This window comes from Bacillus sp. V3B, from assembly GCF_024494465.1.
Classification (GTDB): domain Bacteria; phylum Bacillota; class Bacilli; order Bacillales; family Cytobacillaceae; genus Bacillus_BD.
This window is the reverse complement of record NZ_JAETXM010000009.1, coordinates 1-115,343: the sequence shown is the minus strand read 5'-3', so window position 1 is coordinate 115,343 and position 115,343 is coordinate 1. Positions and strand designations below refer to the sequence as shown.

General features: G+C 37.4%; 103 protein-coding genes, 1 tRNA gene, 1 other RNA gene, 3 pseudogenes and 2 riboswitches (1 of these 110 running past the window's edge). Of the genes and pseudogenes, 87 read left to right on the top strand and 21 right to left on the bottom strand.

Translation table 11 applies throughout. The annotated features are described in order from the left end of the window. From JMM81_RS12235 to JMM81_RS12110, 26 genes are all read left to right on the top strand, one after another. A protein-coding gene (locus JMM81_RS12235) for a hemolysin family protein (protein WP_256241879.1) crosses the window boundary here: on the top strand, positions 1-1,292 show its 3' portion. 22 nt of this gene lie to the left of the window's left edge; the window shows 1,292 of its 1,314 coding nt (coding positions 23-1,314); the start codon falls outside the window, past its left edge; it ends in the stop codon at positions 1,290-1,292. Between the two features lie 26 nt (positions 1,293-1,318). Further along, positions 1,319-1,552: a CsbA family protein gene (locus JMM81_RS12230; protein WP_256241878.1), complete on the top strand. Its 234-nt coding sequence runs from the start codon at positions 1,319-1,321 to the stop codon at positions 1,550-1,552. Between the two features lie 297 nt (positions 1,553-1,849). Continuing rightward, positions 1,850-3,829 (top strand): excinuclease ABC subunit UvrB, encoded by a 1,980-nt coding sequence (gene uvrB, locus JMM81_RS12225; protein ID WP_256241858.1) that lies wholly within the window; start codon positions 1,850-1,852, stop codon positions 3,827-3,829. Between the two features lie 7 nt (positions 3,830-3,836). Next, positions 3,837-6,698, top strand: a complete 2,862-nt coding sequence (uvrA, locus tag JMM81_RS12220) for an excinuclease ABC subunit UvrA (RefSeq protein WP_256241857.1) — start codon at positions 3,837-3,839, stop codon at positions 6,696-6,698. A gap of 104 nt (positions 6,699-6,802) precedes the next feature. Further along, positions 6,803-7,909: a DUF4097 family beta strand repeat-containing protein gene (locus JMM81_RS12215; RefSeq protein ID WP_256241856.1), complete on the top strand. Its 1,107-nt coding sequence runs from the start codon at positions 6,803-6,805 to the stop codon at positions 7,907-7,909. Between the two features lie 119 nt (positions 7,910-8,028). Beyond that, the gene (locus JMM81_RS12210) at positions 8,029-8,394 is read left to right on the top strand and encodes a phage holin family protein (RefSeq protein WP_256241855.1); all 366 of its coding nucleotides are present in this window, start codon (positions 8,029-8,031) and stop codon (positions 8,392-8,394) included. Between the two features lie 383 nt (positions 8,395-8,777). Further along, positions 8,778-9,713 (top strand): HPr(Ser) kinase/phosphatase, encoded by a 936-nt coding sequence (gene hprK, locus JMM81_RS12205; protein ID WP_256241854.1) that lies wholly within the window; start codon positions 8,778-8,780, stop codon positions 9,711-9,713. Positions 9,714-10,004: 291 nt separating this feature from the next. Further along, positions 10,005-10,823, top strand: a complete 819-nt coding sequence (lgt, locus tag JMM81_RS12200; protein WP_256241853.1) for a prolipoprotein diacylglyceryl transferase — start codon at positions 10,005-10,007, stop codon at positions 10,821-10,823. A 60-nt stretch (positions 10,824-10,883) separates the two neighbouring features. Next, entirely contained in the window at positions 10,884-11,834 is a 951-nt protein-coding gene (locus JMM81_RS12195; RefSeq protein WP_256241852.1) for a nucleoside recognition domain-containing protein, read from the top strand. Beyond that, on the top strand, positions 11,824-12,477 hold the full coding sequence (gene ppaX, locus JMM81_RS12190; protein ID WP_256241851.1) for a pyrophosphatase PpaX: 654 nt from the start codon (positions 11,824-11,826) through the stop codon (positions 12,475-12,477). Before JMM81_RS12195 ends, ppaX begins: the two co-directional genes overlap by 11 nt. Continuing rightward, on the top strand, positions 12,474-12,977 hold the full coding sequence (locus JMM81_RS12185) for an acyltransferase (protein WP_256241850.1): 504 nt from the start codon (positions 12,474-12,476) through the stop codon (positions 12,975-12,977). The genes ppaX and JMM81_RS12185 overlap by 4 nt, the downstream gene beginning before the upstream one ends. A 438-nt stretch (positions 12,978-13,415) precedes the next feature. Continuing rightward, positions 13,416-14,603 (top strand): ATP phosphoribosyltransferase regulatory subunit, encoded by a 1,188-nt coding sequence (locus JMM81_RS12180; protein WP_256241849.1) that lies wholly within the window; start codon positions 13,416-13,418, stop codon positions 14,601-14,603. Beyond that, entirely contained in the window at positions 14,600-15,241 is a 642-nt protein-coding gene (hisG, locus tag JMM81_RS12175; protein ID WP_256241848.1) for an ATP phosphoribosyltransferase, read from the top strand. Before JMM81_RS12180 ends, hisG begins: the two co-directional genes overlap by 4 nt. Positions 15,242-15,626: 385 nt before the next feature. After that, a complete protein-coding gene (hisD, locus tag JMM81_RS12170; RefSeq protein WP_256241847.1) occupies positions 15,627-16,901 on the top strand; it encodes a histidinol dehydrogenase in 1,275 nt (424 codons plus the stop codon). A gap of 15 nt (positions 16,902-16,916) precedes the next feature. Further along, a complete protein-coding gene (gene hisB / locus JMM81_RS12165) occupies positions 16,917-17,504 on the top strand; it encodes an imidazoleglycerol-phosphate dehydratase HisB (protein ID WP_256241846.1) in 588 nt (195 codons plus the stop codon). A gap of 1 nt (position 17,505) precedes the next feature. Further along, positions 17,506-18,123 (top strand): imidazole glycerol phosphate synthase subunit HisH, encoded by a 618-nt coding sequence (gene hisH / locus JMM81_RS12160; protein WP_256241845.1) that lies wholly within the window; start codon positions 17,506-17,508, stop codon positions 18,121-18,123. A gap of 19 nt (positions 18,124-18,142) precedes the next feature. Then, a complete protein-coding gene (gene hisA, locus JMM81_RS12155; RefSeq protein ID WP_256241844.1) occupies positions 18,143-18,874 on the top strand; it encodes a 1-(5-phosphoribosyl)-5-[(5-phosphoribosylamino)methylideneamino]imidazole-4-carboxamide isomerase in 732 nt (243 codons plus the stop codon). After that, the gene (gene hisF, locus JMM81_RS12150; protein ID WP_256241843.1) at positions 18,874-19,632 is read left to right on the top strand and encodes an imidazole glycerol phosphate synthase subunit HisF; all 759 of its coding nucleotides are present in this window, start codon (positions 18,874-18,876) and stop codon (positions 19,630-19,632) included. The genes hisA and hisF overlap by 1 nt, the downstream gene beginning before the upstream one ends. Next, positions 19,629-20,276, top strand: a complete 648-nt coding sequence (gene hisIE, locus JMM81_RS12145) for a bifunctional phosphoribosyl-AMP cyclohydrolase/phosphoribosyl-ATP diphosphatase HisIE (RefSeq protein WP_256241842.1) — start codon at positions 19,629-19,631, stop codon at positions 20,274-20,276. Before hisF ends, hisIE begins: the two co-directional genes overlap by 4 nt. Positions 20,277-20,475: 199 nt before the next feature. Next, complete coding sequence (locus JMM81_RS12140; RefSeq protein WP_256241841.1) at positions 20,476-21,978, top strand: tetratricopeptide repeat protein; 1,503 nt, start codon at positions 20,476-20,478, stop codon at positions 21,976-21,978. A gap of 142 nt (positions 21,979-22,120) precedes the next feature. After that, positions 22,121-23,071, top strand: coding sequence for a thioredoxin-disulfide reductase (gene trxB, locus JMM81_RS12135; RefSeq protein WP_256241840.1), 951 nt, complete (start codon positions 22,121-22,123; stop codon positions 23,069-23,071). Positions 23,072-23,780: 709 nt separating this feature from the next. Further along, entirely contained in the window at positions 23,781-24,239 is a 459-nt protein-coding gene (locus JMM81_RS12130; RefSeq protein ID WP_256241839.1) for an NUDIX hydrolase, read from the top strand. A gap of 26 nt (positions 24,240-24,265) precedes the next feature. Beyond that, positions 24,266-25,159 carry an RNase adapter RapZ gene (gene rapZ / locus JMM81_RS12125; RefSeq protein ID WP_256241838.1) on the top strand — a complete coding sequence of 298 codons (894 nt, stop codon included), beginning with the start codon at positions 24,266-24,268 and terminating at the stop codon, positions 25,157-25,159. Then, a complete protein-coding gene (locus tag JMM81_RS12120) occupies positions 25,156-26,139 on the top strand; it encodes a gluconeogenesis factor YvcK family protein (RefSeq protein WP_256241837.1) in 984 nt (327 codons plus the stop codon). The genes rapZ and JMM81_RS12120 overlap by 4 nt, the downstream gene beginning before the upstream one ends. Positions 26,140-26,175: 36 nt before the next feature. After that, positions 26,176-27,117 (top strand): DNA-binding protein WhiA, encoded by a 942-nt coding sequence (whiA, locus tag JMM81_RS12115; RefSeq protein WP_256241836.1) that lies wholly within the window; start codon positions 26,176-26,178, stop codon positions 27,115-27,117. A gap of 182 nt (positions 27,118-27,299) precedes the next feature. Beyond that, a complete protein-coding gene (locus JMM81_RS12110) occupies positions 27,300-27,557 on the top strand; it encodes an HPr family phosphocarrier protein (protein WP_256241835.1) in 258 nt (85 codons plus the stop codon). Between the two features lie 77 nt (positions 27,558-27,634). Here the strand turns inward: JMM81_RS12110 and clpP are convergent, their stop codons facing one another. Both clpP and JMM81_RS12100 read right to left on the bottom strand, forming a co-directional pair. Next, on the bottom strand, positions 27,635-28,243 hold the full coding sequence (gene clpP, locus JMM81_RS12105) for an ATP-dependent Clp endopeptidase proteolytic subunit ClpP (RefSeq protein ID WP_256241834.1): 609 nt from the start codon (positions 28,241-28,243) through the stop codon (positions 27,635-27,637). A 429-nt stretch (positions 28,244-28,672) separates the two neighbouring features. Further along, positions 28,673-28,744, bottom strand: a tRNA-Arg gene (locus tag JMM81_RS12100). A gap of 188 nt (positions 28,745-28,932) precedes the next feature. Here JMM81_RS12100 and rpoN point away from each other — a divergent pair. The 14 genes from rpoN (at position 28,933) to ssrA (ending at position 44,001) form a co-directional block, all read left to right on the top strand. Continuing rightward, complete coding sequence (gene rpoN, locus JMM81_RS12095; protein WP_256241833.1) at positions 28,933-30,264, top strand: RNA polymerase factor sigma-54; 1,332 nt, start codon at positions 28,933-28,935, stop codon at positions 30,262-30,264. A 24-nt stretch (positions 30,265-30,288) separates the two neighbouring features. Further along, positions 30,289-30,537, top strand: coding sequence for a glutaredoxin family protein (locus JMM81_RS12090; protein ID WP_256241832.1), 249 nt, complete (start codon positions 30,289-30,291; stop codon positions 30,535-30,537). Between the two features lie 165 nt (positions 30,538-30,702). Beyond that, positions 30,703-31,734 (top strand): sugar-binding transcriptional regulator, encoded by a 1,032-nt coding sequence (locus tag JMM81_RS12085; RefSeq protein ID WP_256241831.1) that lies wholly within the window; start codon positions 30,703-30,705, stop codon positions 31,732-31,734. Between the two features lie 51 nt (positions 31,735-31,785). Further along, positions 31,786-32,793, top strand: coding sequence for a type I glyceraldehyde-3-phosphate dehydrogenase (gap, locus tag JMM81_RS12080; protein WP_256241830.1), 1,008 nt, complete (start codon positions 31,786-31,788; stop codon positions 32,791-32,793). Between the two features lie 256 nt (positions 32,794-33,049). Next, positions 33,050-34,234 carry a phosphoglycerate kinase gene (locus tag JMM81_RS12075; protein ID WP_256241829.1) on the top strand — a complete coding sequence of 395 codons (1,185 nt, stop codon included), beginning with the start codon at positions 33,050-33,052 and terminating at the stop codon, positions 34,232-34,234. Positions 34,235-34,270: 36 nt separating this feature from the next. Then, positions 34,271-35,032, top strand: a complete 762-nt coding sequence (tpiA, locus tag JMM81_RS12070; protein ID WP_256241828.1) for a triose-phosphate isomerase — start codon at positions 34,271-34,273, stop codon at positions 35,030-35,032. Beyond that, positions 35,025-36,557, top strand: a complete 1,533-nt coding sequence (gene gpmI / locus JMM81_RS12065) for a 2,3-bisphosphoglycerate-independent phosphoglycerate mutase (protein ID WP_256241827.1) — start codon at positions 35,025-35,027, stop codon at positions 36,555-36,557. Before tpiA ends, gpmI begins: the two co-directional genes overlap by 8 nt. 130 nt (positions 36,558-36,687) lie before the next feature. Beyond that, positions 36,688-37,983 carry a phosphopyruvate hydratase gene (gene eno, locus JMM81_RS12060; RefSeq protein WP_256241826.1) on the top strand — a complete coding sequence of 432 codons (1,296 nt, stop codon included), beginning with the start codon at positions 36,688-36,690 and terminating at the stop codon, positions 37,981-37,983. 292 nt (positions 37,984-38,275) lie between these two features. After that, entirely contained in the window at positions 38,276-38,812 is a 537-nt protein-coding gene (locus tag JMM81_RS12055) for a DUF6241 domain-containing protein (RefSeq protein WP_256241825.1), read from the top strand. 91 nt (positions 38,813-38,903) lie between these two features. Next, complete coding sequence (secG, locus tag JMM81_RS12050; protein WP_256241877.1) at positions 38,904-39,134, top strand: preprotein translocase subunit SecG; 231 nt, start codon at positions 38,904-38,906, stop codon at positions 39,132-39,134. 340 nt (positions 39,135-39,474) lie between these two features. Beyond that, positions 39,475-40,221, top strand: coding sequence for an alpha/beta hydrolase (locus tag JMM81_RS12045; RefSeq protein WP_256241876.1), 747 nt, complete (start codon positions 39,475-39,477; stop codon positions 40,219-40,221). Positions 40,222-40,315: 94 nt separating this feature from the next. After that, on the top strand, positions 40,316-42,679 hold the full coding sequence (rnr, locus tag JMM81_RS12040) for a ribonuclease R (RefSeq protein WP_256241824.1): 2,364 nt from the start codon (positions 40,316-40,318) through the stop codon (positions 42,677-42,679). Positions 42,680-42,863: 184 nt separating this feature from the next. Continuing rightward, positions 42,864-43,331, top strand: a complete 468-nt coding sequence (smpB, locus tag JMM81_RS12035; RefSeq protein ID WP_256241823.1) for an SsrA-binding protein SmpB — start codon at positions 42,864-42,866, stop codon at positions 43,329-43,331. A gap of 311 nt (positions 43,332-43,642) precedes the next feature. Beyond that, positions 43,643-44,001: a transfer-messenger RNA gene (gene ssrA, locus JMM81_RS12030) on the top strand. 136 nt (positions 44,002-44,137) lie between these two features. On the opposite strand, the gene JMM81_RS12025 is transcribed toward ssrA, so the two are convergent. From JMM81_RS12025 to JMM81_RS11995, 7 genes are all read right to left on the bottom strand, one after another. Further along, positions 44,138-44,368 (bottom strand): hypothetical protein, encoded by a 231-nt coding sequence (locus JMM81_RS12025; protein WP_256241822.1) that lies wholly within the window; start codon positions 44,366-44,368, stop codon positions 44,138-44,140. A gap of 52 nt (positions 44,369-44,420) precedes the next feature. Beyond that, a complete protein-coding gene (locus JMM81_RS12020; RefSeq protein WP_256241821.1) occupies positions 44,421-44,609 on the bottom strand; it encodes a hypothetical protein in 189 nt (62 codons plus the stop codon). Between the two features lie 243 nt (positions 44,610-44,852). Continuing rightward, the gene (locus JMM81_RS12015; protein ID WP_256241820.1) at positions 44,853-45,266 is read right to left on the bottom strand and encodes a DUF350 domain-containing protein; all 414 of its coding nucleotides are present in this window, start codon (positions 45,264-45,266) and stop codon (positions 44,853-44,855) included. Positions 45,267-45,268: 2 nt separating this feature from the next. After that, positions 45,269-46,564: a glutathionylspermidine synthase family protein gene (locus tag JMM81_RS12010; protein ID WP_256241819.1), complete on the bottom strand. Its 1,296-nt coding sequence runs from the start codon at positions 46,562-46,564 to the stop codon at positions 45,269-45,271. Beyond that, positions 46,554-46,859, bottom strand: coding sequence for a hypothetical protein (locus tag JMM81_RS12005; protein WP_256241818.1), 306 nt, complete (start codon positions 46,857-46,859; stop codon positions 46,554-46,556). Before JMM81_RS12005 ends, JMM81_RS12010 begins: the two co-directional genes overlap by 11 nt. A gap of 1 nt (position 46,860) precedes the next feature. Beyond that, the gene (locus JMM81_RS12000; RefSeq protein WP_256241817.1) at positions 46,861-47,337 is read right to left on the bottom strand and encodes a hypothetical protein; all 477 of its coding nucleotides are present in this window, start codon (positions 47,335-47,337) and stop codon (positions 46,861-46,863) included. Between the two features lie 193 nt (positions 47,338-47,530). Beyond that, a complete protein-coding gene (locus JMM81_RS11995) occupies positions 47,531-47,728 on the bottom strand; it encodes an IDEAL domain-containing protein (protein WP_256241816.1) in 198 nt (65 codons plus the stop codon). Between the two features lie 344 nt (positions 47,729-48,072). On the opposite strand from JMM81_RS11995, the gene JMM81_RS11990 reads away from it, so the two are divergent. The 13 genes and pseudogenes from JMM81_RS11990 (at position 48,073) to JMM81_RS11930 (ending at position 64,467) form a co-directional block, all read left to right on the top strand. Beyond that, complete coding sequence (locus tag JMM81_RS11990) at positions 48,073-48,561, top strand: CarD family transcriptional regulator (protein WP_256241815.1); 489 nt, start codon at positions 48,073-48,075, stop codon at positions 48,559-48,561. Positions 48,562-49,207: 646 nt separating this feature from the next. Continuing rightward, positions 49,208-50,626, top strand: coding sequence for an MFS transporter (locus JMM81_RS11985; RefSeq protein ID WP_375162378.1), 1,419 nt, complete (start codon positions 49,208-49,210; stop codon positions 50,624-50,626). A 517-nt stretch (positions 50,627-51,143) separates the two neighbouring features. Further along, positions 51,144-52,556 carry an MFS transporter gene (locus tag JMM81_RS11980; protein WP_375162377.1) on the top strand — a complete coding sequence of 471 codons (1,413 nt, stop codon included), beginning with the start codon at positions 51,144-51,146 and terminating at the stop codon, positions 52,554-52,556. Between the two features lie 993 nt (positions 52,557-53,549). Then, positions 53,550-54,956 (top strand): MFS transporter, encoded by a 1,407-nt coding sequence (locus JMM81_RS11975; RefSeq protein ID WP_256241814.1) that lies wholly within the window; start codon positions 53,550-53,552, stop codon positions 54,954-54,956. Positions 54,957-55,157: 201 nt separating this feature from the next. Further along, a complete protein-coding gene (locus tag JMM81_RS11970) occupies positions 55,158-55,877 on the top strand; it encodes a GntR family transcriptional regulator (RefSeq protein WP_256241813.1) in 720 nt (239 codons plus the stop codon). Between the two features lie 219 nt (positions 55,878-56,096). Next, a pseudogene (locus JMM81_RS11965) lies at positions 56,097-56,381 on the top strand (mannonate dehydratase); the annotation flags it as partial. 218 nt (positions 56,382-56,599) lie between these two features. After that, the gene (locus JMM81_RS11960; RefSeq protein WP_256241811.1) at positions 56,600-57,244 is read left to right on the top strand and encodes a bifunctional 2-keto-4-hydroxyglutarate aldolase/2-keto-3-deoxy-6-phosphogluconate aldolase; all 645 of its coding nucleotides are present in this window, start codon (positions 56,600-56,602) and stop codon (positions 57,242-57,244) included. Positions 57,245-57,247: 3 nt separating this feature from the next. Continuing rightward, positions 57,248-58,267, top strand: coding sequence for a sugar kinase (locus JMM81_RS11955; RefSeq protein ID WP_256241810.1), 1,020 nt, complete (start codon positions 57,248-57,250; stop codon positions 58,265-58,267). A 60-nt stretch (positions 58,268-58,327) separates the two neighbouring features. Beyond that, positions 58,328-59,743 carry a glucuronate isomerase gene (uxaC, locus tag JMM81_RS11950; protein ID WP_256241809.1) on the top strand — a complete coding sequence of 472 codons (1,416 nt, stop codon included), beginning with the start codon at positions 58,328-58,330 and terminating at the stop codon, positions 59,741-59,743. A 16-nt stretch (positions 59,744-59,759) separates the two neighbouring features. Further along, a complete protein-coding gene (gene uxuA, locus JMM81_RS11945; protein WP_256241808.1) occupies positions 59,760-60,806 on the top strand; it encodes a mannonate dehydratase in 1,047 nt (348 codons plus the stop codon). Between the two features lie 37 nt (positions 60,807-60,843). Continuing rightward, entirely contained in the window at positions 60,844-61,698 is an 855-nt protein-coding gene (locus JMM81_RS11940; protein WP_256241807.1) for an SDR family oxidoreductase, read from the top strand. Positions 61,699-61,849: 151 nt separating this feature from the next. Next, positions 61,850-62,692 (top strand): HAD family hydrolase, encoded by an 843-nt coding sequence (locus JMM81_RS11935; RefSeq protein ID WP_256241806.1) that lies wholly within the window; start codon positions 61,850-61,852, stop codon positions 62,690-62,692. Between the two features lie 23 nt (positions 62,693-62,715). Next, positions 62,716-64,467, top strand: a complete 1,752-nt coding sequence (locus tag JMM81_RS11930) for a glycoside hydrolase family 3 protein (RefSeq protein ID WP_256241805.1) — start codon at positions 62,716-62,718, stop codon at positions 64,465-64,467. Positions 64,468-64,537: 70 nt separating this feature from the next. On the opposite strand, the gene JMM81_RS11925 is transcribed toward JMM81_RS11930, so the two are convergent. Beyond that, positions 64,538-65,710 (bottom strand): ROK family transcriptional regulator, encoded by a 1,173-nt coding sequence (locus JMM81_RS11925; protein WP_256241804.1) that lies wholly within the window; start codon positions 65,708-65,710, stop codon positions 64,538-64,540. Positions 65,711-67,196: 1,486 nt separating this feature from the next. On the opposite strand from JMM81_RS11925, the pseudogene JMM81_RS23080 reads away from it, so the two are divergent. The 3 genes and pseudogenes from JMM81_RS23080 to JMM81_RS11915 all read left to right on the top strand — a co-directional run. Next, positions 67,197-67,541: pseudogene (locus JMM81_RS23080) on the top strand (methyl-accepting chemotaxis protein); the annotation flags it as partial. A gap of 90 nt (positions 67,542-67,631) precedes the next feature. Then, complete coding sequence (locus JMM81_RS23075) at positions 67,632-68,045, top strand: CZB domain-containing protein (RefSeq protein ID WP_375162380.1); 414 nt, start codon at positions 67,632-67,634, stop codon at positions 68,043-68,045. A 611-nt stretch (positions 68,046-68,656) separates the two neighbouring features. Further along, positions 68,657-70,078 (top strand): MFS transporter, encoded by a 1,422-nt coding sequence (locus tag JMM81_RS11915; protein WP_256241802.1) that lies wholly within the window; start codon positions 68,657-68,659, stop codon positions 70,076-70,078. Between the two features lie 65 nt (positions 70,079-70,143). Here JMM81_RS11915 and JMM81_RS11910 read toward each other — a convergent pair whose 3' ends face one another. Further along, positions 70,144-71,388: a helix-turn-helix domain-containing protein gene (locus tag JMM81_RS11910; protein ID WP_256241801.1), complete on the bottom strand. Its 1,245-nt coding sequence runs from the start codon at positions 71,386-71,388 to the stop codon at positions 70,144-70,146. A gap of 234 nt (positions 71,389-71,622) precedes the next feature. On the opposite strand from JMM81_RS11910, the gene JMM81_RS11905 reads away from it, so the two are divergent. After that, positions 71,623-73,929 carry a glycoside hydrolase family 2 protein gene (locus JMM81_RS11905; RefSeq protein ID WP_256241800.1) on the top strand — a complete coding sequence of 769 codons (2,307 nt, stop codon included), beginning with the start codon at positions 71,623-71,625 and terminating at the stop codon, positions 73,927-73,929. A gap of 46 nt (positions 73,930-73,975) precedes the next feature. Here JMM81_RS11905 and JMM81_RS11900 read toward each other — a convergent pair whose 3' ends face one another. From JMM81_RS11900 to JMM81_RS11890, 3 genes are all read right to left on the bottom strand, one after another. Further along, positions 73,976-75,142, bottom strand: a complete 1,167-nt coding sequence (locus JMM81_RS11900) for an ROK family transcriptional regulator (RefSeq protein ID WP_256241799.1) — start codon at positions 75,140-75,142, stop codon at positions 73,976-73,978. A gap of 328 nt (positions 75,143-75,470) precedes the next feature. Then, positions 75,471-76,940 carry an MFS transporter gene (locus JMM81_RS11895; RefSeq protein WP_256241798.1) on the bottom strand — a complete coding sequence of 490 codons (1,470 nt, stop codon included), beginning with the start codon at positions 76,938-76,940 and terminating at the stop codon, positions 75,471-75,473. A gap of 774 nt (positions 76,941-77,714) precedes the next feature. Continuing rightward, on the bottom strand, positions 77,715-78,998 hold the full coding sequence (locus JMM81_RS11890; protein ID WP_256241797.1) for an AraC family transcriptional regulator: 1,284 nt from the start codon (positions 78,996-78,998) through the stop codon (positions 77,715-77,717). Positions 78,999-79,260: 262 nt separating this feature from the next. Between JMM81_RS11890 and JMM81_RS11885 the strand changes: the two genes are divergently transcribed. The 10 genes and pseudogenes from JMM81_RS11885 to JMM81_RS11840 all read left to right on the top strand — a co-directional run bounded on the left by JMM81_RS11885 (position 79,261) and on the right by JMM81_RS11840 (position 88,082). Next, the gene (locus tag JMM81_RS11885; RefSeq protein ID WP_256241796.1) at positions 79,261-80,154 is read left to right on the top strand and encodes a sugar phosphate isomerase/epimerase family protein; all 894 of its coding nucleotides are present in this window, start codon (positions 79,261-79,263) and stop codon (positions 80,152-80,154) included. After that, positions 80,151-81,311 carry a Gfo/Idh/MocA family protein gene (locus tag JMM81_RS11880; protein ID WP_256241795.1) on the top strand — a complete coding sequence of 387 codons (1,161 nt, stop codon included), beginning with the start codon at positions 80,151-80,153 and terminating at the stop codon, positions 81,309-81,311. The genes JMM81_RS11885 and JMM81_RS11880 overlap by 4 nt, the downstream gene beginning before the upstream one ends. A 79-nt stretch (positions 81,312-81,390) precedes the next feature. After that, positions 81,391-82,401, top strand: a complete 1,011-nt coding sequence (locus JMM81_RS11875) for a Gfo/Idh/MocA family protein (protein ID WP_256241794.1) — start codon at positions 81,391-81,393, stop codon at positions 82,399-82,401. Continuing rightward, positions 82,401-83,261 carry a sugar phosphate isomerase/epimerase family protein gene (locus JMM81_RS11870; RefSeq protein ID WP_256241793.1) on the top strand — a complete coding sequence of 287 codons (861 nt, stop codon included), beginning with the start codon at positions 82,401-82,403 and terminating at the stop codon, positions 83,259-83,261. Before JMM81_RS11875 ends, JMM81_RS11870 begins: the two co-directional genes overlap by 1 nt. Before the next feature lie 150 nt (positions 83,262-83,411). Beyond that, a complete protein-coding gene (locus tag JMM81_RS11865) occupies positions 83,412-83,642 on the top strand; it encodes a hypothetical protein (RefSeq protein WP_256241792.1) in 231 nt (76 codons plus the stop codon). Positions 83,643-84,213: 571 nt separating this feature from the next. Then, positions 84,214-85,695 (top strand): MFS transporter, encoded by a 1,482-nt coding sequence (locus tag JMM81_RS11860; RefSeq protein ID WP_256241791.1) that lies wholly within the window; start codon positions 84,214-84,216, stop codon positions 85,693-85,695. Positions 85,696-85,873: 178 nt separating this feature from the next. Continuing rightward, positions 85,874-85,993: pseudogene (locus tag JMM81_RS11855) on the top strand (ABC transporter); the annotation flags it as partial. Positions 85,994-86,389: 396 nt separating this feature from the next. Beyond that, on the top strand, positions 86,390-86,518 hold the full coding sequence (locus JMM81_RS11850) for an FbpB family small basic protein (protein WP_256241789.1): 129 nt from the start codon (positions 86,390-86,392) through the stop codon (positions 86,516-86,518). A 108-nt stretch (positions 86,519-86,626) separates the two neighbouring features. After that, positions 86,627-87,436: a TerC family protein gene (locus tag JMM81_RS11845; protein ID WP_256241788.1), complete on the top strand. Its 810-nt coding sequence runs from the start codon at positions 86,627-86,629 to the stop codon at positions 87,434-87,436. A gap of 10 nt (positions 87,437-87,446) precedes the next feature. Next, positions 87,447-88,082 (top strand): serine/threonine-protein kinase, encoded by a 636-nt coding sequence (locus tag JMM81_RS11840; protein ID WP_256241787.1) that lies wholly within the window; start codon positions 87,447-87,449, stop codon positions 88,080-88,082. Between the two features lie 488 nt (positions 88,083-88,570). On the opposite strand, the gene JMM81_RS11835 is transcribed toward JMM81_RS11840, so the two are convergent. From JMM81_RS11835 to JMM81_RS11820, 4 genes are all read right to left on the bottom strand, one after another. Next, positions 88,571-89,308, bottom strand: a complete 738-nt coding sequence (locus JMM81_RS11835) for an ATP-binding cassette domain-containing protein (protein ID WP_256241786.1) — start codon at positions 89,306-89,308, stop codon at positions 88,571-88,573. Further along, positions 89,305-90,003: an ABC transporter permease gene (locus tag JMM81_RS11830; RefSeq protein WP_256241785.1), complete on the bottom strand. Its 699-nt coding sequence runs from the start codon at positions 90,001-90,003 to the stop codon at positions 89,305-89,307. Before JMM81_RS11830 ends, JMM81_RS11835 begins: the two co-directional genes overlap by 4 nt. An 80-nt stretch (positions 90,004-90,083) precedes the next feature. Continuing rightward, positions 90,084-90,944 (bottom strand): ABC transporter substrate-binding protein, encoded by an 861-nt coding sequence (locus tag JMM81_RS11825; protein WP_256241784.1) that lies wholly within the window; start codon positions 90,942-90,944, stop codon positions 90,084-90,086. A 20-nt stretch (positions 90,945-90,964) separates the two neighbouring features. Next, positions 90,965-91,864 carry a helix-turn-helix transcriptional regulator gene (locus tag JMM81_RS11820; RefSeq protein ID WP_256241783.1) on the bottom strand — a complete coding sequence of 300 codons (900 nt, stop codon included), beginning with the start codon at positions 91,862-91,864 and terminating at the stop codon, positions 90,965-90,967. Between the two features lie 310 nt (positions 91,865-92,174). Here JMM81_RS11820 and JMM81_RS11815 point away from each other — a divergent pair, with 310 nt between their 5' ends. Next, positions 92,175-93,347, top strand: coding sequence for an FtsW/RodA/SpoVE family cell cycle protein (locus JMM81_RS11815; RefSeq protein ID WP_256241782.1), 1,173 nt, complete (start codon positions 92,175-92,177; stop codon positions 93,345-93,347). 51 nt (positions 93,348-93,398) lie between these two features. Here the strand turns inward: JMM81_RS11815 and JMM81_RS11810 are convergent, their stop codons facing one another. Genes JMM81_RS11810 through JMM81_RS11800 form a run of 3 tightly spaced genes read right to left on the bottom strand, consistent with a single transcriptional unit; the run spans position 93,399 to position 94,217 of the window. Beyond that, positions 93,399-93,749 (bottom strand): spore coat protein, encoded by a 351-nt coding sequence (locus tag JMM81_RS11810; protein WP_256241781.1) that lies wholly within the window; start codon positions 93,747-93,749, stop codon positions 93,399-93,401. 25 nt (positions 93,750-93,774) lie between these two features. Beyond that, complete coding sequence (locus tag JMM81_RS11805) at positions 93,775-94,047, bottom strand: hypothetical protein (protein ID WP_256241780.1); 273 nt, start codon at positions 94,045-94,047, stop codon at positions 93,775-93,777. A gap of 38 nt (positions 94,048-94,085) precedes the next feature. Further along, on the bottom strand, positions 94,086-94,217 hold the full coding sequence (locus JMM81_RS11800; protein WP_256241779.1) for a YuzL family protein: 132 nt from the start codon (positions 94,215-94,217) through the stop codon (positions 94,086-94,088). Positions 94,218-94,381: 164 nt separating this feature from the next. Here JMM81_RS11800 and JMM81_RS11795 point away from each other — a divergent pair, with 164 nt between their 5' ends. From JMM81_RS11795 to tnpB, 19 genes are all read left to right on the top strand, one after another. Further along, positions 94,382-96,763, top strand: a complete 2,382-nt coding sequence (locus JMM81_RS11795) for a 3-hydroxyacyl-CoA dehydrogenase/enoyl-CoA hydratase family protein (RefSeq protein ID WP_375162379.1) — start codon at positions 94,382-94,384, stop codon at positions 96,761-96,763. 171 nt (positions 96,764-96,934) lie between these two features. After that, positions 96,935-98,110, top strand: a complete 1,176-nt coding sequence (locus tag JMM81_RS11790) for an acetyl-CoA C-acetyltransferase (RefSeq protein ID WP_256241776.1) — start codon at positions 96,935-96,937, stop codon at positions 98,108-98,110. 16 nt (positions 98,111-98,126) lie between these two features. Next, positions 98,127-99,911 carry an acyl-CoA dehydrogenase family protein gene (locus tag JMM81_RS11785; protein WP_256241775.1) on the top strand — a complete coding sequence of 595 codons (1,785 nt, stop codon included), beginning with the start codon at positions 98,127-98,129 and terminating at the stop codon, positions 99,909-99,911. Between the two features lie 403 nt (positions 99,912-100,314). Continuing rightward, on the top strand, positions 100,315-100,671 hold the full coding sequence (locus tag JMM81_RS11780) for an arsenate reductase family protein (RefSeq protein WP_256241774.1): 357 nt from the start codon (positions 100,315-100,317) through the stop codon (positions 100,669-100,671). Positions 100,672-100,878: 207 nt separating this feature from the next. Further along, positions 100,879-101,262, top strand: a complete 384-nt coding sequence (gcvH, locus tag JMM81_RS11775) for a glycine cleavage system protein GcvH (protein ID WP_256241773.1) — start codon at positions 100,879-100,881, stop codon at positions 101,260-101,262. Between the two features lie 47 nt (positions 101,263-101,309). Beyond that, positions 101,310-101,666 (top strand): toprim domain-containing protein, encoded by a 357-nt coding sequence (locus tag JMM81_RS11770; protein WP_256241772.1) that lies wholly within the window; start codon positions 101,310-101,312, stop codon positions 101,664-101,666. A gap of 4 nt (positions 101,667-101,670) precedes the next feature. Next, complete coding sequence (locus JMM81_RS11765) at positions 101,671-101,982, top strand: thioredoxin family protein (protein ID WP_256241771.1); 312 nt, start codon at positions 101,671-101,673, stop codon at positions 101,980-101,982. Between the two features lie 222 nt (positions 101,983-102,204). Continuing rightward, positions 102,205-102,552, top strand: a complete 348-nt coding sequence (locus tag JMM81_RS11760) for a hypothetical protein (RefSeq protein ID WP_256241770.1) — start codon at positions 102,205-102,207, stop codon at positions 102,550-102,552. Positions 102,553-102,625: 73 nt separating this feature from the next. After that, a riboswitch (SAM riboswitch) is annotated at positions 102,626-102,725 on the top strand. A 198-nt stretch (positions 102,726-102,923) separates the two neighbouring features. Then, a complete protein-coding gene (locus tag JMM81_RS11755; protein ID WP_256241769.1) occupies positions 102,924-104,228 on the top strand; it encodes an O-acetylhomoserine aminocarboxypropyltransferase/cysteine synthase family protein in 1,305 nt (434 codons plus the stop codon). 184 nt (positions 104,229-104,412) lie between these two features. Then, positions 104,413-104,522: riboswitch (SAM riboswitch) on the top strand. A 128-nt stretch (positions 104,523-104,650) separates the two neighbouring features. After that, a complete protein-coding gene (locus JMM81_RS11750) occupies positions 104,651-105,676 on the top strand; it encodes a methionine ABC transporter ATP-binding protein (RefSeq protein ID WP_256241873.1) in 1,026 nt (341 codons plus the stop codon). Next, entirely contained in the window at positions 105,669-106,337 is a 669-nt protein-coding gene (locus JMM81_RS11745; protein WP_256241768.1) for a methionine ABC transporter permease, read from the top strand. The genes JMM81_RS11750 and JMM81_RS11745 overlap by 8 nt, the downstream gene beginning before the upstream one ends. 12 nt (positions 106,338-106,349) lie before the next feature. Continuing rightward, a complete protein-coding gene (locus JMM81_RS11740; protein WP_256241767.1) occupies positions 106,350-107,162 on the top strand; it encodes a MetQ/NlpA family ABC transporter substrate-binding protein in 813 nt (270 codons plus the stop codon). A gap of 502 nt (positions 107,163-107,664) precedes the next feature. Further along, on the top strand, positions 107,665-108,450 hold the full coding sequence (sufC, locus tag JMM81_RS11735) for a Fe-S cluster assembly ATPase SufC (RefSeq protein WP_256241766.1): 786 nt from the start codon (positions 107,665-107,667) through the stop codon (positions 108,448-108,450). Between the two features lie 18 nt (positions 108,451-108,468). After that, the gene (sufD, locus tag JMM81_RS11730; protein WP_256241872.1) at positions 108,469-109,779 is read left to right on the top strand and encodes a Fe-S cluster assembly protein SufD; all 1,311 of its coding nucleotides are present in this window, start codon (positions 108,469-108,471) and stop codon (positions 109,777-109,779) included. After that, positions 109,779-111,008 (top strand): cysteine desulfurase, encoded by a 1,230-nt coding sequence (locus JMM81_RS11725; RefSeq protein ID WP_256241765.1) that lies wholly within the window; start codon positions 109,779-109,781, stop codon positions 111,006-111,008. Before sufD ends, JMM81_RS11725 begins: the two co-directional genes overlap by 1 nt. Beyond that, a complete protein-coding gene (gene sufU / locus JMM81_RS11720; protein ID WP_256241764.1) occupies positions 110,998-111,441 on the top strand; it encodes a Fe-S cluster assembly sulfur transfer protein SufU in 444 nt (147 codons plus the stop codon). The genes JMM81_RS11725 and sufU overlap by 11 nt, the downstream gene beginning before the upstream one ends. Positions 111,442-111,538: 97 nt before the next feature. Beyond that, the gene (sufB, locus tag JMM81_RS11715; RefSeq protein ID WP_256241763.1) at positions 111,539-112,936 is read left to right on the top strand and encodes a Fe-S cluster assembly protein SufB; all 1,398 of its coding nucleotides are present in this window, start codon (positions 111,539-111,541) and stop codon (positions 112,934-112,936) included. A 244-nt stretch (positions 112,937-113,180) separates the two neighbouring features. Next, on the top strand, positions 113,181-114,002 hold the full coding sequence (locus tag JMM81_RS11710; protein WP_256241762.1) for a sulfite exporter TauE/SafE family protein: 822 nt from the start codon (positions 113,181-113,183) through the stop codon (positions 114,000-114,002). 296 nt (positions 114,003-114,298) lie between these two features. Then, positions 114,299-115,343: IS200/IS605 family element RNA-guided endonuclease TnpB (gene tnpB / locus JMM81_RS11705; RefSeq protein ID WP_256241761.1), on the top strand; the 1,045-nt coding region annotated here is incomplete at its 3' end.

The following is a 115,343-nucleotide window of genomic DNA, read 5'->3' as shown; positions in this document are numbered from 1 at the left end:
TTGTTTTTATTTTAATTGCCTCAACGGCTTTTTTTGTTGCAGCAGAGTTTTCGATTATTCGAGTAAGGGGTACAAGGATTAATCAACTGGTAGAAGAAGGACATAAACAGGCATTGGCTGCGCAAAAGGTGACGTCCAATTTAGATGAATATTTATCAACTTGTCAATTGGGGATTACCATTACAGTGCTTGGAATTGGTTGGCTTGGAGAGGAAACCCTATCGTATTATATTGCTCCTATTTTAACCAACTTGGACATTTCAACTTCTATGTTAGTTCCTATTTCATTTATTATTTCCTTCTCTATTATTACTTTTTTAAACGTAGTAGTTGGAGAACTAGTACCAAAGACGTTTGCGATTCAAAAAAGTGAGAAGATCACATTATTGATTGCAAAGCCCTTAGTTTGGTTTAATCGATTGACATATCCCATCGTTTGGGGGATGAATCGTTCAGCCCGTTGGATTACCGGGTTATTTGGTTTTAAAGCAGTAAGAGAAAATGAACTATCCCGCTCAGAGGATGAACTACGACTGATTCTGTCTGAGAGTTATGAAAGTGGTGAAATTAATCAATCATCCTACAACTATGTAACAAATATTTTTGATTTTGGTGAGCGAATTGCAAAGGAAATCATGGTTCCACGAACTGAAATGACGACAATAGCGATCGATGCCAGCCAACAAGAAGTACTAGAAATTATGGAGCGTGAAAAATATACAAGATATCCAGTGGATGATGGTGATAAGGATAATATTATTGGGATGATCCATATAAAAGACCCCTTAACAGGTTGGCTTGATCAGCCCGATGCATCGTTAGAAGGTTTTGTTAAACCAGTTGTCCGTGTCATTGAAAGTATTCCTATTCATGACCTATTGCTTATGTTGCAAAAGCAACGAAGCCATGTGGCCGTTCTACATGATGAATATGGTGGGACTGCTGGAATGGTGACAATGGAAGATATTATCGAGGAAATTGTGGGTGAGATTCGGGATGAATTTGATACAGATGAAGTTCCAGAAATTAGAAAAATAGGTGAAGGGCATTACATTTTCAATGCCAAACTGTTGATTTCAGAAGTAAACGAGTTACTTGATACCCATTTTGATGAAGAGAGTGTTGACACCATTGGCGGTTGGTTTTTAAATCAAAAATACGAGGTAGAATTAGGCGATACAGTGGAAGCGGAAGGCTATGTTTTTACGGTTAAAGAGATCAATTTGTATCATATTTTATTTATTGAAGTGGAAAAATCGAGAATTTGGACAGAGTCCCCTAAGACTTCTTAAAACATCACTAAAAGAAGGTGGTTGTGTTGGTTTTTAAATATATATTAGCCTTTATTTTGCCAGGGTTGTTGGTCTTGTTTTTTACGAGGGTCACCTATAATCAGGTACTTGGACTGGTTTTGACGGTGGCTTTAATTGCTACTTCTGTCTATAAAGGATATACAAGCTCGATGGGGCTAATTATTGTGGATGCTTTTTCTTTAACGACTGGCTTTTGGTACGCGAATCAGATGAAACATAGAATGAAACATAGTTTATAAAGAAAAACCTGTCACTGAAAGTAAAGTTGACAGGTTTTTTCTTTTAAATGGAAAGAGTGAGCACGTACTCCTTTATTTACTTGTTCACTCATGGTGTACGACTATCCATTTTCGGTGCCTGACACCGATCTGTATCAATCCCTATAAAAGGAATGTTTGTTCGTTTATTGGTGGTTAGTTTTTCTTTGTTTGTGGTAGAATGGGAATAGATAAAGTAGTCGGATAAAATTGAGTAAAGAGGACCCTTTTATGAAGAGGATCCTAAATTAGATCGATGAAGGAATGGAGGGAAGGTTTGTGAAGGATCAATTTCAATTAGTTTCCAAGTATTCGCCACAGGGGGACCAGCCAGAAGCGATTAAGAAAATTGTTGCGGGGATTGAAAGTAGGAAGCGTCATCAAACATTGCTTGGGGCAACAGGAACAGGGAAAACATTTACCATTTCAAATGTCATTCAAGCTATCAATAAACCAACACTTGTCATTGCACATAATAAAACCCTTGCTGGACAGTTATATAGTGAATTTAAAGAGTTTTTTCCTCATAATGCAGTCGAGTATTTTGTCAGTTATTATGATTACTTTCAACCAGAGGCCTATGTACCTCAAACCGATACCTTTATTGAGAAAGATTCAAGTATTAATGAAGAAATCGATAAATTACGCCACTCGGCTACATCTGCTTTATTTGAACGGCAGGATGTCATTATTATTGCGAGCGTGTCTTGTATTTATGGTTTGGGTTCGCCGGAAGAATATCGTAAGCTTGTTCTCTCCTTAAGAACTGGAATGGAAATTGAACGAAACCAACTATTACACCGTCTTGTAGACATTCAATACGAACGAAACGATATTAATTTTCAACGTGGGTCTTTTCGCGTTCGAGGCGATGTCGTTGAGATTTTTCCTGCCTCAAGGGATGAGCATTGTGTGAGGGTAGAATTTTTTGGTGATGAAATTGATCGAATTCGTGAGGTGGATGCGCTGACAGGGGAAGTCATTGGTGAAAGAGAGCATATTGCGATTTTTCCAGCATCCCACTTCGTAACGAGTGAAGATAAACTGCAAATCGCGGTTCAAAATATTGAGAAGGAGCTGGAGGAACGACTCGCTGAATTACGGGAAAATGACAAATTATTAGAGGCTCAGCGGCTTGAACAACGTACCCGTTACGACTTGGAAATGATGAAAGAAATGGGCTTTTGTTCAGGAATTGAGAACTATTCACGCCACCTCACCTTACGACCAGCGGGCTCAACCCCGTATACGCTACTCGATTATTTTCCTGAAGATTTTCTAATTGTCGCGGATGAATCACATGTCACTCTGCCACAAATTCGTGGCATGTTCAATGGGGATCAGGCGAGAAAACAAGTTCTCGTGGATCATGGATTTCGGTTGCCATCAGCTATGGACAACCGTCCGCTTACTTTTCCGGAATTTGAACAGCATGTAAAGCAAGCTGTTTATGTGTCTGCAACACCTGGTCCATATGAGTTAGAGCACACACCTGAAATGGTTGAGCAAATTATCCGACCAACCGGCCTCTTAGATCCGATTATCTCGGTGCGTCCAATTGAAGGACAAATTGATGATTTAATCGGTGAAATCCATGAACGTGTTGAAAAAAATGAGCGTGTACTTGTCACCACTTTGACGAAAAAAATGTCTGAAGACTTAACCGACTATTTAAAGGAAATCGGCATTAAAGTTCAATATTTACATTCAGAAATAAAGACGCTCGAACGAATCGAGATTATTCGTGATCTTCGCTTAGGTAAATATGATGTACTGATCGGGATCAATTTACTAAGAGAGGGGCTTGATATTCCAGAAGTGTCGCTTGTCGCCATCCTTGATGCGGATAAAGAAGGCTTCCTGCGTTCAGAACGTTCTCTAATCCAAACAAGTGGTCGTGCAGCACGTAATGCCAATGGGCAGGTGATCATGTATGCGGATAAAATCACAAACTCGATGGAATTAGCGATCAGTGAGACAAAACGGCGCCGTACCATTCAGGAAGAACATAATAGAAAGCATGGTATTACACCGCAAACGATTCAAAAAGAAATTCGCGATGTGATTCGTGCGACACATGTGGCGGAAGAACAGGAAGAATATAAGCCAGCTTCCCAGTTTATGAAACTATCCAAGAAAGAAAAAGAAAAAGTTATAAAAGAGATGGAAAAAGAAATGAAAGAAGCGGCCAAAGCCTTAAACTTCGAGCGTGCGGCAGAGCTTCGTGATCTTATTTTAGAATTGAAAGTGGAAGGGTGACCAATCAATGGCGATGGATAAACTGATTATAAAGGGTGCCAGAGCCCATAATTTAAAAAATATAGATGTTACGATTCCGAGAGATCAGCTTGTGGTAGTAACAGGGCTTTCTGGTTCAGGAAAGTCCTCCCTTGCCTTTGATACGATTTATGCAGAGGGACAACGGCGATATGTTGAATCACTGTCAGCCTATGCACGACAATTTCTCGGACAAATGGATAAACCAGATGTGGACTTAATTGAAGGACTCTCACCAGCCATTTCAATTGATCAGAAGACAACCAGTCGTAATCCACGATCAACGGTCGGAACGGTAACGGAAATCTATGATTATTTGCGTTTGCTTTATGCCAGAGTTGGGCACCCAACCTGTCCAAAGCATGGAATCGAAATTACCTCCCAAACGATTGAACAAATGGTAGACCGAATTGTGGAATACCCTGAAAGAACAAAGCTTCAAGTACTAGCCCCAATCGTTTCCGGGAAAAAAGGAGCACATGTGAAAATCCTTGAAGATATCAAAAAACAAGGATATGTACGTGTGCGAGTAGACGGGGATATGTATGACCTTGGAGAAGAGATTGAACTTGAAAAAAATAAAAAACATTCAATTGAAGTTGTCATTGACCGTATTGTTGTAAAAGAAGGTGTCGCCACAAGGTTGGCTGATTCACTGGAAACGGCCTTAAAGCTTGGAGATGGAAAAGTCATCATTGATGTCATTGGCGAAGAAGAGCTCTTATTCAGTGAACATCATGCCTGCCCGATTTGTGGTTTTTCGATCAGTGCCCTTGAGCCACGTATGTTTTCCTTTAACAGTCCTTTTGGTGCTTGTCCTTCATGTGACGGTCTAGGGTCAAAGAAAAAAGTTGATGTAAACCTAGTCATACCGAATAAAGATTTAACACTTAATCAGCATGCGATAGCACCTTGGGAACCAACGAGTTCACAATACTATCCGCAACTTCTTGCATGTGTTTGTCAGCATTACGGAATTGATATGGATACACCAGTGAAAGACATCCCTTCTAGTTTAATGGACAAAATCTTGCATGGTTCAGATGGGGAAAAAATTCATTTTCATTATGAAAATGAATTCGGGCAAGTCAGAGACAATGAGGTTGAATTTGAAGGAGTTCTTCGTAATGTAGAACGTCGTTATCGGGATACAAGCTCAGATTATATTCGTGAGCAAATGAATAAATATATGGCTGAACATCCATGTACATCTTGTAAAGGAAACAGGCTGAAAAAAGAAACATTGGCTGTTTTAATTGATGGAAAGCATATTGGAGAGATTACCGCGTATTCAATCGAGGAGGCTCTAGCCTTTTTTGAAAATCTCACTTTGTCAGAGAAAGAAATGAAAATTGCTCACTTAATCTTTCGTGAAATTAACGAGCGTCTCGGTTTCCTTGTCAATGTAGGACTTGATTATTTAACCTTAAGCCGTGCAGCAGGCACTCTATCTGGTGGAGAGGCACAGCGAATTCGTCTGGCTACGCAAATTGGTTCTCGTTTAACCGGTGTTCTCTATATTTTAGATGAGCCATCGATTGGACTTCATCAACGCGACAATGATCGTCTGATCGAGACGTTGAGAAATATGCGTGATATTGGCAATACGTTAATTGTTGTTGAACATGACGAGGACACGATGCGGGCGGCTGATTATTTAATTGATGTCGGACCTGGAGCGGGTGTCCACGGTGGAGAGATTATTGCAGAGGGTAAACCGGCAGAAGTGATGGAAGATCCTCGGTCTTTGACAGGGCAATATTTGTCAGGTAAGAAATTCATTGCGCTACCCGTTGAAAGACGGAAACCGGATGGTCGCTACATTGAAATAAAAGGGGCAAAAGAAAATAATTTAAAAAATATAAGTGTTCAATTTCCGCTTGGATTATTCATGGCTGTGACAGGTGTTTCAGGTTCTGGAAAAAGTACATTAATTAATGAAATTTTACATAAAGCACTCGCTCAGAAATTATATCATGCGAAAAGTAAACCTGGGGCATACCAATCTATTAGCGGAATAGACTATGTAGAAAAAGTAATTGATATCGATCAATCACCAATTGGAAGGACACCACGGTCAAACCCTGCGACATATACAGGTGTGTTTGATGATATTCGAGATGTATTCGCCACAACAAATGAAGCAAAGGTACGGGGGTATAAGAAAGGTCGCTTCAGTTTTAATGTTAAGGGTGGAAGATGTGAAGCGTGTCGCGGAGACGGTATTATCAAAATTGAAATGCACTTTTTACCGGATGTGTATGTTCCATGCGAGATTTGCCATGGGAAACGTTATAATCGTGAAACGCTTGAAGTGAAATATAAAGGAAAAAATATTTCCGATATATTAGAGATGACAGTGGAGGAAGCCGTGACCTTTTTTGAAAATATCCCGAAAATTAAGCGTAAGATGCAAACTCTTTTCGATGTCGGTCTAGGCTATATTACGCTCGGTCAATCGGCGACAACTCTTTCAGGTGGGGAAGCACAGCGGGTTAAGCTAGCATCTGAGCTTCATCGCCGTTCAACTGGTCGCTCCTTTTATATTTTGGATGAACCGACAACAGGTCTGCATGTTGATGATATTGCAAGACTACTTGTTGTTCTTCAGAGACTCGTTGAAAATGGGGACACGGTGCTTGTGATCGAACATAATTTAGACGTAATCAAAACCGCTGATCACCTGATTGACCTTGGACCAGAAGGTGGTGACAAAGGGGGAACGCTTATGGCAACAGGAACCCCTGAAGAGGTGGCCAAAGTTCCTGAATCCTATACAGGTAAGTATTTAAAGCCGATTCTTGAGCGCGATCGAAAGCGAATGTTAGATCGGATTGGTGTAACGAAATAAAGCGATCACCCTGAAGTTCATTTCTCAGCAATGGATGAAAGTGAAACTTGTTGTGGTTTAGTTCGTAATACTTATAAAAGAAGTTACCTAGAGGAGGAACTGAGATGAAGGAAGAACGGAAACGGATTCTCAAGATGGTTGAAGAAGGAAAGCTAACAGTAGATGAGGCACTTAGTTTATTAGAAGAGCTTGAAACATCGACAAAAACGATGGAAGAAAAGCAAGAGCAACTGGTCAATGAATTGTCAACGGTTGTGATGTTTAAGGAAGAGCAGAAAGAAAAAAGTCAAGGCTCACATTACAACTATCAGTCGGCAAAAGATAAAATTTTTGGTTTCGTGGATTCAGCGATCAAAAAAGTGAAGGACTTTGATTTGGATTTAAACTTTGGGAAACGGATTGATATCTCGCATATCTTTCAGCAAAAAGATGCTTTTGTGAAAAAAGTCGATCTTGATATTGCCAATGGAAATGTTCGGGTCGTTCCATGGGATCAAGAAGATATACGGGTTGAATGTCAAGCACAAGTGTATCGAGTAGAAACGCAGGAAGAAGCAAAAGAGAAGTTTTTAAAGGAAGTTCTTTTTAAAGTAGAAGGAGAGCATCTTCTTTTTTCAACTGAACAAAAGTGGATCAAACTCGAAACGGTCGTCTATCTTCCGCAAGTGGAATATGAGTATGTGGAAATCCGAATCTTTAACGGGGCGATGGAAGGAAAAGACTTAGCTGTAAAACAGTATAAAATGAAAACAGCTAATGGGAAAATTACAATGGATGGAATTAAGAGTCAAAAGGTTGAGGCTGAGACGGGAAATGGAGCCATCCAATTTAATCACTGTAAAATAGATGAGATAGATGCTGAAACATTAAATGGAGCGATTGTGATGGATGGGGAGCTTCGTAAAGTTGAACTGCAATCGTTTAACGGGAATATTCAGTTTCAAGCGATTAATAATAGTTGTGAAGTGGTTGAAGTAAAAACGACAACAGGAAGTATTGACCTGGTGATTCCTGAACTGGTTGCAGTCAATGGAGAGTTGAAATCCAACTTAGGGAATTTCACTGTTGATCTAGATGGAATCCAAATTGTTGAAGAGAAAAGTGAACTTATTCAGAAAACGATGACATTTAAATCTGTAAAGGATTCAATCCAGACTGTCCGCCTGCATGCTGATACAAAAACGGGCTCTATCGTAATCCGTAAAGCATAATAGATCCTATTAAGAAACCGAACCATCCAGTGAGGATTCTCTAATGGATGGTTCGCTATATTGATTTTAATCAAGTTTTCTCAGAGTTTACGTTCAGAGATGTAAAGGAGTGTAAAGTTATGAGGTGGTTGCTAGGAATTGTCATCAACGCGGTTCTATTTATCGCCCTAGCTGGTTTTTTTAAAGAGTCTTTTTACATAGAAAGTTTTTTTGCAGCACTTGGGGCGAGCTTTGTGTTGTCGGTGTTAAATATATTTATTAAACCGATCCTCATCATCTTGACTCTCCCTGTTACGGTTTTTACATTGGGTTTATTTCTATTTGTCATTAATGCCGTGACGTTATTGTTGACCGACAGTATTATGGGGAGTTCTTTTGAAATTGATGGTTTTGGAACATCTTTCTTGATTGCCATAATCATGTCGTTCGTTAATATCATTATTCAACAACAATTGATGCAAGAGAGTAAAAATAAAAAAGAATAAAAAACGGATTTTGAAGTTAGCTAATAGGAGGACAGTAGTGGACCTCTTGTTAGCTTTTTTTTGTTGACTATATTAATGATTATGGTTGATAAATAGCCTTTAGTGTATGCGACCATGTGTTGGATTCAGGATGAATAACGTAATGGACACGTACACCAAAGGCTATTAGAGGATCAATACAATTGTTTAATAACATAGCCTTTTTGTTAAAAGAAAGCTATTCTAGACATAAACAAGATTGTCATTTGGTTCTTTAAAAAAAGATGATAAAATAGTGTGAAACTTGATATAATAGGGTTTATTGATTTCCGTAAACGCTCAAAATTAATTTCGTAAATCTATTCTATCGTTTATCATACTGTTTATTAGAAGGGGGCATACTTTTGGTTAAAGTACGCACGAAAGACGTAATTGAAAAATTTGACCTTGAACTAATTAGTGGAGAAGAAGGAATTAATCGTCCGATTTCAACAAGTGATATATCAAGACCTGGAATCGAGCTGGCTGGTTATTTTGACTATTATCCAGAAGACCGAATTCAAGTAATGGGCATGACAGAGTTAACGTTTGCTGAGAAATTAACAGAAAGTGAACGTAAATATCGTATGGAGAAGCTTTGTACAGACGTAACTCCAGGAATTATTATTACAAGAGGGATGGAGGTTCCTGAGGAGCTAATCGAAGTATCAGAACGAGAATCAGTACCTCTTATGCGTGTAAAACAAAATACAACAAAATTCTCTGGTTTATTAACCAATTTCCTAGAAAGTAAGCTTGCGCCGACAACCGCGATACATGGTGTTCTTGTTGACGTATATGGTGTGGGAGTCATGATAACAGGTCAAAGTGGTGTTGGTAAAAGTGAAACGGCACTTGAACTTGTGAAACGTGGTCACCGTCTTGTTGCCGATGACTGTATTGAAATTCGTCAGGAGGACGAGGGCACTTTAGTGGGGACCTCACCAGACTTAATTGAGCATCTACTAGAGATTCGCGGGTTAGGGATTATCGATGTCATGACTTTGTTTGGTGCAGGGGCTGTTCTCAGTCATAAAAAAATATCCCTTAATATTAACCTTGAGATTTGGGATGAAACAAAGCAATATGATCGTCTTGGCTTAGATGAGGACAAAGTAAAAATCATTGATACGGATATTACGAAAATCACTATACCTGTTCGACCTGGTCGAAACTTAGCGGTTATTCTAGAAGTAGCTGCCATGAATTTCCGTTTGAAACGAATGGGTGTAAATGCAGCCGAGCAATTTACACATCGTCTTACAGATGTGATTAGTGAGGGAAACAAAGGAGATCTATAGAGGAAATAGTCTGAGTCAGGGTTGTCCGAAACGTAAAAGTGTTCGAAAGCACAAGACAATATCTCGTGTAATCGAGTTGAACTGGATTTTAGATAAAGGTGATTTTGTCGATGTCAGACACCTTTTCAACTAGTAAATTCTTCTAATTTTTATGGTTTTTATGCTTAATAATGGTGAAGAAGGAATCAATCTACCATTAGAGTTGTCAAAAGTTTGTTCATCCTGCATAGTTAAGAGGGAACTTTTCATGTTATATTCATATAATATAGAATTTTAAAAGGAGATGTGAGAATGGAGGAAACGATACAGCCAATCAATCCAGTTGCGCTTTCACTTGGGCCTATAGAGGTTCATTGGTATGGAGTCATTATCGGTGCAGCGATTGCACTTGGATTATATATAGCTATAAAAGAATCAACAAAGCGCGGACTTGGTAGTGAATTATTTACTGATCTCATGTTGTGGGCTATCCCAATTGCCATTCTTTCGGCACGGATTTATTATGTTTTATTTGAATGGGATTACTATGCGCAAAATCCAGGTCAGATTATTGCCATTTGGAATGGGGGCCTTGCGATACATGGTGCTTTAATCGGATCGATTATTACGGCTTATGTGTTTGCTAAGAAGAAAAAGATTTCGTTTTGGCAACTGGCTGATATTACAGCTCCTAGTCTTATATTAGGACAAGCAATCGGGAGATGGGGGAATTTCATCAACCAAGAAGCACATGGTGGAGAAGTAAGCCGTGCCTTTCTTGAAAACATACAATTGCCTGAGTTTATCATCAATCAAATGTATATAAACGGGGCCTATTATCATCCTACTTTCTTGTATGAATCGATTTGGAATTTGCTAGGTTTTATTCTACTCATTTTATTACGTCGAGTGAATTTACGTCGTGGTGAGATGTTCCTTTCTTACCTAATCTGGTATTCAATTGGACGTTTTTTCATCGAAGGAATGCGGACAGATAGTTTAATGTTGACTGAAACGATCCGTATGGCACAAACGATTTCGGTCATATTGATCATCGTTTCCCTGATTGTCTTATTTTACAGACGAGCAAAAGGGTATGCAAATAAGAGATATTTAGATCGTAGTGTTTAATAGGATGGTGTTGAACCATTACTTGACTAACGTATAAGACATTTGTAAAGGAAGATAACAATGATTCATACTGTAAAAAGAGGACTTATGGTTGGATTAAGGGTAACGTGGACACTAGGGAAAATTATTTTCCCTATCACATTGTTGATCGCATTACTTCAGCATACCCCTATCTTACCGTGGATCATCGAAAAGATTGCTCCATTAATGAATATATTCGGTTTATCTGGTGATGCAGCGATTCCGCTTGTTCTAGGAAATTTTCTTAATCTATACGCAGGAATCGGGGCCATTTTGACGCTTGATCTCACCGTCAAAGAAGTATTCATCATTGCGGTCATGCTATCTTTTTCCCATAGTATGTTAATAGAGTCGGGTGTGGCGATCAAGACAGGCGTCAAGCTGTGGGTTGTGCTTGTGGTCCGAATCGGTTTAGCGGTTAGTTCAGCTCTTGTCATTAATTTCGTGTGGCAAGGTGGATCAGATGTTGCTCAATATGGGTTGATTCCTTCACAAAATGAGGCCGTTGTAACCGGCTGGTTTCAGATTGGAATGGATGCCTTGCAGCAAGCCTTAATCGGGGTGGCTCAACTAGCCATTATCGTCTTCCCCCTTATGGTAGGGATCCAAATTTTAAAAGAAAAGAAATGGCTGGATGTTTTTGCAAAATGGATGGGACCTGTTACTCGTTCATTAGGAATGAATGAAAATACATCAACAACCCTTGCAGCAGGACTTTTATTTGGTCTTTCCTACGGTGCAGGTGTGATGATACAGGCTGTGAGAGAGGACGGGGTCAGTAAAAAAGATTTAACAATTGCGTTCATTTTTCTTGGTTCCTGTCATGCAGTGGTGGAAGATACGCTTATTTTCATCCCACTCGGAATCCCTGTACTGCCACTATTGATTGTTCGTTTAGGAATTGCTATTTTATTAACCGCAACAGTCGCCATCATCTGGAATAAATCCGAAGTGGCGAAGGCGAGAAAGGAGATTACGTATGAGCAATAAGATTACGACTTTATTATTTGATTTAGATGGAACACTAATTGATACAAACGAATTAATTATTTCATCGTTCTTGCACACGCTTGAGCAGTATTATCCAGGTCAATATAAACGAGAAGATGTATTGCCATTCAATGGCCCCTCTCTTATAGAAACATTTTCTAAGATAAACGCAGAAAAAGCAGAAGAAATGATCGAAGTGTATCAAGTTCATAATCATGCCCATCATGATGCGATTGTAACAGAATTCCCTGGTGTGTATGAAACGATCCAAGTATTAAAAGAGTCAGGATTTAAGCTTGCGATTGTGACAACTAAGAGACCAGGTGTTGTAGAAATGGGGCTTCGTCTGACAAAACTCAAACCTTTCTTTGATACGGTTATTACGTTTGCGGATGTCACTAATACAAAACCAGATCCAGAGCCTGTTCAAAAAGCACTTGATGCTTTAGGGTCTCGTCCAGAAGAAGCCATCATGGTAGGGGATAATTACCATGATATATTAGCAGGGAAGAATGCTAGGACGAAAACAGCAGGTGTTGCTTGGGCGCTAAAAGGCAAAGACCATTTGCAAACGTTTGAACCAGATTACATGCTGGAGTCAATCGAGGATATGCTACAAATTGTTGGAGTCGAAAAAGGATGAGGAACACGCAACGGTATCCTGTTGAGGGAGCCAATTCTTTATGGCATGTATACAAAACAGTGCCATTTTGGAAGGTTGTTAAGAACTTTATTGTCATTCAATGTGCTCGTTATAGTCCTTTTATTGGGTTGAAAAACTGGATGTATCGGACTTTTTTACGAATGAAAGTGGAAGAACAAACGGCGTTTGCCTTAATGGTGATGCTTGATATTATGTTTCCGGAAAAGATCTCTGTAGGTCGTAACACGGTTATCGGCTATAACACGACGATTCTTGCTCATGAATATTTAATTAAAGAGTACCGACTTGGAGAAGTGAAAATTGGCAGTGAAGTGATGATTGGTGCTAATTCAACGATTCTCCCGGGTGTGACGATCGGGGATGGTGCGATTGTGTCAGCAGGGACCCTTGTTCATAAAGACGTGCCTGCTGGAGCCTTCGTTGGTGGAAATCCTATGAAAGTTATTAAAGAAAATATTCAAGGAATTCAGGAATCTTAACAGAACCATCTCTTTGGCGCTTGTTTCTGTGTATCTCCTGTACGTAAAGAGAGACGCTGATATCGGAACCGATTAAGGTGACGGACGCCCATAGGGTGACTGTCGCCTTTTTTTCATAAAATAAGAAAGTGTAACTTTTCCGAACTGAGATAGCGGTTGAGCTCTAGGATCCATCGCTTTGAGGTTACAAGCATGGCTAGTTGTGGCTCCTAGGGATTCGAGTCATAAGCCAATCGGACATGAAGGTTAAAGAACAACCTTCATGCCGGCTTGTCTTGTGCTATGCCCAAGGCTGAACAAGGCGCTTGCGCTTTTCTTATTTTTCTTGACAACTATTGTTAGATAACGATACAATAACTTCATCTTACTAACACATTAGCGAACTAAAGTAAAAAGGATATAGAGTAAAAAGATAATGAACTGAGGTGTTCTTTGCGGATGAGCCGTTTATTTATGTTTGAAAAGCCATTAGGAATGAGAGATACATTGCCAGAATTGTACGAAACAAAGAATCGTATTCGTGCAGTGATCGGAAATGAAATGAAAAAGTGGGGCTATCAATTTATCGAAACACCTGCCCTTGAATATTATGAAACAGTTGGTGCAGCTTCGGCTATTTTGGATCAGCAACTGTTTAAATTGTTGGATCAAGAAGGCCATACACTTGTCTTAAGACCAGATATGACTTCACCCATTGCTAGGGTCGCCGCTTCCAAACTTTTAAAAGAAGATTTGCCACTTCGTCTTGCCTACTCAGCCAATGTTTATCGTGCTCAACAGCGTGAAGGTGGACGTCCGGCAGAGTTCGAACAAATCGGTGTGGAATGTATCGGGGATCATACTGTGAGCGCGGATGGTGAAGGGATTGCTTTGTTAATCCAATCTTTACAAGAAACAGGATTGGAACATTTCCAGTTATCTGTTGGACATATCGGCTTTGTAAAGGAGTTTTTTATTGATATATTAGGTACAGAAGAACGTGTTGAAGCTTTAACAACCTTCTTATATGAAAAAAATTATGTTGGCTATAGAGAGCATGTTCGTGAATTACCGTTATCATCGATTGATAAACAGCGTCTCATTGACTTTTTAAGTTTAAGAGGTGGAGAAGAGGTTCTTGAATCGGCCTTACGTCTCCTTGAAAATGATAAAGGAAAAAGTGCGCTGGTAGAATTAAAGCAGTTATGGGATATTCTTGCTGATTATGGTCAAACAGGAAAACGGGTCAAATTCGATCTAACCCTTGTGAGTCATATGAGTTATTATACAGGAACTTTATTTGAAGTGTATGCCGATCAAGTTGGATTTGCGATTGCTAGTGGTGGTCGATATGATCAACTTCTTGAAAAGTTCGGGAAAGATAAGGATGCTACTGGGTTTGCTATCCGCTTAGACCGTTTGCTTGAGGCGCTTGGGAAAATCGTGACAAAAGAGCCAGTAGAATGTATTTTATTTAGTGGAGAACGCCGAAAAGAGGCTTTTCATTTGGCTGCTGAAAAACGAAAAGACGGGATACAAGTGGTATTACAAGATATTAATGGTGTAAAGAATCTTGATGCGTGTACGGAATTATACGAAGAAGTGACGATGCTAGTCGGAAAAGCAGGGAAGGAGACATCACAATGAAAGAGCCGTTAACGTTTGCGATGCCAAAGGGGCGAATTTTTGAAGAAGCGGCTGCATTGCTTCGGGAAGCTGGTTTCAAGCTACCGCCGGAATTTGATGATTCGCGAAAATTAATTATTGACGTGGAAGAAGAGAACTTTCGTTTTATCCTTGCTAAGCCGATGGATGTTCCTACCTACGTGGAGCATGGAGTAGCAGACCTCGGGATTGCTGGAAAAGATGTCATGCTTGAAGAAGAAAGAGACGTCTATGAAGTTCTTGATTTACATATTAGCGAATGCTATTTAGCGGTTGCTGGGTTACCGAATACGAAAATGAATGATGTGGCACCAAAAATTGCGACCAAGTATCCGAAGGTAGCTTCAACCTATTTTCGTGAACAAGGAGAACAGGTGGAAATCATTAAGCTTAATGGATCGATTGAATTGGCACCAATGATTGGTTTAGCTGATCGAATCGTTGATATTGTGTCAACAGGTAGAACGTTAGTGGAGAATGGACTTGTTGAATATGAGCATATTGTCGACATTACATCTCGCTTGATTGTGAATCCTGTCAGCTATCGCATGAAAGATGAGCGAATTAGTGAAATTGTTGAACGAATTGCAAATGTATTGGAGCAGAAGACTACTGTTTAACTGCATTCATCCTATCCTGATATAATTCTATTAGGATAGGGTTGAGCTTTAAGTAAAATGACCATTTAACTTCATTCAGCAAATGCTTTTTGTACCGAAAGCTTGCGACAGGTACAGAAGTCCTCCACTTCTGTAAGTGGGGGATGAATGCAAAAAGCTCTCTGATTCAGTGGTGGTTCAAACCCCGACTGAATGAAGTTAAGCCTCCGGCGAGCCTTTCGATTTTTTAAAGGTCATTTATCGAGCGAGCTCGACGACGGACAGGACGTCCTAGTCAGGCGAAAGCCACAGGATGTGGCTTTCTGAAGCGTGATAAAAATCCGGGCGTAAATTCGGCGGAGCGAATTTGATAAAGTGATCAATCATTAGAGTTAGGGTGAGAACGGTGAAAATCATAAGAGTAAATGAAGACATTTCAATAAAAAGATCAGTTGATAGCGGAACAGAGGAGCAACGGACGGTTGTCAAAGAAATTATCGCAAAAGTGAAAAACGATGGTGACCATGCTCTTAAAGCGTACACAGAAAAATTTGATGGTGTTCTACTATCATCCCTCGTTGTGACAACAGCTGAAATAGAGGAAGCCTATAACCAAGTATCCGTGGAAATGGTTGAAATCATTAAAGAAGCAGCCGATAATATCCGTTCTTTTCATGAAAAACAACTACGAAATTCATGGATGACAACAGAAAGCAATGGAACGATACTCGGTCAAAAAGTAACACCACTTGATTCAGTCGGTGTATATGTACCCGGTGGAACAGCTGCTTATCCGTCGTCGGTTTTAATGAATGTCATTCCGGCACAAGTGGCGGGTGTTGAACGAATTGTGATGGTCTCCCCTCCAGGTGAATCAGGAGCCTTACCAGCAGGTGTTTTAGTAGCAGCAAAAGAAGCAGGTGTAAAGGAAATTTATAAAGTCGGAGGCGCACAAGCGATCGCTGCCTTAGCATACGGAACAGAATCGATTCAACCGGTTGATAAAATCACAGGACCAGGGAATATATTTGTGGCTTTAGCAAAACGTGAAGTATTTGGTGATGTGGACATTGATATGATCGCTGGACCAAGTGAAATTGCGGTCCTTGCAGATGAAACCGCAAAAGCAAATGAAATTGCGGCTGATTTACTTTCACAAGCAGAGCATGATGCCCGAGCTTGTAGCGTGCTCGTTACCCCTTCTCAAACATTAGCTGAGGCTGTTTCTGCTGAAGTAGACAAACAGCTTGAAACATTACCACGTAAAAGTATTGCCGAGCAATCAATCGCCGATTATGGGGTTATTTATGTAACAGAGACCGAGGAAGAAGCGATTGGAACGATCAATCGGTTGGCACCTGAGCATCTTGAAATCGTGATGGAAAATGCGATGGAGAAAGTCGGAAGAATTCGCCACGCAGGGGCTATTTTTATTGGAAGATACAGTGCTGAACCCGTTGGTGACTATTTTGCTGGTCCAAATCATGTCTTGCCTACAAATGGAACCGCACGTTTCTCCAGTCCGTTAAACGTTGATGATTTTCAAAAAAAATCAAGTTTGATTATGTATAGTGAAGAGGCTTTTGCTGAAAATGGGGCGAAAATTGCCGCATTTGCTCGACTGGAAGGCCTTGAAGCACATGCTAGAGCGATTGAAGAAAGAAATAAGAATAATCTATAATAGGGAGATTTGATTATGACGAGAAGCGCTTCGATAAGCAGAAAAACAAACGAAACCAATATAGAGCTTGCACTGAACATTGATGGATCAGGCGAATCACAATTAGAGACAGGAGTTCCTTTTTTAGACCATATGCTCGACTTATTTGCCAAGCATGGTCAATTTGATTTAACGGTCAATGCACAAGGTGATACAGAGGTAGATGATCATCATACAACTGAGGATATTGGGATTTGTCTCGGGGCTGTTTTAAAAGAAGCTCTTGGTGATAAAAAAGGCATTAAGCGCTATGGGAATTCTTTCGTACCAATGGATGAAACACTTGCCCAAGTCGTTGTTGATTTAAGCAATCGCCCACATTTGGAAATCCGTGCTGAGTTCCCAAGCCAAAAGGTTGGAACATTTGATACCGAACTTGTTCATGAATTTCTTTGGAAGTTTGCCTTAGAAGCGAGAATGAATCTTCATGTCATTGTTCACTATGGTCAAAACACGCACCACATCATTGAAGCCATTTTTAAAGCAATGGCAAGAGCACTTGATGAAGCAACAACCATTGACCCACGCATAAAAGGTGTTCCGTCATCAAAGGGGATGTTATAAAATGATCGGGATTGTTGATTATGGAATGGGAAATCTGTTTAGCGTGAGCGAAGCGCTGAAACGGCAGAATGTTTCTTATTTTATTTCAGAAAAAGGGTCCGAATTAATGAAAGCAGATGGACTGATTCTTCCTGGAGTCGGTTCGTTTAAGGATGCGATGGTTCGATTGAATGAATCAGGTCTTACGACAATGATTCGCGATTATGTTGGAACAGGTAAGCCGCTTCTTGGGATCTGTTTGGGTATGCAGTTATTGTTTGAAGAAAGCGAAGAAAACGGGATTACATCAGGTCTTTCGCTACTACCAGGTAAGGTTGTGCGCTTTCCTGGAGTAGCAGAGAATGGGGAAAGTTATAAAGTTCCACATATGGGCTGGAATCGTTTGGAGTGGGTTAACAGCTCGCCCGTTACAGAAAACCTAGAAGAAGATTATGCGTATTTTGTCCATTCTTATTATGTCAGTACCAATAATCAAGAGATTGTGATTGCAAAGGCTTCATACCATGAAGATGTTCCAGCGGTTGTTGGAAAAGACAATGTGTTTGGCATGCAGTTTCATCCAGAAAAAAGTAGTAAGCTTGGCGTCGAATTATTACAAAACTTTACGAAGCTTGTTTAAGGAGAGGGGGATTTAGTCTATGGCTTTTACAATATATCCTGCCATTGATATGAGAGGCGGAAAGTGTGTACGATTGATTCAAGGTGATTACAATCAGGAAACGGTTTATGGTGATTCTCCATTTGCGATGGCCAAAACGTTCAAGGAAGCTGGGGCCCAGTGGATCCATATGGTGGACCTTGATGGAGCGAAGGATGGGAAGCGTGTGAACGATACGTTCGTCATTCAGGCAGCCAAAGAGTTGAATGCAAATGTGCAAATTGGTGGAGGTATCCGTACGGAAAACGATATTGTTCACTATTTGGAAAATGATGTAGCAAGAGTCATTATCGGAAGTATCGCGATTTCCAATCCGGATTTTGCGATTGAAATGGTTAAAAAATATGGAAACAGAATTGCCATTGGAATTGATGCGAAGAATGGGTATGTCGCTACACATGGTTGGCTGAATACATCGGAAGTCAAGGCAGTTGATGTCGGCAAGCGTTTTGCGGATGCTGGAGCAGAGACCTTTATCTTTACAGATATCGCCACAGACGGCATGCTTTCAGGACCGAATGTAGAAGCTGTTAAGCTTATGGCAACAGAGACCGGCAAACAAGTCATTGCCTCGGGCGGTGTCAGCAGTTTAGCTGATTTAGCTCAGTTAAAAGAATTTGAAAATAGCGGCGTTAGTGGTGCCATTGTCGGGAAAGCCATTTATGAAGGACGATTCACAGTTGCTGACGCTTTGAAAGCGGTGGGTGTATAATGATTACGAAAAGAATTATTCCCTGCCTTGATGTAAAAGATGGACGAGTTGTTAAAGGGATTCAATTTGTTCAGTTACGTGATGCTGGCGACCCAGTTGAACTGGCTCGATTTTATGATCAAGAAGGGGCAGATGAACTTGTGTTTCTTGATATTTCGGCTTCCAATGAAGGTCGAAAAACGATGGTCGAAGTTGTAAAGGCGGTTGCCTCTGAGCTGGCGATTCCATTCACGGTTGGTGGTGGGATCAACTCCCTTGAAGATATGAAACGAATACTGCGAGCGGGTGCGGACAAAGTTTCTTTAAACACAGCGGCCGTTAATCGACCTGAATTGATTACAGAAGGATCTGCTTTCTTTGGTGCCCAATGTATCGTTGTCGCGATTGACGCAAAATATGACGAAGAGCTTGGATCTTGGAGAGTGTATACACATGGGGGCAGAACACCTGTCGATAAAGAAGTGATCTCATGGGCGAAGGAAGCTGTTGAACGAGGTGCAGGTGAGATATTGCTCACAAGTATGGATAGTGATGGTGAGAAAAAAGGGTTTGATCTTGCTTTAACAAAAGCTGTCAGTGAAGCGGTCACAGTTCCGGTCATTGCTTCCGGTGGGGCAGGGAATGCGGAGCACTTTGTTGAATCTTTTGTCGAAGGAAAAGCAGATGCAGCATTGGCCGCGTCCATTTTTCATTACAAAGAAACCTCTGTGCACGAAGTGAAGGCCTATTTAAGGGAAAAAGGTGTGATTGTCAGATGAACATCGAAAAGATTAAATTTGATGCACAAGGATTAATCCCAGCTATTGTTCAAGATGCCACAACAAAAGAAGTATTAACACTTGCCTATATGAATCGTACATCACTGGAGAAATCCATTGAAACAAGAGAAACCTGGTTTTATAGCCGCTCACGCCAGGAATTATGGCATAAAGGGGCAACAAGTGGAAACACGCAAACGATTGTTGACATGAAACTTGATTGTGATCGTGATGCCATTGTTGTACTCGTTCATCCAGCAGGTCCTGCTTGCCATACAGGCGCGATCAGCTGTTTTTCGGAACGGATTTTTAAGGAGGAAGAAAGAATGAAAAAGGAAGCCAATCTAGCTGATTATCAAATTCTCATCGATCTTGAACAAATCATTGATGAACGTGAAAAGGAACGTCCAGAAGGAGCTTATACGACTTATTTGTTTACAGAAGGAGTCGATAAAATCCTGAAAAAGGTTGGGGAAGAGGCATCTGAGGTTATTATTGCTGCTAAAAACCGTGACCAAGAAGAATTAAAATGGGAAACTTCCGACCTTTTGTATCATTTATTGGTCTTGTTGCGTGAACAAGAGCTTCCATTCAAAGAAGTTCTAAACGTCTTGCAGGAAAGACATCTACAAAAGGAAAAGTAATCATTTTATTGGTGCCTGACATATTAAGAAGACATTTGTCTTTTTAGCCTGTCAGGCACTATTTTTTTGAGGTAATCGTGTGATATACTAGATTAGTTAGAGTTTTAATTTGACTGGCAGATCATCCACTAAACGGACGGCTATACTGACGCCATTGTCGAAAAAAAGCTAGACAATTTGTGAACAGTTGGAGGATTACATGAGTAAAAATGCTCAAGCTAAAAAAACAAAGGGACAATTATTGTCATTTATCCCTACGGGTGAATATTATTTTTCTAAAGGCTTGAAGGCTTTTCACCGTCGTGATTTTCATAAAGCATTGAAATATATGCAGCGTGCTATGCAACTTGAACCAGGAGAGCCGATGATCGTGTGTCAGCTCGCAATCATTCATACAGAATTAGGAGAGTATCAACAATCCAATCGACTATTGCAACTCATATTGGAAGAGCTTGATGAAGAGATGCTCGAGTGTCATTATTTTTTGGCGAATAACTTTGCTCATTTAGGCTTTTTTAAAGATGCGTATACCCATGCCACTTTATATTTGCAAGAACAAGAAGACGGAGATTTTGTAGAAGATGCAGAAGATCTATTGGATATTCTTACATTTGAGGCAGATGGTCTTGAGGAAGAGCTTTATGAACAAGATGATTTGATGACAAAGCAAGAGCAAGCAAGAGAATTGCTTGATTCAGGAGACTTTCCGAAAGCGATTGAGTTATTAAAGATAGTGATAGAGGAATTTCCAGAATATTGGTCTGCTTACAATAATTTAGCATTGGCTTATTTTTATTTAGGAGAGCTAGAAAAGGCTTCAGAAATGTTAGAGCTTGTCATGGAACGCAATCCAGGAAATTTACAAGCACTTTGCAACAAACTTGTGTTTGCTCATTTTCAAAAGCATGAAGAAGAAGTATTTGCGATTAAGGAAGCTTTAAAGAAAGTGAAGCCGATTTTAATGGAACATCAATATAAACTAGGTGCAACGTTTTCTTTAATTGGAGAGTATGAGCAAGCGTATGGTTGGTTGCGCAAGCTTCATAAACTTGGATATGAAGGGGATGGTCCCTTTTATTACTGGTTATGCTACGCCTCTTACTTTACAGGAAAAGAACAACTTGCAAGGTCTCTATGGGAAAAGGTAGTTGAATTGAATCCCGAAAAAGAAGGCCTTGAACCTTGGGGGAATGAACATCCAACAGTCAACGGATTTGAAGAACATACGACATCTATTTTGAAAAGACTTCAAAGTGATCATATGGAGGAAAGATTATTTGCGGTTTTTCTTATTTCGCTTTCTCCTAAAAAACAATCGATTCTTTCATCAAAAGAAGTGGTCAAGAACAGTAAATTTTCAAGTCTTGAAAACCAGTATATCTCTATGGTGAAAATGGATAGGAAAACAACTAGTAATCAACTTGAGGTGGCCCATGAAACGGCTGAGATCTTATATCAACACCATCAACCGATTGGCACAGTAGAAGCAGGTCTTTATTTAATGTGGTTTTCTGTATTTATCGAGATGAATGCGGCAAAGGTAGCTTTAAAAAATAAAATAGCCTTGGCTGCTGCGATGGAATATGTCTGGAATAAGCTCAGAAGTGAAAAATGCTCTCAGCAAAAAGTGGCTCAACAATATGGTCTTTCTTCATCCACTCTACAAAAATATATTAAATTGGTCAGTGCCTATTTACATTGAGCAAATGGTTGGACTTAAGTAATATTGTTTTATAGGATAAGGATAAGAAAGCCATACTAAGTGTAACTTGTGTGCTATTTAATAGGTAAGTCTCTTTTAATGAAAATAGCTTGGATGGTTATCAATAAAGGAGTGAAAAAACGTGACAGAAGAGAAAATTTATGACGTGATTATCGCAGGTGCAGGTCCTGCCGGGATGACTGCTGCTGTGTATACTTCACGCGGAGGTTTGTCTACGCTAATGATCGAACGTGGAGTTCCAGGCGGACAAATGGCGAATACAGAAGAAGTAGAAAACTATCCAGGATTTGATCATATTCTTGGGCCAGAGTTATCAACCAAAATGTTTGATCATGCGAAAAAGTTTGGTGCAGAATATGCTTATGGTGATATTAAAGAAGTGATTGATGGAAAAGAATATAAAACGGTTGTTGCGGGATCGAAGCAATATAAAGCACGTGCGGTGATCATTACGACAGGTGCGGAATATAAGAAAACAGGTGTTCCGGGTGAAAAAGAATTAGGTGGACGCGGTGTTTCTTATTGTGCTGTTTGTGATGGTGCATTCTTTAAAGGCAAAGATCTTGTTGTGATTGGTGGAGGTGACTCCGCTGTTGAAGAAGGCGTCTATTTAACACGCTTTGCAAACAAAGTAACGATCATCCATCGTAGAGATGAACTTCGTGCCCAAAAAATCCTTCAACAACGTGCGTTTGATAATGAAAAGGTTGATTTCATTTGGAATCATACACTTAAACAAATTAATGAAAAAGATGGTAAAGTAGGCAGCGTGACCATTGTTTCAACTGAAAATGGAGAAGAACAAGAGTTCAAAGCAGATGGTGTATTCATTTATATCGGCATGCTTCCGCTTTCGAAACCATTTGAAAGTCTTGGCATCACAAATGAACAAGGGTACATCGAAACGAATGAAAACATGGAAACGAAAGTTCCAGGTGTTTTTGCTGCAGGAGATATTCGAGAGAAAACACTTCGTCAAATTGTAACGGCAACAGGTGACGGAAGTATTGCTGCTCAAAATGTACAACATTATGTTGAGGAATTACTCGAAGAATTAAAAGTAAAATCGTAAGCAGCTTGTTCCTTTATAAAACTTCACTTTGTTTTAATTATTTTGTAACCGTTCCGAAATATATTTGGGATATGATGAAATAGAAATTTACCCCCTTTAAAGATAAATGCTTTGAACGCACAGGTGTAGCCTGTGCTATTTTTTTTGCGAAGATGTTTCTTGTAAAAAATTTCGAGAGTCATATGGGTAATTTTTCCTTTAACTTCATTCAGCAGAAGTCCTCCACTTCTGTAAGTGGGGGATGAATGCAAAAAGCTCTCTGATTCAGTGGGGGTTCAAACCCCGACTGAATGAAGTTAAGCCTCCGGCGGATGCCTCGGATTTTTTAAAGGTAATTGATCGAGCGAGCTCGACGACGGACAGGACGTCCTAGTCAGGCGAAAGCCACAGGATGTGGCTTTCTGAAGCGTGATAAAAATCCGGGCGCAAATTCGGCGGGGCGAATTTGATTATAAAGTAAATTCTGTCATGTGGAGTACAATCACTTAATTTGATGTTGCCATATGGTGACTCTATCCATTGTGACGACTTCTTAAAAATAGTATAATAAATGAAATTAGTTAAGATTACAGCCTCTCAAAATGAATTCATATGATTCTTCAACTTTTTATATTGATCTATAAGTAGAGAATCATTCATCTAAGGATAATTACATGAATAGAATGAGCTAACATACTTTGACGTTGTTGTCTGATTGGAGTGGTCCATAATGCAGCGAGTGACAAACTGTGTACTATTGAAAGATAATGAAGTATTGCTATTACAGAAGCCGCGCCGTAATTGGTGGGTGGCACCTGGTGGAAAAATGGAGCCAGGGGAATCGGTGAGAGATTCTTGTATTCGTGAATTCAGGGAAGAAACAGGTATCTATTTACGAAACCCAAATATTAAAGGTATTTTTACTTTTATCATGAAGGATGGGGATCAAATCTTATCCGAGTGGATGATGTTTACATTTTTCTCTAAAGATGCAGATGGTTTGAATTTGGATGAATCTGATGAAGGAATTATTCGTTGGCAACCGATTGACGAAATCAGAAGTCTTCCCATGGCGGAAGGGGACTATCATATTTTGGAGTATATGATTCATGGGAATGGAATGATCTATGGAACTTTTACGTATACACCTGATTTTAAATTACTAAGTTATCGACTAGATCCGAGTTGAAAAAATAGGAGAGGGGGGAAAAAACAATGAGTACTGAATCGCTACATGATTCGCAAATAGTGATTATTACAGGTATGTCAGGAGCAGGAAAAACAGTTGCGATTCAAAGCTTTGAAGACTTAGGTTTTTTCTGTGTAGACAATTTACCTCCTACTCTGCTCCCGAAATTTCTTGAACTAATGAAGGAGTCTGGGAATAAGATGACTAAGGTTGCGTTAGTGATGGATTTAAGAGGGAGAGAGTTTTTTGATCATCTCTTTAAGGCGCTAGATGATTTAGTTGAAAGCTCTTGGGTAACACCGCAAATTCTCTTCCTAGAGGCTGATGATGAGACTCTCGTCAGAAGGTATAAAGAAACAAGAAGAAAGCACCCACTAGCTCCTACGGGTCTTCCACTGGAAGGGATACAGCATGAACGACAGTTACTGAGTGAATTAAAAGGAAGAGCACAGCTCATTTATAATACTTCCACCATGAAGCCTAGAGAATTAAGAGAAAAGATTTTGACGGAGTTTTCTGTTAATAAAAAGGCTATGTTTACGGTTAATGTCGTGTCTTTTGGTTTTAAGCATGGAATTCCAATTGATGCTGATCTTGTGTTTGATGTACGGTTTTTACCAAACCCTCATTATATTGATCATATGCGTCCATTGACAGGTTTGAATGATGAAGTATCAGGTTATGTATTGAAATGGACGGAAACACATAAATTCATTGAAAAAGTGACGGATCTTCTCACTTTTATGCTTCCTCAATATAAACGAGAGGGAAAAGCACAGCTCGTAATTGCCATTGGTTGTACAGGTGGCCAACATCGCTCTGTAGCACTTGCTGAAACGATTGGTCATACTTTCGAAAAAGATTATCATACCCAAATTTCACATCGTGATATCGACAAAAGAAAGGAAAAACTAACATGACGAAAACCGGACAGCCTAACATTGTCATTATCGGTGGTGGTACAGGGTTACCCGTCTTATTAAGAGGGTTGAAGAAATTCTCTGTTGATATTACGGCTATTGTAACCGTTGCTGATGATGGTGGAAGCTCGGGTAGACTCAGGAATGAATTAAATATTCCACCTCCTGGAGATGTTCGTAATGTTTTAGCCGCTCTTTCTGAAGTAGAACCCTTAGTCGAAGAAATGTTCCAACATCGATTTAAGGCATCGAATGACTTATCAGGGCACTCACTCGGAAATTTGATTCTAGCGGCGATGACTTCGATAACAGGAAACTTTATGTATGCGATTCAGGAAATGAGTAAGGTTTTGAATGTACATGGAAAAGTATTGCCTGCAGCGAATCAAAGTGTGGTTTTACATGCGGAACTAGAAGATGGAGTCATGATATCGGGAGAATCGAAAATACCTTATTCAGGAAAGAAAATTAAGCGGGTCTTTTTAACTCCTGAAAAGGTAGATCCACTTCCTGAAACGATTCAGGCGATTCAAGAGGCGGATCTCATTATTATCGGTCCGGGAAGTCTGTACACAAGTATTTTGCCTAATCTTCTTGTTCCACAACTAGGTGAAGAAGTGTGTCGTGCGAAGGCTAAAAAGGTGTATATCTGTAATTTAATGACACAGGCTGGAGAAACACTTGGTTATACTGCAAGTGAGCATGTGAGAGCGATTTATGATCATATGGAGCGACCATTCATTGATACGATTCTGGTGAATAGTGAAGAAATTCCAAATGAGATACAGAAAAAATACATTAAAGAGGCTGCAACGCCTGTTCATTTTGATGTTAATACCCTTTATGAGTTAGGTCTTGAAGTCATTTATGGTGAAATTGTTAGTCTTGAAAATGGTGTTATTCGCCATGACACAAATGAAGTAGCACAAATTTTATATTCTTTGTTATTAGATGAAACTAATAGGCGACATCAAGCGTAATACTTATTATGAGTCGTTGTTCTAGGGGGTGAAGCAATGTCTTTCGCTTCGGAGACAAAAAAGGAATTAACAAATTTAGAGGTAAAAGACTGTTGTGGAAGGGCTGAACTTTCAGCGCTTATCCAAATAAACGGCTCACTCTCTTTTACAAATAAAAAATTAGCGGTCGATATTCAAACAGAAAATGCTGCTATTGCAAGAAGAATTTACACGTTGATTAAAAAATATTATCCAATTAGTGTTGAACTTCTTGTTCGAAAAAAAATGAGATTGAAGAAAAATAATGTATACATTGTTCGCTTAGTGGAAAGAGCTCGTCATATATTGGAAGATTTAGGTATTATAGGAGAAGGTTTTGAATTTTTGAATCGTATTTCTCCTGATTTGGTTAAGAGGAACTGTTGTAAGCGCTCTTACTTGCGAGGGGCCTTTCTTGCAAGTGGTTCGGTAAATAATCCAGAAACGTCCTCCTATCATCTTGAAGTTGCTTCTCAATATAAAGAGCACAATGACTCGTTGTGTGAATTAATGAACTCGTTTGATTTGAATAGTAAAACACTAGAGCGCAAAAAAGGTTTTATTACGTATTTAAAGGAAGCTGAAAAAATTACCGACTTCTTGATTATTATCGGGGCCAACAATGCTCTATTACGATTTGAGGATGTCCGTATTGTCCGAGATATGAGAAATTCAGTAAATAGACTCGTCAATTGTGAAACGGCAAATTTGAATAAAACCATTGGGGCTGCCATTCGACAGGTGGAGAATATCAAGTATATTCAAGGATCTGTTGGTTTAGAGGTGTTGCCTGAAAAACTACGGGAAATTGCTGAACTTCGCGTTGAGTATCAGGATGTAACATTGAAAGAATTAGGAGAGATGGTATCTGGCGGTACGATTAGTAAATCAGGAATCAATCATCGATTGCGAAAGATTGATGAAATTGCTGATAAATTAAGAAGAGGTCAATCGATTTAATCGAATGTTTTCGAAAACTTTGTGTATATTAGAACAATAGTAATAAATTCAGCGGGGTGTTGAGGCTTTATAGCTGGGAGAGAAATCAGGTCAAACGCCTGTATGTAAATAGGTTGGATACAATAAGGGTTTTTACCCATTTATACAGATAAATATAGTTTTATATAGGAGGAAAAAGAGAAATGGTAGAAAAACAGGTTGAAGTCAAATTAAAAACAGGTTTACAAGCTCGTCCCGCTGCTTTGTTTGTACAGGAAGCAAATCGATTTTCATCAGATGTATTTTTGGAAAAAGATGGTAAAAAGGTAAATGCCAAAAGCATCATGGGTCTGATGAGCCTTGCTGTTGGTTCAGGAAGTATTGTTCAATTAAGTGCTGAAGGAAATGATGAAAGCGAAGCAGTTGAAGAATTGGCAAGATATATCCAGCAGGAAGGATAAACTCTACAAATATAAATAAATTAGCAAAAAAAGAAAACCCGCAACAGATGCGAGTTTTCTTTTTTGGTGAAAGAAGATTAATCTTCTTTCTTTTTTGTAACAGCTGTACTACGAGTAATAATATGGTCGATTAATCCATATTCTTTTGCTTTTTCAGCAGTCATGAAGTTGTCACGGTCAGTATCTCTTGAAATAACTTCAAGTGGTTGACCAGAACGATCAGCAAGAATCTGGTTCAATTTCTCACGCAAGAATAGAATACGTTTCGCAGCAATCTCAATTTCTGTTGCTTGACCTTGTGCGCCACCAAGCGGTTGGTGAATCATCACTTCAGCGTTTGGAAGGGCGTAACGCTTACCTTCTGTACCAGCAGTAAGTAAGAAAGCACCCATGGAAGCAGCCATACCAATACAAATGGTTTGAACATCTGGCTTAATAAATTGCATTGTATCGTAAATCGCCATTCCAGCTGTTATACTTCCTCCAGGACTGTTAATATAAATAGAGATATCTTTCTCTGGATTTTCTGCTTCAAGGAAAAGTAATTGTGCTACAATAGAATTGGCAACATTGTCATCAATCCCACTACCTAACATAATAATACGGTCTTTTAATAGTCGGGAATAAATATCATAAGCTCTTTCCCCGCGGTTTGTTTGTTCAATAACTGTTGGGATTAAATTCATCTTACATCCTCCTTCTCGTTATAAATAAAGTTCCGCAGCAATAGAAAAAGGTTCCCCACATCCTAAAGCTGTTTGTAATTTCATCATACACTGATGGTCAAAAAAGGTCAAATGATAGACTTGAAATTAAACAAGATATTGTTCGACATATATTTTGTTTTTCTCTATATCCAACTCGGTTATATAGGATATACTATCGCCAGCATTAGTATGGTCATCAATTAATCACCCTCTAATCTACACAGGCTTGTATATTTGTTGGGATAGAATTATGCTTTTCATCCTCCATCATAACCAAAAATCCTTTCTGATAAACAATAACCTAGATGTCTTCGAGCAAAACTAGATCAATAGAAAACATACAAAAAACCTTCTATCCGTTTGAGGATAGAAGGTTTTTTGAAAAAAAGTTAGTCAACGAAATAGATATGCCCTCGGCAGGAATCGAACCTGCATTTCAAGCTTCGGAGGCTTGCGTGCTATCCGTTGCACCACGAGGGCAAAGTTAGAACTTAAAAAACAACGCTTTTCTATTATATGATATGGATTTGACCTTTGCAAGTACGTTTTTCTTGAAGTTTTTGTGAAATACAGTCATAAAATGATCATGTTGATAATATTTGTAATAAACAAGATTCTGGTTCACGAGTTATGCGTCTTATTGTAATATAAATAGAGGAGTGATTAGCATGGATATGAAAGTAGGATTAGGGCAACAGCAAACCGTGAAATTAGCTATGACGCAAGAATTAACACAGGCAATTGCACTGCTACAATATTCCACCCAAGAACTGGTAGAATTTCTCGAAAATAAAGCGATAGAAAATCCACTCCTGCAAATAGAATCTAGAAATATACAAACAATGGACCCTCAGTATGATCGCGTGAAAAAAGTAAAAAAAGCGACACAAGTCGATAAGCAAAGTTGGCTAGAGCAAATCGCCCAAAAGGAAACATCGTTAGTAGATTATTTGTTTTCACAAATCGATTTTCGTTCTTATGATGATTCACTCAAAAAAGTTCTTACTTTTTTAATTAACAGTCTTGATGAAAATGGTTACTTACATATCAGTTCGGATGAAGTAGCTACTATTTTGTCTATTTCCTGTCAGGAAGTTGAAGAGGCTGTTCGGATCATACAAGGTCTTGAACCCGCTGGAGTTGGGGCAAGAAACTTACAAGAATGCCTTCTTTTCCAAATCAATCGTGAAGAGGACAAGAATAAACTAGCAGCTACGATCATTTCAGATTATTTTCTTTTATTTGCTGAAAAGAAATGGAAGTTAATTGCAAAAAATCTCGGGGTTGAGATGAAACAAATTCAGCAAGTATTTGACTATGTACAATCACTGAACCCGAGACCAGCAGCCGCTTTTTACTACGAGCAGGCTTCGTATATTGTTCCAGATATCATCATTAAATGTGACAGCACGACATTTTCTGTTAGTGTCTTTGATGAAGTACTGCCGAAAATTCAGTTTAATAAAAGATATTTTCGTAAATTTCATGCAATAGGTGATGAAAAAGTTAAGCGTTTTTTACAGGAGAAGCAGCAGGATTACCAGTGGATTATGCGGAGCATTGAGCAAAGAAAAGAAACCCTTATTAAAGTGGCCTTAAAAATCATTGAAAAGCAACCAGATTTTTTTATCCATGGACCTAATCATGTAAAACCGATAACGATGAAGGAGGTTTCTGAAGAACTAGGCATACATGAATCAACTGTAAGTCGAGCTGTTCGGGAGAAATATGCTCAAACCCCTTTTGGTACGATTGAGCTTAAATCTTTCTTTTCAAGTACAATTAAAACAATCTCAAACGAAGATACGTCTGCGATTCAGGTAAAAAAGGAAATTTCTCTACTAATAGAGAAAGAAGATAAATTAAAACCCCTTTCAGATCAAGAGTTAGTTGCCTTATTGAAAGCGAATAATGGGATCGTTGTATCAAGAAGGACGATCGCAAAATATCGAGACCAACTAGGTATTCTAGCTTCATCTAAAAGAAAACGATTTAGATAAGGGGAGAATAGAAGAGGGATAAGAATGAAGAAAACACCAGTGATCACTCTATACACGCGAAATGGCTGTCATTTATGTGAACAGGCGAAAGATGTGATTGATGATTTGCGGAATCATATCGATTTTGATTACGAAGAATGCGATATTGCTTTAAACGATGACTGGACGGAAAAGTATGGTTTAATGATCCCGGTCGTTATGGTAGATAGAAAAGAAATACAATATGGTCATATTGACAAGATCACGCTACTTGGAGCGCTTACATACAAATAGTTAATAATTTAGACATAATTAAAGCGCTTACATGAAAATAAGTGATTGAATTAGTAAAACATTCCTGCTAGAATCATTTGTGCAGGGTAATTTTTTTTGTGCCAAGTGGGACATAATATGTCTAACCTGGACTAATGGTGACCATAAGTAAGGGAGTTACATAAAATGAAATCAATTATTGATTTACAAAAAAGATTATTACCTGATTTACTCTCTATTATTCAAAAACGCTATCATATTCTTCATATTATTGGATCTATGGAACCGGTTGGAAGAAGAACTCTTTCAGTAACACTTGATTTAACAGAAAGAGTTTTGCGTAGTGAAGTCGATTTCTTGAAACAGCAAAAACTAATTTATAGCACGAGTTCCGGCATGAGCTTAACAGAAGATGGAAAAGAATTAGTGGAAGAACTCGGAAGTGTCATACGTGATATTACGGGAATCGATGAGATGGAATCAGGCTTGCAACAAAGCTTGGGAATCAAGAAAGTATTCATTGTTTCGGGAAATAGTGATCTTCTCCCCTGGGTGAAAGAAGAGCTAGGGAAAACCTGTGTCACCTGCATAAATAAATATTTGAGTGGAAAAAATATCATTGCCGTTACTGGAGGATCTACAATGGCTTCTATTGCAGATATGATGAAGCCATACTCAAATAACCTGGACTTGCTGTTTGTGCCCGCACGAGGTGGAATTGGTGAAGATGTAAAGAATCAAGCCAACTCGATTTGTTCCAAAATGGCAGAACGAACAAGGTCGAAGCATCGTGTTTTATATGTTCCAGACCAAGTGAGCAAGGAAATGTATGAATTTATGATTAAAGAACCAGAAATTCACGAAGTATTATCCTTAATCAAATCTGCTAGCATGGTATTGCATGGAATTGGGGACGCTATTACAATGGCAAATCGCCGTAAGACGAACGAAGAAGAACTGAAGAAACTTAAAGAATCTAAAGCAGTTGGAGAAGCTTTTGGTTATTATTTCAATGAAGCAGGTGAGGTGGTTCATAAGGTTCAGACAGTGGGATTACAACTGGATGATCTTAGGAATGTTAAACACGTCATTGCTGTAGCAGGAGGAGCCTCGAAGGCCAAAGCAATTCGTGCTTATATGAAACAAGCTCCACCATCAACGATTCTCATTACAGATGAAGCAGCAGCCCAAGAGTTGTTACAAGGAAAATCCCTATAATATAAATTTTTTAAAGAAATAATCCTTACATTTTAAAGGAGGAACTTAAAAATGACAGTAAAAGTTGGTATAAACGGTTTTGGACGAATTGGACGTAATGTTTTACGTGCAGCATTGAATAATTCAAATATTGAAATAGTGGCAGTAAATGACTTAACAGATGCAAATATGTTAGCACATCTTTTGAAATATGATTCTGTACATGGAAGAATAAATGCAGAAGTATCTGTAAGTGGTAATACATTAGTTGTAAATGGAAAAGAAATTATGGTTAAAGCTGAGCGCGATCCAGCAAATATTGGTTGGGGAGAACTTGGTGTTGAAGTAGTTATTGAATCAACTGGTCGCTTCACAAAACGTGTAGATGCAGCGAAACACATTGAAGCAGGAGCGAAAAAAGTTATTATTTCTGCTCCAGCATCAGAAGAAGACATTACAATTGTTATGGGCGTAAACCACGATCAATACGATCCAGCTAATCACCATGTGCTTTCTAATGCATCTTGTACAACAAACTGTTTAGCTCCATTTGCAAAAGTATTAAATGATCAATTTGGAATTAAGCGCGGGATGATGACAACTATTCACTCATATACAAATGACCAACAAATTTTAGATTTACCACATAAAGACTATCGCCGTGCACGTGCAGCTGCTGAAAACATGATCCCAACAACAACTGGTGCAGCAAAAGCAGTAGCTCTAGTACTACCTGAATTAAAAGGGAAATTAAACGGTATGGCTGTACGTGTACCAACTCCAAACGTTTCTTTAGTTGACCTTGTTGCAGAGCTTGATAAAGATGTGACAGCTGAAGAAGTAAACGCAGCACTAAAAGCAGCAGCTGAAGGTGATTTAAAAGGAGTGTTACAATACACTGAAGAACCGCTTGTATCAAAAGATTATAACGGAGATCCACATTCTTCTTCTGTTGATGCACTTTCCACAATGGTAATGGAAGGTAATATGGTAAAAGTTATTTCTTGGTATGATAATGAAATTGGTTATTCTACACGCGTTGTAGACTTAGTCGATTATATTGCTCAAAAAGGTCTTTAATCTAGTCAATAAATAAATGTTCGCGCCAATATAATTATTGGAAAATTTCTTAGCGAACGTCTATAATGATAAAGGGTAGAGGGGAGCAGGGAACATTCCCTACTCCTTTTTCTTATGGGGAAAAGAGTCGAGCTACGTATGATTAAATATCTTGTAAGATAGACTAACTTTACATAATCCTATTAAAGGCCTTGCTTTCTCACACAGCATAACAGATAGTTACTCTAAACTTTGATCTTAAAGGAGGACCTTTACGTTGAACAAAAAAAGCGTAAGAGATGTCGATTTAAAAGGGAAAAGAGTTTTTTGTCGTGTCGACTTTAACGTACCGATGCAAGATGGAAAAATAACAGATGAGACTCGTATTCGTGCGGCTCTTCCAACCATTCAATATTTACAAGAACAAGGGGCAAAAGTAATCTTGGCTAGTCACCTTGGTCGACCAAAAGGAAAAGTGGTTGAAGAACTACGTCTAACTCCAGTAGCCACTCGACTGTCAGAGTTACTTGGTAAAAGTGTAAAAAAAGCTGATGAATCCTATGGAGACGCTGTCAAAGCACTCGTTTCAGATATGAATGAGGGTGATGTTCTCCTTCTTGAAAATGTTCGTTTCTACCCAGGAGAAGAGAAAAATGATCCTGAATTAGCAAAAGCCTTCTCCGAATTAGCTGATATATATATCAATGATGCATTTGGGGCAGCACACCGTGCACATGCTTCAACAGAAGGAATTGCTCATCATATTCCAGCTGTTTCAGGTTTCTTAATGGATAAAGAATTAGACGTAATCGGGAAAGCACTTTCCAATCCAGAGCGTCCATTCACAGCCATTATTGGTGGAGCAAAAGTAAAAGATAAGATTGATGTAATCGATAATCTATTAGAAAAAGTAGATAATCTTATTATCGGTGGTGGCTTGGCTTATACATTCATTAAAGCTCAAGGACATGAAATCGGTAAGTCATTATTGGAAGAAGATAAAATTGATTTAGCCAAGTCGTTTATTGAAAAGGCGAAAGAAAAAGGTGTTAATTTCTATATGCCAATTGATGGGATTGTTGCTGATCAATTTGCTCAAGATGCCAATACAAAGGTAGTTTCTATGGAAGAGATTCCAGCTGATTGGCAAGCGCTTGATATTGGTCCAAAAACAGCTGAACTTTATCGTGATGTGATTCAAAAATCAAAGCTTGTCATTTGGAATGGTCCAATGGGCGTTTTCGAATTTGAAGCATTTGCGAATGGAACGAAAGCCGTTGCAGAAAGCTTAGCACATGCAAAAGATACATATTCAATCATTGGTGGCGGTGATTCCGCTGCAGCCGTTGAAAAGTTTAATCTAGCCGATCAGATGAGTCATATTTCTACGGGTGGCGGTGCTTCATTAGAGTTTATGGAAGGAAAAGAGCTTCCAGGTGTTGTAGCTCTTAATGACAAGTAATAGACAATTTGTCGAAGTCTGAAAGGGTGTGTACGTATGCGAAAACCAATTATTGCAGGAAACTGGAAAATGTTTAAGGTACTCTCGGAGGCAAACACCTTTATGGAACAAGTTAAAAGTTCAGTACCCTCAAAGGATAAAATAGAATCAGTTGTTTGTGCTCCTGCATTGTTTTTAGAAAGCTTAGTTTCGATTGCAAAAGAATCTGATGTTGAAATTGGTGCTCAAAATATGCATTTTGAGGAGAGCGGTGCTTTTACAGGAGAAATTAGTGCGGTTGCATTAGAAGCTCTTGGTGTAAAGTATGTGATTCTTGGGCATTCAGAACGCCGTGAGATGTTTAATGAAACAGATGAAGCTGTTAATAAAAAAATAGTAACGGCATTTAATCATCATTTAGTTCCAATTGTTTGTGTAGGTGAGACATTAGAACAACGTGAAAGTGGGATCACAAATGAGTTTGTTGCAGGACAAGTTCAAAAGGCTCTAGCAGGTCTTTCTCCTGAGCAAGTGAAACAAGTGGTGATTGCTTATGAACCAATCTGGGCAATTGGAACAGGAAAGTCTTCTACAGCAAAAGATGCGAATGTTGTATGTGCTCATATTCGTTCTGTTGTGGCAGAACAATTCTCAATAGACGTTGCAGAAGAGGTTCGAATCCAGTATGGTGGAAGTGTAAAACCAGCAAATATTAAGGAATATATGGCAGAATCTGATATCGACGGAGCATTAGTCGGTGGCGCAAGCCTTGAAGCCGTCTCATTCCTTCAACTATTGGAGGCGGGAAAAAGTGAGTAAAGCACCAGTTGCGTTAATTATTTTAGATGGATTTGGGTGTCGAGATGAACAAAAAGGAAATGCCGTTGCTCAATCGAACAAACCAAATTTTGATCGTTTATGGAAACAATTTCCTCACAGCCATTTAACAGCGTCTGGAGAAGCAGTTGGTCTACCAGAAGGCCAAATGGGAAATTCAGAAGTCGGACATTTAAATATTGGTGCGGGTCGTATTGTTTATCAAAGCTTAACAAGAGTAAATATTGCGATTCGTGAAGGTCATTTTGAACAAAATGAAACCTTCTTAAATGCCATTAACCATGCCAAAAAACATGACTCCGGCCTTCATTTATTTGGATTACTTTCAAATGGCGGGGTACATAGCCATATAAACCATATGTTTGCTCTATTGCGTCTTGCAGCTGAGAATGGTTTGAAGAAAGTATATGTTCATGGCTTTTTAGATGGTCGTGATGTCGGACAAAAAACAGCTGCATCTTTTATTAAGGAAACACAGGAAAAAATGACAGAATACGGTGTTGGAGAGTTCGCAACCATTTCGGGTCGCTACTATTCAATGGATCGTGACAAGCGTTGGGATCGAGTTGAAAAATGCTACCGGGCAATGGTGTATGGAGAAGGTCCGACCTATTCTGATCCACTAGAATTAGTGAACGATAGCTATGAACATGGCATTTTTGATGAGTTCGTCATTCCGTCTGTTATGACAAAGGAAAATGGTGAGCCTGTAGCAACGATCCAAGATAACGATGCAGTTATTTTCTATAATTTCCGTCCCGACCGGGCTATTCAAATTTCTAATACCTTTACAAATGAAGATTTTCGTTCTTTTGATAGAGGAGCAAAGCATCCGAAACCGTTACACTTTGTATGCTTAACGCATTTCAGTGAATCGGTTGATGGCTATGTTGCCTTTGAACCGAGCAATTTGGATAATACGATTGGTGAAGTATTAGCACAAAACAATTTAAAACAATTACGGATTGCTGAAACAGAGAAGTATCCACATGTTACATTCTTTATGAGTGGTGGACGTGAAGAGAAATTCCCTGGTGAAGAACGAATTTTAATTAATTCACCGAAGGTTGCGACTTACGATTTACAACCTGAAATGAGTGCATATGAAGTAACGGATGCTCTGTTAAAAGAAATCGAAGCAGATAACTTTGATGCGATTCTCTTAAACTTTGCTAACCCTGATATGGTTGGACATTCGGGAATGCTTGAACCAACGATTAAAGCAATCGAAACGGTCGACGAATGTTTAGGGAAAATTGTTGATGCGATTCATGCAAAAGGTGGGAAAGCGATTATCACAGCAGACCATGGTAATGCAGATGAAGTCATTACGAGTGAAGGAAATCCGATGACGGCTCATACAACTAATCCGGTTCCTGTTATTGTAACAAAAGAAGGTGTAGACCTTCGTGAAGGTGGGATTCTAGGCGATCTTGCACCAACAATACTTGATTTACTAGGTGTTGAGAAACCTGCTGAAATGACTGGAACATCGTTGATTAAATGATGTTTGGTGTCGGAAAGCAGCTAGTGTTAAGACGTTATTGAATAGGGTGTTACAGGCCAGAAACCTGTATAGAGATTTGATTTCATTTTAAAAAATAATAAAACGAACCATATTAAAGGAGAGATTTTAAATGCCAAATATCCAACATGTTTATGCTCGTGAAGTTCTTGATTCCCGTGGAAATCCAACAGTAGAAGTAGAAGTTTTAACAGAATCAGGATTCTTTGGACGTGCTATTGTTCCATCTGGTGCATCTACTGGTGAACATGAAGCTGTTGAACTTCGTGACGGCGACAAATCCCGTTACCTTGGTAAAGGTGTATTAAAAGCAGTTGAAAATGTAAATGAAGTGATCGCTGAAGAAATTCTTGGTATAGATGTTACAGATCAAGTGGGTATCGACCGTACCATGATCGAACTTGATGGAACAGAAAACAAAGGAAAATTAGGTGCTAATGCGATTCTTGGTGTATCTATGGCTTGTGCACATGCAGCAGCAGAATCTGTAGGTCTTCCATTATATCGTTACCTTGGTGGAACCAATGCGAAGCAACTTCCAACACCAATGATGAATATTATTAATGGTGGATCTCATGCTGATAACAATGTAGACTTCCAAGAATTCATGATTCTTCCAGTTGGAGCTCCTTCTTTTAAAGAAGCGATCCGTATGGGTGCAGAAGTCTTCCATTCATTGAAAAAAGTATTATCTGGAAAAGGTTTAAATACAGCAGTGGGTGACGAAGGTGGATTTGCTCCAAACCTTGGTTCAAACCGTGAAGCGTTAGAAGTGATTATCGAAGCGATTTCAGCAGCTGGTTATGAAGCAGGAAAAGACATCTACTTAGGAATGGACGTTGCGTCTTCTGAGTTCTATAACAAAGAAACAGGCAAATATGATCTTGCTGGTGAAGGACGCACAGGATTATCTTCAGAAGAAATGGTTAATTTTTATGAAGAGCTTTGTAATGAATTCCCAATCATTTCAATTGAAGATGGCTTAGATGAAAACGACTGGGAAGGCCACAAGTTATTAACAGATCGCATTGGTCAAAAAGTTCAACTTGTTGGGGACGATCTATTTGTAACAAATACGAAGAAGTTAGCTGAAGGGATTGAAAAAGGAATCTCTAACTCAATTCTTATTAAAGTAAACCAAATCGGTACATTAACGGAAACGTTTGATGCCATTGAAATGGCAAAACGTGCTGGCTATACAGCAGTTGTTTCTCACCGTTCTGGTGAAACAGAAGATGCTACAATTGCAGACATCGCTGTTGCAACAAACGCTGGCCAAATCAAAACAGGTTCTATGTCTCGTACAGACCGTATTGCGAAATACAACCAACTTCTTCGCATTGAAGACGAACTTGGTGAATTAGCGGTATACGATGGGTTGAAATCTTTCTATAACTTGAAAAAATAATATGCTTTAGGCGATGAGCCTTAAATAAAGTTATACAAAAGTTATTATCTATAGCCTTCTATATATGTGATCTTCTACATATATAGAAGGTTTTTTTGTTTTACAGAAGGGTTGAAGTGGTGGTGGGTTTCTCCATTCTACTCGGGTCTATTGATGCTTCCTGGTACCTTTATACCGAAGGAAAAAGTCAATGATTATAAAGTCGTATAAATTGATAGAGTTTGAAACAAAAGGTATAATGGATATACAGATTTTTCTATATGATTACGATAGATTGGAGAAAATGTGGGATATGAAAAAGAAAATAGTAACAATTCTACTAGTAGTTATTGGTATTTTCATTGTCTTTGTGGCATTTAATCTATCGAATAAACAAACGGTAACTGTCACGGAAAAAAATCAACCAACTTCTGAAGGTCAACCTGACGGTGGAACTTTTATTGAAATACAAGAGGAAAGAACTGAGTCGATTGAAGCAGAATTACCTAAGGATATAAGTGAAGAACAGGTGCAGCAGATTATTCATAATATGAGTCATCAAAAAATTAGAGCAGAAGATAAATGGGGGTTTACCCCATTAACCCTTGAGCGTGTTGAAAGATTACTAGAAGTTGTTAACGCTAACCAATATGAACAGGCAGATTTATATTTGGACATTCTTAATCGTTGGAAGGAAGCCGATTTTTCACAAGCAGATAGAGATCATAATGCCATCTGGAGACTTCAAAATGGAACAATAGGAGAAGCAACAGGACTCCTAACTATTGAAGAAGAGCAAGAGCTCATTAAGAAAAACTTCAAGGTAAAAGATATGGGGAAAGAAGAATAAAAAAATGCATGAAACTATTTGGATCAAATCGGGTAATATGATAAAATAGAAATATTGTAAAAGTGCGTTTTCAGGAGGATTCTTATATATGTTGCATACGATCTTACTTACATTACTTGTCATTGTATCGATTAGTCTTATTGTTGTTGTCCTTCTTCAATCAGGAAAAAGTGCTGGTTTATCAGGGGCGATTTCTGGGGGCGCTGAACAATTATTTGGGAAACAAAAGGCTCGTGGACTAGACTTAGTTCTCCATCGGATTACGGTTGTTTTAGGGGTTCTATTTTTTGTTTTAGCGATTGCAGTAGCATATTTTGTTTAATACAGTAAAAAGCCTGACCAATTGGTCAGGCTTTTTACTGTTCTTGGGAATAGTGTCGTAAGACTAAATAATGGCATGTTCCTTTATGTTTTGCTAAAACTAATAATATCAATGAAACGTTTGTTTAACTTCATTCAGCAGAAGTCCTCCACTTCTGTAAGTGGGGGATGAATGCAAAAAGCTCTCTGATTCAGTGGGGGTTCAAACCCCGGCTGAATGAAGTTAAGCCTCCGGCGGATGCCTCGGATTTTTTAAAGGTAATTTATCGAGCAAGCTCGATAAAAATCCGGGCGCAAATTCGGCGGGGCGAATTTGATAAAAAGAGAAGGAGTTTTTTATGATGAAAATGGTTGCGCCGAAGCCTTTTACATTTGGAGATGGGAAGAGAGCTGTCTTGTTATTGCATGGATTTACAGGCAATACAGCTGATGTACGGATGCTTGCTCGTTTCCTTGAAAAGAGGGGTTATACATGCCATGCACCACTGTTTAAAGGTCATGGAGTTCCACCGGAGGAACTTGTTCTAAGTGGACCTGAAGATTGGTGGGAAAACGCCATGGAAGGATATGAACTTTTAAAACAGAAAGGTCATAAAGAAATTGCGGTTGCGGGACTATCACTTGGTGGGGTATTTTCCTTGAAATTAGGATACACTGTACCTATAAAGGGAATTGTTCCGATGTGTGCACCCGCCCATATTAAAAGTGAAGAAGTCATGTATAAAGGAATTCTTGAGTATGCTCGTGGATATAAACAGTTAGAAGGAAAAACAGAGGATCAAATACAGCAAGAAATGATTGATTTTCAAAAAACACCGATGATAACATTGAAGGCATTGCAGGATTTAATTGCTGATGTTCGTGATCATATTGATATGATATACGCGCCATTATTTATTGTCCAAGCTCGTCATGACCATATGATAAATACAGATAGTGCGAATATTATATATAATAATGCGGAATCTCTTGAAAAAGAGTTAAAGTGGTATGAAGAATCAGGGCATGCGATTACACTAGATAAGGAAAAGGATATGCTGCATGAAGACGTATATCAATTTTTAGAAAAACTAGATTGGGAAGAGTAAGTAGGGTACTATCTGTCTAGCCCATAAAAAAGTTTACTATTCATTAACAATACTCAAATGATTTACTAATGATTGTCTAAAAGGAGGCGATATAATGGATGAAATTATTCAGCAACATATTAATCGACTATTGCATTATATGAAAGATGAGGCGTATAAACCGTTAACGGTTCAAGAATTAGAGGAAGCGTTAGGGGTAGAAGATTCTGCAGAATTTAAAGATTTTGTCAAAGCTCTTGTGCAAATGGAAGAAAAAGGTTTGGTCGTTCGTACGAGAAGCAATCGTTATGGACTACCAGAAAAAATGAGTCTTATTCGTGGAAAGCTTACAGGACATGCGAAGGGATTTGCCTTTGTCATTCCAGATGAACCTGGGATGGATGATATATTTATTCCACCGAATGAAACAAATAATGCGCTGCATGGAGACACTGTGCTTGCACGTGTTTCATCAGAAAGCTCAGGACAACGGCGAGAAGGTGCCGTTGTAAGGATTCTTGAAAGAGGGATTCAACAAATTGTTGGTACTTATACGGAGAGTAAGAGTTTCGGCTTTGTGATTCCAGATGAAAAGAAATTCGCTGGTGATATTTTTATACCGAAGGCGGATTCAAATGGTGCCGTAGAAGGTCATAAAGTGGTTGTGAAGTTAACAACCTATCCTGAAGGAAGAATGAGTGCAGAAGGAGAAGTTATCGAAATCCTTGGTCATAAAAATGATCCTGGTGTTGATATTCTTTCTGTCATTCATAAACATGGGCTACCACAAGAATTTCCTGAAGAAGTTCTACAGCAAGCCAATGAAACGCCTGATACGATTGACGACAGTGAGATTCAAAACCGTCGTGACTTACGAAATGAAACAATTGTAACGATTGATGGAGCGGATGCAAAAGATTTGGATGATGCTGTTACTGTTACTAAGCTTGAGAATGGAAATTACAAGTTGGGTGTACATATCGCCGATGTGAGCTATTATGTAACAGAAGGTTCACCTATCGATCGTGAAGCGGCTGATCGAGCGACGAGCGTGTATTTAGTGGACCGGGTTATTCCAATGATTCCGCATAGACTATCAAACGGGATTTGTTCCTTAAATCCAAAGGTAGATCGGTTAACACTTTCTTGTGAGATGGAGATTGATTCGGATGGTGAAGTGGTTAATCATGAAATTTTTCAAAGCGTGATTAAAACAACGGAGCGGATGACGTATTCTGATGTGAACCGTATTCTAACTGATCAAGACGAAGAACTGATGAAACGTTATGAGCCGCTTGTTCCTATGTTTCAATTGATGGGAGAGCTCGCACAAATATTAACGGCGAAGCGGAAACACCGTGGTGCCATTGATTTTGATTTTAAAGAAGCGAAAGTATTGGTAGATGAAGAGGGAAAACCAACAGATGTTGTTCTAAGGGAAAGATCGGTCGGTGAGAAATTAATTGAGGAATTTATGCTTGCAGCTAATGAAACGATTGCTGAACATTTTCACTGGCTTGATGTTCCGTTTATTTACCGAATTCATGATGATCCGAAAGAAGATAAACTACGACGGTTCTTTGAGTTTATAACAAACTTTGGTTATATCGTAAAAGGAACGGCTAATTCTGTTCATCCTCGTGCTCTTCAGGAAATTATTGAAGATGTACAGGGGAAACCGGAAGGAATGGTCATTTCAACGGTGATGCTTCGCTCGATGCAACAAGCTAAATATGATCCGGAAAATCTTGGCCATTTCGGGTTATCGACTGAATTTTATACCCATTTTACATCGCCGATTCGTCGTTATCCGGATTTAATTGTTCACCGTTTGATCCGAACGTATTTAATCGAAGGAAAATTAGATCATGCAACAAGAGAAAAGTGGGATGCGATGCTCCGAGATATTGCGGATCATTCTTCCAAAATGGAACGTCGCTCTGTTGATGCTGAACGGGAAACGGATGAATTGAAGAAAGCTGAATATATGGAAGATAAAATTGGCGAAGAATATGATGGAATTATTGGTTCGGTTACCAATTTCGGTATGTTTGTTGAGCTTCCGAATACGATTGAAGGCCTTGTTCATGTGAGCTATATGACAGATGATTATTATCGTTTTGATGAGCGTCATTTAGCAATGATTGGGGAACGTACAGGTAATGTGTACCGAATTGGCGATGAAATCACAGTTCGAGTTGTCAACGTAAACAAGGATGAAAGATCCATTGATTTTGAAATTGTTGGCATGAAAGGTACACGCAGACGTGATCCAAATGAAGGTGGACGTGTTTTCAAAACAGGCAGTTCTGAACGTAAGCCTCGTAAAGGGAGCGGAGAAGCAAGTAGCTCGAGACGTAATAGTCGAAATAAAAAAGATAGTAATGGCAGCAACAGCAGTAAAGCGCCAAAGAAGAAAAATAAGAATAAAAAGTTCTTTGAAAATGCACCAAAAGCAAAGCGAAAGAAAAAACGTTAAGACATTTTGCTAAAAGCAAATCAAAACGCCCGAGAATCAGATAAAGATAGGAAAAACGGACATGAAAATCGAATAAGGGGAGAAGGCTGGTCACGAAAAGGGGGAAATATTATCCCCTTTTCTACCGATTTGTGAGATATGAAAATTTTTGTTAAAATAGAGCAATAGAAAGTGGGGAAGCTCTATGCCAAAAGGTGCAGGTAAGGTTATTGCGCAAAATAAAAAAGCGAATCATGACTATTTTATTGAAGAAACCTATGAAGCAGGGATTGTGCTACAAGGAACTGAGATTAAAGCCATCCGTGCTGGTCGAGTGAATATGAGGGATTCTTATGCTCGAATTATAAATGGGGAAGTATTCTTGGTCGGAATGCATATTAGCCCATATGAACAAGGGAACCGTTATAATCATGATCCATTGCGGACGAGAAAGCTATTGCTTCATAAAAAGCAAATTGATAAACTGATTGGTGAAACAAAAGAAGTGGGTTATGCGCTTATCCCGCTAAAAATCTATTTGAAAAATGGGTTTGCTAAAGCATTAATCGGTTTAGCAAAAGGGAAAAAGAACTATGATAAACGTGAAAGCTTAAAGAAAAAAGAAGCGAAACGTGAGATGGAACGTGCCTTTCGTGATAGACAAAAGATGTAGTATTTAACGGATTGGAAGGTTATCCAGTAACTTACAATTGAAGTTGCCACAGTGTATGCTATAATAGGTTTATGTCAGCAACGACTGACACAAATGGATTAGAAAGTTATCCAGTAACTTACAATTGAAATCATCACAATTTATGTTATAATAAGTTTATGTCAGCAGCGACTGACACCATCTTTACAAGCTCGACCTTCGAGCATTCCTAACGTCAGCGCATAAAGCGCGAATCGTACAGATGATTAAAACAATAGAGCATACAAGTTTGTGTGAACATCTATTCCATTCATCGTCGATTTTCTTATTATGGGGACGCTACGGATTCGACAGGGGTAGTTCGAGCTTAGGTGGCGAGTCGAGGGGATCGGCCTCGTTAAAACGTCAAAGCCTATAACTGGCAAACAACAAAACAACTTCGCTTTAGCTGCTTAATAGCGCTTAGCGGTTCCTCCCTCCATCGCCCATGTGGTAGGGTAAGGGACTCAAATGAAGTGGGCTACGCTGGATTCCACCGTCTGAGGATGAAAGAAGAGAACAACCAGACTAGCTGCCCGGACGCCCGTCGATAGGCATATGATGCAGTGAATCGCTAATATATCGACTACACTCGTAGAAGCTTAAGTGTCGATATTCTTGGACGAGGGTTCGACTCCCTCCGTCTCCACCAAATACATATTCTTGGTGGTTAAATACGAAATCAAAACGGACTTACCGATAATGGTAAGTTCGTTTTTTATACTTAAAAATAGCAGGTTTTTAATATAAAAAGGATGTGCGAAGTGTGCACATCCAAGTTTTTTAAGTTAAGCCATCTGGACAGCTTCATTTAATTTTTCGGTTGATTCAACGATTTTTTGTGTAGCGGAGCCAATTTCCGTGATGACGGTGACAAGATTTTGAATCTCTGAATCTGTTTTTTGAACGGTAACAAGATTTTCGTGTGCTGCTTTTACGATACGGTCAAAGGACTCTTGCATCAAGGCCGATTTATGTTGCCCATCATTTGTTAATGTTTCGACTTCTTGTAAGCTCACACTGACATTGTCTTTTTGTTCGGTAATTTGTTCAGTGAATGTTCGGGTTAATTCAACGGAGTTCTTTGTTTGTTCCGAAAGCTTCCTTTTTCATTTCCTCAATCGTAAGACCAATAGCGTTTAATTGATTTTGTATATTTTCGTCTGAAATGGAACATACGACCTCTTGTTCACTTGCATCTTGAAGCCAGTTTGTTTCATTTTTTTGTTTTAATTTAAAGATAGAATTAAGAAGAACCATTTTGAAAACTCCTTTGCTTATATGTAGAAAATCAATACCTTTATCCGTTTATGAATCTACTACCATCTACTATCTAACTATTTAGGGAAAATAAATATGATTGAATTTACTCTAGCATTAAACAAAAACATAGGCAATTCCATGGTGTACTTATACATGAAAATTCCCGGCGTTTTAAGAAATGCTGGGAATTTTTTAATAGACTAAAAGCCGAATCAAATTTTGATCCGGCTCTTACTTTCATTAATATGTCAAGCTTCCTGCCACAACTAAACCAACGGTAATTCCTGCGGCAAATAGGCTGAAGCCGACCGCAATATTGCCTTCTTCAACTTTTTTCGCTAAATTCGTTTTCGGCGTTAAAACATATTCGATGATCAAATAGACAATCACTTGTGTAACAATCCCAATTAAGCCCCAAATAAAGGCATCTAGTAAATGGACGCTTCCACCCCAAACGGTGTAGAGAGTAATTCCCAAACCAATTACCTTTCCCCATAGCTTTAAAGCAACCGCTGTATTCCCGGCTTTAATCAATTCCCATTCAGAAAATTTGGTTGTAAGGGCAAAAACGATAATACCGAGTATAATAAGTCCTAAGCCTGTCCCCACATGGGCTAAAAAATTCAAAAAACTATGTGATGAAATAAACTCCATTATTATTCCTCCTCTTTCTTTAAACCAACTGGCAAGAAATATGATTCATTATCGGTTATTTGTCTTCCTGCTCGAATTCCAATCGCACTGGCTTGACCATTCACGTAAAAACATCCATACATATAATGAACAGTCTTTTTACCTTGTTCTGTTTGAACGACCATTTGGGGAAGCTTGATAAATTGTTGAAAAACAGGCAATGAATGTTCATAGGTTTTATGACGGTCCTCATCGATCTTCTTGCCACTAGCCTGATAAATTTCAATGCTATCTCCTTCACGGCCGAAGGAGGGCTTTTTCACATAAGAAATCCCTTGTTTTTGAAAAAAATCCGCATCAAGATACGTAGGTAAAAAATAAGTAGAAATCCAATCATGTTCTTCTTTTGTGTAAAAAGAATGCTGGGTTTCATGCAATCCCCATATAAGTGCCATAACCGCTTTTGATTGCAGCAAAAATGCAGATGGGGGATTTAAAATAGCTAATTCCTTCTCTTCCACAAACTTCATTAACAACTGTCCTACTTTTTCTTTTGTAACTGGATCCTCATCATCAATGAGATGTTCGATTGGATAGGTTTGTCGGTATAAAACATCAATCTTTTTGCCGTTAGTATCATAAAGTCCCTGTTCAAAGATGACTTCCCCATTCTCGATTATGGGTTCAGACACAAGTTGTAGTCGATCAAGACTCAAATACTGACTATCCAGGCCATATAATTCTTGTAAATAGAGGGTTGTCAAACGGTCTTCATCATGCTCTGTGTGTGAAGTAAAAACAATATTAGGTTTTTTTCGTTTTTCAAGAGAATCAGCTGCGGTATGAACAGCTTCTTGAACGGCCTTCCGAAGTTTTTGCTCGCAACCTTCATTTGGGTTGTTCCATCCAAATTCTTTGCAAACGGCACCATTTACAGAAAAAGCTTCCTTAATAAAAGTGGGTGTATCGGAATTGACTTCAAGTAGTTTCACATCCTCCTTAGTGACGACTAAATCAAGGCGTGCGATGACACTTTCGAAGGAGGGGATCGTTTGAAGACGGATAAAAGTAAGTGATCCTGAAGGAAACCCAAGTTGTAGTAATGTTTCATCATCCAATTGCCGCAAGAGAGGAGCGGTTTTCAAGAGAATATGGCCGATTATTTCGGTTGCTTGCCTGATGCGTTTGACATTTGTAAGTGGTTCGATTTTTACGTCCCATAAGGCATATTCTATTCCAAATAAATCATGCCAAAATCCTTCAATCTGTTTGAAAAACTGTTGCCGGTCATGACGGAAATGGTTCATATTATCCTCCATAACCACCTTTTGAACCGCTTCCGATCCCTGACTTAAATGATTTTTCATAAGATTGATAATTAGAGCTACCTCTTAATGCGTTTTTATTAGAATAAAAGGCTCCGCCATAGTAGTAATATCCAGAACGAGAGGAGGTACGATCATCACAATAGTACGTTCCAGTATCGCTATCCCATTCCCAATCATTACAATCGGTTCCGGACGGTTGGGCCGGACGGTTTTGTCCACATGCGGTTAAAGACGAAACGAGGGCAGCGGCTATGACACCTTTCATCATTTTCTCTGTCTTCTTCAATCTAGGTTTCATCTCCTTGTGCTGATAGTTGATAGCCTGTTGAGGTCATGTACAAAATATACACTTGGCGGTCTTCGTCAATCTCTGCCGAATCCCGTTCCCATTCCATTCCATTATAGTAGGTATAGACGCTCCCGATTATACTTAACACATCTATATGATTGGTAAAATGTTCAGATGTAATGAGAGGGTGATCCCTGATGCTATTCAGTTCGCGTATTTCAAGTGCAATTCCTTCCTGGGAAGGCCGTTCCTTTTCGATTGGATTTTCTTCGTGAATTTCAAGATAAATGATAAATAAATCGTCCTCAATCGCAGAAGAAAGTTGTTTATATGTAACACCATCTTTAACGAAAAACTCGCATTCTCTTCTTGCTAAAATTTGTTCCAGCTCAATTTCTGGATAATGATAAATCGGAACATAGTGTTCCTTTCCTTTTTGAAGTCGATATTCCAAAACAGCTTTTTGAAATTTCATTAAATACCTCCCTTTTTATATTTTCAGTTATTTATTACGTCTTATTATACAAAAATGTTTCAAAGTATAGGAGAGCAATAATCAAAAATCTAATTTCACGACTTCTTTCCTATATATTATACAAGAATCTTCATTAAACATAAAAAGACCCAATTTCAAATGAAACCGGGCTTAGTGTTATATTTATATTTAACTATTCAAGATATGTCTGTAATCTCTCTGTTAATCGTAAGAAATCTTTTTCGTTTCTGTCGCGTAATGAGAGGTCGATTTCCTTTAGTATTTGCTCTTTTTGGAAATCACGTAGTGCCTTGTCTAACACCATTTCAGCGATTTTCGAGTCATCAGTTACCTCAGGTTGTTGGGGTGCATTTAGAAAATACTTTTTCATTGGAAATCAACTCCTTAACCTTTTTTAAATTATAACAGAAAATATCAGATAATTCAAATATTTTTTAAGCGTAAATATTAACAAATCCATTAGTTATCAAATATGAAGACAAAAGGTACTAATTTTGTACTGTAATAGTCTGATTTTAGAGTAATGAGAGTTATACTCCACTGTACTTTATATAGAAAGAGTGTTCTTATTAAAGGTAATTAGTGGTAAATATTTATGTAAAATAAAGGATAGAAATATTGATTAATAATTCTTGACGCAATATATTTTTTCATGATAAAATAGAAAATTTGATTTAAAATATTTAATGTGATACTATATAAGAGTAAGTACATATGGAGGTGGATGATTTGTTTCAAATCGGCGATAAGATTTTTTATCCTATGCATGGTGCAGGGATCATTGAAGCCATAGAGGAGAAGGAAATCCAAGGGAAAGCACAGGAATATTGTGTCATTACCATACCTATTAGTCGCATGGACATTATGCTTCCAATGAAGAAAATGGTTGAATTCGGTGTTCGTTCTATTATGGATCGGGAAACATTAAGTCATATTTTATTTGATTTTCACCATGATATACCAACTGATGCTCTTCCATGGAAAGAACGATATAGCTTGAATATGGAAAAAATGAAGACAGGAGATTTACATGATTCTGCTGAAGTCGTTCGAGATCTCCTGTATCGCAATAAGGCAAAATCACTTAATTCAAGTGAGAAACAAATGCTCCATCAAGCTCAAAGAAATATGATCAGTGAGATGGTTATGATTAAAGATATCACTGAAAATCAAGCGGCAGACTTATTAAAAATTTCGAGTTAGAGGGAGTTTTCCACCATTGATAATCATTTGGTGGTTTTTATTTGAATATATTCTGATTATCAATAACTAGAAATAAAAAAACAATGGCATAAATTGCTCATTGTTTTTTTGTTTTTTCATAAATCTTTTGGAAAACCTAAATTTGACCACCTTGTATTAGATACTCATGTAAAAACCTAGAAAAATTATACATATAGAAAATGAATTTTGTATGAAAGTGTTTTGTACTTTAGTATGGTGTGGGAATAAGAGTACTATCGCTCATTATCACAGTAACGTTTAACTTCATTCAGCAAATGCTTTTTGTACCGAAAGCTTGCGACAGGTACAGAAGTCCTCCACTTCTGTAAGTGCGGGATGAATGCAAAAAGCTCTCTGATTCAGTGGGGTTCAAACCCCGACTGCATGAAGTTAAGCCTCCGGGCGCAAATTCGGCGGGGCGAATTTGATGTATAAACAAAAGTTTTTCATAAGATAAGATTAATAAATCAGCCATATAAGGGAAATATAACACCCATGGAGCTAATGGAATGATTAATTAGAAAAATAATCATTCTCGTAAAATTCTCTTGATTTTTATGAATGATATAGGGGTTATTATAATTTTTATCGTGCTTTGTGAACAAAGATTTAGGAGGAATAGACTATGAGTATGGACCAACCTACTCCAAAGCAAAATGATTTAGGTGGAAATGAAAAAAATGTACGTCCTTTTGGTATAAGAGATAAATTCGGTTATTTGTTAGGTGATTTTGGAAACGATTTTTCGTTCATACTTGTAAGCGCATTCCTAATGGTATTTTATACAGATGTTTTTGGAATTAGCGCAGCTCAGGTAGGGACCCTCTTTTTAGTAGCTCGATTATGGGACTCCGTTACGGATGTATTCTGGGGCCGGTTTATTGATTCAAGAAAACAAACGAAGATTGGTAAATTTAAACCTTGGATTTTCAGGATGTCTATCCCGCTTGTTATCTCAAGTGCCCTAATGTTCGTACAGATTCCAGGTATGTCGAATGGATTCTACTTAGCCTATGCGTATGTAACCTATATTTTATGGGGAATGTTGTACACGAGTGTAAATATTCCTTATGGTTCCATGGCTTCTGTTATTTCTGGTGATGCCGTTGATCGAACTGCTTTATCGACTTGGAGAACGATGGGGGCGATGTTGGCAAGTTTAATTATTAACGTACTTGGTCCGCTGCTTATATTTGTAGACAACCAGATTGATCCAAATCGCATGTTAATGACAGCTATTGTATTTAGTATTCTTGCTTTTGCTTGTTATATGGGCTGTGTTCGATTATCAACAGAACGGATTAAACTTCAAGAAAAGCAGGAGGGGGAAAAAGGTGATTTAGGTGCAACAGCAAAGGGATTAGTAAAAAATAAACCATTAATTACGATTCTTATAGCCTCTCTTTTATTTATGATGAATATGTTGCTTATCGGTGCTATAAACATATACTTATTTAAGGATTATTTTGGTAATACAACTGCACTAAGTATTATTGGTTTTATTCAAACAGCCGCCGTATTTGTTGCTATTCCGTTGTTAAAGCCTCTTGTCGCAAGGTTTGGTAAAAAAGAGGTTGCGTCGGGAGGGATGTTGCTTGCATCCACTTTCTATTTTATCCTATATTTCATGTCGAATGTCTCAGTAACGCTATTCTTGGTATTTTCAGCAATTGCTATGTTTGGGTTTGGTTTCTTCAATTTAGTTGTATGGGCATTTGTAACAGATGTTATTGACTATCATGAGTATTTAACAGGTTTACGTGAAGATGGAACGGTATATGCAGTTTATTCATTTGCACGTAAAGTAGGACAAGCCTTAGCGGGTGGTCTCGGTGGTTTCGCCATTGCTGCTGTTGGTTATCAAGCAGGGATTGATACGCAGCAACCTCAAGAGGTACTTAATGGCATCTATACATTAGCTACATTAATTCCAGCGATCATCTATCTCGTGATTTTTTTAATTTTAGTTTTCCTTTATCCACTGAATAAAAAACGAGTGTCTCAACTTGCTTCTGATATATCTGAAATAAGAAATAAGAAATAAGGATGTTAATGACTGTACCGCAATACGAATCATGTTAAAAGCATGTATCTTATGTTAGAAAAGCTTCTAACTAAGATACATGCTTTTTTTCTGTGTAAAAATAAAGTGTCGACCGGCTTACTTGAACAAACCTTTATGTACTTAGTAAAACATAAGCAGTAAAAATAGATTGACTAACATTTACATATTGGTTTGAGAGTAGACGCTTATAAAAGCCTTATATGTATATTTTGTGACATTTTAAAATTCCTTGTTGTCTGAAAGCGTTTTAAGATGCTAGTATACTTGAATGCAAAGAGAGGTGAAAATCAAGGGTTAGGATGTAATAGAATTTTAAGTGTGCTAGCAGACTGTTTAATGAATAGATTCATGAATCTATGACCGGGGATATATGAAGATGCTATAAAATAGAGCATTTTCCACGTTCAACTCACTTTTATTAAAAATGAAAGCGTTATTTGAAATAATAGAAAAATGTAAACTGCAATGAAATTTTACTTTTTAGGAGGAGAAAATAATGAGTATGGTGCAACCTGATTTAAAATATAATCCACCAGAGGATAACAAAAAAAATGTTCGACCTTTTGGGATAAGAGATAAGCTTGGTTATTTATTTGGTGATTTTGGAAACGATTTCTTCTTTATGTTAGTTAGTGCGTATTTAATGGTTTTCTATACAGATATTTTTCATATTAATGCAGCAATGGTCGGTTTGCTCTTTATGGTGGCACGTTTATGGGATGCTTTTGCTGACGTCGCCTGGGGACGTTTCATTGATACAAGAAAATCAACAAAAAATGGTAAATTTAGACCTTGGGTGTTAAGGATGTCATTTCCGCTTGTCATTAGCGGTGTGTTAATGTTCGTAACCATTCCAGGCATGTCAGATGGATTTTATCTAGCATGGGCATTTGTTTCTTATATTGTATGGGGAACATTATATGCTACAGTCAATATTCCATACGGCTCCATGGCTTCGGTTATTACAGATAACCCTATTGAGCGTACTACTTTATCGACTTGGAGAACAATGGGATCGATGTTGGCAGCTTTAATTATTAATGCTGTTGGACCATTAATTGTGTTTATTGACGATAAACTTGATGCAAATCGTATGTTTTTGGCCGCTGCTATTTTTGGTGTGTTGGCTATTGTTTGTTATATTGCGTGTTATAAATTAACAACTGAACGAGTTGTTGCACCAGAAGGTAATAATGAAAAAGGAAAATTCGGTAAAACGATGAAAGGTCTAGTCAAGAATAAAGCATTGCTTTGGATTCTTTTAGCATCATTGATGTTCATGGTAAATATGATGCTAGTTGGTGCGGTTAACGTATACTTATTTAAAGATTATTTTAGTAATGCTGCTGCATTAAGTATTGTGGGGATTATTCAGTCGGCTTCTGTATTTGTGGCTATGCCGTTAGTAACACCGCTTGTCGCGAAATATGGAAAAAAGGAAGTTGCTTCAATCGGTATGCTTCTTGCAGGTAGTGCTTATCTTCTTTTATACTTCTTCTCAGATATAGGTGTAGCAGGATTCTTAATTGGTACAACTGTTGGGATGTTTGGATTTGCTTTCTTTAACTTAGTCATTTGGGCATTCGTAACAGATGTCATCGATTATCATGAATATTTAACAGGGTTAAGAGAAGATGGAACGGTTTATTCTATCTATTCAATGGCACGTAAAATCGGACAAGCCATTGCCGGCGGACTCGGTGGTGTGGCAATTGCAGCCGTTGGATATAATGCCACTCTTGATCAGCAAACAGAAACAGCGCTTAACGGAATCTATACACTTGCTACGTTAGTACCTGCTTCTATCTATTTTGGAGTTGCGATTATCTTAATCTTCTTCTATCCTTTAAGTAAAAAACGTATCAATCAGCTTACAGCTGATTTAGCGGAAAGAAGAAACAATAGTTAATAAACATTTAACTTCATTCAGCAGAATTCCTCCACTTCTGTAAGTGGGGGATGAATGCAAAAAGCTCTCTGATTCAGTGGGGGTTCAAACCCCGACTGAATGAAGTTAAGCCTCCGGCGGATGCCTCGGATTTTTTAAAGGTCATTTATCGAGCGAGCTCGACGACGGACAGGACGTCCTAGTCAGGCGAAAGCCACAGGATGTGGCTTTCTGAAGCGTGATAAAAATCCGGGCGCAAATTCGGCGGGGCGAATTTGATAAATAATAGGTTTAAATAAAACATGTATCTCAGCTAAGCTTTCCTTTTCTGAGATACATGTTTTTATCATTTTAGGCGAGAAGACTCCCACTTCAATTTTGTGAAGGGCAACGCCCAAAAATAAGTGGGAGATGAATCGTCTTTTTGCGTAGTGAAACATGTGTTTGCGTGGTATAATATACCTGTACAAGTTGTTCTTTGAAAACTGAAGATAGGAGGTTCTAGCAGGAAAAACGTCTGCTAGGTAAAATCTTCAACGTTCTTTCGTCCCACACGTACCGAAGTTGCTAATCCTTAGCTAAAGTAGGACGTGTGGCGAGTCAACGTACAAGTTTGCATGACTGGCAGGAGGCTAAATTAGTCGTTTGTACTGCTAACCGTCGGTGCGACGGGGTTAGCCTGCTCAATATCTGTTCGATAGAACGGAGTTCGCAGGAATCCCCCACTTCAAATTTCGTCAGAAATTAAGTGGTGGGTAGTTCAATTGTCTTTTTTATATTCCTCACTATTTCTGTTTGTTCTATATCTCGAAAGGGTTTCGACCCCGTCAATTTATTTCCAAAAAATACATTAGAATAGAATCTACTTTTTCTAGTAATCTTTAATCTTGTATGCTAGAATACTTGTTTAGAAGAGAAAACTCTTTTATATTCATTGATCCGTTTCAAGCGGTTGAATGCAATTATTTTATTTAAAGCTATTATCTAATCAATCATATTTTGGAGGAAAGAAAAATGGAACAACCTGATCGAACTGTTACAGAAACTGTAACACCGTTAAATACCAAAACAAGAAAATTTGGTATGAGAGATAAATTTGGTTATTTGTTCGGTGATTTTGGGAATGACTTCTTTTTTATTTTAGTAAGTGCATTCTTAATGGTTTACTACACAGATATTTTTCATATTAGTGCAGCTACAGTAGGGGTTCTCTTTTTAGTAGCACGCTTATGGGGAGCGGTGGCCGATGTAACATGGGGGCGTTTCATTGATACAAGAAAGACGACCAAAAATGGTAAATTTAAACCTTGGATTTTAAGAATGTCTTTCCCGCTTGTCATAACAGGGGTATTAATGTTCGTACAGATTCCAGGCATGTCAGATGGATTTTACCTAGCATGGGCTTTTGTCACCTACATTGTCTGGGGAACGTTATATAGTACAGTCAATATTCCTTATGGCTCTATGGCGTCGGTTATTACCGATGATTCAGTTGAACGTACTACTTTATCGACTTGGCGAACAATGGGTGCCATGTTGGCCAGTTTAATTATTACTGTAGTAGGACCATTAGTTGTGTTTGTAGACAATAAGATTGATGCGAACCGTATGCTTATGACCGCTGTAGTCTTTGGTGTTCTTGCTATTATTTGCTACATTGGTTGTTATAAATTAACGACTGAACGTATTGTGGCACCTGAAACGATAAAGGTAAAAGCAAATATGGGTCAAACACTGAAAGGTCTTTTAAAGAATAAACCGTTAATTTGGATTCTTGTAGGATCACTCATTTTCATGGTAAATACGATGTTAATTAGTACAGTTAATACGTATTTATTTAAAGATTACTTTGGAAATACAGCAGCATTAAGTATAGTTGGTTTAGTACAAACGGCAGTGGTATTCATAGCTATTCCGTTAGTCAAACCACTTGTGGCGAAGTTTGGTAAAAAAGAAGTAGCATCAACAGGTATGGCATTAGCAGCTATTGTATATCTTATCTTATTCTTCTTAAAAGATTTAACTGCTATGCAATTTGTTGCCATTGTTGCTATTGGTATGTTTGGCTTTGCTTTCTTCAACATCGTTGTTTGGGCGTTTGTAACAGATGTGATCGATTATCATGAATATTTAACAGGTTTAAGAGAAGATGCAACAGTTTACTCTATCTATTCAATGGCTCGTAAAATAGGACAAGCGATTGCCGGTGGTGTTGGTGGTTTTGCGATTGCCGCGGTTGGCTATAACTCAACACATGCAGTGCAAACACAAGAAGCACTTAATGGTATTCATGCACTAGCTACTTTAGTGCCTGCTATCATCTATATGATGATTTTCCTTATTCTAGTATTCCTATATCCGCTGAACAAAGAACGTACAAATCAACTTACGATTGATTTAGCCGAAAAAAGAAAAGAATAAAATGAATCATCTAAAACGTTAAAGTAGAAAAAGGATAGCTAATCTATGTTAGTTATCCTCTTTGATGATGATAAAGCATAAATAAATATTGTATACAAGTATATTCTATTATTAGGATCAAGGTGCTATAATGGAATATAAAGACAATCCGAGAAGTATATTACTATTAATATGTCGTAAAGTATTGGGAGTGTAATGCGCATGTTTACAGTGTCAGCCAGATTATCTGGAGAAAATAATAAAGATTATTCTTACAGAGTCATCAAGGATGCAATTATGTATTTAGAATTACAACCAGGTCAAACAATCAGTGAAATAGAGTTAGCAGAGGCGTTGCAGATTTCACGTACACCCATAAGAGAGGTCATGGCAAAGCTAAGAGAAGAATACTTAGTAGAGGTATTTCCTCAAGTAGGAACGTATGTGTCAAAAATTAAATCTCAATTAATTGAAGAAGCTGCATTTATGCGTGTCACTTTAGAAAAAGAAGTATTAAAGGAGTCTTGTGAATCTTTTCCTAAGGAAAAGTTATTTGAACTCAAAAGAAATATTTTTCTTCAAGAAGAGTTGTTAGGGCAAAAAGGAACGGAACGAACATTTCATAAATTAGACACCGATTTCCACCATATTATTTTTCAAGGAAACAATAGAGAGAATGTTTGGGGTGCGATTATTCGATTAAGTACACATTACAATCGAATCAGGCTCCTTTCTGAGATGAAGGAGCATAATCTTTCTGACAAGATTGCCCAACATAAAAATATTGTTAAAATTATTGAAAATAAAGAAGTAGACCAAGTGGAAGAGAGTGTTAGAGAACATATTATTGAACCGATCAAGCATTGGGGAGATTTATATGACCCCAATAGTGTTTATGCACATTATCTTGACCTTACCCATAAGATGCCAGTATTCCAATAGACTCAGTGGATACTGGTCTTTTTTATTTTCTCCCTATTTAAAATTTCTCGCATAACCTTTTAGAATTCTCATTGTGTCGCACCTCATGATACTGAAATTCAGATCAGTCATTGATAACTTTATAGAAAATAAATTTATCTTATCCATTGAAATATCATTTAGCGTATGCTAGTATACAAGTATACACAGATATGGAGGTGTCCCGAATGGAAATGATATTTCAGTGGTGTAAAAGATCGTATTCACTTTGCTCACTTACGTAATGTGAAGATTACAGGTGAAAAATCATTCTGGGAGACTGAACATCTATCTGAAAAGGGCTCTTTAGACTTTTATGAAATTGTCAAAGCCTATCTGGATTATGGCTTCGATGGTCCATACCGTCCAGATCATGGTCGTATGATTTGGAGAGAAGAAGGTAGAGCAGGTTGCCGATTATATGATCGTGCATTAGGAGCTGTTTATATTAATGGTTTAATCGAAGCCATTAAGAAATCTTCCTAACAACTACATAAGCAAGAAAGGATTTTGCTTCTCCTGTTTCAAGTATAGAGCGAATCTCCGTATATTTTAGCGCATTTTATATATCCTAAATTACGAGATAGTCCTTAAGTATTCTACATGAAAATAGTGTTTTCATATAAAGTTTTTCATTGTTAGACAGTAACGTGCTTAATGAAGAAATTGAAGTTTTACTATTCGAAATAGATGAGGTGACCAAGATGTTACAAAAATTTGAAGTATTAAGTGAAATGCACAAAGGTTACGCAGTTGCCGTTATCCGTGGAAAAAATAAAGAAGATGCAGTTGAAATTTCAAAACATGCATTCAAAGGTGGTATTCGCTCTCTTGAAGTAACTTTCTCTACACCGGGAGCTGAAGAAGCAATTGCGGAACTTTCTCGTTTAGGTGAAAGTCAAATGATCGTAGGAGCAGGTACAGTCTTAGATGCAGAAACAGCAAGAATCTCCATTATGAATGGAGCGCGTTACATCGTTAGTCCGCATTTTGATAAAGAAATTTCACTCATGTGTAATCGTTATGCGGTTCCATACTTACCAGGATGTGGATCTGTAACGGAAATCCTAGAAGCCATTACTTATGGTTCGGATGTTGTGAAACTTTTCCCAGGTAGTTTAATGGGACCAGGTTTTATTAAAGATGTGAAAGGCCCAATCCCACATGCGCAATTGATGCCATCTGGCGGCGTAAGCATTGATAATGTTGACAAATGGATCAACAATGGTGCCTTTGCTGTTGGTATGGGTAGTGCTTTAACAAAAGGTGTAACAAATGGTGATTACAGCTCTGTTGAAAAAGTTGCTCGTGAATTCATGGATAAAATAGCATCCATAAAGGGTGAATAATAAATGAAAAAAGTTGTGACAATGGGTGAAATTATGTTGCGTTTGTCAGCCCCAGTATACCAAAAGCTTGAACAAGCTCACTCTTTTGATGTGATATATGGTGGAGGAGAAGCAAACGTAGCGATTTCTTTGGCGAATTTTGGACTCTCTAGTTCGTTTGTTAGTAAGTTGCCTACGAATGCACTTGGTGAAAGTGCCAAACAGCATTTAAATCGATATAATGTTTCAACAGATCATATGGTGTATGGCGATGGTCGACTAGGAGTTTATTACTTGGAAAAAGGATTCTCTCTTCGATCTTCTAAAGTCATCTATGACCGGCATCATTCGGCCTTCGCTCAATCAAAAGTGGACGAATACGATTTGGATGCGATATTCGAAGGTGCGGATTGGTTCCATATTAGTGGGATTACACCCGCTTTAAGTGAAGAATTATTCCACCTTTCTAAAAAGGCTTTAAAGGTTGCGAAAGAAAAGGGAATTACAACAAGCTGTGATTTGAATTATCGAAGTTCCTTGTGGACATTTGAGAATGCACGAGAAAAAATGACTGAATTAATTCAATATGTTGATGTATGTTTAGGTGTTGAACCATTGCAATTACTTGATAAGAATGGAACAGATATAAAGGATACCTATTCAAAGCCACTAAGTGTCAAAGATTATCAAGAAATCATCACCGAAATGCATAAACAATTTGATTTTAAATATATGGCTATGACATTTAGAGAACATTTATCCGTTAATCGAAATCGCTTATATGCCTTGCTTTCAGATGGAAATAAATTTTATCAATCAACAGAAGTTGAAGTCGAATTTGTTGACCGAGTAGGAGCTGGTGATGCTTTTTCAGCCGGAATGATTTATTCGTTAATTACCGGTTTCCAACTGCAAAAAGTAGTTGATTTTGCCACAGGTTGCTTTGCCTTAAAGCACACAATAGAAGGCGATGCTAATGTGCTTAGAACAAGCGATATTGAGCAGTTTTTAGCACAAAGAGGCGCACTTACGATTAATCGATAAGAAGTTTGACCATGTAAACCTAAAAAAGAATGCATTATAGATAAAGGAAGGAAGTTCTCAATGGGATCATTTATCCATGAAAATTTTATTCTACAAAGTAAAACGGCCCACAATTTATACCATCAATATGCAAAAAACATGCCGATCTACGATTATCATTGCCATCTCTCTCCAAAGGATATTGCGGAAAATAGAAAATTTAACAATATCACCGAGCTTTGGCTAGAAGGTGATCATTATAAATGGAGAGCCATGAGAGCGCACGGGATTGATGAGCAATATATTACTGGTGATGCAAGTGCAAAAGATAAATTTGCTGCATGGGCGAAAACCGTTCCATACACACTTGGAAATGCATTATATCATTGGACACATATTGAGTTAAAAAATTACTTTAGTGTTGATGAATTACTGAATGAAGAGACATCTGAGAAAATTTGGAATCAATGTAATGAATTATTGAAGCAAGATGATTATTCTGTACAAGGTTTAATCAAACGTTCCAATGTAAAAGTGATTTGTACAACAGATGATCCAACAGATGATCTTAATTATCATGAACAAATCGCTAATCTACCAGATTTCGATGTTAGAGTACTTCCAACATTTCGTCCTGATAAAGGATTAGAAATTAATAAAGAAACCTTCGTTCCATTTGTAAAAGAGCTTGAGAAAGTAACCAATACATCATTTTCTTCTTATGGAGAATATGTACAAGCTCTTGAAGGAAGAGTTCAATATTTCCATGAAAAAGGTTGTCGAGTTTCTGACCATGGCTTATCTGAGATCCCGTTTGCTACATATGATAACAGCGAATTAGATTCTATTTTCCAAGCTGGGCGTAACGGAGAAATAGTGAGTATAGAAGATGAAAAGAAATTCAAAACAGCGATCCTAATCGTTCTTGCAAAAGCTTATAAAGAGAGAGAGTGGGCGATGCAAATCCATTTTGGAGCAATTCGTAATAATAATACGAAAATGTTCAAAAAATTGGGTCCTGATGCAGGGTTTGATTCGATTAGTGACCAAGGTGAAGTAGCTGCACCATTAAATGCCTTATTAGATGCTTTTGAACAAGGTGATAGCTTGCCAAAAACCATTCTTTATAATTTAAATCCAATTTATAATGATTTGATTGGTACAACGATCCAAAATTTCCAAGCAGGATCAGGCATAGCAGGTAAAATTCAATTTGGATCAGGCTGGTGGTTTAATGATACGAAACCAGGTATGATTCGCCAATTATCATCATTAGCCGATCAAGGTTTATTGATGCACTTTGTTGGGATGCTGACAGATTCACGCAGCTTTATCTCATATAGCAGACACGAATATTTCCGCCGCATACTATGTAATTTAATCGGCACATGGGTAGAAGATGGAGAAATTCCAAATGATCCTGCGCTACTGAAAATGATGGTGGAGAATATTTGTTATAACAATGCAAAAAACTATTTTAGTATTGATGTGAACTAAAAGGAGGAAATAAACTATGGAAATGGGTTTCCGTTGGTATGGTAAAACTGATTCAATTCCACTGGAATATATTCGTCAGATTCCAGGAATGAAAGGGATCGTTACAGCTATTTATGATATCCCTGTGGGAGAGGCTTGGCCATTAGATAAAATTGAAGAATTAAAAGCTGCGGTTGAAGAGGCTGGTTTACACATTTCAGTTATTGAAAGTGTTCCTGTACATGAGGATATTAAAATCGGTTTACCAACTCGTGATAAATACATCGAAAATTATAAAGAAACATTACGTAACCTTGGTAAAGTGGGCATTCCAGTTGTATGTTATAACTTCATGCCTGTATTTGACTGGACACGTTCTGATTTAGAATATCGTCTTCCAGATGGTTCAACAGCTCTTATTTTTGAAGAAGACGTTATTAAAAAAATGGATCCGTTATCTGGTGAATTATCTCTTCCAGGTTGGGATAGTAGCTATAACAAAGAAGATCTAAAAACATTATTTGATCACTACAAAAATGTAGATCATGAAAAGCTTTGGGAAAACTTAGCGTATTTCATTAAAGAGATTATGCCTGTAGCAGATGAAGCAAATGTTAAAATGGCGATCCACCCGGATGATCCGCCATATGATATCTTTGGATTACCACGTATTATTACAAATAAAGAAAATCTTGAAAGATTCATTAACTTATATGACAGTCCAAACAATGGACTTACAATGTGCAGTGGTTCATTAGGTGCTGAACCTGATAATGATTTCCCTGAAATGCTTCGTTATTTCCTTGAAAAGGGTCGCGTAAACTTTGTTCATGCAAGAAATATTAAGCTTACGGGAGGAAAATCTTTCCAGGAGTCTGCTCATGTATCTGAGTATGGTTCTGTCGATATGCATGCAGTTATTAAGGCAATTACAGATTTTGATTATACAGGACCGATTCGTCCAGACCACGGCCGTATGATTTGGGGAGAAACAGGTAAACCTGGCTATGGCTTATATGATCGTGCATTAGGTGCAACTTACCTATACGGTTTATGGGAAGCAGAAGTAAAGAATAAAAAATAGAAACTAAAGTTTGATCACTTTCGAGGAGGAAATAAAAATGACAATACCATTTAAAGCTAATTTAGACGGAAAAGTAGCAGTTGTAACAGGCGGAGGCGGAGTATTAGGAGCTTATTTTTCTAAAGCTCTAGCAGAAAGTGGAGCAAAAGTAGCAATCCTCGATCTTCATCAAGAACCAGCTGATAAAGTAGCAGCAGAAATCAATGAAGCTGGTGGAAAAGCAGTTGGAATTGCAGCAAATGTACTTGATAAAGAAAGTTTAGAAGCAGCTAGAGCCATTGTTGAAAAAGAACTTGGTACATGTGACATTCTTCTTAACGGTGCTGGAGGAAATAATCCAAAAGGTACAACAGATGATGAATATTATAATGCAGAAGCAGTAAAGAACAATCCGGAATTAAAAACATTCTTTGATTTAGATCCAAAAAGTGTAGGGTTTGTATTTGACTTAAACTTCTTAGGGTCATTACTTCCTTCACAAGTATTTGGTAAAGGAATGACTGAGAAAAAAGGATGTAATATTATCAATGTATCTTCAATGAATGCTTACACTCCTTTAACAAAAATACCAGCATACAGTGGTGCAAAAGCAGCAATCAGCAACTTTACACAATGGCTTGCTGTGTACATGTCAAAAACAGGCGTGCGTGTAAATGCGATTGCACCTGGATTCCTAGTAACAAAGCAAAACGAAAAATTATTGCTTAATGAAGATGGAAGTTACACAGCAAGAGCGCAAAAAATCATTAACAGCACGCCGATGGAAAGATATGGACAACCAGAAGAACTTGTTGGAGCAATCTTGTTCTTAGCTGATGAAAAAGCAGCTAGCTTTATCAGTGGTGTTGTACTACCAATTGATGGTGGATTCTCTTCTTACGCTGGAGTTTAATCGCTCTTCGATAAAAAAATAAAATTAAGGTTGCTAGTTCATTGTTATTTGAACTGGCAGCCTTAAATTAATGTTTGGATGTACATATATTCCTGGGATAGAATCCCGTTTTTTTTTTTAACAGTAGAACTTTGAAAGAGGAGGTTAACAAATGAAAGATAAAATTGAGGATTTTCAAAAAACAAAGGATTTTCTAGTTTGTGTGGACTCTGATGGTTGCGCGATGGATACGATGGACGTAAAACACGAAGAGGCATTTGGTCCAGAAGCTGTTAATGTTTGGAACCTTCATCATATCAAGGATCATTTCCTTGAAGTATGGAACGATATCAATCTTTACACCAAAACTAGAGGAATTAACCGTTTTAAAGGGGTTGTTCAGACTTTTGCAGCGCTTGAAGCAGAAGGTATTGAAATGCCGGATATCTCTTCTTTTAAAAAATGGACAGAAACGACAAATGAACTTTCAAATCCATCTCTTGAGAGAGCAATTGCGGAAACAAATGATGAGCAATTAAAGAAAGCACTGGAATGGAGCCATGCAGTAAATCATGCGATTGAAGAGAAATTAGCTGGCAATGACAAGCCAGTTGAAGGTGCTAAAGAAGGATTAGAGGCTGCTAATCATGTTGCCAATGTAGCCATTGTTTCTTCAGCAAACGGTGCGGCAGTTTTGGATGAGTGGACAAGACATGAACTTGCTGTGCATGTTGACGTTATGCTTGGTCAAGAAGCTGGAACAAAAGCATATTGTATCCAAGAAATGAAAAAGTTTGATTTTGACAATACACATGTATTAATGGTCGGAGATGCACCTGGAGACTTGGATGCAGCTGTGAAGAATGGCGTATTCTATTATCCAATTCTTGTTGGAAAAGAAAAATTCTCATGGGAACGTTTTAAAAATGAAGCCTTAGGCAAATTTTTAGATGGTAGTTATAAAGGCGAGTATCAACAGCAACTCATCGATGAATTTAATTCTAATTTGAAATAAGCTAGCCGGGGGTAGAAATAGAAATGATGAAACCAAAAATCGCACAAAATATTTCCATGCCAAAAGTTGATCTAAAAGCAAAACCCTTTAACTTATCTGATGAAGATATTAAATGGGTAAAAGATACAATCTCTGGCATGTCAGATGAAGAAAAGATTGGTCAATTATTTATTAATTTATTCTTCTTTGGTGAAGATAAGTTTAGCGGAAATAATTTTACAAACAAAGAACTTCTTGAAAAGTTCCACATTGGTGGAGCACGTTATCAAGGTGGAACTTCAGAACAGGTTCAAGATCTTATTAACAGCCTGCAAAAAGATTCAAAAATACCATTGTTAGTTGCGGCAAACTGTGATGCAGGTGGTAACGGTGCGATGAATGATGGTACATATGTGGCTGCAGCTGCGATGTGTGAAGCTTCAGGAGATGAACAAGTATCATTTGATGCTGGCTATGTCAGCGGTCGTGAAGAACATGCAATCGGTGTTAACTGGAATTTTGATCCATGTGTAGATATCTTGGAAAACTGGAGAAACACAATCGTTAATACTCGCGCTTATGGTACAAACGCAGAAACGGTTATTAAACATACCAATGCTTATATTAAAGGGTTAACAGAGAGCAATATCGGTGTATGTATTAAACATTGGCCTGGTGATGGTACGGAAGAACGCGACCAGCATTTAGTATTAGGTGTGAACGAATTATCTGTTGACGAATGGGAAGAATCATTCGGTCAAGTATATCGTAACCATATTGATAACGGTGTTCATTCCATGATGGCTGGACATATTGCTTTACCTGAATATCAAAAGGCCTTGGTACCAGGTTTAGAAGATAAAGATATTTTACCAGCAACGCTAGCTCCAGAATTAATCAATGGTCTATTAAAAGGGAAATTAGGCTTCAACGGTTTAGTTTTAACAGATGCTACGCATATGTTAGGGATGTCTTCAGCTATGCGCCGTGAGGACTATGTACCACAAGCGATTGCCGCTGGTTGTGATATGTTCTTGTTCTTTAACAATATTGAAGAAGATTACGGATTCATGATGAACGGTTATAAAAATGGTGTGATTACAGAAGAGCGCCTTCAAGATGCCTTAGAAAGAATCTTAGGTTTGAAAGCGACGATTGGCTTACACAAAGCACAAAAAGAAGGCACTTTATTACGTACAAAAGAAGATCTAAAAGTAGTTGGCTGTGACGATCATATCGAACGTGCAAAACAAGCGGCTGATAAAGGGATTACATTAGTGAAGAATACGTTTGATCAACTGCCAATTCGTCCAGAAACGCATAAACGTATTCGTTTGTACTTCTTAGAAGGTGAAGTAGGCGGTATTTACGAAGCAAATGATAAAACGTTAAAGTTCATTGTTGCAGAACTAGAACGTCGCGGCTTTGAAGTGACTGTAAACGAGGGGAATAGTCGTGTTAAAGGTCCTACTTTAAAATATCGTGAAGAAGTAGATGCAGCTCTCATTTTTGCAGATATTGTTGGATACGGTGCAGAAAACAACTACCGTATTAGATGGAAAACAGCAATGTCAAATGAAGTACCTTGGTATGTACAAGAAGTGCCAACTGTGTTCGTATCGTTAAACTTTACAACACATTTAACGGATGTACCAATGGTGAAATGCTACATTAACGCATACAAAGATTCTGAAATCACGATTGAGAAAGTAATTGATAAAATCATGGGTGAATCAGAATTCAAAGGAACACCTAACGAAAATGTTTGGTGTAATAAATGGCAAACTAAACTTTAATGACTCTGATAACGGAACGGTCTAAAAAACTAACGAAAAAAAGAGGCTGCTATGCAGCTTCTTTTTTTCGTTAGTTCGTTTCTTCAAGATTTGTTAGAATAAGTTCTGGAACTTCTAAAAACCGTTGAATAGCTAATGCACATGCACCCATAATAGTCGCTTTATTTCCAAAGTTCGAGAGACTGATTTTGCAATAATGACTAACTGAAGAAGATAAATAATGTTTAATTTTTTCGAGTGCATTAGGGGTAATTTGTAAAATTTCACTATTTAACACTAAAGTTTCTGGATTATAGGAATTAATGATGTTATTTAGACCGATCGATAAGTCGAATATATAGGGATCAATGTGATCTTGAATAAAAGCATCATCTTCATTTATTAATTTTTTTACATCTTTCATTGTTAGATTCGTTTGATTAAGCTGATTTGATAATTTTGAAAGGAAGCTTTTTGTAGAAGTGTATAGTCCCCAACAACCCTTGTTCCCACATTTACAAGGCTTTCCACGAGGATATAAGATCATATGCCCGACCTCACCCGCATAGCCATGGTATCCCTTTTGAATTGTACCATCTACAATAATTCCTGCTCCAACACCTGGTGAAAATTCTATGGAAATCAAATGTTGGCAAGAATAATGTTTGTATACTTTTTCAGCATAGGCTGATAAATTGGCGTTATTTTCAATATGAATATTCAAATCAAGTTTCTTTTTTAAATCCGCTTTCAAATTTTTATTGTACCACTGATATTCCGTCACAAAATTAACACTTTCATTTTTATCTACTGTGCCGTGCACCCCGATGACTACATTCACTAAACCAAAACGAGTATCTAAGCACATTTTATTATATTTTTTTATATGCGTCATGAGTATATTAATAATTTCTTCGTATTCATCTGTTTGAAGCTGCTCGATATGATTGAGGACAGGATTCCCTTGTAAATCAGACAGGTTATATTCAATTTGTTTGTAGTTTAGATCAATTCCTAAGACATAGCCCGCATGAGCATTAATGGAAACCATGATCGGACGTCGGCCAACTGTAGGATTCACTTGCTGAGTTTCACAAACTAATTCTTCTTCTAATAGATCGGCTATCTGTGCGGAAATGGTTGCTTTATTGAGATTCGTAATTTTTGATAGATCCGCACGCGAGATCATTCCATGTTTAATAATATTCTCTAAAATAATTCTTCTATTTATTTTTTTAATATAGGCACTGTCACCAGTAATCAAGGTTTATCCCCCAATATCTTATTTAAAATTATATTGTAAACACTAGAATTGATAGCGTTTGCAATATAGATTAACTTCATTCAGCAAATGCTTTTTTTTGTACCGAAAGCTTGCGACAGGTACAGAAGTCCTCCACTTCTGTAAGTGGGGGATGAATGCAAAAAGCTCTCTGATTCAGTGGGGATTCAAACCCGGCTGAATGAAGTTAAGCCTCCGGCGAGCCTTTCGATTTTTTAAAGGTAATTGATCGAGCGAGCTCGACGACGGACAGGACGTCCTAGTCAGGCGAAAGCCACAGGATGTGGCTTTCTGAAGCGTGATAAAAATCCGGGCGCAAATTCGGAGGGGCGAATTTGATATTCATTAATTAGTAGTCATTATACTATAAAACACAATAAAGAAGGGAAGATTTATTGTGTACTTCTTTATTGTGTTACCGCTATCTTTTTTAACTAGTCAAACGCAAATCAATATGCTAGTATACAAGAGTGAGCTAGCAAAGTTTAATAGACAGAGAATGATGCGCATAAATGAAGTTTTAACTTCATTCAGCAAATGCTTTTTGTACCGAAAGCTTGCGACAGGTACAGAAGTCCTCCACTTCTGTAAGTGGGGGATGAATGCAAAAAGCTCTCTGATTCAGTGGGGGTTCAAACCCCGACTGAATGAAGTTAAGCCTCCGGCGAGCCTTTCGATTTTTTAAAGGTAATTGATCGAGCGAGCTCGACGACGGACAGGACGTCCTAGTCAGGCGAAAGCCACAGGATGTGGCTTTCTGAAGCGTGATAAAAATCCGGGCGCAAATTCGGCGGGGCGAATTTGATAAAAATGGAATAATTAGTTTAGTATAAATGTAAGCGTTATTTTATTGAGGAGATCTTATTTTTATATTTTATGAGGGACATTATAAAGCGTGCTTGAAGAAATTCATACACTATATAAATCCAACTTGTTAAATTGACAATGGAGGAAACTAATTATGTTTAATTTTACGAAGAAGAGAGAATCGGATCAAGTTGAAGTTTTTACAAGCCAATTAATACAGGAACTAGAAAGAATTTATGAAGCAAATGCAAACTTTGGAATATCGGGTGAAGCATACTTACCAGGAAATAATGAAGTAGAAAAAATGATTAACAAACTTCTAGAATTAAAAACTTCTCAAGTACGGGAACAATTTCTATTAAATAGTGATTTGATCGAATTTGTTACAGGGATGGATTATGTGAAAGATATGGTCGATAGTATATCTTTACAAAAAGAATCGGTCGATGAAGTAGCAGCCAGTAGTGAAGAAATGAGCCATTCAATTGAAGAAATCTCCCATTATGTGCAAACTACTTTAAATAATACGAAGGAAGCAGTGACTATCTCTACAAATTCTATAGGTACCATCAACGATTCATTTCAATATATTAATGAGTCATTTGAAAAGATTCATGTTGTGCAAAATAAAATGCATAATGTGGTAGAAGGAACAAAAGAAATTGATTCATTAGTGAATATTATTAATGACGTGGCAGAACAAACGAATTTATTATCTTTAAACGCCAGCATTGAGGCGGCGAGATCAGGTGAATCAGGCCGAGGATTTGCTGTTGTTGCTAATGAAATCAAAAAACTCGCAGAGAATACAAAGAAATCTGTCAACTATATTAAAGACAAAGTACAGAATTTAAGAGATGAAATTGGCATTTCTGAACATGCCATCACAGAAGCTGTAGATGTGTTCTCTAAAGGGAAGAATCACATTGATCAAGCAGTTGTATCAATGGATAAAATGGAAGGATCTTTAAACGGTATTAATTCAGTTTTTGAAAGTATCTCTGCCAATGTTGAAGAACAGTCTGCTACCACTCAAGAAGTAACAGCAAGATTAAATGAAATTAACTACCAGACCGGGAAATTAAGTGAAGTGTGTATGCGAACAGGCCAAGGAATTTATACAATCAGTACAATGGCTGAAAATTCAAGAAGCACGGCACTCCCTTATTTTAAGGATTTCAAAGGAAATCAAATGTTAGTACCTGTGGCTGCAGAACATTTACTATGGAAATGGAAAGCCTATAATGCGGTATGTGGATTCGTTCAACTTGATGAACATAGTATCGAGGATCATATAACGTGTACTCTTGGAAAATATATGAGAAATTTAGATCCTTCTCATGAGATGGTTGTAAATTTGTATGAACCACATAAAAAAGTCCATACTCTTTCAAAAGAGGTCATAAAGGCCGTAAATAGTGGAAATAGAAGCAATATAGACAGTCATTTAAGAGAGCTAAATGATGCTACAACAGAATTAATAAATGGATTAAAAATGACGAAAATGTAAAGTAACAAGGCAATCTATATTTTTATTGGAAGAAAAGGCTTTGTTCAACAATCATATTGATGCTTTAAAGGCCCTTGGTGTACGCGAACAATTAAGGATTTAATAGTAACTGTCAGAAAATCAATCTATATTTGTATAAAATGTGAACGTTTACAAAAAACTATTTGAAAACGCTTTAAAATATGCTAGTATTCTAGTATAAAGAATAAGAGATAGGATTTCCGTGGTTGATGAATGAATCATTAAGAAAGAAAATAATGTAATTTTTGAAACCGTTTTCCAATATTTAAGGAGGCTATTTTATGTAAAGTTTATCAGTGTATAAGGATAGCAGTATAGCTAAGCAAAAGAATGATATTTGGATGGTTTGTAACGAAATAACTCAGCATTCAATTTATGATTGATTTTTTGTTGTCAATATAATAGTTGCCAATAGAAGATAAATCGAACGAACTAATAACATTTTTTTATACTATTAATCTCTTGGATACATTCCGGAATTCAAGAATACTAGTATTCTTGAAATGGTGGTATCACATAGAACATCTTTCAAGGAATAGATTATAGCCATTATGTAAGATCAATTACTTAAATATATTGGAGGGTTAAACATGGATCAAAATACTGTGAGGGCTCAAGAACCAGCAGCTGCAACAACAGGAGGAAATTCCATACGTCCATTTGGCATTCGAGATAAATTTGGTTATTTATTAGGTGATTTTGGAAACGATTTCTCATTCATACTTGTGTCTACATTCTTAATGGTATTCTATACCGATGTATTTGGCATTAGTGCTGCTGCAGTAGGTACACTATTTTTAGTCGCTCGTTTATGGGATGCGGTTACCGATGTATTATGGGGACGTTTTATCGATTCCAGAAAGACAACGGCAAAGGGGAAATTTAGACCATGGATTTTCCGGATGTCATTTCCACTTGTTGTATCAAGCGTTTTAATGTTTACACATATTCCTGGAATGTCTGAAGGATTCTATTTAGCTTATGCTTATGTAACCTATATTTTATGGGGAATGTTATATACGTCAGTTAATATCCCTTATGGTTCAATGTCTGCGGTTATTTCTGGAGATTCAGTTCATCGAACAGAGTTATCGGGTTGGAGAACGATGGGCGCTATGGCAGCCAATTTATTTATTAACGCCCTTGCACCACTGATTGTATTTGTAGATAATGGGATTTCTGCAAACCGTTTGTTTATGACAGTTGTTGTCTTTAGTATTTTGGCTCTTGCTTGTTATCTAGGTTGTGTTAATTTATCAACAGAACGACTTTCAAACCCAGATAAGAAACCGGGAGAGAACATTAGTTTCAAAGAAACATTAAAAGGACTTGCGAAAAATACACCATTAATTACGATCTTAATCGCATCCCTTCTGTTTATGATGTGTATGTTACTTGTTGGTACGATTAACGTCTATTTGTTCAAAGACTTTTTTGGCAGCGCGGCCGTATTAAGCTTATTTGGTCTCATGCAAGCAGGTATGGTATTTGTTGCTATGCCATTTCTAAAACCACTTGTTAGCAAATTTGGGAAAAAAGAACTTGCTTCAGGGGCCATGCTGCTAGCTGGTTCATTGTACTTGGTTCTATTTTTCATACCAAATATTTCTCTAACCTTGTTTTTAAGTTTAAATGCAATAAGTTTGATTGGATTCGCCCTATTTAATTTAGTTATCTGGGCTTTCGTAACAGATGCGATTGATTATCAAGAATATTTAACGGGTACACGTGAAGATGGTACCGTTTACGCGATTTATTCTTTTGCTCGTAAAATTGGTCAAGCCTTTGCTGGTGGTCTTGGAGGATTTGCCCTTGCATTTATAGGATATGATTCAGGTCTTTCAGCTCAAACACAAGAGGTTAAAGATGGAATCTATATGGTAGCAACACTTGTGCCAGGCGTCATGTATCTCATTATCTTTTTAATTTTGGTATTTGCCTATCCATTATCCAAAAAACGTACAAATCAACTTGCGATCGACTTAGCTGAAAAAAGAAAAGCAAATCGCTAAAGCTACGTATTGTTTAACTTGGTAAACCAATAAATACGCATAATGAAAACAGCGACTGATGCAAATCAGTCGCTGTTTTCATTATGCGTATAGTTACTTTTACTATATTGAGAGGGTGTGACAGAGGTGATCTTTTTAAAAACTCGACTAAAATAATTGAGATCATTAAAACCTACTAAAAAGGCAATTTCGGTAATGGATTTATTTCCCCTATGTAGATATAATTTTGCTTCTTCCACTCTTTTATGATTAATATATTCAATGATAGTCATGTTCGTATCCTCCTTAAATTTGCGTGAAAGGTAGGTAGGATTTACGTGAATGGCAGTTGCAATATTATTTAATAGTAATAGATTTTCTAGATTAAATTGGATATAATCGATAGCTTTTTTCACAATAGGGCTATAGCCACGTGTGGAAAATACATTAACAGCCTCACAATATTCATTCATCATTAACATTCCTAGACTGTTCAATTGATTCAGGTTTGGCGCTCTTTCAATTAAAATGGCAAATCTCTCTGAAATATGATGAATATAAACAGGATGTACTCCACCTTTTTCAGCAGCACTTCTGCATAGAGTGTTCAACACTAATGATATATTTTTGGCTGATCGAATAGGGCTTCCTGGTATTCGATTGGAAAAATCTAAAATGGCCGCAGACTCTTTTGAAAGTTGAGCAACTCCACTTTTATCTCCCTTTGTAATCGCACTTATTAATCTCTTCTCAAGCTCGTATCTCCTCTCAATAATATGTATACTTTCATCCATACTATTTTTTAATTCTTCTTTGTTCATCGTCGGTTTTATGATATCAGCGGTGATTAGTTGTGGCTGAATATATTCATAATGACACATATTTACAAGACATTCTCCTATTGCTTCGTATTCATTGCTTGTTATAACAGGTAATGCTTTGTAAAAGCTCTCGAGTTGTTTTCTCCCGCTAATTGGCAGGTTGTTAGTTGCAATAATGTCACTCATAAACTCGATAACAGAAATACTTGAAATAAAAGGTCCTATGACAATAGATCCTTTAAAAGAGTGATGATTCCAAACACCAGATGCAATGTATTCGAGACCGTATGAATTGGAATAGTAATAGTAGGTATTGGTTTGATTGTTTTGGAGTATATGATTGATTGTATGATACGTATCGTTCGAATTTTGTAATACGGTGGGAATATAATGGTCCACCATTTGTAGAATGACATTTCCATCTTGATCGATGAAGCGAACATCCATTTTTGTAATCGTATTTAGAATGTGACATATTTTAGTGAAATCAAATGTGTTTTTTTTAAACATAGTATCTCCTCTGAGTTAAAATCATATAAAATCTTAAAAAAGTAGTATTTATGCTAATCAAGATAAAATAGTACGATAATTAATCGTAATAATATCATATAATTGATTTAAAGCGTATTCAAATGATATGAGGAAGATAGCAGTGAGATTACTTATAGCTATTAGTAGTTTGGGGAATGAATAACTTGTAATCGCTTCATCAGTGAAAAGAACACTCTAGGAGGAAAAACAAGAATGAGAAAGACTATTAATATTAACAATGGATGGAAGTTTATTAAACAAAATGAAGAAAATGCAATGGATCGAGCATATAACGATGAAAACTGGGAAGCTGTAAATGTTCCACACACATGGAATGCCATTGATGGAGCAAATGGTTTTGACTTCTATAAAGGAGCATGTTGGTATCGTAAACAATTTACTGTTGAAACTCTAGAAGGAGATAACAAAGTATTTATTGAGTTTCATGGATCAAATAGCGTGACGGATGTATATGTAAATGGTCACCATTTGGGACAACATAGAGGCGGCTATTCGACTTTCCGTTTTGATATTACGGATGCTATTGAATTTGGAAAGAACAATACCTTAGCCGTAAAAGTCGATAATACGGTTGTGGAAGATGTTTATCCACAAATGGCGGATTTCACGTTCTATGGTGGTATTTATCGTGATGTGAACCTTGTGATTGCGAATCCTGTTCACTTTGATTTAATGGACTATGGTTCACAAGGTATTTATGTGATTCAAGAAGAAGTAAGCCGAGAAAAAGCTTCATTAACCATTAAATCAAGATTAGTCAATGACAATGCTGAAGAGAAGAAAGTAAGACTTTGGGCAGATCTACTAGATGCAGAAGGAAGCAATGTTGCTTATACAGCAAAAGAAGTTGTACTAGCTGCAGGGGAAACAAAAGAAGTCGAAATGCCAGTTGTGATCAAAAAGCCAATTTTATGGAACGGTAGAAAAAATGCTTATATGTATGAAGCAAAAGTTTCGATGGTTAGTTTTAATGATACTGTTGATGAGATGTCCATTCCTGTCGGTGTGAGATACTTTGAAGTCGATGCTGATAAAGGATTCATTTTAAATGGGGAACCACTTCGTTTAAATGGGGTTTCAAGACACCAAGATAGAAAAGATATGGGTTGGGCGATTACGAAGAAAGAACACAGTGAAGATATGGAATTCATTAAAGATGTTGGAGCTACTTCCATCCGTTTAGCACATTATCAGCATGATCAATATTTCTATGATCTTTGTGATAGAGAGGGTATGGTGATATGGGCTGAAATTCCATTTATCTCTGTCATGTCCAAAACGGAATTAGAAGGTATTAATGCTAAGCAACAAATGACGGAGTTGATTCGCCAAAACTTCAACCATCCATCGATTATGTTCTGGGGTGTCCAAAATGAAATTCAAATTGGCGGCGAAAGACCAGAAGTTCGAAAATTGGTAAAAGAATTAGAGGCATTAACAAAGAAGGAAGATCCAACTCGTTTAACAACGATGGCGAATGTGATGTTTGTGCCGGATAAAGATGAATATAACTACATGACAGATATCGTTGGTTATAATAAATATTATGGTTGGTATCAAGGGAAAGCAGAAGATTTCGCTGGCTGGCTTGATGGATTCCATGAAACAAATCCAACTGTCAAAGTAGGGATATCTGAATATGGGGCAGAAGGCATTTTACAATATCATAACAATGATCCAAAAGTAAAAGACTACTCAGAAGAATATCATACGTTATATCATGAAACAGTATGGAAAATATTTGAAGCACGTCCATATCTTTGGTCAACTTATGTATGGAATATGTTTGATTTTGGTGCCAATATTCGTGATGAAGGCGGCGTAAAAGGAAGAAACAATAAAGGGTTGGTTACGTACGACCGTAAGATTAAGAAGGATGCTTTCTTTATGTATAAAGCGCATTGGTCAGACGAAAAGTTTGTTCATATTACAAGCAAACGCTTTGTTGATCGCGTAGATGCTGAAATCAGTTTAAAAGTGTATTCGAACTGTCCAGAAGTTACTCTTTATGTAAACGGACAAGCACAAGAAACAAAAATAGGTGATAAAATCTTTATTTTTGACGGTATTTCCTTACAAGATGGTGTAAATGAGGTTAAGGTTGTTTCTAACGAAGATGGTGTTGTACTGCAAGATGTGGCGAGATTTAATAAAGTTGCTGAACCAAATCCAAGTTATGTGGCTCCTGAATCAGAAACAGGTGGAGTCGTAGCGAATTGGTTTGACATGCCAGACTTAGGTGATGTAGAAATAGAAGAAATTGAAATTACAGATGATGTCTATTCAACACATAGTACTCTGGGAGATCTTTTGAGAAATGAAGAAACAGATGCTGTGTTGAAAAAGTATTTAGGCGACAAAATGTCAGAAGACAATCCGATGTTTGGCATGATGGAAGGAATGACGCTTGAAATGCTTGCGACCATGGCAGAAGAAATCTTTACGGATAAAGTGATGTACACGTTAAATAAAGAACTTACGAAAATTAAAAAGTCATAATAAATGAATGAAGGAAGAGGCTGTTCTAATCGAACAGCCTCTTTTGTCATTTAGTTTGGGCTCTTAGCATGAGTTCAGGTACTTCTAAAAAATATTGAATAGCTAGTGCACAGGCACCCATAGTACAAGCGCTGTTCCCAAGTTCAGATAGGACAATTTCTGAATATTGACTGACAGATGAATGTAAATGGCTTTGAATTTTCTCGACTGCGTGTGGTAACATCGTTAAAATTTCACTATTGATCACGATTGTTTCAGGATTATACAAATTAATGATATTATTTAATCCAATTGATATAGAAATGGTGAAATCTTCAAGTTGTTCAATAGTCATAGAATCTTCTAGTTCTAATAATTTTTGTACATCATCCCGAGTTATATTTTGTTGATTAAGCATTATAGACAATTGTTTTAAAAGACTTTTTTCTGAAGCATAGAGCTCCCAACAACCATCATTCCCACATTTACAAGGTTTTCCTCCTCTGGATACAATCATATGTCCCATTTCACCTGCATATCCATGGAATCCTCTATGAATCTCACCATTAATCATAATTCCAGCACCAATACCTGAAGTTAATATTATATTAATAAGATTATGGCTCTCATGGTATTTATATACTTTTTCCGCAAATGCTGATAAATTGGCGTTATTTTCAATATGAATATCTAAATCCAGTTTCTTTCGTAAATCAGCTATCAAATTTTTGTTACGCCACTGATATTTAGGAATGAAAAAAATTATTTCATCTTTATTAACCGTACCGTGGATCCCGATCATCACATTTACCAAACCATAACGGCTGTTAATACATTTGTTTTGAAATTTTTTGATTTGTTTTATGAGTAAGTGAACCATTTCGTTATAATCTTCTATCTTGGTATTCACTGTAAGACTTTGAACAGGGTTACCTTGTAAATCAGCTAGAGTATAGTGGATTTGCTTATAGTCTAGGTCGATTCCTAAAACATAGGCAGCTTCATGGTTAATCGAAAGCATAATGGGACGTCTGCCAATTGTATGATGCTCTTGTTGCGTTTCAACTATTAATTCCTCCTCTAATAGATCAGCCACTTGAACAGAAATAGTTGTTTTATTTAGCCCTGTAATTTTTGCTAAGTCGGCACGTGATATCATTCCATGTTTAATGATTGTTTCTAAAATAATACTTCTATTTATTTTTTTTATATAGGCGCCATCACCTGTTACCATTGTTTATCCTCCTAGATGAAAAATCAAAAAAGTATATGTTTTTCCTTGAAATTGTTTGATAAAGATGTATAATTTTTGATCATCATATTTATTGATTGATTAGTAGTATACATTTCGGTATCTAAAATCAAAGTGATAACGTTTTCATAGTTTAAGTTTGTTAGATAAGGTAATTAAGTATAGTATATCAAAAAGAGTAGGCTTTTTATAAAAACTTATTATTTTATTTTTAGAGTAAAGGATAAAGTGATATAAATTTGCAACCATAAAAAAACAGAGAGTACCTATAAGCTATAGGTACTCTCTGTTTTTTGAGTAGCACAAGCTACTATGCAATATTTCCTTTTTGTTCCTTCGCTTTAATTTCAGCAATTTCAGTTTGGATTTCCTGCATTTTCTTATCATCCAATTCGTAGAACTTCATCGCGATAAGGGAAGCGATCCATCCAAGGAGTGGGATACCAAAGAACAGTATCATTGTCATCACTAATAGTCCTGTAGTTAATGCATCTCCAACCTGTGGGAAGACTTCTTTAAATCCGATTACTGCAAGTAATACTCCAACCATAGTTGCTGCAAAAGAAGAGATGATCTTATCAACAAAGGAGAACACTGTGCCTAACATTCCTGGAATGAAACGTCCTGATTTATAAGTTTCATAGTCTGCACAGTCTGCAATCATCGGAATAACCATATTACCTGTTAAACTTTCAAAGCCTTTCATCAAGCTGTATAAAACAATAAACGCAATCGTTGCAAATCCAAAATTACCCATCGAAATGTTTGTAGGATCTATTGTTAATAAGAACGCTATCATTATAACGGCAGTAAAGATGGATAACCATGTACCACCTACAAATGACCTTTTCAAACCACGTTTTCTGGCAATTCCAAGACCGATATACGTAATGATAAGAGTAGGAATAATCGTTACTAGTCCCATTGTTCCACTAAGTGTATAATCACCAATTAAGATGCCAAAAAACATGATCGGTAATGCTGGTTGTTGTTTAATTGTATTAGCTAGTTTATCAGTTGAAGCTGCGATTACAAGCATTTGCATCGGTCTGTTACCTTTAAGAATAGGCAAATAATCTCTGAACTTTGTTTTTACAGTATTTGCACCTAAACCAAAGAACTCTTTGCGATCTTTTTCCCAAACTCCAACAACTGCTAAAGCAGTAAAGATACCTGAAACAATAATTGCGTACGTCGTTATTTCTGTGAATAGATTTAGTGTAAAGCCACCATGCTTCGGAACTAAATAGGAAGCAACAACAACTTGTAAACCTGTAAATAAGATTGCATTATACGTTGAATCAAAAACTGAGAAAAGCGGACGCTGTTTTGGGTTATTTGTTAAAACCGTTTGTGCCCCTTTTGTACATGCTGTCTGGAAGGTATATCCAATAATATATACTCCGTAGATCGCGACAAAGAATATCAATCTAAATGATTCAGGAATCAGATGTGTAAACTGGTACATAACGACTACTGAGACCGCTAAAATGATGTTTCCGATCACCATTAAAGGTCTAAATTTACCAAACTTTGTTTCTGTTTTATCAATTACAAAGCCGATGATTGGATCTGTAACTCCATCAAAAAGCCGCATAGCGGTTAAAATAGTACTTATAAGTACTACCGCTAACCCAGCCACTCCTGTCGCATAATAGGATACAAATAGCATGACAAACATATACAGATTTGTTGCCGTATTATTTAAAGCAAAAAGACCAATTTTCCAAGGTTTTGATGAATGATACTGTTGGTTTTGGAGTACTTGTGATGTAGACACTACAATCGCCTCTTTCCACTATTTATAATTTTTAATAGGTTTACATTCTAAAAATGGATGACAGGGTATCAATTTTTAGCTACAATTTATTCTGAATATTTAGAAAATGTGAGAAAGACTTCCCTCTCTGCTCACTGACAATCCTCATCTTGGTTCGTTGTAAGCATTTATATTTTTTTATTAGGAAGTATTATACTGTTTAACTACTACTCATAGATTATGAATGCTTCAATAAGATAACGCTTACAATTTAATCATTTTTTTAGGACTAAGAAATAATCAATTATTTTGTCGGCCCAACAAATTAACTTTGTGACTTTATATTAAATGTAAGCGCTTCAATAAGCAAGAGTTTTTTTATTTTTTTATTTGTGAATATATTTAGCCTTTCCCTTTTAGCAGCCTCGTTAAAGTATAGTAAGACGATCATTTTTTGATCAGTAGTGTATATTCTAGCGTTAAACGCGGGATGATAGTATTTTTAATTATATTAAAAAAAGCAGTAACTACTCAGCCACCCTCTTAATTAAGAGGGTGGCTGAGTAGTTACCATTTTTGGGAGTAAGAATGATTACTAAAAAGGTTTGAAAAATGCTTTTGTAAAAGCAACTTGGTTGTCTTTAATTTCCTTTAGTATTCTTTTTGCTATATTCTTATTGATTGAACCTTCCGCTATATTTCTAGAAAATATAGGAATTGTAATGATCGCCTTCCTAGTCTTGTATAGTTTAGGTATGGGATTAACAAACTTAATGGGAGCTCTTGTGATTCCGATCAATCGCCTTTTTCTATATTCACTGGTTTCATTTTATATTTCTTCCCTTGTCTATATGTTGAAGGTGTAATTCCTTTCATCTTCTTAAATACCTTCGTAAAGTAATTTACATCATTAAAGCCAACCATTTGAGCAATATCTGTAATAGATAGATTTTGATTTTCCATGATCGAAAGAGCTTCGTTTATTCTTAGTTTATTAATATATTCTGTGATCGTGTGGCCTGTCTCTTTTTTGAATTTTCTTGAGAGTTCATAAGAGCTTGAACCAATCGCCTCGGATATCGTCGCAAGACTTAAATCTTGATCTAAATGAATTCTGATAAATTCAATTGCTTTTCGAATCAAGTAGTTGAAATCTGTTAAGGAAAGCTTTCTGACTGCCTCGCAGTATTCATGAGTCATTTTCGTTTGTAAATCTGAAAGTTGTTGGACCGTAGATGTTTTTTCAATCTGGATGGCAAATTTCTCGGACATGCTATGAATGTATACAGGATGAAGTCCGCCTCTTTCTGCAGCTATTCGTAACGATGTGTTAAATGTAAAGGCTAAATTTTTTTCTGAACGTAAGGGATCATTAGGAATTCGGTCAGGTATTTTTTCAATTAAAGAAAGATCTTCATGAAGTAATTTTTCTGCTTTTTCGATATTGCCATGTTCAACAGCAGACAACAGGTCATTTTGTAATCTATACCTTTTCTCTATTAATTCAACGGAAAGTTCAGTACTATTGTTTATTGTATCTGGAAGAACTTCATATTCAGCTTGAAAGTTATAGGTAATGTTGCCAATACTTGTCCCTCTTAAATGAGTAGAATGTATATGTGCTATAGAGTATGCAAGGAATTCAGCAATTGTTTTGGCTTTATATGTACTGATTAAAGGTAGAGATAAATAATACTGGGTAATAATATGTTTCAGTGATATCGACAGATTATTTTGAAAGAGTACATCCTGAATCATTAAGGCAGTAGGTTCTTCTAAAAGGTAAGGCCCCGTAACAACGCTCCCTTGATAATTTCCTTCATCATCATATATTCGAGCAGAAATATAGTTAATCCTTGAGGTACTAGAGTGAAATAATACATCATGGTTAGATTGTGATTCATGAAGGTTTAATTGATCATGTATATTTCCAAAATAAGCTTCTAATGGTTCTGGTAATTGATTGTGACCGAATTCCCATTTGATCTGTGAAGATGGATCAATAAAAACAGTATCCATATTCGAAAAGAAAAAGGCAAATCGGCAAATTTGTTCAATGGCTTGTTCCTGTAAAGACATATAAAGACACTCCTCTTCTCTCTTATCGTTAAACTTTATCAGATTTTGTATTAATTTTACTATTTTACGCAAGATATTACGAGATTTTGTAACCGATTTCACTTAATATATAAATATAACAACGCTACACCTAAAAAAGGCCACCTAATTTGCAAACGTTATCAATTAGGTAAAAAGGAAAGTATGTTATATGATCGCAAAAAATATAAGTGAATTGTTCAAACATGGCAACAGTCCAGTCTAAAAGGAGGAACAATTATCAATGAACCAAGACTTAATGATTTCAGGATTTTCAGATGAAATATCATCTGACTTTAATACGCAGCTTGAGGTTGTAGCAAAACTAGGAATGCGCTATATTTCATTGCGCGGTATCGATGGAAAAAATATTGGCGATTTTACTGTGGATGAGATACAAGAAACGGTTTTGCCACGGTTACAAAAGGCAGGTATCGGTGTTTCTTCCATTGGAGCGCCTATTGGTAAAGTGTTTATCAATGATGAAGAGGGATTCGAAAAACAAAAAGTGATGTTAGATACGCTTTGTCAAATTAGTCATGTATTAGATTGTCAATATATTCGCATCTTCAGCTTTTATATTCCAAAAGGGGAAGAGGCTGATCTATATAAAAATGAAGTAATAAGCAAGCTTAAGCAATTTGCTGAGATTGCGGGAAAATACGATATTATTTTATTGCATGAAAATGAAAAGGATATTTACGGTGATATTTCAAGACGCTGTCACGAAATATTAAAAGCGGTTAATTCACCGTATTTCAAAGCTATTTTCGACTTTGCTAACTTTGTACAATGTGGTGAAGACACGCAAGATTGCTATGACTTGTTAAAAGATGAAATAGTCTATATACACATAAAAGATGCTGTTTCGACTGATAGCCAAAATGTGGTTTGTGGGACAGGTGAAGGGAAGATCCCTGAAATTCTTACCCAAGCGATTAATAGCGGATACAAAGGCTTTTTAACGCTGGAACCCCATTTAGTTTTATTTGACTCATTAAAAGATTTAGAGCTTGAGGATGCAACAGAAGTAATTAAGGATGATAAAGGATTAGATGGTGCAGGTGGCTACAAGCTTCAATATGAATCACTACTAAAAATTCTTAAAAATATAGAAAGCGGGGTAACATTATCATGAAAAAAGTGAGATTAGGGATTATTGGAATCGGTGCACAAGGCGGAACATATGCTGGATTTATAGCAGAAGGAAAAGTGAAAAATGTGGTCATTGGAGCGATCTGTGACATTGACCCAGCAAAAAAGGAAATGTGTGCAGAAAAATATCCAGATGTACCTTTCTATGATAACTATATTGAGATGATTGAAAGCGGTAATGTTGATGCAGTAGTAACAACTGTCCCACATTATCTGCATCCAGAGATGGGGATTGAAGCACTAAAAAGAGGTATGCATGCACTGCTAGAGAAACCAGCAGGTGTTTACACAAAACAGGTAAAGCAATTAAACGATTTTGCTGCAACAAAACCAGAGTTGACGTTCGCTATTTTCTTCAACCAAAGAACAAATCCACTTTATCAAAAAGTAAAAGAAATTATTGATAATGGTGAAATTGGAAATATTCGTCGGACGAATTGGATGATTACCAACTGGTGGAGACCACAAGGCTATTACGATCAAAGTGCATGGAGAGCAACATGGGGTAGTGAAGGTGGCGGTGTCCTTGTCAATCAAGCACCACATCAAATTGATTTGCTGCAATGGATTTGTGGGATGCCTAAAAAGGTTTATTCGAATGTAAAGTACGGCTATCAAAGAGATATTGCTGTTGAAGATGATGTAACGACCATTCTTGATTATGGTAATGGAGCAACAGGTGTTTTCATTACATGTACACATGATGTTATTGGTACTGACCGTTTTGAAATTGTAGGAGATAAAGGGAAAATTGTTGTTGATGACAGCAAAAAAGTGACAATCAAACGACTTCATAAATCTGAGAATGAAATGAATGCTACAATGAGCTGGGATGATGCAATGAAAGTCTTCATGGGTGGAGATTTAGGTGAAATCTATAGTGAAGAAGTACTTGAATTTGCAAGTGTTTGGGGAGCGCAACATATCGCGGTTCTAGAAAACTTCGCTGATAATATCTTGGAAGGAAAACCATTACTTGCACCAGGTAGCGATGGAATTAAGGGCGTTTCATTAGCAAATGCTATTCATTTATCAAGTTGGTTAGGAAAAGAAGTAGAGCTTCCAATTGATGAAGAATTATATTTTGCTGAATTAAATAAAAAGATTGAAGCAGAAAAGAAACAACCTGTAGAAAAATAATCCTATGGAAAAATGAGGGTGATTCATAAGAGTTTGACTCTTTGTTATGAATTTCCCTCCTTTTTAAGGAGATGGTCATATGTTAAAAGTTGCCGTTATTGGACTTGGAGATGTTTCTACCATTCACCTATCTGCTATAGAGGCCAACCCTAATGTTGAGCTGGTAGCTGTATGTGATATTGATGAAACCTTAAAAGATACTGTATCGGATGTAAGATTTTATTCTGACTTCCACATGATGATAGAAAAAGAAAAATTAGATTGTGTCCATATTTGTTTGCCACATTACCTCCACTTACCTGCCACTAAAGCTTGTGTTGAAAAGGGGATACATGTATTTCAAGAAAAGCCGCTTGCCTTGAACACAGATGAAGGGTTAGTTCTAGCAAAACTTGAGGAAGACCACAAGGATGTAAAAATTTGTATATGCTTTCAAAATCGCTATAATGAGACCTTTGAAAAGCTACAAGACATTGTTAAAAGCGGACAATATGGAAAGATCATTGGAATAAAGGGATTAGTTACTTGGTTTAGACCGAAGGATTATTACGAACTGAAGCCATGGCGAGGGAAAATGGCGTATGCAGGTGGCGGTGTGATGATTAACCAATCCATTCATACCCTAGATTTAATGCAGTTGCTCGGTGGTGAAATCGAAGAAATTAGAGGATCGATCGATCATTTATTGGATTATGGGATTGAAGTGGAAGACACGGCAGTAGCCAATATTAAGTTTAAAAACGGTGCGACAGGATTATTTTTTGCAACAAACTCCAGTTTTGGAAACTCTAGTGTTGAGCTTCAAGTTGTCTTTGAAAATGAAAAATTTACGATTAAAGATAGTAGTCTTACTAGATTGAATGAAAATGGTAAGAAGGAAAAAATGATAGAAGACGCAAAACTGCCGGGGGCAAAATTCTACTACGGGGCTAGCCATGTGAAATTAATCAATCAATTTTATTCCTGTATCGCAAATGATACGAACGATTATGTTCATGTTAAGGAGGCTTTACCCTCTATTCAAATCATTGATAATATTCGTAAGTCTTCAGAAATAAAAAGAGAATTAAAAATGGAGGTTTTAACATAATGAAAAAAGGTAAAATTGGCGTTCAAATGATGATGCTTAAAGAGAAAGTGGAAGAGCTTGGCGCATATGAAACAATGAAACAAGTAAATGAACTTGGCTATCATGCTGTAGAAGTATCACAAATCCCAATGACAGCAGAAAATGTAGCTGAGTTAAAAAGAGCAAGTAATGATTTTGATATCAAAATTGCCGCTATGTCAGCTGGTCTAGAGCCAATGCTACCAGATGCACCGGGAGAAACGTTGACAAATGATTTCGAAAAAATTGTGAGCGATTGCAAAGCGTTAGGTTGTAATTTCTTACGTATCGGTATGATGCCATTACATCTAATGGGCGATAAAGATAAGATTATGGGATTTGTCGAGAGAGCTGAAGCAATGGCACATCGATTAGCAGAGCATGGAATTGAACTCTACTATCATACGCACCATCTAGAATTCCAAAAATTTGATGGTGAATATTTATTAGATATTATCAAAAATAATACAACTAAACTCGGTTTTGAATTAGATGTTCACTGGATTCAAAGAGCTGGCGTCAATCCTGTGGAGTTTGTTAAACAATATAAAGGGCGTATTTCTCTATTACACTTGAAAGATTACCGAATTGGACAAATGGATTTAAGTAAAGTAGATTTCAACGACATGGAAGGATTTATGCAAATCTTTACGAATACGATTGAATTTGCAGAAGTGGGTGAAGGGAACCTTGATATGCCAGCGATTATTGAAGCAGGTCTTGAAAGTGGTGCCCAGTATTTCTTAGTCGAGCAAGATGCTTTATACGGACGCGATCCTTTTGATTGCTTGAAAACATCTGCTGACAACTTGAGGAAGATGGGCTACGCTGATTGGTTTTAAAGATTAACCTAAATCTATACGAATGAAATCTTGAAAAAGGAAGAGGCTGTTCTAAAGTGTAACTTATAGAGCAGACCTCTTTTTTGTGTATGCTTTATAGGATACATTTAACTTCATTCAGCAGAAGTCCTCCACTTCTGTAAGTGGGGGATGAATGCAAAAAGCTCTCTGATTCAGTGGGGGTTCAAACCCCGACTGAATGAAGTTAAGCCTCCGGCGGATGCCTCGGATTTTTTAAAGGTCATTTATCGAGCGAGCTCGATAAAAATCCGGGTGCAAATTCGGCGGGGCGAATTTGATTGGAATCATATACCAAAGGTCATTGGAGCATCAACACGATTGTTTATTTGTATGGCGAAAATTGAACTACTCACCACTTAATTTCTAACGAAATTTGAAGTGGGAGATTCCTGCGAACACCAGTGTATCCACCAGTTTTTTAGCAGGCTAACCCCGTCGTCCTTGTACGTTGGACTCGCCACACGCCCTACTTTAGCCAAGCATGAGCAACTTCGGTACGTGTGGAGGCGATTAGAACGTTGAAGATTTTACCTAGTAGACGTTATTCCTGCTAGAACCTCATATCTTCAGTTTTCAAAGAACAACTTACAGAAATATCATACTATACAAACAAGTGTTTGTCTACGCAAAAAGGCGATTCATCTCCCACTTATTTTTGGGCTTCACCCTTCACAAAATTGAAGTGGGCGTCTTCTCACCTAAAATGATAAAATCGTTACCAATGAATCTATGAATCGTTGAAATTTGTCTTATTTTATTCACAAAATGGAAAAAAAAACCTCTTGATTATTAAAACGCTTACATGTAGTATGTGGTTATAATATTAGTTTGGCTAGTCAACAAACTAAATATACCTAAATAGCTCATATAGGCAAAGAGGTCATTTTTTGAAAGCGTTTTAAAATAAACTGGCTTTTAAGGGGGAAATTACATGTCACACGTCAAAGCAGAAAATGGGCAACAGTATAATTCAGCTAAGTTATGGCAAGTTGGATTCTTTGCATTAAATAACACGGCAACAAACCTTTATTTATTTATCATTGGTTTTGTATCCTACTATGCTACAGGGATAGCTGGATTAACGGTTGTAGCCGTTACTGGAGTTATTGGAGCAAGCCGGTTATTTGATGCTGTTACAGATCCAATCATTGGCTTTGTTATTGACAAAACGGAGTCTAAGTTCGGGAAATTTAGGCCACTTATGATTCTTGGGAATATTGTTTTAGCGAGTTCTGTATTAATTATCTATAATGTCACTCATTTATTACCTGACGTAATGCAATTGCCATTTTTTATTCTTATGTATGCTATTTATATCGTTGGTTATACATTCCAAACTGCTTGTACAAAAGCAGCTCAAACAGTTTTAACGAATCATCCAAAGCAACGACCACTTTTTAGTATTTTTGATGCAGCCTATAATATTGGTGTATTTACGGGCGGACAAGTTTTTGTTGCTTCCTATTTAGTTGCGAAACACGGTGACTTTACGATGGCATTATTTACAGAGTTAAATACGTACGCCATTATTGTTGCAGGGATCTTTACTATTTTAGCTGTAGTGGCAATTTGGGAAAAGGACCGTAAAGAATACTTCGGTTTAGCAGAAGAGACTGTACAAACAAGAATGCGTGATTACTGGCCAATTCTTAAAGGAAACAGACCATTACAAATGCTAGTGATCGCTGCTTCCACAGATAAGATTGCTACAATGGTACTTAGACAGCCAGCTGTTTATATTATGTTTTTTGGGATTATGATTGGAGATTATGCACTTAGTGGTACGATATCATTAATTACGATTATTCCATCTCTTCTTATCACATTTTTGGGAGCAAGAATTGCGACCAGAACAGGTTTGAAGAATGCTTTAGTAAAAGCAACTTGGGCAGGTTTGATTTCAGTTAGTGTTTTACTTGTCTTTTTCTTCCTCGTTGATCCGACAACCATCTCTCTTGAGAATGTAGGATTAACGACAGTCATTTTCTTAGTTATTTATAGTATATTAATGGGGATAGAAAAATTAACACCAGCGATTGTTATTCCAATGATTGCAGACGTTTCAGATTATGAAACTTATAAAACAGGACGCTATGTACCAGGAATGATTGGAACAATCTTCTCATTTATTGATAAGTTGATGTCATCCATAGCTCCGGCACTTGTTGGTTTGTTGGTAGCGATCATTGGCTATAAAGATGAGTTTCCGCAATTAGGAGAAACATTAACAACTCCATTGCTGATCATGACATTAGTATTAATGTTTGGTGTTCCGATGGTTGGATGGATTATTTCACTTATTGCAATGAAATTCTATAAATTAGATGATAAGAAGATGGTAGAAATTCAAGCTTCTATTGCTGAAGTGAAAGAAAAAGCAAAACAAAATAATCCTTCAAAAATTGTAGGATAGTGAAGAATAAAGAAAAATATACTAGTCAATATCAGGAATAGATACTATGTGATCATTCGAAAAGAGCAAATGAAGGAAAAGCGGTTGGCGGGAGCCAACCGCTTTTCCTCTTTGGTTTTATCCCACTCTTAACGAGCAATAAAACCCTTGCTGATGGAAGTCTTCTTTTATGGAAGGTACTACGGCAGTTAAAGAAGATCATGTCGTTTATCTTGATCCAGATTATTGGTATCTTTCAGGTGGAGGACTTGTTTCTGTAGCAGAAATGGTGAAGAGTGTTGAAGAAGCTTTGGAATAAAGAAAAAGAAGAAGAGAATAAACCCTTCTTCGAAAGAAAAAATAACTACATGAAATAGATATATATATAGACTGAGTGTTCACAGCACTCGGTCTTTATTCATTAAATCGTTAGGTGAAATGTCTTTGCAAGTGAAAGAGATTATAAGATTATGCTTGACATTTTTGATAAGAGCCTATATTATTAATTTATTATAATAAGAGTGTATCCCTAAAGGGGAGTAGCTTTTACAGCAAAGTCGTCATTACGGAGCGAGTCTCCCGGCTTTGTTGGCAACGTAAAGTTGTTAGCAAGACCTTTACCAATAGGTAAGGTCTATTATTTTTTAGAAACTAGGCCTTTACCAATATGGTAAAGGTCTTTATTTTTTGGTTTGTTAGAGAGGGGTGTTGGGAAATGACAAAGGAAAAGAAAACGTTAAAGGCATTAATTGAGAAAAATAAGCAGGAGTTATTGAAGGATCGTCTTGCAGTCGAGAGGATCGAACAGAGAGTTGAAAAAAGAATTCAGCAACATGTAAAATAAATAATTGAAATTTCAAGAAATCAAAAGGTTCAGTTTTTCTATCAAAGATATTTATAACCATTTTTCCTTTTGAGCAGTAGAGGACAAGGAAATAAAAGGAGGTACAATATGGAGTTTTCAATGTTATTAGAATATGGTTGGGTTTTATTAGTTTTAATTATTTTAGAAGGTCTACTTGCAACTGATAATGCACTAGTACTAGCTATTATGGTCAAACACTTACCTGAAGAGGAACGAAGAAAGGCATTATTTTATGGATTAGCAGGAGCCTTTGTGTTCCGTTTTGGTTCGTTATTCATTATTTCCTATCTTGTTGATATTTGGCAGGTTCAAGCGATTGGAGCACTTTACCTTCTCTTTATGGCCTTTAACCATTTATTCAGAAAATATGTGAAGCATAAATCGGGTGAAAAAGAAGAACAAGAAAGCGAAGAAAAGCCAGCAAAAAAACAGAGTGGTTTTTGGGTGACTGTGTTAAAGGTTGAGATAGCAGACATTGCTTTTGCCATTGATTCGATTTTAGCGGCTGTTGCCTTGGCGGTCACACTTCCTGCGTTACCAATTGGTACGATCGGAGGCATGAATGCCGGTCATTTCATTGTTATCTTTTTAGGTGGGTTTATTGGGTTGGTCATCATGCGTTTTGCCGCCAATATGTTCGTGAAACTTCTTGCGAGAAAGCCTGGATTAGAAGTTGCTGCTTTTTATATTGTTGGTTGGGTTGGAGTAAAGCTCCTTGTTCTAACACTCGGACATCCAGCAGTATCGATTATCTCAGAAGACTTTGCTCATTCTACAGTATGGAAAGTGACTTTCTATATTGTATTAGTTGGAATCGCCGTTGCAGGATGGTTCTTATCAAAGGAAGAAACCGAAACAGAGTCAAGTTCAGACAGTACAGAGAAGGTTAATGCTTAAGGAGTTCCGTTTGACATCATATAACGAGTTAGCGCATAGTGTGACGTTTGCAAGGAGAGGGGAAAAAACAATACTAACAAGCAAGCACGAGAGTTTGGAGTTTGTTGGTGCTGGCAGAAGTGCCTTTGTTTTTAAAATAAAATCAACGAAAAAAGTGATGAAAGTGTTTTTCCCTCCTTTTATAGCTGTTGCGAAAGAAGAAGCACAAATTTATCAAAAACTACAGGGAATTGAATATTTTCCGACGTTATATGAGGCAGGGGAAAATTATTTAGTGATTGATTATCTTTGCGGACTTACTTTTTTCGAGTGTTTAAGTAAGGGGCTTGTTATTTCTCCCCGATATATAGAAGAAGTGGATCAAGCTCTTTTGCTGGCTAGGCACAGGGGCTTGAACCCTTCTGACATTCATTTGCGAAATATTTTTCTAACCGGCGATGGTGTGATTAAAGTAGTTGATGTGGCTCGTTATGGGCAAAAAAAAGAGTGTATGCAGTGGAGAGATTTAAAGAGAGCCTTTTATAGATTATATAATAAGGGTTTCTGTCCTAAGAAAATGCCGGTATGGCTGTTAAATTTGATTGCTGCTCTTTATAAGAAAAGATGGTTTTCAAGGTTAAATGTTACTACGAATAAAAACATTTAACCAGTGTATGGCTATTTAACTTATTATATGACTAATAAATAAAATGGATCCGGTCTATAGAAAAAAACCTCCTAAAATAGGAGGTTTAGAAAAAAGGGGGGGTTTACACTTTAATAAAAGTGTTGACCATTTTCAGTGATTTTATACATGAAAAGGGAAGACTTTTAATCTCTAATGAGAATAACGAAAAGAGCCCTTTTTTTCTTCTAATGGTGATAAGCCTGTACAAAGAGTTAACATCCATCATATGTAATAGTAAAGGACAACTTAGTTTGTACTTATCTACTAACCCAGACCTCCTATATTTAAAAGCCGTATGACAGTATTGAACTACTGTACACGGCTTTTCTTTTTATTAGGCTTTGTTGAATAATCTTGTTGATGCTTTAAATGCCTTTGGTGCGTCCATTAAGTTATTTCATGGAATAAAAAAACATGGTGGCGTGCACCAAAGGTGAATTTTTAGGTAATAATCATTAACACTTTTATTAAGGATGTAGGTAGGCCTTCCACTCGTTAAGGAAGGAAGCTGTCGTTTCATTTGGATTTTCGATCACATCGTTTGTTTGTCCATGTTGTTGTAATTCACCGTTCATCAAAATAAATAATTCATCTGTTAAAGACTTTATTTCCAGTAAATCGTGGCTAACGAAAATAGCCGTTGTACCGGTTGTGGTTAAAATGGATTTAAAATCGTGAATTAATTTCATTTTAGTGGGAAAATCAAGGGCCGAAAATGGTTCATCTAAGCAAAGTACTTCTGGCTCAAGGATCATCGCTCTAGCTAAATTCACACGTTGGGCCTCCCCGCCTGAAAGCTGGTAAGCGTGTTTCGTTGCAAGATGTGTAATGTTGAATTTTTCAAGCCAGTCATTTACCTTTTGTTTAATCTCTTTTCTTGGAAGCTTTCGGATTTTCAGACCGAGAGCAATATTTTGATAGACGGTTGTATCAAGCAGTAGAGATTGCTGAAGGGCGATGGCCACTTTTCTCCTTTGTTCAAGGGTTATATGTTTAGGTGATACTTTATCATGATTGAAGAAAAGCTCTCCCTTTGTCGGAGCATCCAAAAGGGAAAGTAACTTAAGGAGCGTGCTTTTCCCTGCGCCATTCGGTCCCATAATGCCATAAGTGTTCCCCTTCTCGATCAAAAGGTGGTGAAGTGAAAGAATTTTTCGCTCTGCGACACTATATTCAATCTGTTCTAATCTAATCATTTCAGTCATCCTATTCGCTTCCTTTGCTGTAGTGTTGTCAAGCAGAAGGTAATTAAAAAGGCTAAGGACATTAAAATAAAGGATAAGGCAATCGCAACATCAAAATTTCCTTTTGAAACTTCCATCATGATGGAAGTTGTTAAAATACGTGTTTCACCTAAAATATTGCCTCCGACCATCATTGCTGCTCCAACTTCTGCAATAACACGGCCAAATCCTGCCATGATCGCAGCTAAAATAGCGATCCTCATTTCTTTTAATAAAATCAGTAAGGTTTGCATTTTCGTTGCGCCAAGTGCTTTGATTTGCAGGAGCATTTTTTCATCGATTTGTTGAAACGTGGAGCTTGTTAAACCAATGACAATTGGTAGGGAGACAAGTGTTTGTGCCATGATAATGGCTGTTGGAGAGTATAATAAGGCAAGGTCTCCAAAAGGACCAGAGCGCCAAAGGAGCATGGTAATGGTTAGACCAGCAATGACAGGGGGTAAACCCATACCAATATTAATAAAAATAAGAATTAAATTTCTTCCTCGAAAACGGGTTAAACCTAATAAAATCCCGATTGGAATTCCAATAAGTGTGCTAATCAGGATGGCTGTAAAGGAAACTCGTAGTGTGAGGAGTGTAATTTCAAAGATTCCTTTATCACCTGATGTAAGTAATTCAAGTGCTTTACTTAATCCTTCTAAGATGAGATCCATGTTACCAACCAACTTCCTACTTTAAAAATATAATAGTAGCGGTAAAGAACGAAGCCCTTACCGCCACAGTATTAAACAAACTATTCAGCATCAGGGAAGAATAGAGCTTGGCCATATTTGTCTTTACCAAATTCCCCAATTGCTTTTTGGGTATTTTCATTGATCATGAAATCAACAAAAATTTCGCCAGCCTCACTATTTACTTTATCATGTTTTTCAGGGTTGACTTGCATGACATGATAAATATTTTTTAACTCTTCGCTACCTTCAACCACAATTTGAAGATTAGTTAAGTTCTTTTCTTGGGCTAAAAATGTTGCTCTGTCTGTTAGCGTATAACCGTCTTTTTCATTAGCAATTTGTAATGTATTACCCATTCCTTGTCCAGATTCCATATATGATGCGTTATCTGCAGGAGTAAGTTCTGCTGATTTCCAAATACCTAATTCTTTCTTATGTGTACCAGAGTCGTCTCCTCTAGATACAAATACAGCTTCCTCAGACATTATTTCTTCAAATGCCTTCGTTATAGGTAAACCTTTAATTCCTGCAGGATCATTAGCAGGACCCACTATGATAAAATCATTATACATAACACGTTGGCGATTAGTGGCATCTCCACTTGCAACAATTTCTTCTTCGGATGTAGGAGCATGTACTAATAGAACGTCAGCCTCTCCTTTTTTCCCCATTTCAAGGGCCTGTCCAGTTCCAACGGCAATCGTTTTAACATTAAGGTTTTCATTTTGTTCTTCAAACATAGGAATAATGATTTCATCAAGTAAGCCGCTATCTTGTGTACTCGTTGTTGTAGCTAGGATAAGATCTTGTGGCTCTTCTGTTTCACCTGTTTCGTTTGTGTTATCTGGGTTTGAACAAGCCCCTAGGAGTAGTAGTGAAATGGTGAAAATACTGGTTAATAAGTAATGATTACACTTCATGGTTTAAAATCTCCTTGTCTTTATTGATGTTGATAAATAATTTTTCCGAATTCTGATACATCATAGCCTTCTTTATTCTGTAGACTATCCTTAAAAGACGTGAATTCAAGTAAGTCGATCAAATGTTGCAGAGATTCCTTGTTGTGGTCTGTCCAGCGAAATACGAGATCAAACTGTTCCTTTATAATAGGAATAAAGTCTAAATGAAGATGGTTTGCCGCAGACTGAATTCCTAATGCTGCATCCGCATTCCCTCCACTTATGAGGGAAGCAGTGGAAAGATGAGTCCATTCTTCATTATCGTAGCCGTTAATGGTAAGGGGATCGAGTCCTTCTTCGGCTAGAAAGTAATCTAATAAATACCGAGTTCCTGAACCTTTTTGTCGGTTAACAAAAACAATATCGTTACGACAGAGGTCCTGAAATCCACTTATATTTTTGGGGTTTCCGTTTGCGACAATAAGCCCTTGATCCCTTGTAGCAAAACGCATGACGGTAATCGGTTCATGGACAAAAAGTTGCTTGATAAAGGGAAGGTTGTATTCCTTCGAAGCAGGATCCAGTAAATGAATAGCAGCCATGTCACACATATTTCGATAAAGCATCATTACTCCTTCGAGACTACCTATGTAAGTAGGTTGAATCGTTAAACCTATGTTTTGATTGGCCACATATTTGACTAAATGTTCGACGAGAAAATCATGACTGCCTGCAAGGTGGATGGAATTGGAGGTTGACGGTCTTGTCTTTGGTGTCGTTTCCATTTGTTGTTTATACCGATTGACTTCCTCTTGTTCAATCCGCATTTTATTGCCAACTTTAAAGGCCCGAAGTTCCTCTCGTTTAATCAACTCATAGACGGTGTGTTTAGAGATTTTAAACAGCTTAGCTACTTCATCAGGTGTATATGTTTCATTCATAGCCTTTTCCTTTCAATCGTTTTTGACATGAAATAGTACTTTATAAAAGTCATTCTATCGTATCATATCATGTTAAACTATGATTTTCGTTTCGTTTTGTTTAGTTTTGTTATGGTGATATACAAAAGTTCACAATTTGTTCATATAATAAAAATTTTTTCAAAAATGGGAATTTAACTAATATGCATGATAGAGTTGTGATTTATTCAATATAAAAATATAATGAAGAATTGTATACTAGAATTTTTAGTAGACAAGAACAATTGCCTGTCTTTTGTGAAAGGCAGAACTTTTTAGAAGGTGAAACAGCATGACAACAAATAAACAATCGACTTCGAAACTAGACTTCGGTCTTGTTCTCATTTTATTGCTCTTATTCCTTGCGAGCTGTATTGCCATATACAGTGCACAGACAACTGGACAATATAATGATAACTTTTTTCTGAAACAAGTGATCTGGTATACGGTCGGTACAGGCATTATTGCGGCTGTTATCACACTTGATTCTGACCAATTAATGAAAATATCCTGGTATGTGTACGGGATAGGAATCCTCTCGTTAGGACTTTTAATTGTGGCACCAGACAGTATCGCCCCGGTTATTAATGGGGCAAAAAGTTGGTATAAGGTACCTGGTATGGGGTCTTTGCAACCATCAGAGTTTTTTAAAGTGTTTCTTATTTTGGCACTTGCAAGAGTAACTGTCGAACATCATCAAAAATATCGTCTCAAAACCATCCAGACGGATTTATGGTTGATGCTTAAATTAGGGATGGTAACGATGCTGCCTCTCTTACTTGTTATGCAACAACCAGATTTGGGTACGTCTCTTGTACTGATCGCTATTTTACTTGGGATCATCTTTGTTTCTGGTATATCATGGAAAATTTTAACGGTTATTTTTGGTAGTGGAACTGCGCTGATTTCGATTATTTTCTATTTTATTCTATGGCAGCCTGAGATTTTAGAAAAGTATCTAGGGGTAAAACAGTACCAATTTGGGCGAATCTATTCTTGGATTGATCCGTATAACTATCAAGCTTCATCAGGATATCAGTTAGTGCGTTCACTATTGGCAATTGGTTCTGGGGAAACAACAGGAAAAGGGTTTGGTACGCGAGAGGTTTATTTGCCTGAAAGTCATTCCGATTTTATTTTTAGTGTGGTGGGAGAAGAGTTCGGCTTTATTGGAGCGAGCATTCTTATTAGTTTGTTCTTTCTCTTGATTTATCATATAACGAAGGTGGGGATGGAAACAAAAAATCACTTTTACTCCTATATTTGTGTAGGTGTTATTAGTATGATTACGTTTCATGTATTTCAAAATATAGGGATGACGATCGGCTTGTTGCCGATAACCGGGATCCCACTCCCATTTATCAGTTATGGTGGCAGTTCGTTAATGGGAAATATGTTGGCACTAGGTCTGATATTTTCGATTCGCTACCATTACAAAAAATATATGTTCTCGAGTAATGATTAAAAAGAGGCAAGGGTCAGTTTCATTTTGACTCTTGCCTCTTTTAGTAAGTATTTATTGTAGCTGCTGTCCACTATATGGGAATTGAGTGGTGGTGTAATTTTGGAATTGTTGATATTTTTGCTGGAGCTTTTGTTGCTCCTCTTGTTCAAGTTTATACCAACCTTTTTGGAACATCAGATTATATAATTGACGTTGTTCGTTCTGGGTTTCAGTAAAGATAGCAAGAATATCTTGATATAATGCTTCGTGACTAGCTTCATTTAATGCCGAATTATAAGAGTCGGTCATATATTTTTCCGTCGTTAATAAATCGTTTGAAAAGTCTCGATCATTCATTTGTGGTGTCTTTGGTACCTGTGATTTAGGATTTTTAATCTCTTGTGTATTTTGGTTTTGATTCAATTTGTCTACACCTCCAGTAATATGGCTACATCATTCCGTTAGATGCTTGATTTTGTCCATTAAGATGGGTAAGGATTTTTTCGTAATGGCGTTGATGCATCTGTCCACAACGATCAAATTGCGCTTTAAGTTCAGGGTCTTGGCATTGCCCAGCATAGAAATGAGCTTTTTTCATCGCTAATAGATTCCATGAGAGCATATCCGTTAAATATAAACTATCTTTTGTTGTAATGACTGCTGGCGGTTGTTGAAACGTACCTTGTTGATTTTGTGTATTCATACTTTGTTGCTGTTGCATGGTTCAACCTCCCTAATAATGAGTAATTTTTGCAAATGCTACTTCTTGAATTGGTTATTTTGACTATTCACTTTTCCTCCACCATCTAATTCAACAGTCGGTCCTGCATCACCTTTTACACTTGCAGCACTAACGCCTGCTTTAGAAGGGTTCTTTTTTCTCTTTGCCATGAAAATCACCTCCGCTTTTTATTTTGTCCAGATATGTAAAATTCATTGCACATGATAAATCAAATTATTATTGGAATGATTACGTGAATTTTCAATATATTTTATAGGTAAGAAGTGATAATTGATATGAATGTATTTCCTATATAAAAGGAGGAAGTATTATGATCCAAAGCATTAGAAAAGCGGCAGTCCTTGGATCGGGTGTCATGGGTTCAGGAATTGCCGCCCATTTAGCCAATATCGGGATTGCGACCTTGCTTTTAGATATCGTCCCTTCCGAATTAATGGAAATAGAAAAAGCGAAAGGCCTAACACTTGAAGATAAACAAGTTCGAAATCGGTTAAGTGAAAATGCCCTCCAAAAGCTGTTGCAGCAAAAGCCAGCACCCTTAACAACGGTAAAGAATCTTTCGCTACTAGAAGCAGGTAATTTGGAAGACGATCTCTCACGTCTAAAAGAAGTTGATTGGATTATCGAGGTGGTCGTTGAAAATCTTGATATTAAAAAACAACTATTTGAAAAGGTGGATCAATATCGCAGACCTGGGAGTATCGTTAGTTCTAATACATCTGGAATATCAGTTGAAGCAATGATAGAGGGGCGTTCAATGGATTTCCAAAAGAATTTTCTTGGGACCCATTTTTTTAATCCACCCCGTTATCTGAAACTGCTCGAAGTGATCCCTACAAAGCGAACAGACTCTAAGGTCCTCACTTTTATGAAGAAGTTTGGTGAAGATGTACTTGGTAAAGGAGTTGTCGTAGCAAAAGATACACCGAATTTTATCGCCAATCGTATTGGAACATATGGACTCTTAGTAACGATAAAGGAAATGCAAAAAGGCGGCTATAGCGTAGGTGAAGTGGATTCTGTAACAGGACCATTAATTGGCCGTCCGAAGAGTGCTACGTTTAGAACACTTGATGTAGTAGGACTCGATACCTTTATCCATGTGGCCAATAATGTCTATCAGCAAACGGAAGGCAGGGAAAAGAAAATATTTGAAACACCAGCTTTTATGAAAGAAATGCAGCAAAAAGGCTGGCTTGGCAGTAAATCAGGGCAAGGGTTTTTTCTGAAAAAAGGGAAAGACATATTGGAGTTAAATCCTTCCACTTTAGAATATGGATCACGCAAAAAATTAAAAACGACTTCTACCGAAATAAGCAAACAAGAAAAAGAGTGGTCGAAAAAAATGGAAACGCTTCTATATAGTGAGGATAAGGCTGGAAATTTACTATGGAATATTCTAACTCCTGTTATGGTCTATTCAGCCCAAAGGTTAGGTGAAATTGCGGATGATATTGTTGCAATTGATCAGGCCATGAAATGGGGGTTTGGTTGGGAGCTAGGCCCTTTTGAATTATGGGATGCGATTGGCTTAGAACGATCCGTTAAGAAGCTTGAAGAAAACAATGTAGATTTACCATTTTGGGTAAAAGAAATGCTAGAACAAGGCTATTCCTCTTTTTATAAAGAAGATGCGGGTAAACGGTATTTTTACGATAAAGAGGAATATCACTTAATTGAAAGAAATCCAAAGGTGCTAAATTTGCGAGAAATAAAGCAGCAAAAAGGTGTGATTAAGAAAAATAGTGGTGCTAGCTTGATCGATATTGGGGATGATGTCGCTTTATTAGAGTTCCATTCCCCGAACAATGCAATTGGGCCGGATATTTTGCAAATGATCCAATACGCTGTCGATGTAGTGGAGGAAAATTATAAAGGACTTGTGATTGGAAATCAGGGTAAGAATTTTTGTGTGGGAGCGAATTTAGCGATGATTTTAATGGAAGCACAGGATGATAACTTATTTGAGCTTGATTTAACGGTCAAGACCTTTCAGCAGGCAATGATGAAAATAAAATATAGTAGTAGACCTGTTGTAGTCGCACCGTTTGCCATGACTCTTGGAGGAGGTGCTGAAGTTTGCTTGCCAGCAGCACATATCCAAGCATCGATGGAAACATATATTGGACTCGTTGAAACAGGTGTTGGGCTTATACCAGGTGGTGGGGGAAACAAAGAGCTTTATGTAAAGCATCTAGACACGATGTCCGGAGCGGTCGAGTGTGATTTGCAAAAGGTGGCTAATAAAGTTTTTGAATTAGTTGCCATGGCGAAAGTTTCGACTTCAGGTGCAGAAGCACGAGAAAATGATTACTTGAATCCGGCAGATGGAATTAGTGTGAATGGGGATCATTTACTCTATGATGCCAAGCAAAAGGTGCTAAGCCTGTATCAAAATGGCTACCGGCCACCAATTAAACGAAAAATTCCTGTTGTAGGTGAAACGGGCTATGCCACATTGTTGCTTGCTGCCCAGTCGATGCGAAATTCAGGCTATATTTCTGAACATGACTTGAAGATAGCGAAAAAATTAGCGTATGTGATTGCAGGTGGAAAAGTACCTTTTGGAACAGAAGTAGAGGAGCAATATTTGCTTGATTTGGAAAGAGAGGCCTTTTTAAGCTTAGTGGCTGAACCGAAGTCGCAAGAACGCATGCAACATATGCTTTTGAAGGGAAAACCTTTACGTAATTAGGCTGATACTTGGATCTGACAAGAAAAACAGTGGCGAAAATGAGTATAAAGATAATTTCTGATCAAAAATGGTTATTTTCTAATCGAAAATCCCAATTCATCGATTTTCGATAAAATCCCTCATCTTTCTATCTTCAAAGGGATCTATCTAACATAGAAAGGAGTCATCTAAATGAACGAAGCCGTCATTGTTGCTGGTGCTCGAACTCCGGTAGGTAAGGCCCAAAAAGGGACACTTGCAACCGTCAGACCAGATGATTTAGGTGCGTTAGTTGTAAAAGAGACGCTTAAACGTGCCAGGGGTTATGAAGGGAATATTGATGATTTAATTATGGGGTGCGCCATGCCTGAAGCAGAACAAGGCATGAATATGGCTCGTCAAATTGGGGCTTTAGCTGGTCTCCCGCACACGGTTCCTGCCATTACGATTAACCGCTACTGTTCTTCCGGTCTTCAAGCCATTGCCTATGGTGCGGAAAAAATCATGTTAGGTCATGCAGATGCGATTATTGCCGGTGGAGCGGAATCGATGAGCCTTGTCCCCATGATGGGGCATGTTGTTCGACCCAATGTAAAGTTGGCTGAACAGGCACCTGAATATTATATGAGCATGGGGCATACAGCAGAAGAAATAGCTACAAGGTATAGCCTATCAAGAGAAGAACAGGATAGTTTTGCGGTCTCAAGTCATCAAAAAGCAGCAAAAGCCATTGGGGAAGGGAAATTTGTTGATGAAATCGTACCCGTAGAAGTGGTGCGACGCTCAGTTGAAAAGGATTACAAGCTTAGCGAAACGACCCTTTCATTCACCTTGGATGAGGGAGTTCGACCTGATACAAATCGGGAAACTCTTGCAAAATTAAAACCGGCATTTTCCGTTAATGGGACTGTAACAGCGGGAAATTCCTCACAAATGAGTGACGGGGCAGCTGCCGTGATGGTCATGGATCGTGAAAAAGCAGAATCACTAGGGTTAAAGCCACTAGCTAAATTTAGATCGTTTGCTGTGGGAGGGGTTCCGCCAGAAATAATGGGAGTGGGTCCAGTGGTTGCTGTTCCAAAAGCGTTAAAGTTAGCAGGCTTACAGCTCGCAGATGTCGGTTTAATTGAATTAAATGAAGCCTTCGCTGCTCAGTCCTTACAGGTAATCCGCGAACTAGGGTTGAACGAAGAAAAGGTAAATGTGAATGGAGGTGGAATTGCCTTAGGACATCCGCTTGGCTGTACAGGGGCAAAGTTAACGTTAACCTTATTGCATGAGATGAAACGTCGGCAAGTACAGTTTGGCATGGTTACGATGTGCATTGGCGGAGGAATGGGTGCTGCAGGAGTATTTGAACTAGTCTAGAAAGGGAGGAAAAGAAATGTCCAATCAAACGAATTCAGTTACGAAGGGTGGAAGTTTTTTAGTTGATGATGTTTCTTGTAAACAGGTGTTTACTCCAGAAGATTATAGTGCCGAACATAAAATGATCGCCAAAACGACGGAAGAGTTTGTCATAAATCGAGTCCTTCCTGAAGTAGAATATTTAGAAAATCAAGAATTTGAACGCTCTGTAAAACTTTTAAAAGAAGCAGGCGAGCTAGGACTACTAGGTGCAGATGTTCCAGAGGAATACGGTGGACTAGGGCTTGATAAAGTGAGCTCTGCTCTTATTACGGAAAAAATGTCCCGTGCAGGCGGTTTTTCCATTACACATGGAGCACATGTCGGGATCGGTACCCTTCCCATTGTTTTGTTCGGAAATGAGGTGCAAAAGCAAAAATATTTGCCTGAACTCGCAACAGGAGAAAAAATTGCTGCGTATGCATTAACAGAACCTAGCTCTGGTTCTGATGCACTTGGTGCCAAAACAATAGCAACGCTAAATGAGGAAGGGACACATTATATTTTAAACGGTGAGAAACAATGGATTACCAATTCTGCCTTTGCAGATGTCTTTATTGTGTACGCCAAAATTGATGGGCAGCATTTTTCGGCTTTTATTGTGGAAAGAGAATTTCCTGGTGTTTCAACCGGAGTGGAAGAAAAGAAAATGGGAATTAAAAGTTCATCAACAAGGACACTTATTTTTCAAGATGCAGAGATTCCAAAAGAAAATCTTCTTGGTGAATATGGGAGAGGCCATGTTATTGCGTTTAATATATTGAATATAGGCCGATATAAATTAGGAATTGGGGCAGTTGGAGCTTGTAAGCGGGCGTTTGAGGTAACTGTTCAATATGCGAATCAGCGTCAACAGTTTAAAACACCTATATCCCAGTTCAATTTAACAAAAGAAAAGCTCGCGACAATGGCAGCCAAATTATATGCAGCTGAAAGTTCTGTTTATCGGACAGTCGGATTGTTTGAAGACCGAATGAACAAGCTATCTACGGAGGAAGTGAATGATGGAAAAGAGGTAGCCTCATCCATTGCTGAATATGCCATTGAATGTTCATTAAATAAATTTTTCATTACAGAAGTACTTGATTATATTGTTGATGAAGGCGTTCAACTTCACGGTGGATATGGGTTTATGGCCGAGTATGAAATCGAGCGAATGTACCGTGATTCGAGGATTAATCGTATTTTTGAAGGAACAAATGAGATTAATCGTTTATTAGTTCCAGCTACTTTTTTGCGTAAAGCAATGAAAGGCGAACTTCCTCTTTTGCAAAAAGCCCAAGCGTTACAGGGAGATTTAATGATGTTTATGCCACAAGAGCCAGGGGATGAACCGTTGGCACAGGAAAAATATTTAGTTGGAAATGCCAAGAAAATCGGACTTCTAGCTATAGGGTTGACTGCACAAAAGTATGGAAAATTAATAGAGCAAGAGCAGGAAATATTAGTAAATATTGCAGATATTATTTCGAATGTCTATGCTATGGAATCTGTTGTTCTACGAACCGAAAAAGCGGTATCAAGACTAGGGATCGAAAAGAGTAAACAAAAACTATTATATACACAAATTTTTTGCCAAGAAGCTTTTGGGGAAATTGAACAGGATGCAAAGGAAACACTCATTGCAGTTGAACAAGGTGATACGCTTCGTATTATGTTGTCTGCTCTTCGCAAGTTTACCCGATATACACCAATAAACATTATTGCAAAAAAACGAGAAGCATCATTGAAACTGATTGATACAGAACGTTTTACTGTCTAAGAAATAATGGCTGACTCAAAAGGAGTTTGACTACCACGAACTTAGAGTTGTATGAAGTGAATTGATACTACACTTGACTTTGTGGAGTCGAACAATGCTCATTTTCAGTCAGCCCCTTCTTTCATAATGACTGTGTTAATCAGGATTATCTGCAAAATGGCCCTTTGGTGTATGCATAAGTAACATAATGATTGCAAACGCACAAAAGGCTTTTAAAGCATCAATCCTGTTGTTTAACAACGTCTACATAGATAAAGGAATTGTTTATTATTTTCTTTCATAGGAAGGATATCTTTGATAATAGTCGAATAATATAATGTAGTTGAGTAAGAGCCTTTCGATTTTGTAGCATAATATGTTAGAATGCTATTGAAGTTGGACAAGCTAATAATGAGGTGATGAGTTGGCGTTGACTTTTTATTGGTATCCTAAATGCGGGACCTGCCGAAAAGCAAAAAAGTGGCTTGAAGACCACGAATTATCGTATGATGAAGTACATATTGTAGAAAACCCACCGTCTCGAACTGAGCTAGAAGACCTGTACAAAAACAGTGGTCTTGAGATTAAGAAATTTTTTAACACAAGTGGTCAGAGATATCGAGATCTTGGTTTGAAAGATCGCATAAAGGATGCGACAGATGAAGAGTTACTCGGTTTATTGGCCTCAGACGGGATGTTGATCAAGCGTCCAATTGTAACGGATTCTAAAAGAGTAACAGTTGGTTTTAAGGAAGAAGCTTTTGAGAACACGTGGGTATAAGGCACAAGAACAAAACAATTTAAAGGGATGAAAATATCTTTAAATTTGGCTTTGTTAAACAATATTGTTGATGCTTTAAATGCCTTTGGTATACGCGTCCATTAAGTGATTCCATGGAATAAAAATACATGAACGCATACACCAAAGGCAAATTTTCAACATGAATCATTAACATAGCCTTAATTTTAAAAATTTGGAGGGATAAGAATGAGTACACCAAAAGAATTACGTTATTCTGAAGAACATGAGTGGGTAAAAGTAGAAGGGGATAAAGTGCGCGTTGGGATTACAGATTTTGCTCAACATGAACTTGGCGATATCGTTTTCGTTGAACTACCGGAAGTAGGAGACGAATTAAAAGCGGATGAACCATTTGGTAGTGTTGAATCAGTAAAAACTGTGTCTGAATTATACGCCCCAATCAGTGGTAAAATTGTAGAAGTCAATGAAGACTTGAATGACGATCCACAATTTGTTAACGAATCTCCTTATGAGAAAGCATGGATGGTAGTTGTTGAACCAGCTGATCAATCAGAATTCGATAAATTAATGTCTGCTGAACAATATGAAGAAATGACGAAAGAAGATTAAGTTTGATTAGAAAGCGCCTATAGGCGCTTTCTGTGTTTAAGGGAGGGATGGAAATTTTAGATCAAGAGAAGGTTATCATAGTCGAGGGGACTTCGGATAAGAGAAAAGTGAAGACGATTGTGAAAGAACCGATTGATATTATTTGTACTAACGGAACGATTAGTATCACGCGCTTGGATGAATGGATCGATACTTTATTTGATAAAGATGTCTATATTTTAGTCGATACGGATGAATCTGGAGAGAAACTACGAAAGCAATTAAAAAGAGAATTTCCTCTAGCAACACATCTTTATATTGATAAAATGTACCGAGAAGTAGCGAGTGCGCCGAAGTATCATTTAGCCACCATTTTACTCGGGGCTGATATTGAAATTTATACCGAATATTTAGATAGAGGGTAAGAAAATGAGTGATTGGAATAGAGAGGAATTAGAACATTTTATTGATCAAAAAGAATCAGGCTTCATCTACCTATATACACCTTTTTGCGGAACATGCCAAGTGTCAGGGAAAATGTTAACAATTGTAGAAGAGCTTCTACCGAACATAACGGTTGGAAGAATCAATTTAAATTACATGCGTGATTTAGCAGAAGAGTGGGCTGTTGAAAGTGTCCCATGTTTAGTTTTTCTAGACAATGGAAGGATAACAGACAAACTTTATGCTTTTCAATCAGTACCTTATTTAGTCGAAAAAATAAAATCAACCTTAAATTGATGGGAGTAAAGCGAAAATGCTTATACTCTTTTTTTTGTCTTCTCAACTTGATAGCGGCAACACCCTACTTCATGACATATTTCTCAGGAAATAACGACAATACTTAACTATAATTGTTGCTTTTTGAAGGATTAAGAGGAAAGTATTTGTATTCCTAAGGTAGGAATCCTCCGCCTTATAAGTGAATATATATAAATAGGGAAATGAGGATGGGGGCTTTACATGGTTAAGCTAATAAAATTATGGGTTATGGAAATTAATCGCAAAAAGAATCTTCAGTTACTGATGAGAGAACTTTGTTTTTCATTCTATATTAAAATTGAAAAGAGCGATATTCTCTTAAAAATTGAGAATGGACATATTTTGTTAGATGAAAAAGCAACGAATGAATGTGCTGCAAAAGTAATAGAAGGAAAAGAGGAATTGTTTCTTTCTATCCTATTAGGGGAACAAAAGCTAAGGGAAGCAGTGAAAAAACGAGAGTTATCGACGACATGTTCATACCGAGAACTTCTTCTCCTAGAATCTCTATTTTATTTAGCAAAACCAAATTTGTTTATGAAAAGTTAACACATAAATGTCATAAATGAAATGGATACCTATTTCAACAATATGGTAAAATTAGACTAGTGAATTGAATAGGTTCTTATCAAGAGCGGTGGAGGGACTGGCCCGAAGAAGCCCAGCAACCGAGGAAACACGGTGCTAAATCCAGCAGAGTGAATAGCTCTGACAGATAAGAAGAGACGACAAATCCCCTTCTTTCTGTAAAGAAGGCTTTTTTTGTTTCTTCTACTAAAAATAAGGCTGTGTTAATGGTTATTGTTTAACGATGGCCTTTGGTGTATGTGGCCATGCGTTTTATTCTGTCGCGTACACCAAAGGCTTTTAAATTATAAGTATTACTGTTTAACAAAGCCAAAAATAAAGGAGAGATAAGGATGTCAGAAAAAGAAAAAAACTATCGAATTGAAACGTTAGGTGTCCATGGTGGACTACAACCAGATCCTGTCACAGGTGCAAGAGCAGTACCAATTTATCAAAACAATGCCTATCAATTTAAAAACACAGAACATGCTGCAAATTTATTTGGATTGGCTGAACCTGGCTATATTTATACGCGTATTCATAACCCTACTACAACCGTATTTGAAGAAAGAGTTGCTTTATTAGAAGGTGGGGTAGGAGCACTTGCTGTTTCAAGTGGGATGGCTGCAATTACCCTTGCTATTTTAAATATTGCTGAAGCAGGTGATGAAATTGTTGCTGCTTCTAATTTATATGGAGGTACTTATAATCTATTCGCTGTAACTCTTCCAAAATACGGAATCAATGTTAAATTTATTGATCCTGTTGATCCGGAAAATTTCCGTTCAGCGATCACAGATAAAACAAAGGCTATTTTTGCTGAAACGATTGGAAATCCAAGTTTGAAGGTTCTTGATATAGAAAAAGTAGCAAGTATTGCTCACGCTTCAGGGGTTCCACTTATTATCGACAATACATTTGCTACACCATATCTTTGTCGTCCAATCGAATTTGGAGCAGATATTGTTGTGCATTCAGCAACGAAATGGTTGCTTGGTAATGGGACAAGCACAGGCGGTATCATCGTTGATGGTGGTGAATTTGATTGGAATTCATCAAAATTCCCTGGGTTCACAGAGCCGGATGCTAGTTATCATGACCTTGTTTATAGTGAAGCGTTAGGTGCTGCTGCTTATATCGTAAAGGCTCGTGTCCAACTATTACGTGATTTAGGTCCTGCATTAAGTCCACAAAATGCTTTCCAATTTGTACTAGGCCTTGAAACATTACATGTTAGAATGAAGGAACATGTGGCAAACGCTGTGAAAGTAGTCCAGTATTTAGAGAAACATCAGGCTGTCGAGTGGGTTCTATATCCTGGAAGTGAAAAGAATCCAGATAAAGTGTTAGTGAATAAGTATTTACCAAAAGGTGCAGGTTCCATGATTGTGTTTGGTATAAAAGGTGGAAGAGAAGCTGGAGCAAAGTTGATTGATAATATTGAACTATGGGCACATGTGGCCAACGTTGGCGATGCAAAAAGTTTGATCATTCATCCTGCCAGTACAACTCATCAACAATTGGATGCAGAAGGCTTGAAAGCTGCAGGTGTTGGAGAAGATTTAATTAGACTTTCAGTTGGAATTGAAAATGTTGAAGATTTAATTGAGGACTTAGAACAAGCCATTCATAAAGCAACAGGAGTGGCCTCACTTTAGGATAAATTTCTATTATAATAGGAAGAAATTAGTATTATTTTATTATATTAAAATATGAATTGTATCGTTGACACGTTTTACTGTCCATGTTACGATATCAATCGTAATTATCATACAATAATATTATGACTTTTAGAATTGAAATGTTAGGTATTCTTCTATTAAATTGAATAAATATTTTTTACTCTTATCAAGAGAGGTGGAGGGATGTGCCCGATGAAACCCGGCAACCGTCAATAATCAATTGACACGGTGCCAATTCACACAAAGCTTATGAGCTTTGACAGATGAGAGAAAGGCTTGCTAATCATTATGCCTTTCTGCTCATATGCGGAAAGGCATTTATTTTTATGAAAAAAATAAACTTGCAGGTTCTAGAAGTAGATTCTTAAATGGATAGTAAAGAGGGTGAACGTATCACGATGATTACAATCAAGAATGTGAAAAAGATATTTTCTACCAAGAAGGGTGAAGTAACAGCCGTCACGGATGTAAACCTTGAAGTAACAGGTGGAGAAATATTTGGCGTTATCGGATACAGTGGTGCAGGGAAAAGTACATTGATTAGGATGTTAAATGGACTTGAAATCCCAACAGATGGTTCGGTGACCGTGGCTCATAAACAAGTGTCGCATATAAAAGGGGCGGAGTTAAGAGAAGCGCGTCAAGAAATTAGTATGATCTTCCAACATTTTAACTTGTTATGGTCAAGAACCGTGAGGGATAATATTGCTTTTCCTCTTGAAATTGCAGGTGTACCGAAAAAACAGAGAATGAAAAGAGTGGACGAGCTTATTCAGTTGGTTGGACTTCAAGGAAGAGAAGATGCCTATCCCGCACAGCTCAGTGGGGGTCAAAAGCAACGGGTTGGGATTGCTAGAGCTCTTGCCAATAATCCGAAGGTTTTATTATGTGATGAAGCAACTTCAGCGCTTGATCCACAAACAACTGATTCCATTTTAGAACTTCTAGTTGATATCAATAAAAGACTAGGATTAACAATCGTATTAATTACACATGAAATGCATGTAATTCGCAAGATTTGTCATCGTGTTGCTGTCATGGAGGGCGGGGAAGTGGTCGAAATGGGTCCTGTTTTGGACGTGTTCAAAAATCCACAGCAGCCTATCACGAAACGATTTGTTCAACAAGTGACAGAACCCGAGGAAACAATCGAAACGATCGAACATTTACTTGGACTGTATCCGTCTGGTCAAGTAGTTCAGCTTTCCTTTGTCGGTGAAGGAGCGGAGAAGCCGCTAATGACGAATCTCATTCGAAACTATGATATTACGGTTAATATTCTTCAAGGGAAAATATCACAAACCCAAAATGGTGCATATGGGACGTTATTTATTCACCTTGATGGTGAAAACAGTGAAGTTTCAAAAGCAATTGAATTTATCCAAGCTCAGCAAGTGGGAGTGGAGGTGATTTCGAATGCTTAATCAATGGTTTCCGAATGTGAATTGGGAAAAAATGTGGGAAGCAACGAATGAGACCTTATATATGACAGGGATTTCCACGCTAGCTACTTTTATTTTTGGTATTATTCTAGGTTTACTGCTATTTCTTACAACTAAAGGAAATATGTGGCAAAACCATTTTACTAATAAAGTAATTAGTGCATTTGTGAACATATTTCGTTCAATTCCGTTTATCATACTAATTGTATTATTGATTCCGTTTACGAAATTTATATTTGGAACGATGATTGGTGAGAATGCTGCATTGCCTGCCTTAATTATCGGATCTGCCCCATTTTATGCCCGAATGGTTGAAATTGGGCTAAGGGAAATTGATAAAGGAGTTATCGAAGCAGCGAGATCAATGGGAGCAAAAACGAGCACAATTATTTGGAAAGTCCTAATACCAGAATCACTACCAGCACTTGTTTCTGGTATTACCGTTACAGCTATTTCGTTGGTTGGTTTTACAGCGATGGCTGGTGTTATTGGTGCGGGTGGACTTGGAAACTTAGCCTTCCTAGACGGTTTTCAACGTAATCGCTTTGATGTGACCTTAATGGCTACGATTATTGTTCTTATTATTGTATTTATCATCCAATTTATTGGAGATATTATAACCAACAAAATAGATAAAAGATAAGGAGTTGTCAAAATGAAAAAATGGTTATCACTATTATTTTCACTTTCATTCGTTCTTTTTCTGACTGCATGTGGCGGAGGATCAGACGATAATAAACTTGTCATAGGTGCAACGAATGTGCCCCATGCTGAAATTCTTGAAGAAGCCAAACCATTGTTAGAAGAAAAGGGTATTGAGCTAGAAATTGAAACATTTACAGATTATGTGCTTCCAAACCAAGCATTAGAATCCAAGGATCTTGATGCAAATTATTTCCAACATATTCAATACTTTGAAGGTCAAAAGAAAGATCATGAATATGATTTCGTCAACGCGGGCGGTATTCATTTTGAGCCAATTGGGATTTATTCGAAAAAATATAAAACATTAGATGAACTTCCAGATAAAGCAAAAGTTATTCTTAGTAGCTCTGTTGCTGACCATGGTCGTGTACTATCGCTCCTTGAAAAAGAAGGACTAATCACTTTAAAAGACGGAGTAGATAAAGAAAGTGCTACGATAGAGGATATTGCTGAAAATAAGAAGAACTTAGACTTTGATCCAAATTATGAAGCAAAGTTACTTCCTGAAATTTATGATAATGGCGAAGGTGATATTGTTATCATTAATTCAAACTATGCGATGGAGTATGGTATTAATCCGATTGAAGATTCAATTGCTCTTGAAGATACGGAGAATAATCCATATATAAATATCATTGCTGTTCGCAGTGAAGATGAAAGTAAAGAAGAAATCAAAACGCTTGTTGAGGTATTGCATTCAAAGGAGATTCAAGATTGGATTCTTGAAAAATATAATGGTGCTGTCGTTCCAGTCACTGAATAATGTTAGAAATGTAAAGCCATGGGTTTTTCCACTATTCGGTGGGAGGATCCATGGATTTTTCCATATTCTCTATTCAATCTTTTTTATCTAAACTTGTTAAAATCATAAATAAAAGTTAGTCTTGATTGGGAATAAAAAAAAGTAACTTTAGGTAATGGGCAGTTCAATAAGAAAAGTTGCTGATAAAAAGATATTTAGGATGACTACTGCCTGAGAGTACTTGGAAGGACAATATAAAGAAATACAATTGTGCTTGTTGCAGCATACTAAATGTGATTCGAGCTCGCACTTCAATATTCGTATGAAATAATTTATAAATACATTCTCAATACAGCACAGGGGGACTTTCTAAATGTTTTTGTTTGAAAAGCTCATTATTACTGCATAAGTGTTGCTAACATCTCTCATTTAGTATAAGATTGTAGTGAGAATAGAATGAGAATAAGAATAGCCGGTTTTAATACCGACAAGATACAAATTTTTTTTTGGAGGGTAAACAATTATGGCAGGATCTGTACTAACCGTAAAAGACTTACATGTCTCAATCGAAGATAAAGAAATTTTAAAAGGGGTTAACCTTGAGATTAAAGGTGGAGAAATCCATGCGATTATGGGACCAAATGGAACCGGAAAATCGACTTTATCTTCAGCAATTATGGGGCATCCAAAATATACAGTAACACAAGGTAGCATCACATTGGACGGTAAAAACGTACTTGAAATGGAAGTGGATGAACGTGCTCGTGCAGGCCTTTTTCTTGCGATGCAATATCCAAGTGAAATTAGTGGGGTAACGAACGCTGACTTTTTACGTTCATCAATTAATAGCCGCCGTGAAGAAGGAAATGAAATCTCGTTGATGAAATTCATCCGTGAAATGGACAAAAAAATGGAACATCTTGAGATGGATCCAGATATGGCACAACGCTATTTAAATGAAGGTTTTTCAGGTGGAGAAAAGAAACGCAATGAAATCTTACAGTTAATGATGCTTCAACCGAAAATAGCTATTCTAGATGAAATTGATTCAGGACTTGATATTGATGCATTAAAAGTGGTTTCAAAAGGAATCAATGAAATGCGTGGAGAAGATTTCGGCTGCTTAATGATTACACACTATCAACGTCTTTTAAACTATATCACTCCTGACCAAGTGCACGTGATGATGCAGGGCCGAATTGTTAAATCTGGTGGTTCTGAACTTGCACAAAAATTAGAAGCAGAAGGATATGACTGGATTAAACAAGAGCTCGGAATTGAAGACGAAACAGTCGGTCAAGAAGCGTAAAGTTAGGAGGATTAGATGATGACAACAGAAATTAAAAAACCTTTTGAAAAAGAGTATATAAGCTCTTTTTCAAAAGAAATGGGCGAACCAGGCTGGTTAACGGATCTACGTATTCATGCGTTCGAAAAAGCCTCGGATCTTCCTTTACCAAAGGCAGATAAAACAAAGATTGATAAATGGAACTTTTCTCAAATAGAAAAGCATATTGTAAAAAGTGAAGATTTCTCTTCTTTTAATGATGTACCTGATGCAGTAAAAGAATTGATTAATGTAAAAGAAAATAATCAATCACTATATATTCAACGCAATAACCGTCCAACACTATTATCTGTTTCAAAGGAATTACAAGAAAGTGGAGCTGTTTTTACTGATATATTTACAGCAGCTCGTGAACATGGCGATTTACTACAAAAGTATTTTATGACGAATGCTGTCAAAGTGGATGAGCACAAACTAACTGCTTTACATGCGGCACTAATAAACGGGGGCTCTTTTTTATATGTTCCGAAGAATGTAGAACTGAAAGAGCCAATCCAAGCAGTATTTCTTCATGATGATGAAGAAACAAATATGTTTAACCATGTATTGATTGTAGCCGAAGAAAACAGTTCTGTTACGTATGTAGAAAATTATATTTCAACTGTTGAATCAACTGATAACGTTTTTAATATTGTGACAGAAGTCATCGCAAACGCGAATTCACGAGTGCAGTACGGGGCAGTGGATCATCTTGCTAAAGGAATTACGACATATGTGAACCGTCGTGGAATAACGGAGAAGGATGCTCGCATTGGCTGGTCACTTGGTTTAATGAACGATGGAGATACGGTATCAGAAAATACGACAAACCTAGTTGGTGATGGTTCTTCCGCAGATTCGAAAACGGTTGTGGTTGGACGTGGTGAGCAGAAACAAAACTTCACAACACAAATTGTCCACTTTGGAAAAAATACAACAGCTAATATTTTGAAACGTGGAGTTATGAAGGAAAGTGCCACATCTATCTTTAACGGAATTGGTAAAATCGAACATGGTGCATCGAAGTCAAATGCCGAACAAGAGTCACGTTTGTTAATGTTAAGTGAAAAGGCACGTGGGGATGCTAACCCTATTTTACTTATTGATGAGGACGATGTTGTAGCAGGGCATGCCGCGTCTGTTGGACGGGTAGATCCAGTGCAACTGTACTATTTAATGAGTCGTGGGATTTCGCAGAAAGAAGCAGAACGTCTTGTCATTCATGGATTCTTAGCACCTGTTGTGGACCAATTGCCGATAGAAGGGGTTAAAAAACAACTGGTTGACGTGATTGAAAGGAAAGTTAAGTGATGGATGCAAAAGAAATTCGCCAATTATTTCCTATATTAAATCAAGAAGTGAACGGAAATCCCTTAGTTTATCTTGATAGTGCTGCTACGTCACAAAAACCAGTTCAAGTGATCGAAGCGGTATCTGATTATTACCGTCAGATTAATTCAAATGTTCACCGTGGCGTACACACCCTTGGTACAAGAGCAACGGATGGATATGAAGGTGCACGTGAAAAAGTACGAAAATTCATTCATGCTAAATCGATTGAAGAAGTTATTTTTACAAGAGGAACGACAACGGCACTTAATATGGTTGCCTCTAGTTTCGGAACAGCGAACCTTCGTGAAGGTGATGAAATTATTATCACATACATGGAGCATCATAGTAATATAATACCATGGCAGCAAGTGGCTAAATCTACGGGAGCGACATTGAAGTATTTTCCTCTTCAAGAAGATGGTTCATTGTCATTAGAAGATGTGCGTGCGACCATTACGCCAAATACAAAAATTGTCGCTACTACGCTCGTTTCGAATGTTCTTGGTGTGATTAATCCCATTAAGGAAATTGCCAAAATTGCTCATGAAAACGGAGCAGTGATGGTCGTAGATGGTGCTCAAGGTGCTCCGCATTTGAATATTGATGTGCAAGATTTAGATTGTGATTTTCTTGGTTTTTCCGGTCATAAAATGTGCGGTCCAACTGGAATCGGCGTATTATATGGAAAAAAACATCTACTTGAAAACATGGAGCCTGTTGAATTTGGCGGTGAAATGATTGATTTTGTTGGTCTTTATGAATCAACATGGAAAGAGCTTCCGTGGAAATTTGAAGGTGGAACGCCTATTATTGCAGGTGCGATAGGTTTAGGTGCAGCTATTGATTTTTTACAAGAAATAGGATTAGACAACATTCTTGAACATGAGCATAAGCTAGCTGCTCATGCACTTGAAAGAATGTCTACCATTGAAGGAATGACGATTTACGGACCAAAAGAAGCAGAAAAACGTGCGGGGGTCGTCACATTTAATTTATCCGATGTCCATCCACATGATGTTGCAACTGTCCTTGATACAGAAGGGATTGCTGTTAGAGCGGGTCACCATTGTGCTCAACCATTAATGAAATGGCTAGATGTTTCTGCGACTGCTCGAGCAAGTTTCTATCTCTATAATTCAGAAGAGGATATTGATAAGCTTGTGGAAGGACTCGTGAAAACAAAGGAGTATTTCAGCGATGTCTTCTAATAATTTAGATACCCTTTATAGGCAAGTAATTATGGACCATTATAAAAATCCCCGAAATAGAGGGGTTATTGAAGATAATAGTTTAACAATTAACATGAATAACCCTACCTGTGGTGATCGTATTCAGCTTACCATGAAGGTGGAAAATGACTTGGTTGTTGATGCGAAATTTGAAGGTGAAGGTTGTTCGATTTCCATGTCATCGGCTTCTATGATGACACAGGTGATTAAAGGGAAACCGATTGACGAAGCTTTAAAGCTTGCCCATATGTTTTCGGATATGATGCAAGGAAAAGATATCGAAGTAGACGAAGACCTTGATCTCGGTGATATTGAAGCATTGCAAGGAGTATGTAAATTTCCAGCACGAATCAAGTGTGCAACACTTGCTTGGAAAGCGATGGAGAAGGCTCTTCATGAAGATGAAAAGTAAGTGCCAGTAACCATCCGGAATTTAGGAGTAAATCATTTGCTCTAGATTGAAATGAAAAGCGGAAGTAACTTTCGCGGACAGAGGGAGGAATACGACAATGGCAAAAAAGGCGCCAGAAATCGGTGATTATAAATATGGCTTTTCCGATAAAGACGTTTCCATTTTTCGATCTAAGCGTGGATTAACGAAGGAAATTGTCGAAGAAATTTCAAAAATGAAAGAAGAACCTCAGTGGATGCTCGATTTTCGTTTGAAATCTTTGGATACTTTTTATAGTAAGCCAATGCCACAATGGGGTGGGGATATGTCTTCACTCAATTTCGATGAAATTACGTACTACGTAAAACCATCTGAGAAATCCGAAAAATCCTGGGATGAAGTTCCGGATGAAATTAAACAAACATTTGATAAACTTGGTATTCCTGAAGCAGAACAAAAGTATTTAGCAGGTGTTTCTGCCCAGTATGAATCTGAAGTGGTTTATCACAACATGAAAGAAGACTTGGAAGACCTAGGAATCGTATTTAAAGATACGGACTCAGCACTTAGAGAAAATGAAGACATTTTCCGTGAGCACTTTGGAAAGGTCATCCCACCGGCAGATAATAAATTTTCAGCATTAAACTCTGCTGTATGGTCTGGTGGATCTTTCATCTATGTTCCTAAGGGTGTCAAGGTAGATACGCCGTTACAAGCGTATTTCCGGATTAATTCAGAGAATATGGGACAATTCGAACGTACTCTCATTATTGTAGACGAGGGAGCATCTGTGCATTATGTTGAAGGCTGTACGGCTCCTGTTTATACAACGAACTCGCTGCATAGTGCAGTAGTAGAGATTATTATTAAAAAAGATGCATATTGCCGCTATACAACGATTCAAAACTGGGCGAATAATGTATTCAACCTTGTAACAAAACGTGCTACGTGTGATGCAAATGCTACGATGGAATGGATTGATGGGAATATCGGTTCCAAATTAACGATGAAATATCCAGCGGTTATTTTGAAAGGTGAAGGTGCTCGTGGCCTAACACTTTCTATTGCAATCGCTGGTAAAGGACAGCATCAAGATGCAGGTGCAAAGATGATTCACTTAGCACCAAACACTTCTTCAACGATTGTTTCTAAATCGATTTCGAAACATGGTGGGAAAGTAACGTACCGTGGACAAGTGCATTTTGGTCGTAAAGCAGAGGGTGCACGTTCCAACATCGAGTGTGATACATTAATCATGGATAATCAATCAACATCAGATACGATTCCATATAATGAGATTTTGAATGATAATATCTCACTTGAACATGAAGCAAAAGTATCGAAAGTATCAGAAGAACAATTATTCTATCTAATGAGTCGTGGTGTTTCAGAACAAGAAGCCACTGAAATGATTGTTATGGGCTTTATTGAACCATTTACAAAAGAACTTCCAATGGAATATGCGGTAGAAATGAACCGTCTGATTAAGTTCGAAATGGAAGGCTCAATCGGATAATATTGATTCTGAAATAGCTCTACAAAACCGCTTGCCGAACTGGCAAGCGGTTTTTCTTTATTTATTCTAAAAAAATGATCATTTGAGAGCCATGATTATAATTGAAGATTCATTTTCTGTATATCCAGTTCCATTTTACTTTTGTAAATGAATTAGCTATCCTTAATACGTACAGATAACGGTTGGGTTGCTCATTTTCTATAGGGTTTAAGAGCGTAACCTCACCTACATAGAAGGTGAAGAAATGGAAATTATTATATTGTTAATTCTTGGTTTACTTGCAGGAACGATTGGAAGTCTCATTGGACTTGGTGGTGGTATTATTATTGTTCCTGCGTTGCTATTTTTGGGAGGATCTACTTCTCTTATTAGTGAAGTAACACCACAGATTGCTGCTGGAACCTCTTTGCTCGTCATTATTTTTGCAGGGCTTTCATCCACGATTGCCTATTATAAGCAAAAAACGGTGGATTACAAAAGTGGATTGATCCTTTTTATTGGGGGTGGTCCTGCGGGAATCCTGGGGGCATGGGTCAATAAACAACTGAATGTAGATACTTTTTCATTTTGGTTTGGCTTTTTTATGATTTTTATCTCGTTTGTGCTTATGTTTAAAGATAAATTTAAACCTTTAAAAAGGAATTTAAATAAGGGGGTTTGGAGTACATATACGGATTCATTTGGAAATGAACAAACATATGGATTTCAACCAATTACAGGAATTATAATTGCCTTTATCGTCGGTTTTTTAGGGGGACTTCTTGGAATTGGTGGTGGTTCCTTAATGGTACCTACTTTGATCCTGTTATTTCGGTTCCCAGTACATACCGCAGTTGCGACTTCCATGCTACTGTTGTTTTTAACTTCGACAACGAGTTCAATTGCCTATATTTATATGGGTAATGTCAATTGGATATTTGGACTAGCACTTATTCCAGGAGCATGGCTTGGCGGGAAAATAGGACCGAAAATTAATCAGAAATTACCTAGTAAGACAGTTGTTATCCTTTTGCGAATCGTGTTAATCATTGTCGGTGTGCAATTGATCTATGAGGGGCTTTTTTAAAGGAGTTTTTTGATCATTTATCTAAAATAGACGAGAATACCCCTTCCTCAAGGAATGTGAAGGGAGTTAGCCCAATGAGTAGGGAGGGGATGAATCGCCTTCGGACAAGGGATGGCTTTCTTGCCATCTCGATTGTCCGACTGTTCGAGAGCACATATTCTGCTTAACTTGAAAAAAATCATCATATGAGTTCCAAATCACCCTTTGTTAATTCTCTTGTAAAAACAAGAACAAACGTTTGAATAATATTCATAAAAATGGTAAAATAGAAGCAGGGAACAAGGAGGTGTCAACGTATGTTGGTGAACAAATCCTATCAGTTTCGTATGTATCCTAACCAAAAACAAGCAGGGCTCATGAATAAGACCATTGGTTGTTCTCGTTTTGTATTTAACTTCTTTCTTGGCAAACAAAAAGAAAAAGACGCTTATTGGTCGATCGTAGAAGAAATGAAACAGAATGGTCAGCTTCCCATGAATCATTGGAAAGGCAAATGCTTAAATAAATATGAAACCGTTAAATCACTTCCTGAACTGAAGCAGCATTATCCCTTTTTAAAAGAAGTAGATAGTATTGCTTTGCAAAAGTCTGTTGAAAATCTAAGTGACGTCTATGAGCGATATGACAAAAAGCAAAACAAACAACCCCATTTTAAGTCTAAAAAGAATCAGGTTCAGTCTTACACAACCAAGCATACGAATGGAAATATTGCGGTAGTCGATCATTATATAAAACTACCCAAATTAGGACTTGTTCGTTTTGCCAAAAGTCGTGAAGTAGAAGGACGAATTTTGAGTGCTACCATCAGACGTAATCCTTCTGGAAAATATTTTGTTTCTTTAGGAACGGAGACAGAAGTCGTAGAATTACCTAAAACCAATTCGGCTGTCGGCATTGATGTAGGTGTCAAAGATTTTGCGATTCTTTCAGATGGAACACCCCCTTATAAAAACCCAAAATTTTTCCGCGCCTTAGAAGAAAAGTTAGCCAAAGCCGGGCGAATCATGAGTAGACGAACCATAGGCGGTGCGAACTGGTACAAAGCCAAACGTAAAGTGGCTCGTATTCATGAAAAGATTGCCCATACACGTAAAGATTACTTGGATAAAATCTCTACCGAAATTGTCAAAAACCACGACATCATCGGAATGGAGGATTTGTCAGTATCTAATATGTTAAAGAATCACAACCTTGCAAAAGCCATCAGTGAAGTATCTTGGTCACAATTCAAAACCATGATTAAATACAAGGCAAAATGGTATGGAAAACAAGTCGTTACAGTAGCGAAAAACTTTCCTTCTAGTCAACTATGTTCTTGTTGTGGCTATCAAAACAAAGACG

What these genes read in the sequence shown, in the direction of transcription:
- JMM81_RS11755 (WP_256241769.1), top strand. Translation starts at nt 102,924, where the DNA reads ATGTCAGAAAAAGAAAAAAACTATCGAATTGAAACGTTAGGTGTCCAT.
- smpB (WP_256241823.1), top strand. Translation starts at nt 42,864, where the DNA reads ATGCCAAAAGGTGCAGGTAAGGTTATTGCGCAAAATAAAAAAGCGAAT.
- JMM81_RS12120 (WP_256241837.1), top strand. Translation starts at nt 25,156, where the DNA reads ATGACGAAAACCGGACAGCCTAACATTGTCATTATCGGTGGTGGTACA.
- hisB (WP_256241846.1), top strand. Translation starts at nt 16,917, where the DNA reads ATGACGAGAAGCGCTTCGATAAGCAGAAAAACAAACGAAACCAATATA.
- JMM81_RS12020 (WP_256241821.1), bottom strand. Translation starts at nt 44,609, where the DNA reads ATGGTTCTTCTTAATTCTATCTTTAAATTAAAACAAAAAAATGAAACA.
- JMM81_RS11890 (WP_256241797.1), bottom strand. Translation starts at nt 78,998, where the DNA reads ATGTCTTTACAGGAACAAGCCATTGAACAAATTTGCCGATTTGCCTTT.
- JMM81_RS11935 (WP_256241806.1), top strand. Translation starts at nt 61,850, where the DNA reads ATGAAAGATAAAATTGAGGATTTTCAAAAAACAAAGGATTTTCTAGTT.
- JMM81_RS11760 (WP_256241770.1), top strand. Translation starts at nt 102,205, where the DNA reads ATGGTTAAGCTAATAAAATTATGGGTTATGGAAATTAATCGCAAAAAG.
- JMM81_RS12195 (WP_256241852.1), top strand. Translation starts at nt 10,884, where the DNA reads ATGATTCATACTGTAAAAAGAGGACTTATGGTTGGATTAAGGGTAACG.
- sufB (WP_256241763.1), top strand. Translation starts at nt 111,539, where the DNA reads ATGGCAAAAAAGGCGCCAGAAATCGGTGATTATAAATATGGCTTTTCC.
- JMM81_RS11800 (WP_256241779.1), bottom strand. Translation starts at nt 94,217, where the DNA reads ATGGCAAAGAGAAAAAAGAACCCTTCTAAAGCAGGCGTTAGTGCTGCA.
- JMM81_RS11970 (WP_256241813.1), top strand. Translation starts at nt 55,158, where the DNA reads ATGTTTACAGTGTCAGCCAGATTATCTGGAGAAAATAATAAAGATTAT.
- JMM81_RS11940 (WP_256241807.1), top strand. Translation starts at nt 60,844, where the DNA reads ATGACAATACCATTTAAAGCTAATTTAGACGGAAAAGTAGCAGTTGTA.
- JMM81_RS11875 (WP_256241794.1), top strand. Translation starts at nt 81,391, where the DNA reads ATGTTAAAAGTTGCCGTTATTGGACTTGGAGATGTTTCTACCATTCAC.
- JMM81_RS11930 (WP_256241805.1), top strand. Translation starts at nt 62,716, where the DNA reads ATGATGAAACCAAAAATCGCACAAAATATTTCCATGCCAAAAGTTGAT.
- JMM81_RS11825 (WP_256241784.1), bottom strand. Translation starts at nt 90,944, where the DNA reads ATGAAGTGTAATCATTACTTATTAACCAGTATTTTCACCATTTCACTA.
- whiA (WP_256241836.1), top strand. Translation starts at nt 26,176, where the DNA reads ATGTCTTTCGCTTCGGAGACAAAAAAGGAATTAACAAATTTAGAGGTA.
- JMM81_RS12140 (WP_256241841.1), top strand. Translation starts at nt 20,476, where the DNA reads ATGAGTAAAAATGCTCAAGCTAAAAAAACAAAGGGACAATTATTGTCA.
- JMM81_RS11865 (WP_256241792.1), top strand. Translation starts at nt 83,412, where the DNA reads ATGAATGCAAAAAGCTCTCTGATTCAGTGGGGGTTCAAACCCCGACTG.
- JMM81_RS11955 (WP_256241810.1), top strand. Translation starts at nt 57,248, where the DNA reads ATGAAAAAAGTTGTGACAATGGGTGAAATTATGTTGCGTTTGTCAGCC.
- hisF (WP_256241843.1), top strand. Translation starts at nt 18,874, where the DNA reads ATGATTACGAAAAGAATTATTCCCTGCCTTGATGTAAAAGATGGACGA.
- JMM81_RS11960 (WP_256241811.1), top strand. Translation starts at nt 56,600, where the DNA reads ATGTTACAAAAATTTGAAGTATTAAGTGAAATGCACAAAGGTTACGCA.
- JMM81_RS11885 (WP_256241796.1), top strand. Translation starts at nt 79,261, where the DNA reads ATGAACCAAGACTTAATGATTTCAGGATTTTCAGATGAAATATCATCT.
- JMM81_RS11835 (WP_256241786.1), bottom strand. Translation starts at nt 89,308, where the DNA reads ATGACTGAAATGATTAGATTAGAACAGATTGAATATAGTGTCGCAGAG.
- JMM81_RS23075 (WP_375162380.1), top strand. Translation starts at nt 67,632, where the DNA reads ATGCGAACAGGCCAAGGAATTTATACAATCAGTACAATGGCTGAAAAT.
- ppaX (WP_256241851.1), top strand. Translation starts at nt 11,824, where the DNA reads ATGAGCAATAAGATTACGACTTTATTATTTGATTTAGATGGAACACTA.
- JMM81_RS11910 (WP_256241801.1), bottom strand. Translation starts at nt 71,388, where the DNA reads ATGTTTAAAAAAAACACATTTGATTTCACTAAAATATGTCACATTCTA.
- lgt (WP_256241853.1), top strand. Translation starts at nt 10,005, where the DNA reads ATGGAGGAAACGATACAGCCAATCAATCCAGTTGCGCTTTCACTTGGG.
- JMM81_RS12130 (WP_256241839.1), top strand. Translation starts at nt 23,781, where the DNA reads ATGCAGCGAGTGACAAACTGTGTACTATTGAAAGATAATGAAGTATTG.
- JMM81_RS12010 (WP_256241819.1), bottom strand. Translation starts at nt 46,564, where the DNA reads ATGGAGGATAATATGAACCATTTCCGTCATGACCGGCAACAGTTTTTC.
- JMM81_RS11995 (WP_256241816.1), bottom strand. Translation starts at nt 47,728, where the DNA reads ATGAAAAAGTATTTTCTAAATGCACCCCAACAACCTGAGGTAACTGAT.
- JMM81_RS12110 (WP_256241835.1), top strand. Translation starts at nt 27,300, where the DNA reads ATGGTAGAAAAACAGGTTGAAGTCAAATTAAAAACAGGTTTACAAGCT.
- JMM81_RS12045 (WP_256241876.1), top strand. Translation starts at nt 39,475, where the DNA reads ATGAAAATGGTTGCGCCGAAGCCTTTTACATTTGGAGATGGGAAGAGA.
- JMM81_RS11845 (WP_256241788.1), top strand. Translation starts at nt 86,627, where the DNA reads ATGGAGTTTTCAATGTTATTAGAATATGGTTGGGTTTTATTAGTTTTA.
- JMM81_RS12215 (WP_256241856.1), top strand. Translation starts at nt 6,803, where the DNA reads ATGAAGGAAGAACGGAAACGGATTCTCAAGATGGTTGAAGAAGGAAAG.
- JMM81_RS11980 (WP_375162377.1), top strand. Translation starts at nt 51,144, where the DNA reads ATGAGTATGGTGCAACCTGATTTAAAATATAATCCACCAGAGGATAAC.
- JMM81_RS11710 (WP_256241762.1), top strand. Translation starts at nt 113,181, where the DNA reads ATGGAAATTATTATATTGTTAATTCTTGGTTTACTTGCAGGAACGATT.
- rapZ (WP_256241838.1), top strand. Translation starts at nt 24,266, where the DNA reads ATGAGTACTGAATCGCTACATGATTCGCAAATAGTGATTATTACAGGT.
- uvrA (WP_256241857.1), top strand. Translation starts at nt 3,837, where the DNA reads ATGGCGATGGATAAACTGATTATAAAGGGTGCCAGAGCCCATAATTTA.
- rnr (WP_256241824.1), top strand. Translation starts at nt 40,316, where the DNA reads ATGGATGAAATTATTCAGCAACATATTAATCGACTATTGCATTATATG.
- JMM81_RS11745 (WP_256241768.1), top strand. Translation starts at nt 105,669, where the DNA reads ATGCTTAATCAATGGTTTCCGAATGTGAATTGGGAAAAAATGTGGGAA.
- sufC (WP_256241766.1), top strand. Translation starts at nt 107,665, where the DNA reads ATGGCAGGATCTGTACTAACCGTAAAAGACTTACATGTCTCAATCGAA.
- JMM81_RS12085 (WP_256241831.1), top strand. Translation starts at nt 30,703, where the DNA reads ATGAAATCAATTATTGATTTACAAAAAAGATTATTACCTGATTTACTC.
- JMM81_RS12090 (WP_256241832.1), top strand. Translation starts at nt 30,289, where the DNA reads ATGAAGAAAACACCAGTGATCACTCTATACACGCGAAATGGCTGTCAT.
- JMM81_RS11900 (WP_256241799.1), bottom strand. Translation starts at nt 75,142, where the DNA reads ATGGTAACAGGTGATGGCGCCTATATAAAAAAAATAAATAGAAGTATT.
- JMM81_RS11815 (WP_256241782.1), top strand. Translation starts at nt 92,175, where the DNA reads ATGACAACAAATAAACAATCGACTTCGAAACTAGACTTCGGTCTTGTT.
- gap (WP_256241830.1), top strand. Translation starts at nt 31,786, where the DNA reads ATGACAGTAAAAGTTGGTATAAACGGTTTTGGACGAATTGGACGTAAT.
- JMM81_RS11860 (WP_256241791.1), top strand. Translation starts at nt 84,214, where the DNA reads ATGTCACACGTCAAAGCAGAAAATGGGCAACAGTATAATTCAGCTAAG.
- sufU (WP_256241764.1), top strand. Translation starts at nt 110,998, where the DNA reads ATGTCTTCTAATAATTTAGATACCCTTTATAGGCAAGTAATTATGGAC.
- JMM81_RS11870 (WP_256241793.1), top strand. Translation starts at nt 82,401, where the DNA reads ATGAAAAAAGGTAAAATTGGCGTTCAAATGATGATGCTTAAAGAGAAA.
- eno (WP_256241826.1), top strand. Translation starts at nt 36,688, where the DNA reads ATGCCAAATATCCAACATGTTTATGCTCGTGAAGTTCTTGATTCCCGT.
- tpiA (WP_256241828.1), top strand. Translation starts at nt 34,271, where the DNA reads ATGCGAAAACCAATTATTGCAGGAAACTGGAAAATGTTTAAGGTACTC.
- JMM81_RS12185 (WP_256241850.1), top strand. Translation starts at nt 12,474, where the DNA reads ATGAGGAACACGCAACGGTATCCTGTTGAGGGAGCCAATTCTTTATGG.
- JMM81_RS11985 (WP_375162378.1), top strand. Translation starts at nt 49,208, where the DNA reads ATGAGTATGGACCAACCTACTCCAAAGCAAAATGATTTAGGTGGAAAT.
- JMM81_RS11750 (WP_256241873.1), top strand. Translation starts at nt 104,651, where the DNA reads ATGATTACAATCAAGAATGTGAAAAAGATATTTTCTACCAAGAAGGGT.
- JMM81_RS11765 (WP_256241771.1), top strand. Translation starts at nt 101,671, where the DNA reads ATGAGTGATTGGAATAGAGAGGAATTAGAACATTTTATTGATCAAAAA.
- uxaC (WP_256241809.1), top strand. Translation starts at nt 58,328, where the DNA reads ATGGGATCATTTATCCATGAAAATTTTATTCTACAAAGTAAAACGGCC.
- JMM81_RS11975 (WP_256241814.1), top strand. Translation starts at nt 53,550, where the DNA reads ATGGAACAACCTGATCGAACTGTTACAGAAACTGTAACACCGTTAAAT.
- rpoN (WP_256241833.1), top strand. Translation starts at nt 28,933, where the DNA reads ATGGATATGAAAGTAGGATTAGGGCAACAGCAAACCGTGAAATTAGCT.
- JMM81_RS11820 (WP_256241783.1), bottom strand. Translation starts at nt 91,864, where the DNA reads ATGAATGAAACATATACACCTGATGAAGTAGCTAAGCTGTTTAAAATC.
- JMM81_RS11915 (WP_256241802.1), top strand. Translation starts at nt 68,657, where the DNA reads ATGGATCAAAATACTGTGAGGGCTCAAGAACCAGCAGCTGCAACAACA.
- hisG (WP_256241848.1), top strand. Translation starts at nt 14,600, where the DNA reads ATGAAAGAGCCGTTAACGTTTGCGATGCCAAAGGGGCGAATTTTTGAA.
- JMM81_RS12000 (WP_256241817.1), bottom strand. Translation starts at nt 47,337, where the DNA reads ATGAAATTTCAAAAAGCTGTTTTGGAATATCGACTTCAAAAAGGAAAG.
- uxuA (WP_256241808.1), top strand. Translation starts at nt 59,760, where the DNA reads ATGGAAATGGGTTTCCGTTGGTATGGTAAAACTGATTCAATTCCACTG.
- JMM81_RS11790 (WP_256241776.1), top strand. Translation starts at nt 96,935, where the DNA reads ATGAACGAAGCCGTCATTGTTGCTGGTGCTCGAACTCCGGTAGGTAAG.
- JMM81_RS12210 (WP_256241855.1), top strand. Translation starts at nt 8,029, where the DNA reads ATGAGGTGGTTGCTAGGAATTGTCATCAACGCGGTTCTATTTATCGCC.
- JMM81_RS12015 (WP_256241820.1), bottom strand. Translation starts at nt 45,266, where the DNA reads ATGGAGTTTATTTCATCACATAGTTTTTTGAATTTTTTAGCCCATGTG.
- hisIE (WP_256241842.1), top strand. Translation starts at nt 19,629, where the DNA reads ATGAACATCGAAAAGATTAAATTTGATGCACAAGGATTAATCCCAGCT.
- JMM81_RS11990 (WP_256241815.1), top strand. Translation starts at nt 48,073, where the DNA reads ATGGAGGTGGATGATTTGTTTCAAATCGGCGATAAGATTTTTTATCCT.
- JMM81_RS12180 (WP_256241849.1), top strand. Translation starts at nt 13,416, where the DNA reads ATGAGCCGTTTATTTATGTTTGAAAAGCCATTAGGAATGAGAGATACA.
- clpP (WP_256241834.1), bottom strand. Translation starts at nt 28,243, where the DNA reads ATGAATTTAATCCCAACAGTTATTGAACAAACAAACCGCGGGGAAAGA.
- JMM81_RS11725 (WP_256241765.1), top strand. Translation starts at nt 109,779, where the DNA reads ATGGATGCAAAAGAAATTCGCCAATTATTTCCTATATTAAATCAAGAA.
- JMM81_RS11740 (WP_256241767.1), top strand. Translation starts at nt 106,350, where the DNA reads ATGAAAAAATGGTTATCACTATTATTTTCACTTTCATTCGTTCTTTTT.
- JMM81_RS11770 (WP_256241772.1), top strand. Translation starts at nt 101,310, where the DNA reads ATGGAAATTTTAGATCAAGAGAAGGTTATCATAGTCGAGGGGACTTCG.
- JMM81_RS11905 (WP_256241800.1), top strand. Translation starts at nt 71,623, where the DNA reads ATGAGAAAGACTATTAATATTAACAATGGATGGAAGTTTATTAAACAA.
- JMM81_RS11880 (WP_256241795.1), top strand. Translation starts at nt 80,151, where the DNA reads ATGAAAAAAGTGAGATTAGGGATTATTGGAATCGGTGCACAAGGCGGA.
- JMM81_RS11830 (WP_256241785.1), bottom strand. Translation starts at nt 90,003, where the DNA reads ATGGATCTCATCTTAGAAGGATTAAGTAAAGCACTTGAATTACTTACA.
- JMM81_RS11785 (WP_256241775.1), top strand. Translation starts at nt 98,127, where the DNA reads ATGTCCAATCAAACGAATTCAGTTACGAAGGGTGGAAGTTTTTTAGTT.
- JMM81_RS12055 (WP_256241825.1), top strand. Translation starts at nt 38,276, where the DNA reads ATGAAAAAGAAAATAGTAACAATTCTACTAGTAGTTATTGGTATTTTC.
- sufD (WP_256241872.1), top strand. Translation starts at nt 108,469, where the DNA reads ATGACAACAGAAATTAAAAAACCTTTTGAAAAAGAGTATATAAGCTCT.
- JMM81_RS11805 (WP_256241780.1), bottom strand. Translation starts at nt 94,047, where the DNA reads ATGCAACAGCAACAAAGTATGAATACACAAAATCAACAAGGTACGTTT.
- JMM81_RS11850 (WP_256241789.1), top strand. Translation starts at nt 86,390, where the DNA reads ATGACAAAGGAAAAGAAAACGTTAAAGGCATTAATTGAGAAAAATAAG.
- gcvH (WP_256241773.1), top strand. Translation starts at nt 100,879, where the DNA reads ATGAGTACACCAAAAGAATTACGTTATTCTGAAGAACATGAGTGGGTA.
- hisH (WP_256241845.1), top strand. Translation starts at nt 17,506, where the DNA reads ATGATCGGGATTGTTGATTATGGAATGGGAAATCTGTTTAGCGTGAGC.
- hisA (WP_256241844.1), top strand. Translation starts at nt 18,143, where the DNA reads ATGGCTTTTACAATATATCCTGCCATTGATATGAGAGGCGGAAAGTGT.